Here is a 113454-nt window from a genome sequence, read left to right as displayed (position 1 = left end):
TGCCACGGCGCTGGGCCGCATCGACCATGTTCAGCGCAACCACCATCGGTTTGCCCAGCTCGCGCAGTTCCAGCGCGAAGCGCAGGTGCAGGCGCAGGTTGGTGGCGTCGATCACGCACAGCAGCACGTCCGGTGCAGCCTCGCCCGGGTAGAAGCCCCGGCACAGGTCACGGGTGATCGCCTCGTCCAGGCTGGCCGGGTGCAGGCTGTAGGCACCGGGCAGGTCGAGTACGGCGAACTCGCGGCCGGACGGCGCGCGCAGGCGGCCTTCCTTGCGCTCAACGGTGACGCCGGTGTAGTTGGCAACCTTCTGCCGGCTGCCGGTCAGCTGGTTGAACAGCGCGGTCTTGCCACTGTTGGGGTTACCGACCAGCGCAATGCGCAGGGGCGCGGTAGAAGTTGCAGCGGTCATGCGCGACGCTCCTGGCGGTTGGCGTCGACCACGACGCGCTTGGCTTCACTGATCCGCAGCGCAAACCGGGTGAACCCGACCTGCACCAGCAGCGGCTCGCCACCGACCGGGCCCTTGGCCACCAGGCGCACTTCCTCGCCCTTCACGAAACCCAGCTCGCGCAGGCGACGGGCGATGGCATCGTTGGCATGGAGGTCCTGCACGGACTCGACCACGGCCGAGGCGTGCAGCGGCAGTTCGGACAGCGTCATCTAGCGCATTCTCTGCTGGATGTAAATGGTTCTCGATTCTAACATTCCCGCGTCGCGTCATGGCCCATGACCAATGGCCCGCTATGATCCATACAGGTATGGAGTGACCCTGGAATCCCATGAACGATGCTTTGCAGATCGAGCGCAGCGGCGCCGTCCTCACCCTCTGGCTGAACCGGCCCGAGCTGCACAATGCCTTTGACGCCGGCTTGATAGCGCGGCTGACCGCCGCCCTCGAAGCCGCCGGACGCGACGACGCGGTGCGCGCGGTAGTGGTGGCCGGCCACGGCGCCTCCTTCTCGGCCGGCGCCGACATGCAGTGGATGCGTGGCATGGCCGCCGCCAGCGAGGCCGACAACCGCGAGGACTCGCTGGCCCTGGCGCGGCTGATGCGCACCCTGGACGAGCTGCCCAAGCCGACCCTGGCCCGGGTCCACGGCGCGGCCTTCGGTGGCGGCGTCGGCCTGGTCGCCTGCTGCGACATCGCCATCGCCAGCACCGCGGCCCGCTTCGGCCTGACCGAAAGCCGGCTCGGCCTGCTGCCGGCGGTGATCTCGCCCTACGTGATCGAGGCCATCGGCCCGCGCCAGGCCCGTCGCTGGTTCGCCACCGGCGAGCATTTCGACGCCGAGACTGCGCTGCGCATCGGCCTGGTCCACCAGCTGGTCGAGCCGGAACGCTTGGACGAGGCCGTGCAACGCCAGCTGGCCCTGCTCGACAAGGCCGGCCCGATCGCTTCTTCCAGCGCCAAGCAGCTGGTGCGGCAGGTGCGTGACAGCCATGACCGCGATGCCCTGGATCGCGATAATGCCGCCCTGATCGCGCGCCTGCGGGTGTCCGCCGAGGGCCAGGAAGGCCTGGGCGCCTTCCTCGACAAGCGCGCGCCCCACTGGGTCACGGAAGCCTGAACATGCTCGATCATCTTGGTTTGACCAGCGCCGACCTGGCGCGCAGCAAGACCTTCTTCCTGCAGGCGCTGGCGCCGCTGCAGATCGGCGTGGTGATGGAAGTCACCGCCGAACAGACCGGCGCGCACGACCACATCGGCTTCGGCAGCGAGGGCAAGCCGTTCTTCTGGCTCGGCAATGGCGGCACCGCCAGCCACGGTGTGCACGTGGCCTTCGCCTGCGCCAGCCGCACCCAGGTGGACGCCTTCCATGCCGCTGCCCTCGCCGCCGGCGGTCGCGACAACGGCGCGCCGGGCCTGCGCCCGTGGTACCACCCCGACTACTACGGCGCCTTCGTGCTCGACCCCGACGGCAACAACATCGAGGTGGTCTGCCATCGCCCCGTCAGCGAGGTGGCCGCATGAGCGACTACGTCCGCATCGTCGAAGTCGGCCCGCGTGACGGGCTGCAGAACGAAAAGCAGTCGGTGTCCACCGCGGACAAGATCGAACTGATCAACCGCCTGTCGGCCACCGGCCTGCGCAGCATCGAGGCGACCAGCTTCGTCAGCCCGAAGTGGATCCCGCAGCTGGCCGATGCCGCTGAGGTCTACGCCGGCATCCAGCGCCGGGCCGGCATCCACTACCCGGTGCTGGTACCGAACGAACAGGGCTACGACCGCGCCCGTGCGGTGGGCGTGGAGGAAGTGGCGGTGTTCACCGCAGCATCCGAAGCGTTCAACCGCACCAACACCAATGCCGGCATCGACGAGTCGCTGGCCCGCTTTGAGCCGATCCTGCGCCGCGCCGCCGCCGATGGCGTGCGCGTGCGCGGCTATGTCTCCACCGTGCTCGGCTGCCCCTACCAGGGCGAGGTGCCACTGGCCGACGTGGTGCGGGTGGCGCGTGCCCTGCACCAGATGGGCTGTTACGAAATCTCGCTGGGCGACACCATCGGCGTCGGCACCCCGCGCAAGGCACGGGCGATGCTGCAGGCGGTTGCCGCCGAGATTCCGATGGCCGCACTGGCCGTGCACTTCCACGACACCTATGGCCAGGCCATCGCCAACATCGCCACCTGCCTGGAAGAAGGCGTGCGCGTGGTCGACAGCGCGGTGTCTGGCGCCGGTGGCTGCCCGTATGCCAAGGGCGCCAGCGGCAATGTCGCCAGCGAGGATGTGGTCTACCTGCTGCAGGGCCTGGGCCTGGACAGCGGCGTGGACCTGCCTGCACTGGCCGAGACCGGCCGCTGGCTGGCCAGCCTGCTCGGCCGCGCCACTGCCAGCCGCACCGGCCAGGCACTGGCCGCCGCCGGCTGACCGCCGCACTGCGCCGCCCTGCAGCGGCGGCGCAGTGCACAACAGCGGCGGTCGCGGCTTCCGTTAGAATCGGCGGTTCTCGAACCTGCAGGACCGTGCAATGCAGCTGTCTTCCGTACGTGCCGTGATCACCGGCGGCGTCTCCGGCCTCGGCCTGGCCGTGGCCCAGCACCTCGTCGCCCAGGGCGGCAAGGTGGCCCTGTTCGACCTCAACGACGACAAGGGCGCCTCCGCCGTCGCCGATCTGGGTACCGACAAGGCCCGCTACTTCAACGTCAACGTCAGCGATGAAGCGGCCGTCTCGGCAGCCATCGACCAGGCCCACGATTTCCTCGGCGGCCTGAACGTGGCGATGAACTGCGCCGGCATCCTCGGCGCCGGCCGCGTGCTGGGCAAGGAAGGCCCGATGCCGCTGGCCGGCTTCCAGGGCACGGTGATGGTCAACCTGGTCGGCAGCTTCAACGTTGCAAAGGCCGCGGCCAACCGCATGCAGCACAACGAGGCCGGCATCGACGGCGAGCGCGGCGTGATCATCAACACCGCCAGCATCGCCGCCTATGAAGGCCAGATTGGCCAGGCCGCGTATGCCGCCAGCAAGGGCGGCGTGGTGTCGATGACGCTGCCGATGGCGCGCGAACTGTCGCGCTTCGGCATCCGCGTCAATACGATTGCTCCAGGCGTGTTCTGGACGCCGATGGTCGACGGCATGCCCGAGGCGGTGCAGCAGTCGCTGGCCGCGTCGATCCCGTTCCCGTCGCGCCTGGGCAAGCCGGAAGACTTCGCCAGCCTGGTCGGCTTCATCCTCGGCAACACCTACCTCAATGGCGAGACCATCCGCCTGGACGGCGCTACCCGCCTCGCTCCGAAGTGATTCCCCCCGGGCGCCGGGACGGCGCCCTCCCCCAACGACCTAGATCACCATGAAAGCCAACGACATCAAGAAGGGCAACGTCGTCGAGTACAACAACGGCGTGTACCAGATCCGCGACATCGAGCGCAGCTCGCCGCAGGGTCGCGGCGGCAACGTCCGCTTCCGCTTCATCATGTACAGCGTGCCGGGCGGCAACAAGCTCGACGCCAGCTTCGATGCCGACGACAACCTGGTCGAGGTCGAACTGCTGCGCCGCCAGTCCACCTATTCGTACAAGGACGGCGATGCGTTCGTGTTCCTCGATGACGAGGACTACACCCCGTACACCCTGGACGCGGACGTGATCGGCGACGACGCCGGCTACATCACCGACGGCCTGACCGGCATCTACGTGCAGGTGATCGACGAGCAGCCGGTGGCGATCCAGCTGCCGGCCTCGGTGGTGCTGGAAGTGATTGAAACCCCGCCGGAACTGAAGGGCGGCACCGCCACCAAGCGCCCGAAGCCGGCCAAGCTCAACACCGGCATCGAAATCATGGTGCCGGAGTACATCGTCAACGGCGAGCGCGTGCTGGTGAACACCGCCACCGGCGAATTCGCTGGCCGTGCCGACTAAGCGCCTTGCGCTGATCGGTTGCCTGTCCCTGCTTGCGGCATGTTCGCCGCAGGCAGCGGACAATGCTGCCGACGCCACGCCAGCCGAACCGGCCGTGACCGCCGCACCAGCGGTGGAGGCACCGGCCGCCGTGGAGGCCATCGCCGAAGCGGAGCCCGCTACCGAGCAGCCCTCGGGCGAAGAGGACCTGGACAAGGTACGTGCAGCCGCAGGCTGTCCGGTCCCGGAGGATGTGTATGACGTCGACGACGTGCGCATCTACTGCGCGATGCCGGCCGACGTGCAGGCCTTCCTCGCGCGCGAGAACACCTGCCAGCATTTTGCCGGCGAAGAGCCGTACGACGACGAGCGTCGCCGTGAACTGGAAGAGGCCAGCGCCAAATACTGCGAAGGCCGCGAGAAGAACTTCACCGATCTGGTCGCGCGTCATCGCGGTGACTGCGCTGTCCGCGCAGCGCTGATCGGGATCAACGGCCGCTATGACCTGGACTTCGATCTCGACCTGAAGCCCTGCGGGGGCTGATCGATGCACGCCGGGCATGGCCCGGCGTCACCGATCCGCGGAATCGGGCGTTACTTCGCGCCGAAATTGCCGCAGCCGTGGTACTGGCGGGTGCCGATGGTCAGGTTCACCTTGGCCTCGAACGCCTCACCACTCATGTCGTCCTGGCAGGTGGTGCGCTGGAAGCTGAGCTTGACGTCGGTACCGTCGGACGCCTTGCCACTCCATCCGTCGGCCCCCTCGGCGGGCTTGGCCACATCGAAGCGGCGCTCGCCGTAATCGACTTCCACCTGCAGGCCCGGCGCATCGCCGTCAACGACTGCAAGCCAGCCGGGTTCATTGCCGGTGGCACGGAACGCGGCATTGCCGGCGCTGCCATCGCCTTCGGTGGCTTCGACCGCATGGCACTCGCGATCGGCCTCGCCCTTCAGGCTCAACAGGCCGTCATCGCTGCCCTTGGTCCAGAAGCTGTTGCCCTGGCCATCGCCATACTTCGCGCCCGACGCCGCACGCTCGGAGGTCATGGCGAAGGTACGTTCGCCGATCACTACCGTCGCCGCATCCTCGCCATTGAAGGTCGCGCGCACGTTCAGATCACCACACCGGTACATGGTCTCGCTGCCGGTACCGGCGCCGGTGCTGGCAGCCGGTTCGGGCGCGGCCGGCGGCGCGGCATCAGTGCCGCCCGCAGCGGGTGGCTGTGCCGGCTGGCACGCGGCCAGGACCAACCCGAGGGAGGCTGCCAACAGACTGGGGACTACACGCATGGCTCGACTCCTTGTCGACACTACAGAGATCTTCGACCCTACCACCTGCCGGTGAGCGGGGCCTGAAAGCGGCCTGACCGCACTCACGCGGCCAGCACCGCCATCGACAGCAACTGTGCGCCACTGTCGCCGGAACTGCAGGTCCAGACCCGCAGCAGGCGCAGTTTCAGCTCGCGCTCCTGGCCCTGCCCGCGCACCGACAAGCGCACGTCACTGGACAACAATGCCAGGCGTCCGCACAGCAGCGTTTCCACCGCGTACGATTGCAGGCTGCTCACCCGCAGGTTCCCGGCCAGCCAGTCGCCCAGCCAGGGCAGATCGAGCATGCGCCCGCCCTGCCCATCCATCATGAACAAGGCCGGCGATACCAGCGCGGTCAGCGCATCGTGGTCGTCATCCAGCAATGCCTGCCGCAGGCGCTGTTCCAGCGCTGCCAGCTGCCGCTCATGCAGGTCTTCAACGATGTCCCGTTCCATCCACGGATCCTTCCGGCATCGGCCGGCGCCTGCGCAGGCGTTGCGCGATCCACTGCCGCGCGCCCTGCACTACTACATAGAAGACCGGCACGAAGAACACCGCCAGCACGGTCGCACTGACCATGCCGCCGAACACGCCGGTTCCGATCGCCTGCTGGGTTTCCTTCGATGCGCCCTGCGCCAGCATCAGCGGCACCACGCCCAGCGCGAACGCCAGCGAGGTCATCACGATCGGCCGCAGGCGCAGCCGTGCCGCCTCCAAGGCCGCTTCGACCAGGCCACGGCCCTGCTGCTGCAGCTGGCGTGCGAACTCGACGATGAGGATCGCGTTCTTCGCCGACAGCCCGATCACCGTGATCATGCCGACCTTGAAGAACACGTCGTTGGGCATGCCGCGCAACAACACGGCGGCGACCGCGCCGAGCAGGCCCAGCGGCACCACCAGCATCACCGCCAGCGGAATCGACCAGCTCTCGTACAGCGCCGCCAGCACCAGGAACACCACCAGCATCGACAGCAGCAACAGCCACGGCGCCTGCGCACCGGATTCGTGCTCCTGCAGCGACTGGCTGGTCCATTGCAGGGCGAAGCCAGACGGCAGCTTCTCCGCCAACCGCTCCATCTCCGCCATCGCCTGACCGGTCGAAACACCGGATGCCGGTGCGCCGGACAGGTTCAGCGCCGGGAAACCGAGATAGCGCTGCAGCTGCAGCGGTGCCTCGGTCCAGTGCGGGGTCACCAGCTCGGACAACGCCACCATGCCGCCTTCGCTGTTGCGAACGTACAGCTTCAGCACGTCCTCCAGTTCCATCCGGTGGGGTGCATCGGCCTGCAGGATCACCTGCTGCAACCGGCCCTTGTTGGGGAAATCATTGACGTACTGCGAGCCCATTGCCGCCGACAGCGTGCTGCTGATGTGTTCGAAGCCCACGCCCATCGCCTCGGCCTTGGCCCGGTCGATATCCAGCCGCACGCTGGTGCCGGCCGGCAGGCCATCGGCATGCACCTCGGACAGCAGCGGGCTGCCCTCGGCCAGCTTCAGCAGCTGCTGCAGGGCCGCGCGTAGTTCGGCCTGGCTCTGCCCAGTACGCGCCTGCAGGGCGAGCGAGAACCCGGACGAACGGCCCAGGCTGTCGATCGCCGGCGGCATCACGCTCATCACCTCTCCCTCGGCAATCGTGGCCATCGCCTTCTGCGCGGCCTCCACTTCGCCGGCTGCGGTGGCCCCTGCACGCTCACCCCAGTCCTTGAGCATGGTGTAGGTCAGCGCCGCGCTCGGGCCGGAACCGGAGAAGCTGTAGCCGAGGATCGACTGGTTGGAGCCGATGCCCGGGCGCGAGGCCACGTGCCGTTCGTAGGCCTCGACCACGGCCAGCGTGCGCTCGGCCGTCGCTTCGGCCGGCAGCTGGATCGATGTCATGAAATAGCCCTGGTCTTCTTCCGGCAGGAATGCACCCGGCAACCAGTGCAGGCCCAGCAGCAGCGCCACCACCAGTGCGGCGAACACGCCCATCACCCGCCCACTGCGCTGCAGCACCGAGGCCACGCCACGCTGGTAGCGCCCGGTCATCTTCTCGAAGCCACGATTGAAGGCACCGAACAGCCCGACACGACCATGGTGTCCATGGGTATTCGGGCGCAGCAGGGTCGCGCACAGCGCCGGCGTCAGGCTCAATGCCAGCAGCGCCGAGAACAGGATCGACACCGCCATCGCCACGGTGAACTGGCGGTAGATCGCGCCCACCGAGCCGCTGGCCAGCGCCATCGGAATGAACACGGCGGTCAGCACCAGGGTGATGCCGATCACCGCACCGGTCAGCTCGCGCATCGCCTTGATGGTGGCCTCGCGCGGCGGCAGGCCTTCCTCGGCCATGATCCGTTCCACGCCCTCGACCACCACGATGGCGTCGTCGACGATGATGCCGATCGCCAGCACCATGCCGAACATGGTCAGCACGTTGATCGAGAAGCCCAGTGCCAGCATCACCGCGAAGGTGCCGAGCAGCGCGATCGGTGCGACCAGCGCCGGGATCAGCGTGTAGCGCCAGTTCTGCAGGAACAGGTACATCACCGCGAACACCAGCAGCATGGCCTCCAGCAGCGTCTGCACCACCTTCTGGATCGAGATCTTGACGAACGGTGCGGTGTCGAACGGAATGCTCGACTCCACGCCGCGCGGCAGCAGCGGCGCCAGTTCGGCCATGCGCTCGCGTACCGCCGACGCGGTGCGCACTGCGTTCGCGCCAGGACGCAACTGCACCCCGGCGGCGGTCGCTGGGTGGCCATCCTCACGGGTGCCCCACGCATAGCTCTGCGCGCCCAGTTCGACGCGGGCGACATCGCCCAGCACCACCCGTGAACCGTCTGCCCCGGCGCGCAGCACGATGGCTGCGAACTGCTCCGGCGTGGACAGCTGCCCATCGGCGCTGAGCGGCACGGTGATGCGCTGGCCCGGAACACCCGGCGAATCACCGATGCGTCCCGGCGAGATCTCCAGGTTCTGCTGCTCGATGGCGGTGGCCACATCGCCCATGGTCAGGCCGTAGCCGGTCAACCGGGTCGGGTCCAGCCAAACGCGCATCGCCTGTTCGGCACCGAACAGCTGCACGCGGCCGACGCCATCGATGCGGCGCAGCTCTTCGATGATGTTGCGCGCCATGAAATCGCCCAGCGCGGCCTCGCTGACGCTGGCATCCGGCGAACGCAGGCCGACCAGCATCAGGAAGCCGGAATCGGCGGCCTCCACGAACAGGCCGTTCTGGCGCACGCTGCGCGGCAGGCGCGGCTCGATCGCCTTGATCCGGTTCTGCACGTCCACCTGCGCCAGCTCCGGGTTGGTACCGGGCTTGAAGGTCGCAGTGATCGAGGCTTCGCCGGAGGTGTCCACCGACGATTCGAAGTACAGCAGGTGCTTGACGCTGGACAGCTCGCGCTCGATCAGCCCGACCACCGCATCATTCAGCGTCTGCGGGCTGGCACCCGGGTAGCTGGCATAGATGCTGACACTGGGCGGCGCGACCGCCGGATAGCGCTCCACGGCCAAGCGCGGAATCGCCAGTACGCCGGCCAGGATGATGAAGATCGCCAGCACCCAGGCGAACACCGGGCGATCGATGAAGAAACGTGCCATGTTGGATTTTCCTGGAGGGGCTGGCCCGGGAAAGGCTCAGCCCTTGCTGCCGGCCTGCACCGCGCCGGCGCTGGCGACCGGCACCTGCCAGTCGCGCGCATCGACCACCACGCCTTCCTGCAGGCGTTCCTGGCCCTCGACCACCACCTTTTCGCCCGCCTTCAGACCGGTGCGCACCAGCCACTGGCGATCAACGCTGCCGTCGACCTCCAGCGTGCGGATCACCGCCTTGCCATCGCCACCGATCACCCAGGCATAAGCCTGGCCACCGGCGCTGCGCAGCACGGCCTGCTGCGGCACGGTCAGCGCACTGGCCGGTGCACCCCGCGGCACTTTCGCGCGCACATACATGCCGGGCAGCAGCTGGCGCTGCGGGTTGTCGACCAGGATGCGGAGGATCACATCACCGGTACGCGCATCGACGTTGATGCCGGAGAACAGCATCTGGCCACGCTCGGGCAGCGGCTTGCCGGCGGCACCGATGATCGTCACCGGCAGCTCGCCACCACCGGCAGCACTGCGCTGCAGCGATTCCAGCTGGGCCGCCGGCTGGCGCACATCGACGTAGACCTGGTCGATCTGCTGTACCACCGCCATGGGCTCGGCATCGGCCACGCCGACCAGTGCACCTTCGGTCACCAGCGCCTGGTCGATGCGGCCGGCAATCGGCGCGCTGACCGTGGCATAGCGCAGGTCGAGCTGGCGACGGGCCAGGATCGCGCGCGCTTCATTCACCGCGGCACGGGCCTGTTCGTACTCGGCACTGGCATCGTCGCGATGCTGCTGGCTGACGGCCTGTGCCGCGGCCAGTGCATGCAGGCGCTGCGACTGCACGCGACTGCGGCCCAGGGCGGCCTCACTGCGCTGCAGCGCGGCCAGTGCCGAATCGACATCGGCACGGAAGGCCGCCGGATCGATCTGGAACAGGGCCTGGCCGGCGTCTACTTCCGCGCCCTGGTCAAACAGCCGGCGCTGCACGATGCCACCCACCTGCGCTCGGATCTGCGCGGTGCGCACGGCGGCCACGCGGCCAGGCAGTTCGTCGTCACGCTGCACCACCTGCGGGCCGACGGTAACCACGCTCACGCGGGGTGCGGCTTCGGGCGTGGCTTCGGGGGTGGAGCAGGCCGTCATGGCCAGGGCGAGGGCCGCGATCAACGCGACCGGAGTCCTGAAGGTTCTCATTGCTGTGCACAATGCCGCGCGGGCGGCTGATAGGTTCTGAAGAACCCAGTGTGCGTGGCGATGATGGGGTTTCGATGGAGGAACTGTGGAGATACGATGGAGGCAAGCACCTTAAGGCCCCGCCCCTGCATGCATGCCGCCCCTGCCCTCGCCGCCCTCGTCCTGATCGTCGAGGATGAGGCCGAGATCGCCGACATTCTTACCGCCTATCTGGAACGCGAAGGACTGCGTACGCTGCGCGCCGCCGACGGCCACAGCGCACTGGACCTGCATCGCAGTGCCCGCCCCGACCTGGTCCTGCTCGACGTGCAGCTGCCGCGGCTGGATGGCTGGAGCGTGCTGACCCAGCTGCGCCAGCGCGGCGAGACGCCGGTGATCATGCTGACCGCACTGGACCAGGACCTGGACAAGCTGACCGCACTGCGCATGGGCGCTGATGACTACGTGGTCAAACCATTCAATCCGGCCGAAGTGGCGGCGCGCGTGCGCGCCGTGCTGCGGCGTACGTTGCGCGCCTCGCGCGTGGACGCCCCGACCGCGCTGCGGGCGGGCCCGCTGCTGATCGACTCGGCCACCCACGCCGTACACGTGGAAGGCGAAGGCTACAGCCACGAAGTGCTGCTCACGCTCACCGAGTTCAAGCTGCTGCACTGCATGGCGCTGGCGCCGACCCGCATCTTCAGCCGCAGTGAACTGATGCACGAATGCCTGCCGGAAAGCGAGGCGCTGGAGCGCACGGTCGACAGCCATGTCAGCAAGCTGCGCCGCAAGCTGGATGAAGTGGGCATGGTCAACGTGCCGGCCAGCGTGCGTGGCGTCGGCTACCGGTTGATGGCCGACCGCTGATGGCCCGCCTGCGCCGCTCCGGGCTCAGCCGCCACATCATCGTCTCGATGTCGTTGATGGTGATCGGCGTCATCGTGATGATGATCCTGTCGTCCTGGCTGCTGTATGCGGTGCTGGTCGAATTCTTCCCCGGCACTACCGAGGAACCGGAAAGCTGGCTGCCGACCGGCCCTGAACTGGCATGGATGGTCGGCGTGATCCTGACCGGCCTGGCGCTGGCCATCGCCGCCTCGTTCCGTCTTGCCCATCGCATCCTGTCGCCGTTGAATTCGCTGGTGGACAGCGTGCGCGCGCTCGCGGGCGGCGACCTCGGTGCTCGTGCCAGCGTCGAGGAAAACTCGCCGGGCGAAGTGGCCACCTTGGTCGAGGACTTCAATGCCATGGCGCGGCGGCTGCAGCACGTGGAGAGCGAGCGTGCGATGTGGCATGCAGCCATCGCCCATGAACTGCGGACGCCGGTGACGATCCTGCGCGGCCGCCTGCAGGGCCTGGCCGAGGGCGTCTTCCAGCCGGACGAATCACAGTTCCGCAGCCTGCTCGCCCAGGTCGAGGGCCTGTCAAGACTGATCGAGGATCTGCGCGTGCTGAGCCTGTCCGACAATGCGCGGCTGGACGTGCGCCGCGCACGTACCGACGTGGTGGCCGAAGTGCATTCGGTGATGACCCTGGTCGATCCCCAGTTCCGCGCCGCCGGCTTCGTGCTGGAGCTGGAAACCAGCCGCGAAGAACACAACGCGCACTGCGACCCGACCCGCCTGCGCCAGGCGCTGCTGGCGCTGCTGGAGAACGCGCGCCGCTATGCCAGCCCGGGCAAGGTGCGGATTGCCGTGCATGACACACCGGGCCATGTGCAGGTGGCGATCGAGGACGAGGGCCCGGGCATCGACCCGGCCTTGCACGCCGACATCTTCACCCCGTTCATGCGCGCCGATGGCTCGCGCTCACGCCAGGGCGGCGGCAGCGGGCTGGGCCTGGCGGTGGTCAAGGCCATCGCAGACGCGCACGGCGGCCGCGTCTACTGCTCGCCGGGCAGTGCCGGGGGCAGCCGTTTCGTCATCGAACTGCCGCGCCAGTAGCCGGTGCAGCGGCCTGTTCCCGCAGGCGGGCACCGAGCGCAGCGAGGTTGGCGTCGATCGCATCCATTTCGTTGCGCTGCTTCTCCGGCAGCTGCTGACGCAGCTGTACGCGCAGCGCCTGCCAGGCCGGTACCGCCTGTGCGCTGGCGGTGGCAACCGCTTCGGCCAGCACCGCCTGCTCATCGGCCAGCGGCAACCCGTAGCCGCCGTCCGCCAGCAGCGTACCCGGGCGCAGCCATTGCCCACCCTGCTCCAGCAACTGGCGCAGGCCCCGGGTCTCGGCACTGTCCGGTGCGGCCAGCAGGCGCCGTTTCAGCACATCGCGCGCGCGCAGCTCGGCGCGGCGTTGCGCAGCCTGTTCCAGCAGCAGCAGGCCGGCGCTTGCGCGCAGGTCGCCCTGCAGCAACCACAGCGCACGCTGCTGTGCGGGCAGCTTCAACCAGCCGCGTACGTCGCGTGCGGGCAATGCCAGCTGGGCTGCCGCCACGCCGAACAACTGCTGGTAGTGATCGCGTGCCGAGGCGAAGTAGTAACCCTGCGCCTGTGCTGCATTGCGGTCCGTGAGTACCTGCTCGTCCAGCACATGCAGCTGCGACAGCCGACGCTTCAAACCACGCGGACTCAGCTGGGCCAGCCCGGCCTCCCCCAGCCGCGGCACACCCGCCTGCAGCAGCTTGGCGGTTTCCACCGCGCAGTTGTTGCTGACGAAGTAATAGCGCCCGTCATAGCTCCAGTGCACCTGCGCAGTGCGCTCGAGCAGGCTGGCGATCTCGCCGGGCGACAACTGCAACGGCAGCGACTGCAACCCGCGCAGTTCCACCTTGGTGTACTCATCCACCACCTGCTGCAGCGACAGCACGAACAGTCGCGACGGGTAGCCACCGGTAAGGCCACGCCAGTTGGAAATCTGCACGTCACCAACGAAGGCACGGAACGACAGCACCCGGTGGTACTCCAGGTCCAGTCGACAGTCCGGCCCCGGCGCACGGCCCGGCCGGCAGATCACCAGCCGCAGCATGCTGTGGCCCCAGCGGCTCATCGGCTGCGCGCTGCCTTCGGCAAACAGGTAGTCCACCGCGTAGACGCGTGCCGGGTCGAGTTGCAGCAACGACGCCGCGCCCTCTTCCGATTCAGCCTGCAGCAACGGCAGCGTGGTCGCGCAGTGCGACTGCGGCAGCGATGGCGGGGTTCCGAAATGGGCCTGGTACCACTGCGCCAGTGCCGGGCGCCGGCAGGCAAACTCGCTGTCGAGCACGAAATGCTCGGCGTTCACTGCCAGGTACTCGGCCGGATCTTTCAGTTCATACGCATCGGGACTACGGTCTCGGAAGTCATTGCCGCCACGGCCGAGATGCCAGGGCTTGCGCTGCCATCCGGCCAGATCACGCCAGCGCACACTGCGCGACCAGTTCGCCGCCGTACGGTCGGCAACATGGCTCAGTTCGTGTACCAGCGCGCTGCGGCGTGCGCGGCGCGCACCGGGCACGGCATCATCCAGCAGATCGCGGCGCAACGTGATGCGGCCGGCGAAGGCGCGGCCATGCACCTCGGCGGGAAGGCCATCACTCCAGCGCACCTGCACCTGCGCCGGCAGGGCGCGCAGCAGGCCATCTGGCAACAATGACTGTACGTCGGTCAGGGTCTGCGTCGCCACCTGCTGCTGTGCAGGGCTCAGCCCTGCAGGATCGAGCTGCAGGCGATCGGCTGCGTGCGCGACATGAGCGATCAGCAGTAGAGCCACGCCGTGCGTGGCTGCGTTCCGTGCAGATGTCATGGCGTTGCCGGCCAGCGGCCGGCACTACCCGAAGGCGGGATCAACGCGCCAGCAGCGCGCGGGCCAGTTCCAGGTCGCTCTGCTGCTGTGCGGCAGTGCTCTGCTCACGCAGGTGGACAAGCGCCGCCTGCAGGCGAGCGCCACGGATCTGGCCGTCGCTGGCGACGAACGCAGCGGCATCGTCGCGTGCAGCCATCACCACCTTGTCGTCACCCGAGCTGCTGCCCGAGGAACCGGAGGAAGCACCCGTGGCCGAACCGGCCGACGTGCCGGCGAAGCTGGAAGCGAAGCCGGCCAGCGGCAGGGACAGCAGGGCGAGCAGCAGAAGCGGACGGGTCATCGGTTCGAAGCCGGTTGTTAGGAAGCGTGGAGCGTAACGGGTGCGTGAAGGATTTGCCCGGCTCAAACGTCGAACAGCTTGCCGGGATTCAGCCGCGCTTGGGGATCGAACGCGCGTTTGACCGCCTTCATCAGGGCGATCTCGGCCGGGCCGCGGGTGCTGTCCAGGTAGCCCTTCTTGACCAGGCCGATGCCGTGCTCGGCCGAGATGCTGCCATCGAAGCGGGCCAGCACCTGCGCCAACAGCTTGGTTACGTGCTCGCATTGCGCCACGAAATCAGCGTCGCTGGTGTCGTCCGGCTTGAGCACATTGATGTGCAGATTGCCGTCACCGATGTGGCCGAACCAGACCACGTCGAAATGCGGATAGGCCTGCCCGATCAGCGCCTGGGTCTCGGCCAGGAACGCCGGCATCGACGAGATCCGCACCGAAACATCGTTTTTGTAGGGCTTGTAACGGGCAAGCGACTCAGTGATGCCTTCGCGCAGGCGCCACAGCTGCGCGGCCTGCGCGTCGCTGGCACTGATTACGCCATCGCTGACCCAGCCATTGCCCATGCAGTCCTCGAACGCGGCCATCGCCGCCGCTTCCTGGGCCTCGTCGCCCGCGGCGAACTCGGTGACCACGTAGTACGGATGCACCTCGTCGAACGGTGCCTGCGCGCCATGCGCCAGCACGTGCTCCAGCGCCCGGTCGGTGAAGAATTCGAAGGCCTGCAGCTGCAGGCGCGCGCGGAACGCGGCGAACACCTGCATCAGAACTTCAAAGCTGGGCACGGCCAGCAGCATCACATTGCTGGCCGGCGGCGGATCGGTCAATTTCACCGTGGCTTCGACGATCACGCCCAGCGTGCCTTCCGAGCCGATCAGCAGCTGGCGGAAGTCGTAGCCGCTGGAGTTCTTGATCAGGCCCTTGTTGAGTTCCAGCAACTCGCCGTCAGCGGTGACCACCTTCAGCCCTGCGATCCACTCGCGGGTGTTGCCGTAACGGATCACGCGGATGCCACCGGCATTGGTGGCGATGTTGCCGCCGATCGAGCAGGACCCGCGCGCGGCGAAATCCACCGGGTAGATCAAGCCATGGTCCAGCGCGGCATTGTGCACGGCTTCCAGCGGCATGCCGGCCTGCACCACCAGGGTGCGATCGACCGCGTCGTAGGCCAGCGCCTTGTTCATCCGTTCCAGGCTGAGCACCAGCTCGCCGTTGGCGGCCACCGCGCCACCCGAGAGGCCGGTGCGGCCACCGGACGGCACCACGGCCACGCCCTCGCCTGCGCTCCAGCGCATCACCGCCTGCACTTCCTCGACCGTGGCCGGCAGTGCGATCGCCAGCGGCGCCGGCGTCCAGCGCCGGGTCCAGTCGCGCCCGTAATGCTCCAGGTCGGACGGATCGGTCTTCAGCTTCAGGCCGGGGCAGGCTTGTTGCAGCGAGGCAATGCGGGAATCGGTCATGACGGTCCAGCGCGGTGCGTGAAGAACGGGCAAGCGTGCCAGCGGCACGCGCCAGCGTCCAGCCCCGCAGCCGTGCAGATAGCTACGGATGCAACCAATTGCGCACTGCACCATGGTCGCTGCGATCTGGCATAGTGGTCAGCCCCTGTCCCACTGGCCGTGTCGCCCCATGTCGCCGAAGAAGACCTCGTTCCCGAAGCAGGATATCCGCGTGCTGTTGCTGGAGGGGGTCAGCCAGACCGCCGTGGAGGTATTCAGCGCCGCCGGCTACAGCCAGATCGAAGCGCACACCAAGGCGCTGCCCGAGGACGAACTAAAGGCGCGCATCGCCGAGGCGCACATCGTCGGGATCCGTTCGCGCACCCAGCTCAGCGCCGAAGTGCTGGCCGAGGCCAAGCGCCTGATCGCGGTGGGCTGCTTCTGCATCGGCACCAACCAGGTCGACCTGGACGCGGCCGAGCTGGCCGGCATCCCGGTGTTCAATGCGCCCTATTCGAACACCCGCAGCGTGGCCGAGCTGGTGATTGCCGAGGCCATCATGCTGACCCGTGGCATTCCGCAGAAGAATGCCGAGTGCCATCGCGGCGGCTGGTCCAAGTCGGCCAGCGGCAGCCATGAGGTGCGTGGCAAGACCCTGGGCATCATCGGCTATGGCCACATCGGCACCCAGGTCGGCGTGCTGGCCGAATCGCTGGGCATGCAGGTGATCTTCCACGACGTGGAAACCAAGCTGGCGCTGGGCAATGCGCGTGCTGCGGCCAGCCTGGACGACCTGCTGGCCCGCGCCGACATCGTCACCCTGCACGTGCCGGAGACCCCGTCCACGCAGTGGATGATCGGCAGCACCGAGCTGGCGAAGATGCGCAAGGGCGCGCACCTGATCAACGCCGCGCGCGGCACCGTGGTCGACATCGATGCGCTGGACGCGGCGCTGGCCAGCGGCCACGTTGGCGGCGCCGCGCTGGACGTGTTCCCGGTCGAGCCGAAGGGCAATGGCGATATCTTCGAATCGCCGCTGACCCGCCACGACAATGTGATCCTGACCCCGCACGTGGGCGGCAGCACGCTGGAGGCGCAGGACAACATCGGCGTGGAGGTGGCGGCCAAGCTGGTGCGCTACAGCGACAACGGCAGCACCCTGTCGGCGGTCAACTTCCCGGAAGTGACCCTGCCCGAACACGAAGACAGCCTGCGCCTGCTGCACATCCACCAGAACGTGCCGGGCGTGCTGTCCAAGGTCAACGAGATCTTCTCGCGCCACAACGTCAACATCGACGGCCAGTTCCTGCGCACCGACCCGAAGGTGGGCTACGTGGTGATCGACATCACCGCCAGCGAGGAACAAGCCGCCGCCGTGCGCGACGAGCTGGCCGCGATTCCGGGCACGCTGCGCACGCGCATCCTGTACTGAAAAAAGGGACGGAGGGGATTAAGTCGTTTGCGGCACATGCGGCGTAAACGACTTAATCCCCTCCGTCCCCTTTTTCTTCAGCGCGTCAGCCACCGGCGCGCCATGCGCTGCATGGATTCGTCCGATTCCGGATCGGCGGCGACCTCGGTCACCGGCCGCCAGGCCAGCTCCAGCGATTCCTCGCTGAGCACGAAGGCCTCGCCACCCAGCGCCCGGATCACGAAACGCACGTCGTAGTGCCAGTGCCCCGGCACGTCCTTGCGCTCCGGAATCCAATGCTTGTCCAGATCGAAGATGGCCGGGTCTTCCAACACCAGGCCGCTCAGGCCCGACTCCTCCTCGGCTTCCTTCAGCGCCACCTGGGCCAGGTCGCGGTCGCCGTCGGCGTGGCCGCCCAGCTGCAGCCAGCGCTGCAGCTTGCGGTGATGGGTCAGCAGCAGGCGCTGGCCGTCGGCACTGACCAGCCAGCAGCTGGCGGTGAAGTGGCCGGCCAGCCGTTCGCGCCGGAACGGATCTTCCGGATCGTCCAACAATGTGCCGAATTCGGCAGCCAATGCGTCGTGGGCGGGCTCGCGGCGGGCGTAGTCCCGCAGCAGGCCACGCAGGCGATCGTCAAGCACGGCAAGGGTTTCGGCGGTCTGGCTCATGAATGGGCGGCGTTTGGAAAAATACTGCTCATTATCGCCGTTCATTGTTGCGATTGCGCTTGTGCGTTGGCTTCAGCTTTGGCTAAGGTACAGCGGGCCGTTCGCGCGGCCTTCACCATTCCAGGGTTGCCGGCAACGTATCGGCGGCCCACCCAATCCGATCACTAGGAAGTACTGCATGCTGAAAGCTCTGTTGAGGGTCAAGCCGGTTGAACCGGCCGGGCACGTCGATGCTGGCGAACCCATCGAAGGCAGCCTGGACGGCGAAGCCACGTTGAAACGGACCCTCACGGCTAAACACCTCATCCTGCTTGGCGTGGGTGCGGTGATCGGCGCAGGTATCTTCGTGCTGACCGGCCAGGCTGCGGCCAACCACGCTGGCCCGGCAGTGATGCTGTCGTTCGTCATCGCCGGTTTCGCCTGCGCCCTGGCGGGCCTGTGCTACGCCGAATTCGCGGCGATGATGCCGGTCTCCGGCAGCGCCTACTCCTACTCCTACGCCACCCTCGGCGAGGGCATGGCCTGGTTCATCGGCTGGTGCCTGGTGCTGGAATACCTGTTCGCCTCGGCCTCGGTCGCGGTGGGCTGGTCGGCGTACCTGATCAGCTTCATCACCACCACGCTGCACATGCCGTTCCCGGATGCGCTCAGCGCAGCCCCGATCGCCTGGACCGGCAGCGAGTTCATCGCCTCAGGCAAGCTGTTCAACCTGCCTGCAGTACTGATCGTGGCGGCGGTGTCCGGCCTGCTGTACGTGGGCGTGACCCAATCGGCCTTCGTCAACGCGATCATCGTGGCGATCAAGGTCACCGTCATCTGCCTGTTCATCGGCATCGGCGCGGCCCACATCGACCCGGCCAACTGGCAGCCGTTCATCCCGGAAAACACCGGCGTGGCGGGTGAGTTCGGCTGGAGCGGCGTGTTCCGTGCGGCCACCATCGTGTTCTTCGCCTACATCGGCTTCGATGCGGTCTCCACCGCCGCCGGTGAAACCAAGGACCCGCAGCGCAACATGCCGATCGGCCTGCTCGGCTCGCTGGCGGTGTGCACCATCGTCTACATCATCGTCTGCGCGGTGCTGACCGGCATGATGCCGTACCACCTGCTGGGCACCGACAAGCCGGTGGCCACCGCGCTGGAACCCTACCCGACCCTGTCCTGGCTGAAGACCCTGGTCGAGATCGGCGCCATCGCCGGCCTGTCCTCGGTGGTGCTGGTGATGATGATGGGCCAGACCCGCATCGCCTACACCATCTCCCGCGACGGCCTGCTGCCGAAGTTCTTCGGCAGGGTCCACGCCCGCTTCCGCACCCCGTACGTCGCCACCATCGTGGTCGGCGTGATCGCCGCGGCACTGGCCGGCCTGGTACCGCTGAACGTGCTGGGCGAACTGGTCTCGATGGGCACCCTGCTGGCCTTCGCCACGGTCTGCATCGGCGTGCTGGTGCTGCGCTATACCAAGCCGGAGATCCACCGCCCGTTCCGCGTGCCGGCGGTGTGGATCATCTGCCCGCTCGGCGCAGCCACCTGCCTGTTCCTGTTCTGGCAGGCGTTCGTGGTGCACTGGCACCTGTTCGTTGGCTGGACGCTGCTCGGCCTGCTGATCTACCTGGGCTACGGCATCCGCAACAGCAAGCTGGCCAAGTCGCCCTGATCCGCCTACGGGCCGGCCTCGCGCCGGCCCGTCCGTTTTCCCCGCGCGCCGGTCATGGCGCGCTTCGACAAGACCACCACACATGTTCAAGCAACTGTGGGCCACCAAGCACCCGCATGCCGCCCATGAAGACGCCAACGGCCTGAGCCTGCGCCGCCACCTCGGCCCCTGGGGGCTGACTGCCCTGGGTATCGGCGCGGTGATCGGCGGCGGCATCTTCGTCATCACCGGCCAGGCCGCCGCCAACCACGCCGGCCCGGCCATCATGCTGTCCTTCGTACTGGCCGCCATCTGCTGCGCCTTCTGCGCACTGGCCTACGCGGAATTCGCCTCGATGGTGCCGGTCTCCGGCAGCGCCTACACCTACACCTACGCCACCTTCGGCGAGCTCTCGGCCTGGTTCATCGGCTGGATGCTGGTGCTCGAATACGGCGTCTCCGCCTCGGCGGTCGCGGTCAGCTGGACCGGCTATTTCCTCAGCCTGCTCAGCCAGTTCGACATCCATCTACCGGCGGCGCTGGTCAGTGCCCCACTCGATGCACAGCTGCGCCCCACCGGCGCGATCGCCAACCTGCCGGCCGCCGCGCTGGTACTGCTGCTGACCTGGCTGTGCTACGTCGGCATCAGCAAGTCCTCGGCGATGAACATGGCGATGGTCGTGCTCAAGACCGGCCTGATCGTGCTGGTCATCGTGGTCGGCTGGAAGTACGTGGACACCAGCAACTGGACCCCGTTCATTCCGGCCAACGAAGGCCCCGGCAAGTACGGCATGGAAGGCGTGCTGCGCGGTGCGGCGATGGTGTTCTTCGCCTACATCGGCTTCGAGGCGGTGTCGGTGGCGGCGCAGGAATCGAAGAATCCACAGCGCGACATGCCGTTCGGCATGATGCTGTCGCTGGTGATCTGCACCGTGCTGTACATCGCGATGGCCGCAGTGATGACCGGCCTGGTGCCGTTCCAACTGCTGGGCACCGACGAGCCGGTGGTGACCGCGGTGGCCGCGCATCCGCAGCTGGGCTGGTTGCGCTGGGTGGTCGAGGTCGGCGCACTGGTCGGCCTGTCCTCGGTGGTGCTGGTGATGATCATCGGCCAGCCGCGCATCTTCATGATCATGGGCCGCGACGGCCTGTTGCCGCCGGTGTTCACCAAGATCCACCCGAAGTACCGTACCCCGCACATCAACACGGTGATCACCGGTATCGGCATCGCGCTGCTGGCGGCGCTGTTCCCGCTGGACATCCTCGGCGAGCTGACCTCGATGGGCACGCTGATCGCGTTCGCGGCGGTGTGCGCGGGCGTGCTGATCCTGCGCCGCACCCAGCCGGACCTGCCGCGTCCGTTCCGCATGCCGATGGCGTGGCTGATCTGCAGCCTGGGCGTGCTGAGTTGCCTTGCCCTGCTGTCGGCGATGACGATGCACAACTGGATGCTGATGGGGGTGTGGACGTTCGTCGGCTTCGTGATCTATTTCTGCTACGGCTTCAGGCACAGCCGCCTGCGGGTGAAGTAAAGGGATTGCAGGGCCTGCGGCCCTGCACCCGCCCGGAGCAACGGCAACAGCTGGGCTGAGGGGTTTGGCGGGGAGGCATGGGTTCGCGGGGGACGCCGTGAATCCGTCCATGGAGGCTTAGCCGCGCCATCCATGGCGCGGATACCCCCGCGAACCCATGCCTCCCCGCCCATGACAGTCTCCCGGCGCATCCGGTGGATCCACGCCATGCGTGGATGAATTCGGTCTGGGAAATGAATTCTCTGTAGAGCCGAGCCATGCTCGGCTCCGAGCAAGCGCAGCGCCGCGACCCGCTTCTGCCTTTCCTTCTTCACTCCGTGGCTGACGCGCACGGAACCTGTCCGTGGTCGGGCGGGTGGGTTGTGCAGGGGTGTCCGCGGCATGGATGCCGCGGCCAAGCCCCCAAGGAAGGGTCTACGGCGTCCCCTGCACAGCCCACCCGCCCGGCCAAAGCAAGAAATCCAGCCCGGCGAGACAGCCACGAGGGGCTCAGCCGTTGGCCGAATCCAGTAAAATCGCCGGCATGAACGCCCCCACCTTCCCGTACGACACCGCGCGCCTGAGCGAACTGGCCCAGCTGCTGATCGACAACGTCCGCGAACTGGCCCACGCCGGCTGGACCCCGGCCACCAGCAGCAACTTCTCCCACCGCCTGGACGACCGCCACGCCGCGATCACCGTCTCCGGCAAGGACAAGGGCCGCCTGATCGAGGACGACATCATGGTGGTGGACTTCGACGGCCTGGCCGTCGGCCGCCCGCTGCGCCCGTCCGCCGAAACCCTGCTGCACACCCAGCTGTATCGCCGCTTCCCGGAAATCGGCTGCGTGCTGCACACCCACTCGCCGGTGCAGACCGTCGCCTCGCGCCTGTACGCGCCGCAGGGCCACATCCGCCTGGAAGGCTACGAGCTGCTGAAGGCCTTCGCCGGCAACAGCACCCACGAGATGGCCATCGACGTGCCGGTGTTCGCCAACACCCAGGACATGAACGTGCTTTCGAAGCAGGTCGATGACCTGCTCGACCGTCAGAACCTGTGGGGCTACCTGATCGACGGCCACGGCCTGTATGCCTGGGGCCGCGACATGGCCGAGGCACGCCGCCACCTGGAAGCGTTCGAGTTCCTGTTCCACTGCGAGCTGGAACTGCGCAAGCTGCGCGGCTGAACCCGCACGCAGGTGCAGATGCCGATCCGGAATCTGCACCTCGTGCCCACCCTGCTACCCTGTCTTCCCCCCGAGACGTTCAAGCTGCCGCCATGAGCCGACTGCGCATCTACGACGACACCCGCCCCGAATCGCCGCTTCTGGATACCCAGGACGGCGCGGTCATCGCTGCCGAGCTGCAGAAGATCGGCGTCACCTTCGAGCGCTGGCAGGCCACCGCACCGGTCGCACCGGGCGCCAGCCAGGATGAAGTGTTCGCCGCTTACCGCGCCGACATCGACCGCCTGGTTGCCGAGCGCGGCTTCAAGAGCGTGGACGTGGCCTCGATCGCCCCGGACAACCCGAACCGCGCCGAGCTGCGCAGGAAGTTCCTCGACGAACACTTCCACAAGGAAGACGAGGTGCGCTTCTTCGTGGCAGGCTCCGGCCTGTTCACCCTGCACGTGGGTGACAAGGTCTATGAGATCGAGTGCGTGAAGGACGACCTGATCGCCGTACCCGATGGCACCACCCACTGGTTCGACATGGGCGACGAGCCCAGCTTCGTGGCGATCCGCTTCTTCACCGAGCCGGATGGCTGGGTCGGTCACTTCACCGGCACCGACATCGCGCAGAAGTTCCCCCGTTACGTACCCACCCAGGCGTCCTGATCCATGCAGCCCCGCGTCATCCTGACCGATATCGAAGGCACCACCAGCAGCATCTCGTTCGTCAAGAACGTGCTGTTCCCCTATGCCCGCAAGGCGCTGCCCGCGTTCGTCGCCGAGCACGGCCAGCAGCCGGAAGTCCGCCGCTGGCTGGATGCGGTGGCCACCGAGATCGGCGGCGCCTGCCAGGACAGCCTGGTAGCCGAGACGCTGCAGGGCTGGATCGACCAGGACCGCAAGCACACCGCACTGAAGGCGCTGCAGGGCCTGATCTGGGACGAAGGCTACCGCCGCGGCGACTACACCGCGCACTTCTACCCGGAAGTGGCGCCGGTGCTGAAGGGCTGGCACGCCTCCGGCCTGCCGCTGTACGTGTACTCCTCCGGCTCGGTGCCGGCGCAGAAGCTGTTCTTCGGCTTCAGCGACGCCGGTGACCTCAGCCCGTTGGTGTCGGGCTGGTTCGACACCGAAGTCGGCGGCAAGCGCGAGGCCGACAGCTACCGCCGCATCGTGCAGGCCATTAGCGTGCCGGCCGGCGAGATCCTGTTCCTGTCGGATGTGGTGGAAGAACTGGATGCTGCCCGCGAAGCCGGCCTGCAGACCCGCCTGATTGATCGCCTGGATGACTACCCGCTGCCGCGCACCGGCCAGGCCGCCAACGGCCACGAGCGGGTCGAGAATTTCCAGCAGATCCAGCTGTAAGCAAGAAAAAGGGGACGGAGGGGATTAAGTCGTTTGTGGCACACATGGGCCACAAACGACTTAATCCCCTCCGTCCCCTTTTTTGCTCAACGATCGTTGAGGGTTTTTACCTTCAGCGCTTCGCGCAGCGTCGTCAGATCCACCGGGCCACGCACTGCGATGTCGCGGGTTTCGCCCGGCAGCAGATCCAGCAGGTTGTCTTCCACCTGCACGTCCAATGCACCGAAGTCGATCCACGCCGAACGCATGTAGGCCGCGCTTTCCAATCGCAGACGGTAGTGGTCGCATTCAATGGACAGGCTGGCCTTGAGCTTCTGCCGCGGCAGGATCTGATCCTTGGCCTCAACGAAGCCGACCACCTGGCGGGCACTCACCGCCCCGTTCTGCAGCAGTTCGAACACGGCCACCGTGCGCTTTGGATCGGCACCGGCCAGCAATTCGGCGTCGCGGAAATCACCGATCGAGGTGACACCGGCGGCAGCCAGCGACACCGCTTCCTCGCGGCGGCGAAGCACCTTGCCGTCTACATCCATCACCCGCAACCGCCAACGTGCATCCAACGCGGCGCCATCATTGATCAGGCGCACCCGCGTGCTGCCTTCGTCGCGCAGCGCCGCCACCGCCACCGGCGCGAAGAAACGCCGCGCGGCGAAGTGCAGCGCCTTCCAGCGACCGAAGTAGTCCACGCTGGACCATGAAGCACCTGGCCAGACGTCGTTGAGCTGCCAGTACAGCGAGCCCATCGTGTACGGCCGCGAGGCGCGATGATGCAGCGCCGCCAGTGCGATGCCATCGGCCTGCATCACCTGGCTGAGGTAGACGAAGTCCTCGAAGTCCTTCGGCGTGCCGTAGCCCAGTTCGATGTAGTGCAGCAGGCGGCTGTTGCCCTCGCCGGCCATGAATTTCTGGTGCGCGCGGATCACCGGGCTGTCGATGCGCTGCTCGGCGCGGGTGGCGATCTGGTCCACCGTCGCCACCGACGGCCACGCCTGCAGCCCGTACTCGGACATGAAGCGCGGGGTCTCGCGCAGGTAGGCCTGCACCGGCAACGCCGGATTGCCCCAGACCTGCCAGTAGTGCTTGTCGCCACGCGTTGAATCGTTGGCCTTCTCGTCAAGGTCGTTGCTGGGCGAGCTGGACCAGTACGGCACGCCCAGCCCTTCCTCGCCCACCACCTGGCGCAGGTCGTTGCCGAACAGGTCGACGTAGCCCTGCCAGACCTTCGCCGCAAATGCCGGGTCAGCTGCCTTCAGGTCACGGCCGTGACCCCAGTCCTTCCAGGCGGTTTCCTCCTCGTTGTTGCCACACCACAGCACGATGCTGGGGTGATGGCGCAGCCGGCGCACGTTGTCGCGCGCCTCGGCCACCACGCTGGTACGGAATGCCGGATCGTAGCCCGGCTGCATGCCGCCGCCGAACATGAAATCCTGCCAGACCAGCAGGCCTAGCTCGTCGGCGATGTCGAAGAACGCGTCGTCCTCGTAGTAGCCACCGCCCCAGTTGCGCAGCATGTTCATGTTGGCATCGCGCGCGGCGGTCAGCACCTGGCGCAGGCGTGCGGCATCGACGCGTGCGGGGAAGGCATCGAACGGAATGACGTTGGCGCCCTTGGCAAAGATCTCCACACCATTGATGACGAAGGCGAAGCCCTGCCCTCCCTTGCCGTCTTCCTCGCGGCGCAGTTCGACCGTGCGCAGGCCGATGCGCTGCTCGCGCGCCAGCGTTGCATCGCCGCCACCATCCAGGCCAGCCTTCACGGTATAGCGATCCTGCGCACCATGGCCCACCGGCCACCAGCGCCGCGGCGTGGCCAGCTCAACCGGCAGCTCAACCGTATTCTGGCCCGGCTTCAGCAACACCGTGCGTTGCACCTGGGCCACGTTGCGGCCTTCCGGATCCTGCACATCCACAGTGACCATCGCAGAACCGGCAGTGCTGCCCTGCTCCACCTGCAGCAACACCGCCAGCTTCGCCTGCTCCGCGCTCAATGCATCGGTACGCACGGCAAGATCGGTCAGGCGGTGCGCGTCCCAGGCCTGCAGGTCGACCCCGCGCCAGACCCCGGCGGTGACATAACGCGGGCCCCAGTCCCAGCCGAAGTGGTAGGCCGGCTTGCGCGCGAAGTTGCCGACCATCGCCTCCTTCGGCTCATCGCCATAGGGCGACGGGTAATTGCCAGCGATCTTGTGCGGCATTGCCTGCACGCCCGGCAGCAGCGTGCGGATCGGTGAGCGGAACACGATCTGCAGTTCATTGCCGTTCGCGCGCAGGCGCCCGTCCACACGTGCATGCCACGTGCGGTGCGCGTTGTCCGCGCGCAGCAGCGGCTTGCCGTTGAGGCTGACCTCGGCGAAGGTATCCAGCCCGTCGAAACGCAGCTCGGCATTCGGCTTGGCCAGCGTCGCCGCATCCACGTCAAAGCGGGCGCGGTACTCCCAGGCAGCCAGGCCGATCCATTGCAGCTCGGCCTCGGGTGCACCGACGTACGGATCGCGGATCAGCCCATGCGCCAGCAGGTCGGTGTGCACGCTGCCCGGCATCTTCGCCGCCCGCCATTGCTGCAGGCCCGGGTGGGCTGCACCCTCGGCGTCGCCGGGCAGCATGCGGAATTCCCACTGCGCCTGCAGAGGCGCTGCAGTTGCCGGGAAAGCGGAGGCTGCGACCAGCAGCAGGAGCAGACGGACAACGAGGGAAAGGCGATGCACGTGGCGCTCCTGTTTTTCCGCCGGGCGTGACCCAGCGCTACCGATTTCGGATTGCCAGGCATGGCCTGGCACTACTGCATTCGAACGATCTTCAACGCACGACGTTCAACACTTCGTAGCACGCGCCCATGGTGTGGTAATCCACCTTGCCGGCAGGGCTTTTCTCGTCGCTGTACTTGCGGTTGTCGGCATCGAGGATGCGGAACCATGCACCGTACTGGTGGTCGACGAAATGCTCCCAGGAGTACGCCCAGAAGCGGTCGTACCACTGCCAGTAGCGGTCGTCGCCGGTACGCTTGGCCATCAGTGCGGCGGTCGCCAGCGTTTCGGCCTGCACCCAGAAATACTTGTCGTCGTCGCAGACGAAGCTGTCGCCGCCGATCGGGGCGCCGTCCATACCGGGCTGCCGGCGCGATTCCGGTGCGAAGCCGTAGTACAGGCCACCACGGGTGTCGTCCCAACTGCGTGCGACGGCGACGTCGAACAGATGCTGCGCGGTCGGCACCAGCCAGTCGGCCTGCACGTGGCGATCGAGGATCAGCAGCAGTTTGGCCCACTCGGTCTGATGCCCCGGCTGGAAGCCCCACGGGCGGAACAGGTGCTTGGGATCGTCCAGGTTGTAGTCCCAGTCGATTTCCCAGTTCACATCGTAATGTTCCCAGACCAGGCCACCGGCCTTGGCGGCCTGGCGGCGGGTCATGTTGTCGGCCAGCTGCAGCGCGCGCTCGACATAGCGCTGCTCGCCACTGGCCTCGAACGCGGCCAGCATCGCCTCGCACATGTGCATGTTGGCGTTCTGGCCGCGGTAGCCAGTGAAGCTCCACTGGCCGTCAGCCTCGTCCTTGTACAGGCCATGCTGCGGCTCCCAGAAGCGTGCTTCCAGCAGCTGCCAGGTTTCGTCCATCCAGTCGCGCGCCTGCTCGATGCCCGCCTTCAGCGCGCAACTGTAGGCCAGCAGCACGAAGGCCACGCCGTAGCAGTGGTTCATATCGTCCTCGACCTTGCCGTCGCGCAGGGTCCAGGCATAACCGCCGGTGGCCGGGTTGCGGTGCACCTCGCGCAGATAGCGCACGCCATGCTCGACAGCCTCCCGGTATTCGGCATTGCCGAACTCGCGGTAGGCCATCGCATAGTTGAAGACGAAGCGGGTGCTGCTCACCAGGTGGCGGTGGCTGGCATCGTAGATGCTGCCGTCATCACGGAAGTAGTGGAAGAAACCGCCGTCCGGATCGATGCAGCGCGGGTGGTAGAACGCCATCGTGTCGGCGATATGCGCGCGCAGGAACGCGGGCGAACGGAAATCGGGCGAGGTGCTCATGCGGTAATGTCCTGGGCCTGCAGCAGCTGCTGCACTTCATCGAGCGAGGGCATCGCGGCGAACGCGCCCTTGCGGGTAACAGCCAGCGCACCCACGGCGGCACCGAAGCGCAGCGTGGCGGTGATCGCCTCCGGGTCCTGGCAGAACGCGGCAAAGCCTGCGCCCGCCCCACCACGCTCCAGCAGGCCGACCAGCACGCCACCGACGAAGGCATCGCCGGCGGCCGTGGTATCGACGGTGGCCACGCGGAAGCTGGTGACCGTGCCGTGGTTGTCGCGCGTGTACCAGTGCAGCGTGGCCGCACCATCGGTAACGATGACCCAGCGCGCCTGCGCGGCCAGAAGGCGCTTGAGCACCACTGACTCGCCATCGGCACCCAGCGGTGCCGCCAGGTAATCCAGCTCCTCGCGCGACAGCTTGACCAGGTCGGCGCGCTCCAGCGCCTGCCACAGGCGCGGCGTCGGATCTTCGTTGGCTGGCCACAGAGCCGGGCGCAGGTTGAGGTCCAGGCTGACCACCGCACCGGCGGCACGGGCGCGCTCCATGCCGGCGAAGGTCGCCTCGGCGATGGCCGGCTCGGTCAGGCTGTTGGAACAGACGTGGAAGCACTGCGCGCTGTCGAAGCACGCGGCCTGGAAATCGCTGTCACGGAACAGCAGGTCAGCCGCCGGCGGGCGGTAGAAACTGAAGCTGCGCTCGCCACTGGCATCCAGCGCGACGAAGGCCAGCGCAGTCTTGGCGGCGTCGGTGCGCACGATGTAATCCGTGCCCACGCCGTGCTCGACCAGGCTGTCGGCCAGGAAGTCACCGAACATGTCGCGGCCAAGCATGCCGACGAACTGGGTCTTCGCCCCCAGCCGCGCAGCCGCCACCGCGACGTTGGCCGGCGCACCGCCGGCGTACTGCAGGAACGCGCGCGGGGTATCGGCCGAGGCCGGCGGCTGCGCTAGTAGATCGATCAAAATTTCGCCGAAGCAGACAATGGCACCCATTTCCGACTCAGCCTCCCTGCGTTGCGGAAGCCGGCGGGCGCGAACCCACCAGACCGTAGAAGATGATGTAGACGTAGCAGACCACCGGCAGCACGAAGCTGAGGTGCAGACCGATGCGGTCGGCCAGCATGCCCTGCAGCAGCGGGATGATCGCGCCGCCGACAATGGCCATGATCAACAGGCTGGACGCCTTGTTGGTCAGCGGGCCCAGGCGTTCGATGGCCAGCGAGAAGATGGTCGGGAACATGATGGAATTGAACAGACCGGTCGCCACGATGCCGTACAGCGCGACCTTGCCACCCGACGCCAGCGTGACGCCCAGCAGCACCACATTGGCCACTGCGAATCCGGCCAGCAGGCCGCGCGGCGAGTACTTGGCCAGCAGCCACGCACCTGCAAAGCGACCAACCATGGCGCAGCCCCAGTAGGCCGACACATAGTGCGTGGCCTGCTGTTCAGTCATGCCGCCGATCTCCGGCAGTGCCAGGTAGTTCACCATCAGGCTGCCGATGGACACCTCAGCACCGACGTAGAAGAAAATAGCCAGCACGCCGAAAAGTACGTGCGGATGCTTGAGTGCATCCAGCAGCGTGTGGTGGCCGCTGTCGGCCTGCTCGGTTGTCTCGGTCAGGCTGGGCAGGCGGAACAGGTAGACGAACACTGCCAGCAGCACCAGTGCGATGGCCAGGCCCACGTACGGGCCCTGCACCGACTGCGCTTCGGCGGTACGGTAGGCAATCTGTTCGGCCACGGGCAGCGCGTTGATCTCGTCGCCGCTCTTCACTGCGGTGCTCAGAATCAGGAAACCACCAAACAGCGGCGCCAGCGTGGTACCCAACGAGTTGAGTGCCTGCGCCAGGGTCAGACGGCTCGATGCGGTCTGTTCCGGGCCCAGCAGCGCAACGTAGGGATTGGCTGCCACCTGCAGCACGGTAATGCCGGTAGCAAGTACGAACAGCGAACCAAGGAACGCTTCATAGGTGCGCAATGCGGCCGACGGCCAGAAGCCCAGCGCGCCCACGCCGGCGATCAGCAGGCCGGCGATGATGCCCTTCTTGTAGCCCAGGTGGGCCACCAGCCGACCGGCCGGCACCGACATCAGGAAGTACGCGCCGAAGAAGGTGAACTGCACCAGCATCGCGCGGGTGTAATTCAGTTCGAACACCGCCTTCAGGTGCGGAATCAGCACGTCGTTGAGGCTGGTCAGGAAGCCCCACATGAAGAATATGGTGGTGGCAACCGCCAGAGCAGCACGGACATTCATGACCGGCGCCTGGCTGCTGGAGGTACCCGATGGACGGGGCGTTGCGGAGATCGGCATGCGGTACGCGCCTCGATGCGCGGAAGGTCGTTGTTGCGTGGAAGGGGTGTACGGAGGAATCAGTTCGGTCGTGCGGCACTGCTTTCGCGGATGCGCAGCTGCACCGGCGCAACCGTGCGCCGTGGCGGCGCATCCGGTTCGTCCAGTCGTTGCAGCAGCAGCGCGGCAGCTTGCCGGCCCCGCTCGCGCGGATCGGCAGTGAGCGTGGTCAACGGCGGCACCGCGACCGACGCCTCGGAAATATCATCGAAACCGGTAACGGCAAAGTCACCGCCCGGACGGATGCCACGCGAATTCAAACCCAGCATCAGGCCCAGCGCGACGGTGTCGTTGTAGCAGACCGCTGCACTCGGGCGATGTCCGTCGGCAAACAGCTCATCGGTGCGCGCCGCAGCTTCCAGGCGGTTCGGCGCCGACTCGATCATCCAGCCCGGCGGCAGCGACAGACCGGCCTCGGCCAGCGCCTGCTGGAAACCGGCACGGCGCTGGTGGCACGAGCTCGATGCAGCGTGGCCGCCGAAGAAGGCGATCTGGCGATGGCCGCGTTCGATCAGGTGGCGCGTGGCCAGATAGGCGCCGTGCTGGTTGTCCAGTGTCAGGAAATCCCAGTCGGCCCCGTCCAGCTCGCGGTTGAACAGCAGCACGTTGGCATTGGCACCTAGTGCCTGCCGCAGCAGCGCGGTATCGCTGCCCTCGGCCGGCGACAGGATCAGGCCGGCCGGGGTGTGCTCCATCAGCGTGGACAGCACCGCCTGCTGGCGCTCCGGCGATTCACCGGTACTGCCGAGCAGGGTCACGTAACCGCGTCCACCCAGCGCCTCATCCACACCGGAGGCGAATTCGGCGAAGAAAGGGTTGGACAGATCGTTGATCACCAGCGCGATGCTCGACGAGGTCCGCCGGCGCAGGTTGGCCGCCGCGCGGTTGTAGACATAGCGCTGGCGGCGCAGTTCGGCCTCGACCTTGGCGCGGGTATCGACGTTGACCAGCGGGCTGCCGCGCAGCACCAGCGACACGGTTGCCCGTGACACGCCGATGGCACGCGCGATGTCGGTCACCGTCACCGCCTTGCCGGCGCGCTTGCTGGGACTGCTGCCGTTGTCGTTCATCGTCTTCCCGGACTCCGCTGGAGGCTCAAGCCTAATGGATCAGGGCCCTGTCGTGCCGTGCCGTTCGCTGGGTCACCGCGAACGGCACAGTCCGTCTCAGCGCAGCTGGCTCCCCGGTGCCGCGCACCAGGACACCGGCAGGTCCTTCACCGCCGTGCCCCAGCCCTGCTCCGGCGCCTTCGCATCGAGCGCGAACTGCAGGCGCGGGCCCTGCTGCAGCTGGTTCCAATCCAGCCACACCGGCGCATGCGCCTGGCCATCGACCTTCACACCCTGCACGTACTGCAGGCGGCGGCCATCGGCACCCGGCGCGTCGATGCGCAGGGTGCGGCCATTGCCCATGTCCACTTCCACCTTGCTGAAACGCGGGGTATGCAGCAGGAACTGGCCGCTGCCGGGCACCGCCGGATACACGCCGATGGCACTGAACAGGTACCAGGCCGACATCGTGCCGAGGTCATCATTGCCGGTCACGCCATTCGGGGCATTGGTGAACAACTGCTGCGCGGCACGCACCACGGCGGCGGTCTTCCACGGCTGGCCGATCAGCGTGTACAGCCACGGCGAGTGCAGGTCCGGCTCGTTGTTCGGGTTGTAGCGGAACTGGTTGTAGTAGCTGTACGGCCCGACCACCCACTCCTTGCGGGCTGCATTGAGCGGGTCGGCCTGCAGCGCGTCCATCGCGAAGAACGCATCCAGGCGTCGGCCAGCCTGTTCGCGGCCATCCATCGCGTCGACCAGGCCCGGCACGTCCTGCTGCGCCAGCCACTGGTACTGCCACGCCGTGCCTTCATGGAAACCGTGGTGCGAGCGCGGGCTGTAGTGACCATCGGCCGGCGTGTACCACTGGCCGTCTTCGGTACGCGGGCGCGGGAAACCGGTGAAGCCGGTCTCGGCGTCACGCACCTGCGGGTCCCACACCTTGCGCCAGTTGCGGCCGCGCTCACGCAGCGTCGCCGCGTCCTGCGCATGGCCCAGGCCATCGGCCATCTGCGAAAGCGCGCAGTCGGCCAGCGCATATTCCAAGGTGGCCGAACCGCCGTGGTGCGGATCGACGTCCATGCCCTTGGATGGGAATGCGCGGTCGTAGACCACGTAGCCCTTGTCCAGGTAGGTCGGGTTGCCGGAACGGCCGGCCATGCGCGAGTTCAGCGGAGGAGTACCGAACGCGTTGCGGCGCAGCGCATCCCACGCCTGCGATTCACGGCCCTTGAGCGCACCGAAGCGCCACAGGTCGACCATGAACGGCGTGACTGGATCGCCGGTCATGATGTTGGTCTCGAAGTTGGCATAGCCCCAGCGCGGCAGCCAGCCACCCTGCTCGTCGATCGCCAGCAGGGTACGGCCGATGTCACGCGCCACGTCCGGGCGGGTCAGTGCCAGCCACTGGTTCTGCGCGCGGTAGGTATCCCACAGCGAGAAGTACTCGTAATAGGTCCAGCCATCGGCGCGGTGGATACCATCGTCATAGCCGCGATAACGGCCGTCGGCGTCGTTGCCGGTCATCGGCTGCAGCAGCGCGTGGTAGGCCGCACTGTAGAACACGGTGCGGTCATCGGACGTACCGCCCTGCACACGCACCCGACCCAGCTGCTCGCGCCACGACTGCTGGGACAGCGCACGCATGCGGTCGAAACCGAGCAGCGCCCCACCCTGCATGCCGTCTGCGCGCAGATTGATGCGCGCGCCTTCGGCGTCCACATGCGAGATCGCGCTGACCGCCGTCACCGACTGGCCCTTGGCCAGGTCGAAGCTGAGCCAGGCGCCGTTCGGCTTCTGCTCGCCTTCCATGCTGTGGCGCGCGCCGGGCAGGCCACCGCCCTCACCCCAGGTGCCATGCGCCTTGAACGGGCGGTCGAACTCGATGCGGAACCAGGTGGTGTACTGATGGCCGCCGCAGAAACTCTTGGTGACCAGCTTGCCTTCCACCACGCGGTCGCCGACCACATCGACCACGCTGCCGATCACCGAGTGGCGCTCATTGGCCTGGCCAACATTGACCAGCACGTGGCCGTCGCCACTGCGCTGGCTGAAGGTGTAGCGCTCGGCCGCGGCGCGCGTACGCGCAGTGGTCTCGGCATCGATGCCGCCGTAGCTGGTCAGCCGCACCTTGTAATAGCCCGCCTGGCCGATCTCGCCGTCATGCGTGTACGACGCGGCATAGGCCTTGTGGTCAAACTTCTTCGCGTTGCCGGTATCGAAATCGCCGCCGGGACCGATCGAACCGGTCACCGGCAGCACCGACACCTGCCCGCCCTGCTCCCAGCAACCTGCGCCGGAGATGAAGGAGTGGCCGAAACCGCGGATCTTCTCGTCGTCGTAGCGCCAGCCCGAATAGTGGCTGCCGATCGGGCTGACCTGGATCAGGCCGAACGGTGCCGACGCGCCCGGGAACGTGTTGCCGTCGTCCTTGCTGCCGATGAAGGTGTTGACCTCGCGCTCCAGCGCAGCCGGCGCGGCCTGCAGCAGCACCGGCACTGACGACAGTGCGAGCAGGCAGGCCAGGCGCAGCAGCGGGCGCGAGGACACTGGGACGGCGGGATCGGACGGCACTGGACGCATGTCGGGTTCCTGTAGTCGATGAGGCGGAGGCAGACGGCCGGGGCCGTCCGGCACCGTTCCGCTGAGCCCCGCCATGACTGGCAGAAAGCTCCCCCTGGAATGACGCCCGACCCACCAGACCGTGAATTTAGATCGATTCAAGTAGAGCATGCAGGTTCAGCCGAATGCATTCTGCGGCGCAGCATGAGAGGGGGGGGTTCGGCAGGGCTGCGCCCTGCACTCGCTCCGAGCTGGAGCAACAGCAACAGCAACAGCTGATTTCCTGTGGGGAGGCGGGGTGGGTCCGGTTGCGGGGGCCGCTGCAAGTACGTCCATGTAAGCTCGGTCGCCGCTTGCTCGTGTGCGCAGTCCTGCGCACACGGCAAGACCGGGGTTGGGCGTCCTGCCCAACCCGCCCAAGGCATGCCTCGGGCCCATGCGGCTCACGCCCCCGCAACCGGACCCACCCCGCCTTCGACAGTTTCTCGCGATCTGCAGTAGATCCACGCCATGCGTGGATCAATCTCTGTCGGATAACGAAATCAATCGGGATCAGATCCGTTTTCCAACGGAAAACGGATCTGACCCCATGACCTCGCGTGATTCCAGGACCTATCCAACCGTCACCAGGAAACTGTCGGGGGTGGGGCGATGTGGGCTGGCAGGACCGTTGGCGCCATGGATGGCGCCATCGAGCCCCCATGGACGGGTTTACGGCGTGTCCTGCCAGCCCACACCGCCCCGCCAAACCAGCAGAAACCCAGAGCCGCTTTGGCTTTGGCTTTGGCTTTGGCTGTTGCCGGCCAGCGGCCGGCACTACAGCAGGTGCAGGGCGCAGCCCTGCCGCCCCACCCTCCCCTGCGCACGAAAACGATTTCACTGATTTCAGCAAACCGTCATGCCTTCGCCACGCCAGTACCATATTGCGGAGCAGCATGCGCCCGCGGGCGACCCATGCTAAAAAACGCCCGCCCATCGCTTAGATCGATCCAAGAACGACACTGCGATGGCCGGGAGTTGGGGGAGCAGCAACAGGACGTACCAGGCCACGCGCACGGTGCTACTGCCACTGCATGGCAATAGCGACAATGTCACTTCAAATTAGATCGATTCAAGTTGTCCGAGCCACGTCACCGGATCAATCCAGGAGAGAGGGAGAGATGGGAATGAAGCATTCAACACGTACGCATGGCCAGGACGCACTGGCGCTGGCCATCGCGCTGGCCTTGGCCGCCGCCGTCATTCCGGCTGGCGCCGCCGCGCAGCAGGCCGCTTCCACCGGCTCGCAGGAAGCCACCAACCTGGACAGCGTCCAGGTCACCGGCTACCGCTACGCCATTGAAAAGAGCCTTGAGCAGAAGCGCGACGCCAACGCCGTGGTCGAAGTGATCACCGCCGAAGACGTCGGCAAGTTCCCCGACAAGAACGTGGCCGACGCACTGCAGCGCGTGCCCGGCGTGGTCATCACCCGCAGTGGCGGCGAAGGCAAGAGCGTCAGCGTGCGTGGCCTGGCACCCGACCTGACCCTGACCCAGTTGAACGGCAACTACGTGGCCACGTCGGAAACCAACGACGAAGCCACCCGTTCGTTCAACTACACCCTGTTGCCGTCGAACATGCTGTCCAGCGCCGAGCTGTTCAAGTCGCCGGAAGCACGCATCGATGAAGGCGGAATCGGCGGCACGGTCATCCTGCACACCCGTCGCCCGCTGGACATGGAATCCAACTCGGGCTTCGTCACGCTCGAGGGCACCTCCTCCGATACCCACCACGATATCGACCCGCAGGCCTCGGCCCTGTATTCGTGGCACAGCAAGGACGAGCGTTTCGGCGTGCTGATCGGCGTGACGCAGCAGAAGCGCACCACCCGCACCATGGAAGCCAGCACCGAGGACTACCAGTGGTATGGCGCCGGCAAGGCGCGCGATGCCTATGGCAACGTGCAGGCGCAGGATGGTATCCACTACTGGTGGGGCAAGTCCGGCTTCAACAACCAGACCGGCGGCAACTACAGCGATTTCTTCATGCCGACCTCGGTCAACTTCGCAGTGAAGGAAGAGAAGCGCGAGCGCAAGGGCGGCCAGCTGACCTTCCAGTTCAAGCCGGTCGACAACGTTACGATGACGGCCAACTACTTCCGCTTCGAGCTGCAGGGTGACTACACCCAGAACATGCTGAAGATTCCGGAATGGAGCATGGCCCGCTTCAACGGCGATGGAAACTGGGCCGGCGGCCGCCTGCTCAACGGCCTGGATTTCGATCCCAGCGGCAACACCGTTACCGGCGCCCAGTTCGAAAAGCTGGCTGGAAAGACCTACTACTGCAGCGAAGACCAGGCCAAGGCCGCCGACCTCAAGCCCGGCGGCTGGGGCCCGGACGACTGCACGGTTCCGACGCCGCAGCTGACCGGTGGCTACAGCAAGGAAAAGGCACTCTCGCAGACCGCTGACCTGACCATCGACTGGGACATCAGCCCGCTGTGGAAGGCCTCGTTCACCGGTGGCCGCACCTGGTCCGAAGGTGGTCCGTCGATGAACTTCCGGATGTCGGCCAAGCCGCGCCGCAAGGTCGGCAACGATTACCTGTCGGGCAACCTGTACAGTGCCTGGGACCTGACCGGTACGCCGTCGGCCACCTTCTCGCCCGACCTGCAGCAGCAGCTGATGAACGGCATCGCCGAAGTCGACACCGGCTCGACCGATTCGTCGTGGAAGCGCACCGAGGTCAAGCAGAACTACTTCCAGGCCGACGTCACCAAGCTGTTCGAGTCCGGCTGGCTGGACTCGATCCAGTTCGGCGCCAAGTACCGTGACGGCAAGGTCCATCGCAATACCGGCAACACCTACTGGGTGTGCCCGGGCCGCGACCCGGCCGACTATGACAACAGCCGCTACCAGAGTGGCTGCGATCCGACTGCGGGCGACGCGCAGCCGGGCTTCTTCCTGTCCAATCCGATCAACAACATCGCGGGCGGCTTCAATGCCAACGTGTTCCCGGGCATCAACTACCCGGCCTACATCGATTACCTGAACAAGACCTACGGTGGTTCGCACAACCGTACCGAGGAAGACTTCGTCTACAACGTCAACGAGAAGATCTACTCGGGCTACTTCCAGGCCAACTTCCGCACCGAGCGTCTGCGCGGCAATGTCGGCGTGCGCGTGGTGCGCACCAAGCAGTTCGCGCAGTCCTCCGACTCGATCGAGAAGTTCAACGACTACTTCCTGGACAACGCGTCCGGCGCACCGATGGCGTGCACCGATCCGGCCGCTGCGGCCTACCCGACCTACAGCTGCGAGAGCGGCTTCGTGCGCCTGCCGCACGATCTGGCGCAGAGCAAGACCTACAGCCTGATCGGCGTGGATCGCACCTACACTGACGTACTGCCGAGTTTCAATATCGCCTGGGACATCACCGACACGCTGGTGCTGCGTGGTGCCGCGTCGAAGGTGATCGCCCGCCCCGGCTACACCGACATCGCAGCACCGGGTGCACTGAGCTACTACAGCGAGGAGTACGTCAATGATCGCCGCGTTGCCGGTGGCGCATCGACCGCAGGCTGGGTCGGCCAGGGCAGCAACAAGCAGCTGGAACCGTTCAAGGCCACCCAGTTCGACCTGGGCCTGGAGTGGTACTTCCAGCCGGGCGCGGTCGCCGGCGTAGGCCTGTTCCGCAAGAACGTGGACAACTTCACCCTGCCGGTGGTGCGCGACACGCCGATGGTCATCAACGGTGAAGCGGTGAACGTGCAGCGCTACGAGACCCAGGCCAATGGCCGCGATGGTGTCTCGCAAGGCGTCGAGCTGTATGGCCAGTACACGTTCGATTTCGGCTTCGGCGTGCAGGCCAACTACACCTACAACGACACCAACCTGGCCTCCATTGTTCTGGACGGTCAGGAAATCGGCTCCTCGCCACTGGTCGGCAGCGCCAAGAACCAAGCCAACGTGACGGTGTTCTACGAGAACGAGAAGTTCCTCGCGCGCGCCTCGTTCAACCGTCGCGGCCAGGTGGTGGGTGGGCTCAACAATGGCCTCACCGTCTACACCGAGCCGTATGACCAGCTGGATCTGAACGTGGCCTACAACCTGACCCCGGACTGGACCCTGACCGCCTCGGTGATCAATGCCACCAAGTCCGAGCAGCGCGTGCACCTGGGCAGCGACACCAAGGCACGCCTGATCTCCAATACCTACGCAGGCCGCCAGCTGTACTTCGGCGCTACCTGGAAGTTCTAAGGCAACACCGGGTTGCCCGGGCCTGCCCCGGTGCAACACACGCCCCGCCCTGGCGGGGACGTTCCTCCACGGCAGCCACGCTGGTACAGGTGGCTGCCGTTTTCATTGGTGCTTTGTCTTCGGTTCAGCCCTGCGCTTGACCCTGCCAATGTTGGAAGGTGCACACTGGCGCCACCCCAAGAGCACCGAAGGAGCTACAGATGGAATTCCACGTGGAAGGCATGACCTGCGGCGGCTGCGCACGCAGCGTGACCAAGGCGATCGAGCTGGTCGATCCGCAGGCCAGCGTGCAGGCAGATCCCGCCAGCCGTCGCGTGCAGGTACAGACCTCGGCCAGCGAAGCGCAGATCGTGGCGGCGCTGACCGATGCAGGCTTCCCGCCGCGCACGGCCTGATCCCCTAGCCTGCGCCTGCAACGAAAAACCCGCCCGGTGCAGCTGCACCGGGCGGGTTTTTCATGCATGCAACGCCAGGTCAGTGCTTGTGCGTGCGGCGCCGTACTGCACCGGTCTTCGCGGTCTCCGGCGGTGCCAGGGTCTCTTCGTCCTCGCCCAGCCGCTGCAGGATCGGGCATTCCGGGCGCTCATCGCCCGCACAGCAGCTGATCAACGACTTCAGCGTGTCGGCCATCTGCCGCATGCTTTCGATACGCTGCTCCAGGTCGGCGATGTGCTGTTCGGCAAGTTGCTTGACGTCGGCACTGTGCCGCGAGGTGTCGTTCCACAGGCCGAGCAGATCGGTGATCTCGGCCACCTGGAAGCCAAGATCGCGCGCCCGCCGAATGAAGCGCAGGCGGTGGATGTCCGCCTGCGAGTACGCCCGGTAGCCGGACTCGGTGCGATCGGCCGCGGGAATCAGGCCGATCTGTTCGTAGTAGCGGATCATCTTCGCCGAAACGCTGGACGCCTTGGCGGCTTCACCGATGTTCATGCGGTTCTCCTTCAGTGGCTCGCAGCGGGGGCATCCGCCATCGGCGCCTGGAAGCGGCGCAGGCGCAGCGCGTTGCCCAGCACGAACACGCTGGACAGCGCCATCGCACCGGCGGCGAACACCGGCGACAGCAGCACGCCCCAGACCGGGTACAGCACGCCGCCAGCCACCGGAATCAGCGCGGTGTTGTAGGCAAAGGCCCAGAACAGGTTCTGCCGGATGTTGCCCAGCGTTGCCTTCGACAGCGCGATGGCATTCGGCACGCCCTGCAGGTTGCCCGACATCAGCACCACATCGGCCGACTCCACCGCGATATCGGTGCCGGTCCCGATCGCCAGGCCGACATCGGCCTCGGCCAGCGCCGGCGCATCGTTGATGCCGTCACCAACGAAGGCGACATGGCCGTGCGTGGCCTTCAAGCGACGCACCGCTTCGACCTTGCCTTCCGGCAGCACCTCGGCAACGACTTCATCGATACCCAGCTGGCGTGCGATCGCCTGCGCGGTGCCGGCATTGTCGCCGGTGATCATCGCCACCTTCAGGCCCAGCTGGTGCAGTGCCGCGATCGCGGCCGGCGTGCTCGGCTTGATCGGATCGGATACTGCGATGATCGCTGCCAGGCGTCCATCGATGGCCGCGTACAACGGCGACTTGCCCTGCGCGCCGAGTTCGGCCGCCAGCGCCGCAAATGCAGTGATGTCCACGCCCAGGTCGCGCATGAAGCGATCAGCACCGACCTCCACACGCGCACCCTCCACGCTGGCGCGTACACCCATACCGGTGACCGATTCGAAGTCGACCATGGCCGGCAATGCGAGGCCCTGCTCGGTGGCTGCATCGACAATGGCACGGGCGATCGGATGCTCCGAACGTGACTCCACGGTAGCCACCGCGGCCAGTACCGTGGCGCGATCGAAGCCGTCGGCGATCTCCAGGTCGGTCAGGCGCGGGCGACCTTCGGTCAGCGTGCCGGTCTTGTCCACCGCCACCACCTGCGCGTCCTTCAGCAACTGCAGCGCTTCACCCTTGCGGAACAGCACGCCCATTTCGGCGCCACGGCCGGTACCGACCATGATCGACGTCGGCGTCGCCAGGCCCATCGCGCACGGGCAGGCAATGATCAGCACCGCCACCGCATTGACCAGCGCGAAGCTCAGCGCCGGCGATGGGCCGAAGATCAACCAGACCAGGAACGTGGCCAGTGCGGCCAGCATCACCGCCGGCACGAACCACAGGGTGACCTTGTCGACCACCGCCTGGATCGGCAGCTTCGAGCCCTGTGCCTGTTCGACCATGCGGATGATCTGCGCCAGCATGGTCTGCGCGCCCACCGCCGTGGCACGCACGGTCAATGCACCTTTCTGGTTGACCGTGCCGCCCACCACGCTGCTGCCCGGCTGCTTCTCGACCGGAATCGGTTCGCCGCTGATCATCGACTCGTCGATGTAGCTGCGGCCCTCGATCACCTCGCCATCGACCGGCACGCGCTCGCCCGGGCGCACTTCCACCACATCGCCGCTCAGAACCTCGTTGACCGGGATCTCGATCGTGCGGCCGTCACGGATCACATGCGCGACCTTGGCCTGCAGGTTGACCAGGCGCTTGATCGCCTCCGAGGTACGGCCCTTCGCGCGCGCCTCAAGGAAGCGGCCGAGCAGGATCAGCGCGACGATCACCGCCGCTGCTTCGTAGTAGACGTTCACCGTGCCCGGCGGCAGCAACCGCGGTGCAAAGGTCGCCACCACCGAGTAACCGAACGCTGCGGCGGTACCCACCGCCACCAGCGAGTTCATGTCCGGCGCCAGCCGCAGCAGTGCCGGGAAACCCTTCTGGTAGAAACGGCGGCCGGGAATGGCCAGCACCAGCAGGGTCAGTACGAACTGCAGGTACCAGCTGGTCTGCATGCCGAGGGTGGCCATCACCCATTCGTGCATGCCGGGAATCAGGTGCGAACCCATTTCCAGCACGAACACCGGAAGTGCAAGTGCGGTGGCCACGATCAGGTCGCGTTTCAGTTCGGCGCGCTCGGCATCCTTCTTTTCCGCCGCTTCGTCATCGGACTGAACGCCCGCTTCGATGGCATGGGCGGCATAACCGACCTTGTCGATGGCCGCTATCAGCGCGTCTACGCCCGCAACGCCGCGCACGGTCGCACGCTCCGTGGCCAGGTTGACGCTGGCCTGGCTGACGCCCGGTACCGCCAGCAGCGCGCGCTCGACGCGGCCGACGCAGGAGGCACAGGTCATGCCTTCCACTGCCAGCTCGATGGTGCCGGCCGGCACGTCATAACCCACCCGCTCCACCGCCTGGATCAGCGCGGCGCGATCAACCGGACCGGACGCGCGGATATCCGCACGTTCGGTGGCCAGATTGACCGAAACACTGCCGACGCCCTCGACCTTGGACAGCGCCGCTTCGACACGACCGACGCAGCTGGCGCAGGTCATGCCCTCGATGGGCAGGCTGATGGTGGACGGGCTTGCGGGGACTGCAGTGGCGCGGGGCGTGCTCATGATCGGATTCCCGGGGTTCCTTCTGGATGCGGACAGGCTAAACCTTGCCATCGTGGGAAGGTCAAATCCAGCCACCCCGGGGTTCATGAAGGGATTCATCCACGCATGGCGTGGATCTACCGGGCGGACGGGGGCGCCTTGCGGATCAAGGCCCGACGCCCCCGCTGTCCGCCTCAGAAGGTGAACACGTACTCCAACGCGAACTCGCGGCCAACCGCGCCGAGCAGGCGGGTCGGGGCGAAATCGTAGTCCAGCTTGTACGGGTCCTTGTGGTTCCAGCTGGCCGAGTTGAACGCGTTGTTGACGTAGACGTTGACCTTGGCGTGCTCGGTCACCTGGTAGCCCACGTTGAAGTTCCAGGTGATGAACGGCCCGACCCGCCCGTAGTAGCGCGCCGTCTGCTGGCCGGCGTTGGGATTCGGATTCGGCGAGCCGTCCGGACGCGTCGCCGGCTCCAGGCAGTTGAGCGACGGGCTGTCGCTGGGCACGTAACCATCGGCGAACGGCAGGCAGCCGCCAGGATTGTTCAGGCGATCGGTGCCCCAGTGGTAGCGCACGCCCGGCACCGAACCGATGCGATCGGCATAGACGTTGGCATTCCAATTGCCACGCTGCCAGGCCAGGCTCGCGCGCAGCTTGCTGCGCAGGTCACGGTCACGACGCTCCGGGTTCGGATCGTTGGCGTAACGCTGTTCCTTGGTTGAGATCTGGTTGGTGTAGTTCAGGCCGAGCTGGAAGCTGCCCCACTGCGCGGTTTCCAGGCGATAGCGCGCGGTCAGGTCGATGCCGCGCACTTCGCGGCTGGCCAGGTTGAACGGGCCGCGCTCGATCGATACCAGGCGGCCGTTGCTGTCACGGTTCACGCGGGCCAGGATGCCAGCGCAATACTCGCCACCGGCCGGATTGGCCCACGGCGTACCGTCCATGTTCTTGCCGGTCAGGCAGCCCGCTTCGCTGGCCAGCACCTCGTCGGCGCCAACGTCGACGATCATGTCTTCCAGCTTGATTGCCCAGTAGTCGGCACTGACCGACAGATTGGGCATCACGTCCCAGACGAAACCGACCGTCCACGAATCACCGGTCTCCGAGCGCAGCAGCGGCGTGCCACGCCGGTTCACGTCGAACGTGTACCAGACATCGGTATTGCCCACGCCACAGTTGTTGACCAGGTACGCGCCGCTCTGGATGCAGCGCAGGCGGTCATAGGTCTGCACTTCGGAGCTGCTGGGCTGGCCCAGCAGGTAGTGCATGTCCGGCGCATGGAAGCTGGTGGCATAGGAGCCGCGCACCAGCAGCGACTCCACCGGGCGCCATTCCAGGCCGACATTCCAGGTGGTCTCCTTCTGGCTGCCGATGTCCAGCGCTTCGCCGCTGTTGTCAGCCTTGTAGCTGCCATAGCGGTCATAGCGCGCGGCCGCAGTGGCGGTCACGCTTTCCAGCAGCGGAATCTTGAACTCGACACCGGCCGAATAGCGGGTGCGCTCGCCGCCACCGCGATCGACGTTCTGCAGGTCGAAGTCGATGCCGGCGCGCGGATCCGGACTGAGGTGGTAGCCCTGCTGCGCGACTTCGGCCACCGCCGCGAACGAGATCGGGCCGGCCCAGCCCTGGAACAACTCGCCGGTGATATCCGCCGAAGCCTGATTGACCCATGAGGACGCACGGTTCTTCGCCACGGTGCCCATCTGCCAGTACTGATCCGGCGTCAGCGGGTTCCACCAGCGCGATTCGTTCAACGCATAGATCGCCTCGCCGTCGGCGGTAGTGCCCAGCTTCGGGCCGAGGAAATAGTCGTACGACTTCTGCTTTTCGACCACGTTCTGCCGCTCTTCAACGCGGTAGTAGGAACGCCCCACCGTGGCGCTCCAGTCGAAGCGATCGGCCAGGCGACCACGCAGGCCCGCACTCCAGTCCCAAGACAGTTCGCGGTTGGTGTTACGCAGCGTATCCAGGCCGCCCACCTCGTTCGGGGTGAACTGGCGCACGCCGAGGATCGGGCGGTTGCGGTTGGCATCCCAGTAGTAGCCGTTGTCATCGTCGATCAGCGACACGCCGGGCGGATTGGTGCCCCAGATCGCTTCGGAGCGGTACACCGCCAGGTTGGTCCAGGCCTGCAGGTCATTGCTGAAATCGAAGGTGGCATACAGGTTGCCGGACACGTTCTCGGCACCGCCGGTGAGCAGCCAGTTGGCGTAGTCGGCGCTCATGCCGCACAGGCGGCCGGTGTTGGTGATGATGTTGGCGGCGTAGTTGTAGACCAGGCGATCGGCGGTGTAGTACTCGCCATCGAACTTCTCGCAGGTGCCGGTGGGCGGCGCCAGGCGCTGGCCGGTGGTGGGATCGATCAGCGCCAGGCCGGCGGTGGGACGGAAGCCGACCTTGCGTTGTTCCATGTTCCAGGACGGGTACGGCGCATCGTCGGCATCGTCCATCTGCGGACGGTCACGTCCGAACAGCGGATCGCGCTTGGTGTACTGCAGCGCGTAGGTCACGCTCCAGTTGTCGCCGGTCCTGCCGCCGGCCCAGGACAGATCCCAGGTATCGCGACCGCCTTCGGTGGAGGTGCCGCCGCGCACGCGCACTTCGTCGCCGTCGTAGTTCGTCTTCAGGATGACGTTGACCACGCCGGCGATCGCATCCGAGCCATAGATGGCCGAGGCGCCACCGGTCAGCACTTCGATGCGCTCCACCGCGGCAGCGGGAATGTTGCCGTAGTTGGAGAAGTTGGTTTCGCCGCCGTAGGGCAGCGGGTAGTCCGCTACGCGACGCCCGTTGACCAGCAGCAGCGAACGGTTCGGGCCCATCCCGCGCAGGTTCAGGCCGCTGGCATTGGGCGTGTGCGAACCCCACTGCGAGGCCGCCTCGACGGTACCGGTGGCTTCAGTGAGCGTCTTCAGTGCGTCGTAAACGCTGACGAAGCCTTCCTTCTGGATCTGTGCGGCGGTGATCACGTTGACCGGCGCTGGGCCTTCAACGCTGGCGCGCTTGATGCGCGAACCGGTGACGGTGACCACGTCGAGATCCTTGGTGGACGAACTGGCGGCCTCCTGCGCGCTGGCCGCCAGGGGCAACAGGGCCAGGACCAGGGCCTGGGACAGCAGGTGACGACGCTTGCGGACGATCTGAGCCATGGGTGGTTGCTCTTCGAAAGTGTGGACGCACGGACGGGTGGTGGCGCGGCACTACGGCTGATCCGGGCACCTGGATCGGTTCAAGACCGTCCCGACACCCTCCCCTGTGGATCGATCCAAACTAAAGCACAGCTGAACCACGCCCGGCATGCGGCGACGCAGCAACACCCTGCGGAATACCGCTGACGGCCTTCACCAGCCATGACAATCAAAGAGTTGCGTGATATCGCTGAGAGAACAGCGCACGAAGTGGTGACACGATTGCGACAAACGCGCGCGGAACGGTTTTGTCCGTGGCGGGCCGGCGTACGGGGTCGGATCCCCTCACCGAGGGGCTCTGACCCGACTGCATCCAGATGGGGTCAGAGCCCTTCTGCGAAGGGATCCGACCCGGGGCTTGCGATCAGGCGTCCAGCGCCTGCCGCAGCGCGGCCACGGTCGCGGTGCTGGTCTGGCTCCAGTCCGGGTCCAGCCCTCGCAAAGCCGGGTTCTGGAACTGCATGGCCGAGCGCCGCAGGCCCTTGGCCGAGGCGTGCAGTTCGGTGCAGCCGGTCTGCCTTGCCACGGTAGCGATGTTGCCCGGTGCCAATCCGGCACCAGCCATCACCGTAATGCGGCCTGCTGCCTGGGTAACGAGGCCTGCCAGCACATCGGCACCCGCCTCGGCACTGACCTGACCGCCCGAGGTCAGCACGCGCTGGCAGCCCAGCCCGATCGCCTGCTCCAGCGCGGCGGGCAGATCGCGGGCGGCATCGAAGGCGCGATGGAAGGTCACCTGCAACGGCCCGGCAGCCTGCACCAGCTCGCGGCACAGCGCCACGTCGATCCCGCCCTGTACATCCAGCGCGCCGATCACCACGCCATCGCAGCCCAGTGCGCGGCACTGCGCGATGTCACGCAGCATCAGTTCGGCTTCCAGCCCGTCGTAGTGGAAGTCGCCCGGGCGCGGCCGCACCAGCACGAACAGCGGAATCGACAGGCGTTCGCGGGCAATCGCAATGCTGGCGAACGACGGTGTGGTGCCGCCTTCGGCCAGGTTGTCGAACAGCTCGATGCGGTCGGCACCGCCGGCCTGCGCGGCCAGCGCCGATGCCAGCGAATTGCTGGCGATCTCCAGGGTGAGCCGCGTGCTCACGTCTGGGTGCTCGTGTAGATCGATGGCGAGTCGCGCAGGTCATCCTGGCGCTGCCCATCGCAGACCGCGTAGACAAAGCCGCGATGCAGCGCGTAAGCGCCGACCTCGCCCTGCTTGTTCATGGCCAGGAAGCAGACCTGCAGTGTCTTGCTCGCTTCCGGGCGCTTGCGCACCACGCGGTCGATCGCTTCGCGGCAGGCCTGCGCCGGCGAGCGCCCCTGGCGCATCAGCTCGACCACCAGGAACGAGGCGGCGTTGCGGATCATCTCTTCACCCACGCCCGAAGCGGTGGCCGCGCCCACTTCGTTGTCGACGTACAGGCCGGCACCGATGATCGGACTGTCACCAACGCGACCGTGCAGTTTCCACGCCATGCCGCTGGTGGTGCAGGCACCGGCCAGATGGCCCTTGGCATCCAGTGCCAGCATGCCGATGGTGTCGTGGTTGTCACTGTTGCCGGGAATACCACGGCGCTCGGCATTGATCTGCGGCTGGTACTTCTCGGTCTTCAGCCACTCGCGCCAGGCCGCTTCGGCCTGCGGCGTCAGCAGGTGCTTGCGCTCGAAACCCTGCTGCACCGCGAACTGCTGCGCGCCCTCGCCCACCAGCAGCACGTGCGGGCTGTTCTCCATCACTTTGCGCGCCACCGACACCGGATGCAGGATGTCGACCAGCGCCGCCACCGCACCACAGCGGCCATCGCCGTCCATGATGCTGGCGTCCAGGCTCAGCACGCCGTCGCGATCCGGATTGCCGCAATGGCCGACGGTGGGGTTGCACAACTCGCTCTCGGCCCAGCGTGCGCCAGCTTCGACCGCATCCAGCGCGCTGCCGCCCTGCGCCAGTACCTTCCATGCGGCCTGGTTGGCCGGTACGCCGAAGTCCCAGGTCGAAACCACCCTGGCCCCACCCTGCGTGCGCGCCTGCACGCCCGGCAATGCCGCCATGCCTGCGGCCAGTGCACCGGCCTGCAGGAACTGCCTGCGATCCACCATCGTCCCCTCCCAGTCTGCAATGCATGGCCGGCCCGATGCCGGCCCTGCCGATCAGTCGTGCGTGGGTTGCCGCGCTGCGTGCCAGACCGCTGCACCGAGCACACCCAGCTGGCCGTGCTCCACCCGCCACACCGGTACCTGGCGCAGCACTTCGGTCAGCACACCCTTGTTGAGGAATCGCTCACGGAAGCGGCCATCGGCCAGGAAATCCTGCACATGCGCGGAAATGCCCCCGGCCAGATACACCGAGCGCGCGCCGACGGCGATCGCCGCGTCGCCGGCCAGGCTGCCCAGCCAGGCACAGAACACCTGCAGCGTTTCCACCGCCAGTGCATCCTCGCCGCTACGCGCGGCGCCAATCAGCGCCTCGGTGCTGGTCCACACCGGGGTGACACCGCGCAGTTCGCACAGGCACGGGTACAGGTTCATCAGGCCACTACCGGACAGCACGCGCTCGTTGTCCACGTGCGGCCAGCGCTGCAGCAGCTTGCCCAGCACCTGCAGTTCCAGCGCGTTGCCGGCGCCGAGCGCGGCATGGCCGATCTCGCTGGCCAGCACCGGGCGCTCGCCATCGGCAAAGCGCAGTGCAGCGCCCAGGCCGGTACCCGCGCCCAGCACCAGCGCCGGGAAGGCTTGGGCTGGATCGGCGTCGCCATTCAACGGCACCAGGGTTTCCGGCTGCAGGTACGGGATGGCCAGCGCCACCGCTTCGAAATCATTGATCAGCTGCAGTTCGCGCAGCCCAGACTGTTCGCGCGTGGTCGACAGCGAGACCGTCCACGGCAGGTTGGCATTGATCAGCACATCGCCATCGAGCAGACCGGCGATGGCCACCACTGCGGTCTGCACCGGCTGGCCGAGACCAGCGGTGAAATCGGCCAGGATCGCGGCCAGGCTGGGGTGCTCGGCGCAGGCATAGGTGCGATGGCTGCCCAGCAGCGGCGCCTGGCCGGGTTGGGTCTCAGCCAAGGCCAGACGGGCGAAGGTGCCGCCGACATCGGCGACAACGAGACTGCGCGGAAGACCGCCGCGGGCGGAGTCGGTGGAAACCGGGGACGCTGCTGCGATGGTCACGCTGGCCTGCTTGGATCGATTGAATCGCCCCGATTCTCAGGCATCGGGGCGGCTTTGCCTAGCACGCCGATGGTTCAGGTTGGCCTACATGCCTTCCTGTTCGGCCACCTGCACACCATCCACCAGCACGCGCAGCCGCTGCGGGCGGAAGCCGGCAAACAGCAGCGGCCGGGTGCGCTCGACCAGCACTTCGTGGCCGGCGATGTGACGCAGCCACGACTGTACCAGCGAGAACGAGAAGTGGGTGCCCGGATGCAGCGGGTGCTGCACCCAGACCTTCTCGGTGGCGCTCTGCAGCAGCATCGCGCCGGTGAACCAGTGGCGGCTGAGCGTCACCGGCGTGGTGCCGGCCATGAAGCGGATATCCATGCGGGGTCCTTTCGCGTTGGGCAGCGGCGCCCTGGATCAGGGCTGGGCAGTCTGCAGGCTGTAGCTGGTGGTCGCGGTGAACACTGCACCATCAGGCTGGGTGGAGCGTACCTCGACCTTGTGGCTGCCCACGGCCAGATCGGTCGGCAACGCGCCGCGCCACAGGTGCGGCGATGCAGTGGCCTCCGGCGAGCGGTCGTAGCCGCGCAGGTTGCTGGCCAGATCATCGGCCACGTTCTCCACCATCAGGCGCGGATCGGGCTGGCTGACCTGCTTCATCGGCTGCCACGCGCCGCCATCCACGCGGTACTCGACCACGCTGGCGTCCTCACCCATGTAGACGTTGGCGTAGACACCCCACGCCGGATAGGCCCCCTGGCGCAGTACCTTCGGTGCATGCAGGCCGATCTGCTCGCTGGCCGGCTGGCCAGCCACGCGGTACTGCAGCTTGTAGCTGCCGTTGCCGGCCACATCGAGCAGGGCATAGCCCTTCGGCGTGCCATCGCTCATGGTGCTGTCCGGCACGCCAGCGGCATTCTTCACCCCCGACCAGAACGCACCGCAGTTGGCACCGACGTTGTATTCGTGCAGCGGCTTGTCGCCGTTCCAGCCCTCGGCCTTGCCGTGGTAGACGTGCTGCTGGGTGTGGCTGTGGCCGCTGAGCACCAGCACGTTGCGGAAGTCCTTCAGCAGGTCGAACAGGCGCTGGCGGTCGGCGTGACGGAAGGTCTCGCGCCCCGGCGCCGCGTCGAACAACGGGATGTGCATGCCCAGCACCAGCAGGCGGTCCTTGTGCAGGCCCTTCAGGTAACTGGCAAGGAAGGCGAACTGGTCCTCGCGCAGGCCGCCGATGTACTTCGGCTTGGCCTTGGGGTCGTAGACCACGTCGTCCAGGAACACGAAGCTGGCGCCACCCTCTTCCACCGCGTAGGTGTCCGGGCCGTAGATGTTGCGCCAGCTGTCCAGCGAATGCTCATCGCTGGCCGCATCGAAATCGAGATCATGATTGCCCGGCACATGGAACCACGGCACGCCGAGCGCGGTGGTGACCTTGTTGATCGCCGGGTACAGGGTCAGGTCATCGTTGACGATGTCACCCAGGGTGGTGCCCATGCGCGCCCTGGTCTGGCCAACCAGTGGCGCCACGATCGACTGCTGGTAGTAGCCGATGTCCTTCAGGCTGGCGGTCTGCGAATCGGTGAACACCAGCATCTGGAAGCCGCGCCGACTGTCATGGCGATCCGACTGCAGGGCGAAATCCCAGTTGCGGGTGACGTCGCTGGTCGCGGCGATGCCACCGTACTTCAGTGCGGGCGAGCCATTCGGGCGGTAGTGGCGCCAGAACGACGGCAGGCCGTCGGTCGCCTTCGGGAAAGAATACGCATCAGGCTTGATCACGAACACGGTCTGGCCGTCGCGCACCGGCAGGCTGTAGCTGCCGTCGGCGGCGGTCTTGACGATGGCCTCGCCGTTGGAGACCTGCACCCCGGCCAGGCCCGGATCAGTCGCGCCGCGCCCGGGCCTGCCGTCGCGCTCCAGATAGACCTTGCCGCTGACCACGGTATCCGCGGCCCAGGCCGGCGAAGTCAGCAACAGGCAGCACAGCCAGGTGGCAGGCAGTTTCATGGGCGGTCCGGGAAAGAAAGACCGCCTATTGTAGATTCCGTTGATGACATCGCGCACGCGGTGGCGCATTGCCGGTAGTGCCGGCCGCTGGCCGGCATCCAGCCGATGCCCGACGATCATGAGGTTGCCGGCCAGAGGCCGGCACTACCGTTCCTCAACGATGGCGCTTTTCCAGCACCGCCCGCGCATCATCCAGCGACAACCCGCGCGCGCGCAGCAGCACCAGCAGGTGATACAGCAGGTCCGAGGCCTCGCCCAGCAACGCCTCGTCGTCCTGTGCCACCGCCGCCAGCGCCGTCTCCACGCCCTCCTCGCCCACCTTCTGCGCGATGCGGCGGATGCCGCCCTCGAACAGGCTGGTGGTGTAGCTGCCTGGCGGGCGCTGTACCTCACGCATCGCCACCAGCTGGCCCAGCCCGCCCAGGAAATCCTTCGGTGCCCCGTCGAAACAGCTCTCGGCACCGGAGTGGCAGGTTGGCCCGGCCGGGCGTGCAATCACCAGCAGGGTGTCGGCATCACAGTCGACGCTGATCGACTGCACCACCAGCACGTTGCCGGACTGCTCGCCCTTGGTCCACAACCGCTGCTTGCTGCGGCTGAAGAAGGTCATGTGACCGATGGCCAGCGTGGCCGCCAGCGAATCGGCACTGACATAGCCCAGCATCAGCACCTGCAGGGTGTCGGCATCCTGCACCACCGCCGGCAGCAGGCCGTCGCCCTTGCCCCAGTCCAGCGCCTGCAGCGCATCCAGCGACGGCCTCACTTCAATAGACATCCCGCACCTCGATCTGCTGTCCGCGCAGGTAGCGCTTCAATTCTGGAATGGCGATGGCGCCGCTGTGGAACACACTGGCCGCCAACGCGCCGTCGACATCGGCCTGGTCGAAGGCCTCGGCGAAGTGCTCCATCGCACCGGCACCGCCCGAGGCGATCAGCGGCACCTGGCACAGGGCCCGCGCCTGCTGCAGCTGCACGACATCGTAACCACGGCGCACGCCGTCGCTGTCCATGCAGTTCAGCACGATCTCGCCAGCGCCACGCCGTTGTGCTTCGACAATCCAGTCCAGCGTGCGCAGCGGCACCGCTTGGGTCTTGTCCGGGTCGCCACTGAAACGGCGAACCCGCCACTGGCCATCCGCCTCGCGCACCGAATCGACACCGACCACCACGCACTGCACGCCAAACTCGTCTGCCAGCTCGGTGATCAGCTCCGGGCGACCCAGCGCCGGCGAGTTGATCGACACCTTGTCGGCACCGGCGAACAGCACGCGGCGCGCGGTTTCCACGCTGTCGATGCCACCGGCCACGCAGAACGGAATATCGATCAGGCGTGCGATGCGCTCGATCCAGGCGACGTCCACCGAACGCGCTTCGGGGCTGGCACCGATGTCATAGAACACCAGCTCGTCGGCGCCCTGGTCGCGATAGCGCTGGGCCAGTTCGGCGATGTCGCCCATGTCGACGTGGTCGCGGAAGCGCACGCCCTTGACCACGCGACCATCGCGCACGTCCAGGCACGGAATGATGCGTCGGCTCAACATGCCAGCGCCTCCGCCAGGTCCATGCGCTGCTCCAGCAGCGCCTTGCCGAGGATCGCACCGCCGCAACCTGCGGCACGGGCTTCTGTCACATCGGCCACGTCACGGATACCGCCGGAGGCCTGCACGGTCACGCCCGGCAGCAGCGCCGACAGGTGCTGGTAGAGGCTGATGTTGGGCCCGGCCAGCATGCCGTCGCGGGCGATGTCGGTGCACAACAGGTGGCGCATGCCGGCACGCGCATAACGCTGGGCCAGGTCATCCAGGGTCACGCCGGCGTTCTCGGTCCAGCCGTGCACCGGCAGCTGCCATTGGCCCTGGGCATCCTGGCGGGCATCCAGCGCGATGGTGATGCGCTCGGCACCGAACTCTTCCAGCCACCCGACCACGTCGTCGGGGCGGCGTACTGCCAGCGAACCCACCACCACGCGGCCGGCGCCGGCGTCGAAGATGCGCGCCACGTCGTCGCGGCCGCGCACACCCCCACCGGTCTGTACCTGCAGCGGGGTCTGCGCACGAATGGATGCCAACAGCGGCGCCAGCGTGTAGCCACCTGCGCGTGCAGCATCCAGGTCGACCAGATGCATCCACTGCGCGCCCTGCGCAGCGAAGGCCTGTGCACGCGGCAGCGGATCGTCGCCATACGAGGTTTCCTGTGCGTAGTCACCTTGGCGCAGCCGCACCACGCGGCCATCGCGGATATCCAGCGCGGGGTAGACGATGAAACTCATGCAGCAGTGCCCTCGAGGAAATTGCGCAGCATCAACGAACCGGTATCGCCGGAGCGCTCGGGGTGGAACTGTGCGCCGTAGTAACGCCCCTGCTCCACCACGGCAGTGAACAGGCCACCGTGGTCGCAGGCAGCAACAGTGTGGGTATTGAGTGGCGCGGCATAGCTGTGCACGAAGTAGGCGCTGGCGCGCTCCGGCACGCCTTGCAGCAGCAGCGATTCGCGCAGCGGGAGCAGGCGGTTCCAGCCCATGTGTGGCACGCGGATGCCGCAGGCCGGTACCAGCTTGCGCACCACGCCCGGAATCAATCCCAGTGTCTCGACGCCGGCCTCCTCGGACCGCTCGAACAGCAGCTGCATGCCCAGGCAGATGCCCATCAGCGGCACCTCCAGTCGCTGCAGCGGTTCCACCAGGCCCTGCGCATGCAGGCGCTGCATGCCGGGACCAGCGGCGCCGACGCCGGGCAGGATCACCCGCTGCGCACCGACCAGACCGTCCGCATCGCGCACCAGCCGCACCGTCGCACCCAGGCGCTCCAATGCATAGCGCACCGAGCCCAGGTTGGCACCACCGGCATCAATCAGCGCGACGTCACTCACAACGCCCCCTTGGTACTCGGCAGTGCCGTGCCCTGGCGGGCCAATGCCGGGCGCAGTGCGCGCGCCAGTGCCTTGAAGCAGGCCTCGACCTTGTGGTGGTCGTTGTCGCCGCGAACCTGCAGGTTGAGGTTCAGGCCGCTGGCATCGCACAGCGAACGGAAGAAGTGCGGCACCAGCTCGGTCGGCATATCGCCCACGCGCTCACGCTTGAACTCGCCCTCGAACACGAAATAGGGGCGGCCGCTGAAATCCAGCGCAGCGCTGGCCAGGGTCTCGTCCATCGGCAGGGTGAAGCCGTAGCGGCCGATGCCGCGCTTGTCGCCCAGCGCCTCGCGCAGGGCCTGACCCAGCGCCAGCCCGGTGTCCTCGATGGTGTGGTGCTCGTCGATGTGCAGGTCGCCTTCGGCCTGGATGTCCAGCGCGAACCCGCCGTGCTTGCCGATCTGTTCCAGCATGTGGTCGAAGAACGGCAGTCCGGTGGCGATGCGCGCATCACCGGCACGGTCCAGATCCAGTTCAACACGGATCTTCGTCTCCTTGGTGTTGCGCTGGACCACCGCGGTGCGTGGCGCGTCGGCCAGTGCGTGGGCGATGCCCGGCCAGTCCCACTCGCCACCGAACTGTTCGGTGCGCAGCTGGAAGCCACGGATGTTGAGGTTGTCGGCGAACTGCAGGTCGGTGATGCGGTCACCAACCATGCCCGAACGCGCCCAGTCGATGCTGCGGTCCTGCAGGTAGCCTGTCATCAAGCCGATGCCCGGCTTGCGGGTCGGCGCCTTGTCCTGCGGCCAGCTGCAGTCGATCAGCACGTCACGGAAGGTGATGCCCTGGCTTTCGAAGATCTGCAGCATCAGGTCGTTGGGGCCATCGAAGCTGGCGCGCGGGTAACTGTCGCTGCCGAGGCCATCCTGATTGGTGACGATCACGAACTGGTAGCCGGCATCGCGCAGCTTCAGCAGCGCCGGAATCACCTGCGGCACGAAGCGCAGCTTCTCGTAGGCGTCGATCTGGAAATCGGACGGCTCCTCGATGAGGGTGCCGTCGCGGTCGATGAACAGGATCGGTGTCATGCTGCGGCCCTCCGCGCCGACAGGGCCGCAAGCACGCGGTCATTCTCTTCGGGGCTGCCGATACTGATGCGCAGTGCATCACCCAGCTGCGGCGCGGCGCGCTGGTCGCGCACCACCACACCGGCATCCAGCAAGGTGTCGAACGCTGCCTGCACATCAGCGAAGCGGACCAGCAGGTAGTTGCCGGCCGAGCGGTACACGCGGCGAACGCCAGGCAGGCCCGGCAGCACCGCGAACAGGCGCTCGCGCTCGGCGATGACCGTGGCCACGCGCTCGGCGGTGCGTGCCAGTGCGGCCGGCTGCAGCGCCTGCACGGCCAGCTCGGCGCACGGGGTCGGCACCGGGTACGGCGCCTGGCAGCGCCGCAGTACGGCAATCAGTTCCGGCGCGGCGATCAGGGTGCCGATGCGCGCGGCCGCAAGTGCGTGCGCCTTCGACAACGTGCGCAGCACTGCCAGATTGGCATGCGTGGCCAGCAACGTGGTCGCCGACGGGCGCTGCGCATACTCGACATAGGCCTCGTCCACCACCACCAGCGCCTGCCCACGCAAGGCAACCGCCACGCGCTCGACCTCGTCCAGGGTGATATCGCTGCCGGCCGGGTTTGACGGTGCGCACAGGAACACCAGCGTGGCATTGCGTGCCCTGGCCGTGTCGATCACAGCATCCAGATCGGCACGCAGGCCGTCTTCGGTATCCACCAGGGGCACTTCAATCAGTGCGGCGCCCTGCAGGCGCGCGCAGACCGCGTACATGCCAAACACCGGCGGCGTGACCAGTACGCCATCGCGGCCCGGCACGCACAGGGCACGCACCAGGAGATCAATGGTTTCGTCGCTGCCACGGCCGATCAGCAGCTGCGGCGGCGTCACGCCGTACAGCGCCGCCAGGCCCTCACGCAACGCCAGCGGCTGCGGCTCCGGATAACGCCGGCTGCTGCCCGCGGCGTCGGCCGGATTGGCCCAGGCCGACTCGTTGGCGTTCAACCAGACCTCGCCCTGCACCGCCGCGCTGCGCGCCGAACTGTAGCCGGCGAAGGCCTGCAGATCGGGGCGCACCAGTGCGAGCACCTCATCGATAGCCGCGTTCATGCCGCTGCCTCCATGCGAAGCGCAACCGCACGCTCATGCGCATCCAAGCCTTCGGCGCTGGCGATGATGCGTGCGCAGCCGCCGATTGCCGCCAATCCTGCAGCGCTGGCGCTCTGTACGCTGATCAGGTTCTGGAAGCTGGCAACGCTGACGCCGCTGTAGGCACGTGCGGCACCGGCGGTGGGCAGCACGTGATTGGTGCCGCTGCAGTAGTCGCCCAGCGCTTCGGGGGTGTAATCGCCCAGGAACACCGAGCCGGCGGCCTGCACCTTGTCCAGCCACGCGCGCGGATCGCGCAGGGCCAGGATCAGGTGCTCGGGCGCATAGCGGTTGCTGATCGCGAAGGCCTCGTCCAGCGAATCGACCTGGATCAGCCGCGACGCCGACAACGCCTGTCGCGCGATCTGCTGGCGCGGCAGCAGGGCCACCTGGCGCTCCACCGCTGCCTCGACCGCCGCCAGCATCGCGGGGTCGTCGGTCAGCAGCAGTACCTGCGAATCCGGACCGTGCTCGGCCTGCGACAGCAGGTCGGCGGCAACGAACGCCGGATTGGCGCCGGCATCGGCGATCACCAGTACTTCGGAGGGACCAGCCGGCATATCGATGGCGGCGGCGCCATCCTGTGCGACCTGCTGCTTGGCTTCGGTGACGAAGCTGTTGCCGGGCCCGAATAGCTTGTCGCAGGCCGGAATGCTGGCCGTGCCATAGGCCATCGCGGCGATCGCCTGCGCGCCGCCCAGCTTGAACACGCGCTGCACGCCGGTCAGGCGCGCGGCCACCAGCACTGCCGGATCGGCGCTGCCATCGGCGCGCGGCGGCGTGCACAGCACCACCTGCGGGCAGCCGGCCAACTGCGCCGGAACGCCCAGCATCAACGCGGTGGACGGCAACGGCGCGCTGCCGGCCGGTACGTACAGGCCCACCCGGCCGATCGGGCGCAACATGCGTTCACAGACCACGCCCGGCGCGGTTTCAACTGCATAGCCTTTGCCCATGCCAGCGGCGTGGAAGCGCGCGATGCGTTCGGCGGCTTCGACCATCGCCTGTCGCAGTTCGGCGGGCACGGCGGCTTCGGCAGCGGCGAATTCGGCTTCGGAAACTTCAAACGAGGCCAGCTCGACACGGTCGAAACGTGCAGTAATCGCACGCAATGCGTCGTCGCCCTGCGCGCGCACCTGTGCGATCAGCGCGGCCACGGCATCGCGGGTCTGCTGCGCCACGGTCTGCACCGGGCGGGTCAATGCCGCGCTGCGCGCAGCTTCATCAAGTCGGGACCAGATCAGACGGTTCATGCCAGCGACCGCTCCACGCTCAGTACCATCAGGCCCTGCGCACCGGCGCGCTCGAGTTCCTCCATGCGCTGCCAACTCAACGGACCCGGGCACATGGTCTGCAGGCGCAGCGCGCCGCCATCGGCCGGCAGCCGCACCAGCGGCTCGGCATCGGCCAGCAGCTGTGCCAGCGCATCGACGCGATCCTCGCTGGCACGGAACATCAGCAGCTTGCGGTCCTGGCGCTGCACCACGCCGTCGAGGCGGCGCAGCAGCATCGCACGCAGCGATGCACGCGCATCATCCGGGACACGCACCGCGCCGGCCAGCACTGCCTCGCTGTCGAGCAGATTGTGCACCGGGGTCAGCTGATTCGCGCGCAGGGTGGCGCCGCTGGACACCAGATCGCAGATCAGGTCGGCGGTGCCCAGGCGCGGGGCGATTTCCACCGAACCGGACAGCTCGACCACCTGTGCGTCCACGCCCTGCTCGGCCAGCCACTGCTTGAGGATGGCCGGGTAGCTGGTGGCGATGCGGGTGCCGGCCAGCTGCGCCGGACCCTGCCACTGCCATTCCTCGGGCACCGCCAGCATCAGCCGGCACTGGCCGAAGCCCAGCCCGCGCAGCGCCTGGTAGGCGTCCGGCAGGCCGATCTGACGGCGTGCCGCGGCCTGTTCGTCCAGCTCGTTGCGGCCGACGATGCCGAGGTCGCAGACGCCGTCGGCGATCAGGCCGGGGATGTCGTCGTCGCGCACCAGCAGCAGGTCCACCGGCAGCGATTCGCCGTAGCAGAACAGCTTGTCGCGGCTCTCGCGCCAGCTCAGGCCGCAGGCGCTGAGCAGGTTGCGCGCGGGTTCGGCCAGCCGGCCACTCTTCTGGATGGCGATACGCAACCGGTCTCGTGCCGGCGCTGCCTGGGTTGCACTCATGGGGGAGGTCTCGAAGTTCGGAACGGGGCGCGGATCAGCGCGAAGCAAGGCGGTCGATGGCGGCGGCATAGCCTCGATGGCCATGCTCAAGCGTGCGTGCCACCCGTCCGGTGGTGGTCACGCTGACGCCGGTGCGCTCGTGGATCTCGCGGTACGGCACGCCCTGCTGCAGCAGCGGCACCACTTTCCAGCGGTCGGCCATGGCTTCCAGCTCGGCCGGGGTGCACAGATCACGCAGGAAGGCTTCGACCTGTTCCGGTTCGCGCAGGGCGGCAAAGGCTTGGGCCAGGGCTTCCAGGTCGGCCTTCGGGTCTTTGGCGGCAATCTCGGGGCGGGCTTTCACGGGGTTGTTTCCATGCATCAATGTAATAGCGCGTTAGTACATTAACGCATTCTTGCGCAGTGCGTCAAATCGAGGGTTGAGGGGGCGGCAGGGCTGCTGCCCTGCACCCGCAGAGGCAAGAGCCAGAGCAACAGCAAAAGCCGGTTTCCTGAGCGTTGGCGGGCAGGGTCCGGTGGCAGGGGACGCCGTAAACCCGTCCATGAAGTGACCCCCGGGAGTTGGACACCAGATCCAACCCCGAGGGATACATGAACAAATACGACGCGCGTTTCAAACTGCAGGTCGCCAAAGAGGCCTGCAAGACCTCCACATCGGTCAAAGCCATTGCCCGTCGCCACGGCCTGGAGTTCTCCACGGTCAGGCGCTGGGTGGCGACCTATCGGCTGCATGGTAGGCGGGGATTTCATCGCCAGGCCCGGTCCTATGACCTCCCGTTCAAACTGGCTGTCCTGGAGAAGATGAGCCAGGACGGCTTGTCCGGGCGGGAGGCCACCACCTACTTTCAAATTGGCGATGTCGGCGCGGTGGGGCGATGGCGGCGCCTGTATGCTCAAGGCGGTGCCCAAGCGTTGGCACCCCCTCCGCCGCCGCCCCGAAAGCCGATGAAAAAGACCCGTTCGTCCAAGCCACCTGAGGATATGAGCCGCGATGAGCTGCTCAAGGAAGTCGCCTATCTGCGTGCGGAGACCGACTACCTAAAAAAACTCGATGCCTTGATCCGGGAAGAGCAGGCGGCGCAGGACGCAAAGCGCAAGCCGTCCAAGGATTGAGGCAGGTTCATACGCTGTCGCTTCTGCTCGAAGCAGCTGAGCTGTCACGCAGTACGTTCTATTACCAGAACCATGTCCTGGCCCATCCGGATCAGGATGAGGCAGCCCTGTGCGAGCGCATCCGTGCAATCTACGATCAAAGCCAAGGGCGCTATGGCTATCGCACGGTGACGCTGGAATTAGCCAATCAGGGTCATCGGACCAATCACAAGCGGGTTCAGCGCCTGATGGGGGAGATGGGACTGAAATCGCGGGTGCGTGTGAAGCGCTACCAGGCCTTCAAGGGGGCGGCCAATGTTGTGGTTGGCAATGACCTCAATCGCCAGTTCCATGCCGAGCGGCCCAACCAGAAGTGGGTGACTGACGTGACCGAGTTCAAGGTGCAGGGCATGAAGCTGTACCTGTCGCCGATCATGGACCTCTACAACGGCGAAATCGTGGCTTATCAGATCAAGCGTCGGCCCGTATTTGATCTGGTGGGTCAAATGCTGGAGGAGGCCATCAAGAAGCTTTCCCCGGATGAGCGCCCGATGATCCACTCCGACCAGGGCTGGCAGTACCAGCATGAAAACTACCGGCATATGCTGGAAAAGCACTCGTTGAAGCAAAGCATGTCCCGGCGCGGCAACTGCCTGGACAATGCGGCGATGGAGAGCTTCTTTGGAACGCTGAAGTCGGAGTTCTTCTACCTGAACAGCTTTGACAGCCTCGAGAGTCTGGAGGCTGGGCTGGTGGAATACATCCAGTACTACAACGAAGAGCGCATCAAACTGAAACTGAAAGGTCTGAGCCCGATAAAGTACCGGGAGCAGGCCCAATCGGCCGCCTGACCCCGTCCAAGTCTCGGGGGTCACTTCACCATGGGGGCTTGGTCGCGGCATCCATGCCGCTCACACCCCTGCCACCGGCCCCACCCCGCCTTCGACAGTTTCCCGTGATCTTTCAGAACGGCGTGGGTCGGATCGAAACCGGCTTTTGTAGAGTCGAGCCATGCTCGACTGCTGTTCGCCCTAAAACGCAGAACGCCCACCAAAAGGCGGGCGTTCTGCTTTCAAATCAACAACCTGGCCCGACTCAGGGCAGGCAGCGCACCTCGGCCTGCAGCGCTCCGCGCCGCAGGCATTCGCCGAACAGGCTGCCCTGCCGGCTCGGCAGGGACTGGATGTTCTCCAACGCCCCCGCTCCCGCCCGGCACGTCCGCGAGGCCAGGGCCTGCAGATCGTCCTCCAGCTGTGCGCGGTCGATCGCATGGCAGCGATCAACCGCCAGCCGGTACTGCGCCGGCCCGATCCGCGTGCTGTGCAGCGACGGATCGCTCCGGCAGCCCGCCAGCAGGAGCACGCTCAGCACTCCTGCGGCGGCACGCTTCACACCATCGCCTTGGACTGCTCCAGCTCCACCAGAAGGGTGCTGGCCAGTTCGTCGCGCGACACTTCGAACTGCTGCTCGCGCAGCAGGTCCTTCACCGCAACCACACCGCGCGCCAGTTCATCCTCACCCGCCAGCACCACGAAGCGGATGCCTGCCTTGGCCGCGTACTGGAACTGCTTGCCGATCTTCTTCGGCTCCATCTGCACTTCGGTGTTGATGCCACCGGCACGCAGGCGGCGGGCAATGTCCAGCGACTGCGGCATGCCCTGCTCGTCCATCAGTGCAACCAGCGCCTGTACGCTGCTGGCTTCGATGCCGTCGATCAGGCCGGCCTCACGCAGCTGCCAGAACAGGCGCGACAGGCCGATGGAGATACCGACGCCCGGCAGCTTCGACTTGCTGTAGTGGCTGGCCAGGTCTTCGTAGCGGCCGCCCGAGCAGATCGAGCCGATCTGCGGGTGGTCGGTCAGCGTGGTCTCGTAGACGGTGCCGGTGTAGTAATCCAGACCGCGCGCGATGGAGAAGTTCAGGCAGTACGCGGTTTCCGGCACGCCCAGCGCCTGCACCAGCTGCAGCACTTCGCGCAGTTCGGCGACGCCGGTGCGCAGGATCTCCGAAGAACCGGCGTCGGCTTCCAGCGTCGCCAGCTGCGCCAGCGCATCGGCATGGCCCTGCGAACGCACGGCGACGAACGCCAGAATCTTCTCGACCTGTTCTGCCGGGATGTTGAAGCCCTCGCCCACCAGCGTCTCGCGCACATAATCGGCGCCGCGCTTGTCCAGCTTGTCCACTTCGCGCAGCACCGCCAGCTGGCGCTCGCCTTCGGCCACGCCCAGGCTCTCGAAGAAGCCGCGCATCAGCTTGCGGTTGTTCAGCTGGATACTGAAATCACCGATGCGCAGTTCAGAGAACACCGCATGGATGACCGCCAGCACTTCGGCGTCGTACCGCACGCTCAGGCTGTCCTTGCCGATCACATCGATGTCGCACTGGTAGAACTCGCGGAAACGGCCGCGCTGGGCGCGCTCGCCGCGGTAGACGCGCTGCATCTGGTAACGGCGGAACGGGAAGGTCAGTTCGTGTTCGTGCTCGGCCACGTAGCGCGCCAGCGGCACGGTCAGGTCGAAGCGCAGCGCCATTTCCGGCAGCGAGCGATCGCCCGACTCGGCCGCGTTCGCCAGCGCCCCGGTGGACTGCACGAAGTACACCTGGCGCTCGGTCTCGCCACCGGACTTGGTCAGCAGCACGTCGGACAGCTCGAACACCGGCGTCTCCACCGGCAGGAACCCGAAGCGCTCGTAGTTGCGGCGGATGACGTCCAGCATGCGCTGGAACGCAATCTGCTCGCGCGGCAGCAGTTCAAGGGTGCCGGGCGGGGTACGGGGCTTGATCACGGGCGGAACTCCTGCTGGAACGGGACGTGGGAGGGGGCGACATTCTAGCGCCCCCGCCGCGGGCAGGGTCGAACGGCCGCTTGAAGTATCATAAGGCCCTCCCCGCCCGCGATACGCCCCCCGCAACATGTCACGGCCTTCCGGCGCTCCGCCCGCCACCAACGATCCCGCCTCGCCGTCCTGCACCACGCTGGACTGCCTGCACTGCTCGGTTCGCCACCTTGCGGTGTGCTCGGCGCTGTCGCCCGATGAAGTGCAGGCGCTGGAGCAGGTCACCGTCTCGCAGCAGGTCAGCATGGGCAGCACGCTGGCCCGCACCGGTGAAGAGCGCGACCATGTCTATACATTGACCGGCGGCGCACTGCGCCTGGTGCGCACCCTGGCCGACGGCCGCCGCCAGATCAACGGCTTCGTGCTGCCCGGCGACTACCTGGGCCTGAGTGGCAGCGACCACCATCGCTACGACATCGAGGCCATCGCCGACAGCCGCGTCTGCCGCGTCGCGCTGCCACAGATGAAGGCCCTGCGCAGCCGTTTCCCGCACCTGGAGCGCAAGCTGCTGCAACGTGCCTGCCAGGAGCTGGATGCCGCACAGGATGCCGCGCTGGCACTGGCGCGCCTGCAGCCGGCCGAGAAGCTGGCCGATTTCCTGCTGCGCCTGGCCGCGCGCGAGGCCAAGCTGGGTGGCGACGGCCTGCGCGTATCGCTGCCGATGGGCCGCGGCGATATCGCCGACCATCTGGGCCTGACCATGGAAACGGTCAGCCGTACCTTCACCAAGCTGCGCCAGCAGGGGTTGATCGCCTTGCCCCACCTGAACGTGGTGGAGATCCTCGACGAGGATGGGCTGCGTACGCTGGCCGGTGAAGGGTTGATCTGACCGTATCGCGGTCCGTGGGGTTGCCGGCCAGCGGCCGGCACTACCCGAATGCATTTCCCTGGTAGTGCCGGCGCCTACAACCGCGTCCCTCTCCGATCAGCGCAGCAGTACCTCACGCAACGCCGCGTAATCGGCCGCCAATGGCTCGGCGTGCGCCGGCCGCTGCAGCAACGCATCCAGCGCAGGCGGCACCGCCACCCCTTCGCCGATCAGCGGCTCGACCACGGCCTCGAACTTGGCCGGATGCGCCGTGGCCACCACCGCCCAGTCGCCCTTGGCACCGCGTGCACGCAGGTCCTGCAGCACCTTCACCGCCGTCGCCGTGTGCGGACAGAACAGCTCGCCATTGCTGGCATGCGCCGCCGCAATCGTCGCGCGGATGGTCACGTCATCCACCGCGAACGCACGGAACGCAGCACGCAGTTCCGCGTCGTCGCCGTGGTAGAGCCAGCGCATTCGCTCGAAGTTGCTCGGCGCCCCCACATCCATTGCATTGGCCACCGTCGCCACACTGGCCTGCGGCTGGTAGTCGCCGCCATTGAAGTACACCGGCAGCACGGCATTGGCATTGGTGGCCAGCACGATCTGGCCGATCGGCACACCCAGCGCGCGCGCCAGCACGGCCGCCATCGCATTGCCCAGGTTGCCGGTCGGCACCACCAGATTGAGCCGGCGACGATGCGCCGCGTAGTGGCTCAACGCCGCATGCGCGTAATAGCTTATCTGCGGTAGCAGTCGGCCCAGGCTGATGCTGTTGGCCGAGCTCAACGGCACCTGCGCCTGCAGTTCGCGGTCAGCCAGTGCCTGCTTGACCATCGCCTGGCAATCGTCGAACGCACCCGCCACACGCAGGGCCTGGATGTTGTCGCCGAAACAACCGAGCTGATGCGCCTGGCGCGGAGATACGCGGCCATCCGGATACAGCACCACCACGCGCACGCCGGGCTGGCGATGGAACGCCGCCGCAACGGCGGCACCGGTATCGCCGGACGTGGCCACGACAATGGTCAGGTCACGGTCCTTGCCGGCCTGCAGCCGCGACAGCGTACCGGCCAGGAAGCGCGCGCCGATATCCTTGAACGCCGCCGTTGGCCCGTGGAACAGCTCCAGCACGTGGTCGCCGTCACCGAGCGCACGCAGCGGCACCGGAAAGTCGAACGCCTCACGACAGATCGCCGGAAGCGCAGTCTCGAGTGCATCGCCAGCAAAGAACGGCATCAGCAGATCGGCGGCGGTATCGGCCAGGGTCGCCCCGGCCTGCAGCTCGCGTGGCGCCGGCAGCATCTGCGGAACGTACAGCCCGCCATCGGGCGCCAATCCGGCGGCGATCGCCGCGCTGAGGCCAACGGCCGGAGACTGGCCGCGGGTCGAAACAAATTGCATGGGTTCGGTATCCAGTAAAGGGGTAGGATTCAGCACAAGCGGGCTCCCGGTGCATCCAGCGGTGACACCCAGGCATCGCTGTCAAAACCTGCGGCGGCGAATGCCGCCTGCACCGGTGTGGCGGCGGCACGCGCCTGGTCGGCATCCTCGAACCAGGCGAACACGCTGGGACCGGCACCGGAGATGCCTGCGCCCATTGCATTGGCCGACAGCGCCGCATCACGGGCGGCTTCGAAGCCGGCAATCAATCCGGCCCGTCGCGGTTCGACCAGCACATCGCGCAGGCCCGCGCGTACCAGCGCCGCGTCACTGCGATGGCAGCCACTGAGCACCAGCGCGAGGTTCGCGCTCTGCGCCACGAACTCGCCCAGCGCATAGCTGCCCTGCAGGGCCTGGCGTGCGCGGCGTGTTTCCAGCACCGCATGCGGATGCACCAGCAGGCTGTGCCAGGTAGCCGGCACCGGAATCGGCAGCAGCCGGTCGGCCGTGCACAGCGCAAGACCACCCAGCAGCAGCGGCCCCACGTTGTCACCGTGGCGGCCACCACTGGCCACCGCCTCGCCATCCAGCGCAAACGGATACAACGCCTCGCGCGACAGCGGCACATCCAGCAGCGCGTTGGCGGCGACCAGCGCCGCAACACTCGACGCTGCCGAACCGCCCATGCCGGAACCGAACGGAATGCCCTTGTCGATCTCCACCGCGAAACCGAAGTCCAGGCCCAGCCCTGCGCGCAGCGACATCAACGCTGCACCCGCAGTGTTTCCAGCCGCATCCAGCGGCAACTCAATGGCACTGCCGCGGATCGCCTCGATGCGCACCAGCGGCTCATCGATGCGGCGCACGCTCACGGTATCGCCAATGCCGGCAATGGCATGGCCGAGAATATCGAAGCCCACCGCCACGTTGGCCACCGAGGCAGGCGCGAACGCACGTGCGATCACAGGCGCGCTCCTTCACCGGCCGCGACCCGCAGCAGGTCGGCGAACACACCGGCCGCGGTGACTTCCGGGCCGGCGCCCGGCCCCTGCACCACCAGCGGGTTGTCGCAGTAACGGCGGGTACGGAACTGGACCACGTTGTCGGTCAGCCGCAGGTTGGCGAAGGCATGATCGGCCGGCAGTTCCTGCAGGCCGACCGAGGCGCCGTCGGCACCCAGCCGTGCCACATAGCGCAGCACCGCCCCCCGCGCCCGCGCATCCTGCAGGCGTTGCAGCAGGCTGGCGTCGGACTCGCCCAGCCGCGCCATGAAGTCATCCACGCTGCCCTCGCGCAGCAGCGCCGACACAAGGCTTTCCACTTCAACCTGCTCAAGGCTGAGCGCGTGGCCGGCTTCGCGGGCGAGGATCACCAGCTTGCGCGCCACATCCACACCCGAAAGATCATCGCGCGGGTCCGGCTCGGTGTAGCCCATCGACCGCGCCTGCGCGACCAGCTGCGAGAACGGCTGGCTGCCATCGAAGCGGTTGAACAGCCAGGCCAGCGTGCCGGAGAAGATGCCTTCAATCGCCAGCACCTCGTCACCGGTATCGACCAGATCGCGCAGCGTGGTGATCACCGGCAGGCCCGCGCCGACCGTGGCCTCGTAGCGGAAGCGCGCGCCACTGGCCGCCGCTGCAGCACGGATGCGCTGGTAACGCGGCAGCGGCCCGGCACCGGCCTGTTTGTTGGGGGTGACCACATGGATGCCGGCCGCCAGCCAGCCCTCATAACGCTCGGCCACCTCGGCACTGCCACTGCAGTCGATCACCACCGCATGCGGCAGGTGGGCGGCCAGCAGGTGTTCGGTGAAACGATCCAGATCGCTGGACTCGCCCGCTTCGCGCAAGGCCTCCCGCCAGTCGGCGTGCAGGCCATCCACTTCCAGGCGCATGCGCGAACGCGAGGCCAGCGCGCGCAGGCGCAGATCCACATTGGCCTTGGCCAGCAGCTGCGGGCGTGCGGCAAGCAGCTGGTCCAGCAGTGCGGCACCGACGTTGCCCGGCCCGATCACACCGACCGCAAAGGTCTGCGGCGACAGCCAGAAGCCGGCATGTGCAGCGCGCAAGGCGCGGGTGGCATCGGCACTGTCCACCGCCACCGAAATGTTGCGTTCGGACGAGCCCTGCGCGATCGCCAGGATGTTCACCTGCGCACGGCCCAGCGCCTCGAACAGACGTGCGGCCACACCGGGCTGGCCGGCCATGCCGTCACCGACCGCGGCCAGCACGCTGACGCCTTCGCTGACCTGCACGCGCTGCACCTGGCCCACCGACAGCTCATGCGCGAACGCGTGCAGCAGTGCCTCGCGGCCACGGCCGGCTTCAGCAGCACGCACCACACAGCAGATCGAATGTTCCGACGACCCCTGCGAGATCATCACCACCGACACCTGCGCCTGGCGCAGGGCGGCAAACACGCGCTCTGCCGTACCCGGCACGCCGATCAGACCGGTGCCTTCCAGGTTCAGCAGGGCCAAGCCGGGGCTCAGGGTCAGGCCCTTCACCGGCCCGCGCGGCGAGCGCTCCGCGCTGATGCGCGTCCCCGGATGCGCCGGCTGGAAGGTATTGCGGATGAAGATCGGCAGGCCGAGGCGGATCGCCGGCGACATCGTCTGCGGGTGCACCACCTTGGCGCCGAAATAAGCCAGCTCGCAGGCCTCGTCGTAGCTCAGCGACTCCAGCTGCACCGCCTCGGGCACCAGCCGCGGGTCGGCCGACAGCACGCCGTCGACATCGGTCCAGATGTGCAGTTCATCGGCGTTGAACAGCGCGGCGAAGATCGCGCCGGAATAATCGCTGCCGTTGCGGCCGAGCGTGGTGATGCGGTCATGACGGTCACGGGCGACGAAGCCGGTAGCGACCAGGCGTGGCTGCGGATGCTGCAGGCGCCACTTGGCCAGGCGGTCGGCGCTGGCTTCCCAGTCGACATCCACGCCCAGTTCGCCATGCCCCACCACCAGTACGTCGCACGCATCCAGCACTGCACAGTCTGCGCCCAGCGCCTGCAGGTGCGTGCCGAGCAGCTGCGCGGAAAACACTTCGCCCAGGCCCTGCACGCGGTCGAGTACTTCGCGTGGCAGCTCGCCGATCACCGCCAACGCTGCCAGCACTTCGGCCAGTTGATCGAAGCGGGCGTCGATCCATTCGACGGTCTCGCCCACCTGCTCGCCCAGCAGGGCCACGGCGGCGCCACGATGGCGCGCGCGCAGCGCATGCCAGGCCTCGCGCCAGCCTTCGTCCCCCTTGGCTGCCAGCTGGGCCAGATCGATCAGTGCGTCGGTGACGCCCTTCATCGCCGAGACGACAGTGACCTGCAGCGATTCGGGGCGGGCCAGCAGCAGGCCGGCAACATGGCGGTAGCGTTCGGCATCGGCCACCGAGGTGCCGCCGAACTTGTGCACGACGATGGACGGTGCAGCCAGATCGGCCGGGGCAACGGGATGAGCGGGGGCGTGGGAAGACATGCAGACCTCGGTAGGAGGCCCCGTCGCATGCAGGTGTCGAGTTTCCCCGCCACCTGTATGGTGCGGGGCCGTGGTTTTCGGGAGTTACACGAAGACGACGGGCCGCACCAGGGCAGTGGTGACGGTGGTGGTGGTAATGGTGGTGGTGGCGACCGGCGCAGTCGAACGGCCCGCAGTAGCGGGGGCGATCAGGCTGGCGTGGGCGGCATCAAGAACCATGACGCACAGAAAACACCGTGCGCCGGGCCGCTGTCAAGTGCTGCGGTGCAAAAAGTCGTTGCCGCGATCATCGGCCAACGTGCCGACATTTGGTTGCATCTGAGACAAAGCGGCCATCAGTATGCTTGACGGCCGCATTCAGCCGGCATGTTCGGCGATCGCGCGGGGCGTGCGATGCGCATGCGCGCACAGCATCACGCCGGCCACCAGGAACACGATCGCCAGCGCTTCGAGCAGCGAGGGCCAGCGCTGCTGCCAGGCGAATGCGTAGAGCAACGCGAACAGGGTCTCGAACACGATCATCTGGCCGGTCAGGGTCAGCGGCAGCAGGCGGCTGGCACGGTTCCAGAACGCATTGCCAAGGATCGAGGCGACCACCGCCACACCCGCGCTGATCGCCCAGAAACCACTCCACTGCGCCGCCGTGTGCCCGCCGGTGTGGCCGATGAAGGCCATCGGCACCAGCAGTAGAGCCAGGCCGCCGGTGGTGACACCGGTCAGCAGCGACCAGTCGTGGCTGGACAGATCCGGTCGGCGCGCCAGCCAGCGGCTGTTGCCGATCGAGTACAACGCCCACGAGAACAGCGCGCCGAACGCGCACAGCAGGCCGATCAGGCGCTGCCGCCACGGTGTCGCGAGGTGCTCAGACATCAGTGCTTCCCAGCCAACCAGTGCCACGCCCAGCACGCACAGGCCCAGTGCCGGCAGCAGCTGCTTGAGCGGCACCGCGCCCTGCTCGCGCACACCGACCAGGGTCACCACCACCGGAATCAGGCCGACAATCAAGGACGCCGCCGCACCGCCGGCCCACTGCACCGCCGTCGCCAGCAGCAGGAAGTACACCAGGTTCCCGGCCAGGCTCAGCCACAACAGGCCGATCCACTCGGCGCGGCCCAGCCGTGGTGCCAGCCGCTTCCAGCGCGGCAGCAGCAGGGCTACAGCGATCAGACCGTAGACCAGATAGCGGCCGGCCGACAGTTGCAGGGCATTGAACGACTGCAGCACGGCGGGCGCGAGGAAGACCACGCCCCACAGCGCGCCAGCGGCAACGCCATTGGCGATGCCCAAGGCCATCGGGTTGTTGCGCATTCGGGTTCTTCGGGGGGAGAGAACAGGCCGCGCAGTGTAAGCGCTGGCCGCTGGGCGCTCTTGACCGAGGCTACTGCCCTCCCGCCTTTGTAGCGTCGAGCCATGCTCGACTGCCGTTCGCGAGGTGGTCGGTGCAGAAGCCGTCGAGCATGGCTCGACGCTACAGTCCGGCGTTCCTGCGCCACGCGGCGGGGGTCTGCCCACACTCACGGCGCAGCGCGCGGGTCAGTGCGCTCTGCTCGGAATAGCCTGCGGCCAGCGCGATATCACTGATCGGCGCCGTGCTGGAGCGCAGCTGGTGCTTGGCCCAACGCAACCGGCATGCACTGAGCCATGCCTGGGGGCTGAGCCCGAACTCACGCTGGAACAGCGCGTGCAACCGGCTCTCCCTGACCCCGACAGACGCGGCCATGCGCGCCACCGGCCACGCCTGGCCCGGATCGGCCTGCACTGCCGCACACAGTCCCTGCATGCGCGCGCCACTGCCGGCCGGTGCAAATACCTGCAGCAGCTGCGGCAGCAGGGCCGGCATCGGCTGCCCGTCCTGCACGCCCGCCAGGCGTTGTCGCAGCGCATGCGGCAGGTGCAGCCAGCGCTGCCGGCACAGATGCTCCTGCGTGCCGTCATCAAGCACGCCGGGAGGACAATCGACGATCACGAAACCGTTCGGGCCATCGGCCATCTGGTCATGCGCTTCGCCGGCCGCAACGAAAACCCCCTGCAGCAGGTCCAGGCGGCCACCGCGGCCTTCCATCTCGAAGTGCAGTTCGCCCTGCAGCGGCAGCACCCATTGCGCGTAGTCATGGCGGTCCAGGCCGGTGGCCTGGCCGTAGTGCCGCAGATGGAAGATGGCGCCCATCCGCGCAGTGTGCGCGTGTAGCAACGGCCGTGCAAACCGCTGCTATAGTCGAGCCGTCATCCAACGCAGGGAGTGCAGGACATGACCCATCGGCAGGTGTCACTGATGCTCGCCACCAGCCTCGGCTTGGCGCTCGCAGCTTCGGTCTCCGCACAGGAGCGTACGCCCCCGGCCCCGCACTGCATGGACGCGGTCGGCGTGCAGGAAGTGGAGCAGGCATCACCGCGCTCGATCGCACTGCGCGCCGCCTCCGGACAGGCCTATCGCATCGACTTCAGCGAGGATTGCCCCGGCGTCCGCGGTGCTACCTCGCTGAAGCTGGAAGCACCTGCCGGTTGGGCCTGTGGTCGTCCCAGCGAACGCGTCGTGGTCGACGGCCGCCGCTGCGCCGTCAGTGCGGTCACCCCGCTGCAGGATCGCGACTACGCCAGCGTCGCCCGCGACAGCGACCGCCTGCGCACGGCTACCCTGCCCGCCGTGACCATCCGCGAGCACAGGGAAATCCGCCGCAGCTTCGGCGGCTCACCGTCGTACTGCTTTGCCACCCGCAACGTGCGTGCCTGGTCATCCGACCCGCAGGGCATGCTGGTGGAGACCAATCCGCGCCGCAATGGCGGCCACCGCTACTACCGGGTCGAACTCGGCAGCCACTGCCGCCAGCTCGACCGTGCGCCGCAGCTGAGCTTCCACTCGGGCCTGCAGAACGGCCTGATCTGTGGCAATCCCGGCGATCGGATCATGACTGCCGAGTTCGAGACAGACGATCTGCGCGGTGAAAGCATCGCCCCACTGCCGCAGTACACCCGCGGCAGCTGCACGATCCAGGCGGTCTACCCGGCCTCCAGCCAGGCGTCGAACTAACCGTCGACGCCAAGGAAGGTGAACGGTGCGCTGGGCACGAACTGGCCCAGTGCATCGCCGGCAAAGGTGTTGCGCTGGTCCTTGCCAAGATCGAGCTTGAGCACCTGGCCGCCGAAATCGACCTTGTTCAGATCGACCCAGAAGGTGTTCGGGGTCAACGCCGACTCGAAGAAGTACAGCCGCCGCTTGTGATCGGCCACCGTGCGCCAGCGCGTGGATGAGATGTTCGGCTCACCCGGCGTGGTGATGCCATACGGCACCGACGCATTGCGGATCACGCTGAACACACTGGCCAGCGCCTCCACCGGATCTTCGGCCTTGGGAATGGCGTTGATGTAGAACGAGGCGCGCGCGAAACGATCGGCGGAGCGGTTGGTGCCCGGCAGCATCACCGTGCCACCGATCTGCTGCCAGTAACTGTTGAGGGCCAGCTGCTGCTCGAAGATCGGCGAGTTGGTCATCACCTGATAGCGCCGGTCATGGTGAATCACCTGGCGACCGCCGATGTACTCGACGATGGCGCTGTCGCCGGTGGCATCGGACAGCGACAGGTGCAGCGTCGCCTGGCGGTCTTCGCCCGGCACCTTGTCGGTGACGATCGAGTACGGCTCACGTTTGAGCGCCGCGACCGCCTCGTCCACGGTGGCGAAATTGTCCAGCACATACTGCGCCCACAGCGAGATCGCCAGTCCCGGCTTGTTGCCACGCTGCTGCGGATACTCCGATTCCACCAGCCACAGCAGGTTGGCCACCAGGCCCTTTTCGTTCATGCCATCGGTGGTCGACACGTCGTAGCCGGTGGCCACCACGCTGCCGTAGCGCGCAGTCCAGGCCAGCGATTTCGGACCGGCCAGGCCGGTGCGTGCGATGCCACGCGGCAACACGTAGAGGTTGGTCGCTACATCGACCTTCCAGTCCATCGAGCGCGCAGTGATCACATCGCCGTTGTCGCCCCGATACACCGCACGCGTGCAGGCCAGTGCCGGCGTGATCGCAGATGCCAGCGCCATGGCCAGCATTGCCTTTCCCTTCCACTTCATCCGTGCCATGTCGTTACGCTCCTTTCCCCGTGGTCCGTCGATCTGACCCGATCCATGGTGACACAGGGGTGAAGCCTCAGCGCACGAAGCGATCGTGCAGCCAGAAGCCCACCACCATGGCAGGCACGAACCACAGCGCTTCACGCGATGCGACAGCCAGCCCGGCGATGGCCGGTCCGGGGCAGTAACCAGCCCATCCCCAGCCGATACCGAACAGTGCAGCGCCCAGCAGCAGGCGAGCATCGACATCACGTGAATTGGGTAGCTGGAAGCGCAGCGCGAACCACGGCTGCGCGCGTCGCAGTACCCAGCGCTGCCCGACGGCACTGACCAGCAGTGCCGAGCCCAGCACCCACATCAACGTTGGATCAAAATCACCGGCCACATCGAGGAAGCCGAGTACGCGACGCGCGTCGGTCATCCCCGAAAGCGCCAGTCCCGCGCCGAACAGCGCACCCGCCGTAGCGGCGGCCACGACCGCGCGACTCATGCCAGGCCTCCGCCGTGACGGACCAGGAACGTGGTCAGCATCGCGCAGGCCATGAACACCAGCACTGCCAGCAGCGAGCGCTTCGAGCCGCGGGCCATGCCACAGACGCCATGACCACTGGTACAACCACTGCCCAGGCGCGTGCCGAAGCCCACCAGCAGGCCGGCGCCGATCAACTGCCAGGCGGGCCAGGCATCGCGCAGCAGCACACGTGGCGAGGCCTCGGGCAGCGACTGCCACCACAGCACCAGCCCCGCTGCTGCGAGCAGCCCCAACAGGAATGCCCAGCGCCAGCCACGCTCGCCTTCCGCTGCGCGCAGGCTGCCCGCAGCGATCCCGCTGATACCCGCCACGCGCCCGACAGTGGCGAGCAGCAACACCGCAGCGGCGCCGATCAGCGCTCCGCCCGCCACCGCAGTCCATGGCAGGTTCATGCCCTGCCCTCTTTCACGCCGCTCATGGGATTGCCCTTTGATTTAGATTTATCTAAATTAGACACTTCTAAACAAAAAGGTCAACCATGGCCCGCACCCCGCTCGACAGCGCCGCCATGGCCGAACACGCCGCAGAGGCTGCAACGCTGCTTAAGAGCCTGGCCCATCCTGCGCGGCTGCGCGTACTGTGCCGCCTGGTCGAAGGTGAGGCACCAGTACCGGAACTGCAGGCATTGACCGGCCTCAGCGCATCGGCGCTGTCACAGCATCTGGCGGTGCTGCGCGAACTGGATATCGTCGCGACGCGTCGCGAAGCGCAGGCCATCCACTACCGCGTGATTGAAGGGCCCGCACTGGGCGTGCTGCAGGCGCTGCATGCCGCCTACTGCGGCGGCACTTCGCGTTGACGCTCAGCCGGCGTGCAGGGCGGGCTGCACGACGTTGTCGAGCAGATCCACCGGGGTCGGCGCCGAACGATCACCTTCCAGCGCCCGGCTGAAACCCGACCAGTCGCTGGCCGACAGCTGGCGCAGCAGCGCCGCATCCACCGGCAACGCGCGCATCGACCAGTACGGAAACTGACGCTGGCCCAGGCGGCCGCGCGCCAGCTCGATGATGTCGACATGGCTGCCGGCCTGCAGGATGCGCTCGTACACCGAATCGATACCGTCCGGCGGCCCCTCGATGTACTGCAGGAATCGCCCGCCGTCATGCAGCAGCACACCGGTCACGCCCGCCATCTTGTTGAAGCGGGCGGCATCGTCGACCAGCGCCTGCAACCGTTCAGCGGAAAGATCCGGCAACGCCTGGCTGACGTAGGCGATGGCACGCAGTGGCATGGTGCTTCCTTGACAAGATGTACACCCACGGTAGCAGTTGCGGACGAGTCCGTCTCAGTGCCCGTGGATGTTTCCTGAAGAATTCAGTTTGCCGCTGCAGGCAGCCCCTCTGCGCGTCTCGGCAGCAGGGCTTCGAACACCACCTGCCCGGCCTCGTTGCGCGCTGCGATGCGCCCTCCGTGCGCGCGCACGAACTGATCGACGATGTACAGGCCCAGCCCCAGGCCCTTGCTCTGGTGGAAGCTGGCCTTGAACGGTTCGAACAGCCGCGGCAGCAGCGCGTCGTCGATCCGGCCGGCATTGCTGACCCGCAGCAGCACGCTGCGCGGATCGCGCCCGTCCACCTCCACCCTCGCCTCGCTGCCATGGGTGAGCGCGTTGCCGACCAGATTGGCGGCAACCTGGCCGAGACGGTCCAGATCGCCCTGCAGCCGCGTATCGCCGTGCATGTCCAGATGGATCCGGTCCGCGCCATGCGCGCTGCCCGCTTCGGCCACCACCGCGCGGGTCACGTCGGCCAGATCGCAGGCACTGGCCTGCAGCCGCAGGCCACCGCTGCGGATCCGCGAGAAGTCCAGCAGCTGTTCGACCATGCGTGCCATGCGCAGAGTGCTGGCCTCCAGGTACTGCAGGGTCTGCTGCGCGCCCGCATTGTCCTGCGGGATCTCCATCGCCAGCTTGTCACTGCACAGCAGGATCGCCGACAGCGGCGTGCGCAGGTCGTGGGTCAGCACCGCCGCCATTGTTTCGTTGAGCTTGAGCGCGCGTTCCAGCGCCTCGTTGCGCGCCTTCAGCAGCTGCCGCTGCTGGTACAGCTCAATGAAGACGTTGACCTTGCTCAGGATCACCTGCGGCGCCACCGGCTTGTGCAGGAAATCGACCGCACCGCTCTCGTAGCCCTTGAACACGCGCAGGGGATCATCCGGGGAGGCGGTCAGGAAGATGATCGGCACGTCGCGGCTGCGATACGAACCGCGCATCAGTTCGGCCAGTGTGAAGCCATCGATCTCCGGCATGTGCACGTCCAGCAGGGCCAGTGCCACCTCGTGCTCGAGCAGCAGCTCCAGCGCCTGCGCGCCGGAACCGGCCAGCAGCAGATTCACGCCCTCGCGCTGCAGCAGCGCCTGCATGGCCACCAGGTTCTGCGGCACGTCATCGACGATCAGCAGGTTGACCGGGGACTGCGACTGCGCAGGGTCCGGTGGCAGCAGGTTCATGCAAACAACTCCTTCAGGCGACGACACATCAGTTCAAGGGGCAGCACGGCATCGGCGCCGGCGTACTGCAGGGCGGAGGCCGGCATCATCGACGCTTCGGCTTCCTCGGGACATTGCAGCCAGGCACGGCCACCGGCACGGCGCACGGCGGCAACGCCCTCGCTTCCATCACTGCTGGCACCGGTCAGCAGCAGGGCCAATACCCGCCTGCCGAACACCGCAGCAGCGGAGTCGAACAGCGGATCGATGGCCGGACGGGAGAACAGCACCGGCGCATCCACCGACAACGCCACCGCCCCCTCGTCCTCCACCAGCAGGTGGTAATCCGGCGGCGCGAACGTCACCGTGCCCAGCTGCAACGGCTGCTTGTCTTCGGCTTCGCGCACCGGCAGCGCGCAGTACGGCGCCAGCACCTCGGCGATGCGGCTGGTGCGGTCACGCGGCAGGTGCAGCACGGCCAGTACCGGCACCTGCAGCGTCGCCGGGAGCGCACCGAGTACCGCCTGCAGGGCCGCCACGCCACCGGCAGACGCGCCGATCACCAGCACGGCAGGACGCGCCGGCAGCGCCATCAGGCCACCTTCCGGTACAGGCGTTGCTCGCGCGAACAGACCTCGAAGGCGTCATGGTGGCACCCGAACTGCAGCGATTCCTTGCTGCCAAGACCGAGGAAGCCCCGGTGCACCAGCGCTTCGCGGAACAGACCGACAGCGCGGTCCTGCAGATCGCGGTTGAAATAGATCAGCACGTTGCGGCACGACACCAGGTGTACTTCGGAGAACACGGTATCGGTGGCCAGGCTGTGGTCGGCGAACACCACGTTGCGACGCAACTGGCGGTCGAACACCGCGCCGTCGTAGGCCGTGGCGTAGTAGTCGGACAACGACGCCGTGCCACCGGCCGCCAGATAGTTGCGGCTGAACTGGGCCATCCGGTCGATGCCATAGGCGCCCGCCTCGGCGGTGGCCAACGCGGCCGGATTGATGTCAGTGGCATAGACGATGCTGCGATCAAGCAAACCTTCCTCATGCAGCAGGATCGCCAGCGACCACACTTCCTCACCGGTGCTGCAACCGGCCACCCACAGCTTCACCGAGGGATAGGTGCGCAGTACCGGCACCACCTGCTCGCGCAGTTCACGGAAGTACGCGGGATCACGGAACATCTCCGAGACCTGCACGGTGAAGAACTGCATGGCCTGGGCGAACAGCTCCGGCTCGTGCAGCAGCCGGTACTGCAGGTCGACCAGCCGTTCGCACTCATAGCGCTGCATCGCCTGGCGCATGCGCCGGCGCAGCGACGACACCGCATAGCTGCGGAAATCGTAGTGGTAGCGCTGGTACAGCGCCTCCAGCAGGACCTTCAGCTCCAGGTCGAACAACGCCTGTTCGTTCATTGCCGCGAGCACCAGACCCGGCACAGCGAGACCAGCTTGTCGACGTCGATGGGTTTGGCGATGTAGTCGTTGGCACCGGCCTGCAGGCACCGCTCGCGGTCATCGGGCATGGCCTTGGCAGTCAGCGCGATGATCGGCAGGTCCTGCAGGTGACGCTGCGCGCGGATCTCGCGCATCGCGGCCAGGCCGTCCTTCTCCGGCATCATGATGTCCATCAGCACCAGGTCGACCTCGCGCTCGGCCAGGCGATCCACCGCTTCCTGGCCGTTGCGCGCGATCTCCAGCGTCACGCCCAGCGGCTCAAGCACGCTGGACAGCGCGAAGATGTTGCGCACGTCATCCTCGGCCAGCAAAACAGTACGGCCATCGAGCACGGTGTCGCGACGGCGGGCCTCGCGCAGCAGGCGCTGCTGGTCGGTGGGCAGGCTGGCTTCCACGCTGTGCAGGAACAGGGTGACCTCATCCAGCAGGCGTTCGGGCGAACGCGCGCCCTTGATGATGATGCTCTTCGAATAGCGGCGCAGGCGCTGCTCTTCCTCGCGGCCGAGCGCGCGACCGGTATAGACGATCACCGGCGGGAAGCCGACATCATCATTGCCGGCCATGTGCTCGAGCAGGTCGTAGCCGCTGCCGTCGGGCAGCGACAGGTCCATCACCATGCAGTCGAAGGTAACCGTGCTGAGCTGCTCCAGCGCGCCGGCCAGCGTTCCCACTGCAACGATCTGCAGCTGATCACGGCCCAGCAGCAGTTCCAGGTTGTGGCGCAGCTCGCTGTCGTCCTCGACGATCAGCAGGCGCCGCACGTCGCGCTGGCTGGTCTGTTCCAGCTGTTCGATGGCCGTCACCAGCCGCTCGCGCGTGGTCGGCTTGATCGCGAAACCAATCGCACCCAGCTCGCGCGCCACCTGGCTGCGGTCCATCGCCGAAACCACGTGCACCGGGATATGCCGGGTATCGGGGTTGCGCTTCAGGCGCTCCAGCACGCTCAGGCCGGACACGTCCGGCAGGCCGATATCGAGCAGGATGCCGTTCGGGCGCAGTTCGCTGGCCAGGGTCAGCGCCTCTTCGGCGGTCCCGGCCACCACGCAGTCGAAGTCCAGTTCATGGGCCAGGGCCACAAGCGCTTCGGCGAACGTGGCGTCGTCCTCGACGGCCAGGATCAAGCGGCCGGCGCGTTGGCGACGGCCGCGGTCATCGGCCACGCTGGCGGTGATGGGCGCCACGGATGCAACGGTCGGTGCGACAGGGGTGCGCGCAGCGATCGGCGGCGCAGGTGCTATTGAGGCGGCGGCAGGCACTTCGCCCGGTTCCGAAACCGGCGCGCCCTGCAACGGCAGTTCCAGGATGAAGCAGCTGCCGCGACCCGGTTCACTGTCGACCTGGATGCTGCCACCCATGCGCTCGGCCAGATCGCGCGAGATCGACAGGCCCAGGCCGGTGCCACCGTAGCGGCGGCGGGTGCTGCCATCGGCCTGTCGGAAGGCTTCGAAGATGACCTGCAGCTGCTCGCGGGCAATGCCGATACCGCTGTCGCAGACCTCGAAACGGATGCGTCCTTGACCGCCCGCACGCACGTGCAGGCTGACCTTGCCATGCTCGGTGAACTTCACCGCATTGGCCAGCAGGTTCTTCAGGATCTGCTGCAGGCGCTGGCTGTCGACCACCAGCTGGCTGGGGGCCAGCGCATCGGCCTCGATCTGCAGGGCCAGGCCCTTCTGCCGCGCCATCGGCTCGAAGGTCTCACGCAGGCGCTGCAGTACGCTGCCCGTCACCACCACTTCATCGGCCAGCTCGACGTGGCCGGCCTCGATGCGCGACAAGTCCAGGATGTCATTGATCAGCGCCAGCAGATCGTTGTTGGACGACAGGATCGCGCGCGCATACTTCACCTGTTCTTCGGTGAGCGTGCCGTCCTTGTTGTCGGCCAGCAGCTTGGCCAGGATCAGCGAGCTGTTCAGCGGCGTGCGCAGTTCATGCGACATGTTGGCCAGGAACTCGGACTTGTAGCGCGAAGTGGCGGCCAGTTCGTTGCTGTTGCGCACCAGCTGGCTCTGCGCGACCAGCAGCGCCTGCTTCTGCGCTTCCAGCTCATGGGTGCGCTCCTCCAGCTGGACGTTGCTCTGTTCCAGCTCGGCCTGCTGTTCTTCCAGATGGGTCTGCGAGTGCTGCAGGCTGCGGCTCTGCTCTTCCAGCTCCTCATTGGCCACGCGCAGCTCTTCCTGCTGGGCCTGCAGTTCCTCGCCCTGACGCTGCGATTCCTCCAGCAGCACCACCAACTGTGCGCGCAGCAGCGATGCACGCAGCGCCATGCCGATGGTCTCGCCACAGCGCTCCAGCAGCTCGACATCGAGTCGATCCTGTTCGCCGGCGCGGGTGCGTCCCAGTTCAATGATGCCCACCACCGCGCCATCGCTGCTGATCGGCGCCAGGATGCGCTCGCGCACCGGCAACCGCCCCAGGCTGGTCTGCAGCTCAAGCACCGCATCATCACCCCCATGCAGGTGGCGGATGCGCTCGTCCCGTGCCACCTGCCCGGCCACGCCTTCCTGCAATGCCAGCGACGCCGGCATACCGGACGGCAACGCCAGGCCGCCGGTCAGCTGCAGTCGCCCGCCTTCCAGGCGGTAGACGGCGGCGACGTCGGCCTGCAGCTGGGCCCCCAGGCTGGTTGCCGCCGCCTCGGCGATCTGCTCCGGCCCCAGATCACCGCGCAGGCTCATCGCCACCGCGTTCTCGGCCTCCTGCAGCCACAGCGCGCGCATCGCGTCGCGCCGCGCCTGGATGGCGCGGGAGACGATCAGCGCGATCATCAGGAACGCACACCCGCCAATGCTGCGGTTGACGAACGAGAACGCCGAGTTGGAGCTGGCCGGGGCAACGTTGTAGCCGATGATCAACAGGATGCAGGCGACGACGGCCACGATGAACGGCGCGCGTGCACTGCGCTGGAACAGCGTGACGCCAACAGCGAGGAAGTACGCCAGCCAGACGGCGTAGCCCAGCGGAACCACCAGTTCCAACGCAATGGTCGCTGCCAGCAGTACGGCGGAGGTCATCCAGATCCAGCGGTCACGCGTAGTCGCACCAGGACGCATGCAGGTCGGTTCCAGAGCACAAAGGGTGGGTGATGGTACTCCGTGTCGTATTCAGCCGCACAGGACCATTGGCACGTGCCGCGCCTGCACGCACTCTTCACACTGCACTGCCTAGCTTCACGTCCCTTCCAGGGGTAATGCTCATTTCCACGTGGACGCAGCTGCTTCTACGACTTCCGTGCTGACGGACCCTTCCCGCCAACTGCGACTGCTGATCGACAGCGTGCGCGACCATGCGCTGTACCTGCTTGATCCTGATGGCATCGTCTGCAGCTGGAACCCGGGCGCGGAGCGCATCAAGGGCTATTCAGCCGGTGAAGTGGTCGGCACGCACTTTGGCCGTTTCTATCTGGCTGCCGATCGCGAAGCCGGGGAACCGCAGCGCCTGCTCCGCCTCGCAGCGCAGCAGGGCCACGTTGCCAGTGAAGGCTGGCGGGTGCGCCGCGATGGCTCGTCTTTCCGTGCCAGCGTGGTCATCGAGCCGGTCGTCGAAGCAGGCGAGCTGCTCGGCTTCGTCAAAATCACCCGCGACATCACCGAGCAGTGGCAGGCACAGCGGCTGCTGCGTGATGCCCAGCGTGCGCTGCGCAATACCCAACAGTTCGAGACCGTCGGCCGCCTCAGCCGCGGGCTGTCGCACGAGTTCAACAATCTGTTGACCACCATCGGCAACGCCCTGGACCTGCTGTCCCTGCGCGTGAACGGTGACGATGCACGCGCCGCCGAGCTGCTTGATGCGGCGCAGACCGCGACCGATCGTGGTGCGCTGCTGACCCGCCAGCTGCTGGCCTTCAGCACCGGCCAGACCCTGATCCGCGAACCACTGGATATCAATGCGCTGATACGGCAGTGGCTGCCGGACCTGCAACGCGCCTGCCCGCCCACGGTGGTGCTGGATGCCCAGCTGGCGCCCGGCCTGCCTGCGATCAACACCGATGCGCTGCAGCTGCAGACAGCGCTGGCCAATCTGGTCGCCAATGCCGCGGATGCTACCCTTGAAGGCGGCCGCATCCTGATCGGCACCGCGCTGGAGCATCGCCTCGACCCGGATGCGGACTCCACGCTGCAACGTGGCTATGTCACCCTCAGCGTCTGCGATGAGGGCCACGGGATGGCGGCCGACATCGCCGAACGGGCGACCGAGCCGTTCTTCACCACCAAGGACATCGGCAAAGGCAGCGGCCTGGGCCTGAGCCAGGTGTTCGGATTCACTACCCAGAGCGGCGGCTTCGTCGACGTGTCCACCACTCCCGGTGTCGGCACCACGGTCAGCCTGCTGCTCCCCGCAATGGAGGACCCTGCCGATGACCGATGACCCGATCCGCGTATTGATGGTGGAAGACCAGACCGATCTGCGTGAAATGATCGGCCTGGCCCTGCGCGACCTCGGCATCGACGTGGCCACGACCGCCGATGCGCACGAGGCCGCCGCCCTGCTGAAGGGCGAAGCGCGTTTCGACGTGGTGTTCAGCGACGTCAGCATGCCCAACGGCATGTCCGGCATCGAGCTGAGCGAGCACGTGGCACGCGAGCAGCCGCAGGCACGGATGATCCTGTCGTCCGGTTATGCGCGCTCGCAACTGCCGCCCCTGCCGGAACAGGTGGAATTCCTGCCCAAGCCGTATCGGCTGCGCCAGTTGGTGCAGTTGTTGAAGCAGGCGTAATCCACGTTGCCCCGGCAGCAGGGCGCTGCGGTCAACCCTTCATCGCTCCCCGCTGGAACGAAGCCAGCAGCGTAGAGGCTGCCGCTGCCGGCGCCAGCCGACCGCGCGCCAGTGACCAGGTGATGCCGTAGAAGCAGGTCCAGTAGAAGTCCGCGAGCCACACTGCGGTGAAACCGACGTTGAACTCTCCGGCCGCCTGACCTCGCAGGAAAAAGGCCTCGAAGCGCTCGCCGATCGGCGCCCAGCGCTCCGGCAGCAGATGCAGGTCACCCTGGCGCTGCTGCTCTTCCATCATCCGCGCGAACAGCAGCGTCACCAGCTCCCAGTCCGCCAGCAGCGTGGCGGTGACCTGCTCCAGCACGTGGCGCGCATCACCGCCCTCATCGAACCAGACCGCCGCCGCTTCCACGCGCTCGAAGCCGGCCGCGAACAGTGCCTCGTCGATCGCCTCCCGGGTGGGCGCAAACCGGTACAGGGTCGCGCGGCTGATACCGGCCCCGCGCGCGAGTTCGCTGAGGGTGCAGCGTGGATGGCTGACCAGGGTGGCCGCCAGCGCATGGGGCAGGTCGCGGCGGGTGCGTGCTGCGGCAGGTCGCATGAAAGCGCTGAGGTATGGGTTCGCCCTCACGCTAGCATGAATAACCAATTAATAAACTGAATCAAAGATGATTCATTCGGATCACCGATGCGCTAAAACAGGGATGCGTCCGGTGCACCCGGGTCGGTGCACGGCAGGGAACGCGTCACAGGCATCGAAGGAGACAACGCCATGCTGCATCCACTACGCGATATCGCTGTGTTGTTCGACGCCAGCGACACCGGGGACCGCGTTCTCAACATCGCCGCCCATCTGGCGCAGGCACAGCAGGCCCATCTGGTCGCGGTCTCCACCGCCCAGCATCCCACCGACATCGCCAACGGTTTCGCACGCGGTGCCGGCATTGCCGCCGCACTCGACCACGAGGCGCGCGCGGATGCCGCCTGCACCGCGCAGCTGATGCAGAACCTGCGTGCCGTGTCCGAGCCACTGCAGATCAGCAACGAACTGCGCATCGTCTCGGACTATCTGGGCGGCGCCGACCTGGCCCTGCAGTCGCTGTACTGCGACCTGATCATCGCCGGCTATCCGCGTACTCCCGGCGCCCCTTCTGGCTGGCACCCGCTGGGAACGCTGCGCCAGACCGGCGTGCCGATGCTGCTGGTACCACCACATTGGCAAGGCGACCAGGTCGGCCATCGCATCGTGGTGGCGTGGAATGCCAGCAAGCAGGCACGCCGTGCGGTAGCCGATGCGTTGCCGCTGCTCGCACGTGCGAAAGCGGTGCACCTGCTGATGGTCGACACGCCCAAGGCCGAGGCCACACCTGGCGCCGAGATGGCCCAGCACCTGGCGCGGCACGGCGTCGAAGTAGAGATCCAGGCGATCAGTTCAAGCCAGGGCGGCGTTGCCGCGACCATCCGCCAGCACGTGCTCGATGCCGACGCCGACCTGCTGGTGCTGGGCCCCTACAGCCGCAGCCGGGTGGTCGAGCGTGTGCTCGGCGGGGTCACCGAGGATCTGCTGGCCGAAGTACCGGCGCCCTTGTTCGTTTCGCACTAGTACCGCCCTGCCCTGCCCGGCGATAGCCGGTCAGCGACTGCCCGGTGTGCCGCCGGAAGTAGCGGCACAGGTAGGATGCATCCTCGAAGCACAGGCGCTCGGCGATGCGACCGATCGGCAATTCGCTGTAGGTCAGCAGCGCTTTGATTTCCAGCACCACCTGGCGATCAATCAACGCCTTTGGCGTTTCGTCGAAGCACTCGCGGGTCAGCTGCGAAAGATAGAACGGGGTGATGCACAGCGCGTCGGCATAGGACTGCACGTCGCGCTGGCGCGTGCTGCGCTCACCGACCAGTTCCCAGAAATTCCAGGCCAAGCGCTCGCGTCGGCTGACCTGCGCCACGGCCACACTGCGCGCCGGCAACAGCGTTGCGAATTTGAGGAAGAACGTCTGCAGCAGGTTGCGCAGCATCACGTGACGATAGCGGCCGCCATTGTGCTGCGCATCCATCAACTGCTGCAGCCAGCCCTGCAGCAGCGGCACGTCCAGCGGCGACGGCACGCAGTGGGGCTGATCGTGCAGGAACTTGAACAGTGCATTGGGAAGCACATAGGCCACCTCCGATGCCAGCGCCTTGGGCATCAGGCAGACCACCGCCAGAAAGCCGCGTGAGCGCTGCCGCAGCAGCGCCAGCGTGTCCTCTGCCAGCACCAGCACATCGTGCCGCTGCACCGCTACCTCGCGGAAGTTCAGTGCAAAGCGTGCGCGCCCCGATACGCATACCAGCACCGCCAGATAAGCGTGGCCGAACGACAGCGGGACGCCCTGCCCTTCGGCCAACGTACTGACCTCCAGGCGCATGGATTCGTCCTGGTCCAGGAGCTGGGGTACGCGATCCATCGGCCGATCCGGCTGTATTCCGGGCCCCAGCATACCCGGGCTCGGCCACCCGTTGTGAAAAGTACCGAAACCATCAAGGTCCCGCCCTGGGCCGATCGCGCCTGGCGACCTAGCCTGTGCACTCTCTTTGTTCCCGTGGAATTGACATGCAGCTGCACACCGAACGCTTGATCCTTCGCCCCTGGCGCGACACCGACGCTGCCGATCTGTACGAGTACGCCCGCGACCCGCGCGTGGGCCCCATCGCCGGCTGGCCGGTGCACACCAGCGTTGAGGAAAGTACCGAAATCATCCGCACCGTCTTCAACCGGCCAGAGGTCTACGCGCTGCAGAGCCGCGAGGACGGCCACGCGATCGGCTGTGTCGGCATCCTGATCGGCACCGACAGCAACTTCGAGATCAGCGATCGAGAGGGTGAGATCGCCTACTGGATCGGCGTTCCGTACTGGGGCCGCGGACTGGTGCCCGAAGCGGTGCGCGAAGTGATGCGGCACGCCTTCATGCAGCTGGAACTGGACGCACTGTGGTGCGGCTACTTCGCTGACAACCTGCAATCGCTCAGCGCACAGAGCAAATGCGGTTTCCAGCATCACCATACCGAAGTGAACAAGTTCAACAGCTTCCTCGGCGACTACCGCACCGAGCACATCAGCCGCATCACCCGCGAGCAATGGTTTGCCCTGCAGGCCACCTTGCCAGCATGAGCGAAGTTCAGGCCGACGTGCGCTGCATGAACAGAAGTTCCGGCGTCGAGGACGCATCAACCTGCTGGAAGCCGAGGTCGCGATACAGGGCCACGGCAGCGGTGTTGTCACGATAGACGCGCAACGTGAGGCGCTGCACACCGGCTTCGCGCATGGCCTGTGCACTCAAGGCCTGCATGAGCAGCCGGCCAAGGCCGCGCCCGCGTGCCAGCGGGGAAACAATGATGCGGCCCAGGTGCGCGGTGCCGGCGTCGGTCGTCCAGTACTGGCCAAAGCCCAGGCACTGGCCCTGCTCGTCCAGCAGCGCCCAGCCAGGCCTCGGCCCGAGTTCGAGCACCTGCGCGAACCGTTCCGGCGGCAAGGGGAACGGCACGCCGGGGCCCGCCCAGCGCTGGGTGACCTCGGCGGAATCAAGCCAATCGGCAATGGTGGCGTAGTGCGAAGGCTGGACGGCGCAAAGGTTTGGTTTCATGACCCGCATGGTGCGTCATTCGTGGCGATTAGACACGCTGCGTGTCGACACTTGAGTTTTGTCATAGGACAATAAACAATTCCAGGCGTCCAGCCCATTCCCCCTTCGGGAGATCCCATGTTCAAAGGCCTCAGCGCGTTTCCACTGACCCCGCTCTCTGAAGCCGGCATCGACTTTCGTGCGTTTGCCGGACTGATCGAGCGCCTGGCCGATTCCGGTGTTGATTCGATGGGCGTGCTTGGCTCCACTGGCAGCTACGCCTATCTGGAGAAGCACGAGCGCAAGCGCGTGCTGCGCGAAGCGCTCGCGCACGCCGGGGGTGTTCCGGTAATCGCCGGCATCGGTGCATTGCGTACCCGCGATGTGCTGGAACTGGCCCTGGACGCCGAGGATGCAGGTGCTGCAGGCCTGCTGCTCGCCCCCGTGTCCTACCAGCCCCTGAAGGATCACGAGGTGCAAGCGCTGTTCGAAACAGTATGCGCAGCGGTGCGCACGCCGATCTGCGTCTACGACAATCCGGGCACCACGCATTTCCGCTTTACCGATGCACTGCATGGCCGGATCGCCGCGCTGCCCAACATCGCTTCGATCAAGATTCCGCGCCTTGCTGATGATCCGGCCGATGCGGCCGCGCGTGTTACGGCATTCCGTGCGTGCGTTCCCGCACATGTGACGCTGGGCGTCAGTGGTGACGCATCTGCGGTGCGTGGACTGCTGGCGGGGTGCGATGCCTGGTATTCGGTAACCGCCGGGCTGTTCCCCGAGGTAGCGCTGCAGATCGTGCGGGCCGTGGGTAGTGGCGATGAAGAGGGTGCTATTGCCCTGTCTGCGCGGCTGGCGCCGCTGTGGTCCCTGTATGACCGGTTCGGCGGGATTCGCGTCATGGCCTGCGCGGCGGCACTGCTGGGACTGTGCGGCGAGAACTGCCTGCCGTTGCCGTTGCAGGGGCTGCGGGACGGTGAGCGCGAGGAGGTGGAGGCGGTGCTGGGTGGGCTGGGGTTGTTGTAGAAGCCCGGAGTGCGGCTGCCAGGCGCCTGCGGAAGATGGTGACCCCGGCCCGATTCGAACGGGCGACCTTCCCCTTAGGAGGGGGACGCTCTATCCAGCTGAGCTACGGGGCCATTAGCAGCGGGAAAGGATACCTCGTCTGGCTGAATGGACCAAGCGCGGGGCGTTCTGCAGGGCCCTCGGAGTAGATATGCTGGCCCGCCGCGACCCGTTGTGAACTGGATGTCCGACGTCTGGCGAACCCTCTCCGCCCTCGGCGACAGCCGCTGGCTGCTGCCGATGGCCCTGGTGCTACTGATCACCCTGCCCCGTGCAGACGCACGCCTGAAATGGCGATGGCTGCTGGCCATCGCCGTCACCGCCGGCGTCACGCTTGCCTCAAAGCTGGCCTTCATGGGCTGGGGGATTGGCATCAAGAGCGTGCACTTCACCGGTTTCTCCGGGCACGCCGCGATGTCCAGTGTCGTCTATCCGGTCGTTGGTGTACTGCTTGCCGGCCCCGGCAAGCGCGCACGGGCGATCGGCCTGGTAATCGGCGCGCTGTTGGCCACCGCCATTGCCTGGTCACGAATCCCGCTGCATGCCCATAGCCTTTCGGAAGTCATTGCCGGGCTGATGCTTGGGCTGGGCAGCGGCGCATGGGCGCTTTCCACCACAACTCCGTGCAACCGCCCCAGCGGGCGGATCGTGGCCTCTGCCGTGCTCATCGGCCTCATCCTTCCACTCTGCCTTCCAGATCTACGCACACATCAGCTGGTCACAGCGCTTGCCGAGGCCTTGGAGGGCTGCCTCGAGACCAACGACTGAAGTTGAAGACCGTCGATTTGCTTGCACAAGCCCTTCACCTTCCTTGACAGGGCAGATGACTATTCGCCACCATACGCGTGGAAAAATTTACCTCACGGAGTAGGAGACCCCGTAGATGAAGAAGATGATTGCCGCCCTGGCCCTGCTGGGTCTGTCCTCCCCGGTGTTCGCTCAGGAGGTTCCGGCAACGGAAGCCGCCGCAGAAGGCACCACCGCCGCTGTAGCGGGCACCGAGGCCGCAGGCCTGTCGACCGCCGCCATTGTCGGCACCAGCGTCATCGCCGTTGCTGCTGGCGCCGTGCTGTACAGCGTCGCCGGTGACAGCACCAGTGGCCCAAGCGATCCGGGCAGTGACCCGGGTAATCCGGAAGAGCCGGGCACCGGTGGCACCGGCGGCACGGGTGGTACTGGCGGCACTGGCGGCACTGGCCGCTGATCCAACCGTTTCCGGTTTCAAGCCCTCGCCGGGCAACTGCTTGGCGAGGGTTTTTTATGCCTGTCGAATTTTCTTACTCCCATGACCAAGAAGTTGACCTGTCTCGCGGCTGCTCTACTGGCAACCGCCACCCTGTCCGGCTGCCTGCTGGCCCCCGGCCAGCACCTGCGCCAAAGCGATGTCTCGCGCGGCCGCCAGAGCGACGACCGCCAGCTTGAGCTGATCACCATCACGCCCAAGCTCATCGCCATGGATCGAGCAACGCAGAGTGAACAGGTCCTTCCCTCGGAACTGTTTGACTACCAGCCACCGGAATACACGGTTGGTATTGGCGACATTCTGTATATCACCGTCTGGGATCATCCGGAACTGACTGTTCCCGCCGGCTCGCAGCAGCAGGGCAATCTTGCCGGACGACTGGTGCAGAGCGACGGCTCACTGTTCTACCCCTACATCGGTAAGGTTCAGGCCAAGGGCAAGACTCCGGTTGCCCTGCGCGAGGAAATCAGCCGACGACTGGCGCAGTACATCGAATCGCCCCAAGTCGACGTTTCCATCCTTACCTACGGTAGCCAGCGCGTATGGGTCACGGGCGCTGCCGAGCGCTCAGCCCCGATTGCACTTGGTACCTCGCCGCTGACTTTGGCTGACGCCATCAGTCAGGGTGGCTTGAACGTCAATCAAGCTGACCTGTCCGGCGTCCGCCTCAGCCGCGCCGGTGCCACCTATACGATCAATCTGGAAACACTGGCCACCCAGCATGGCGGCCGCCAGCTGTTCCTGAAGGACGGGGATTCAATCTTCATCCCCTACTTGGATCGAAAGGAAATTTTCGTAGTCGGTGAAGTCAATCTTCCTGGCGCCTACAGCTTCCGCACCGGCGACGTGTCACTGAACCAGGCACTCGGCCGCGCCCGCGGACTGACCCAGGAGACCTCAGCCGGTAATGCAGTCTATGTGATCCGTGGCAGCAGGGATCTGGAGTCAGTGCCTTCCACTGTCTATCAGCTCGAAGCTCGTTCACCGGCTGCCTTTGCGATTGGCAGCCAGTTCATGCTGCAGCCCGGCGACGTGGTTTTTGTTGGCGCGGCCGGCGTCACGCGCTGGAACCGCTTCGTGAACCAGCTGTTGCCATTCACGAACATCCTGTACACCGCCGCCCGCACGGAGAACGAAGTCGGGAACAAGTGACATGATGCGCATGGATGTGCTCTTGGCGCGCCGCAGATTGCGGCGCGCCCTCCATTGGATGATGACCCTCTCCACGCTGGCTCTGCTGGCAGGCTGCACAACGGCCAGCCGTGCGACCAGCGATTCCTTTCGCCTGCTGCTGAAGCGACAGGTGACAGCTACTCCTGAACAGGTCGCCGCGAACCGCTTCCCACAGGCGCAGTTGAAAGCCCCCGACCTGACTGCCGTGATGGTGTTGGGTTACGTCGACGGGGGGCGCCAGAGCTGGTACGCCGGAAGCAACGCGGTATTCCAACTCGACGACACAGGCCTGGTAACGGGCGTTTCGAGCTCAGACCGGCAGATTCAGGCGCGCATCGCAGGAGCCTCGCCTTTTACCAGATTGCATGCGCTCAACAGCACCACCACTGTACAGCGCGAGTACGACTGGATTCCTGGCTACCGTATGGGGGTCAGGGCCACCGGCACCCTCACGCGTGGCGGTATCGAGTCGGTGAGCATCCTCGGCAAGGAACGGTCGTTGATTCGCTTTGATGAGCGCATCGAAGGCGGCTTCCATGCGCACAACATCTACTGGGCGGATCCCAGCACAGGCTTTATCTGGAAGAGCCGGCAGCAGCTGGGACCCTCCTACACAGTGGAGCTGGTGCAGCTCAAACCTTACCGCGCCGCAAAGGACTGACCATGGGATTTCGATTCTTGCCGCTGCTGGCAGCGTTGCTGGCTGCTGGTCCTGCCCTGGCCAACAAATCGCCGGCGCCCGGCAATCTTGAGGTCGTCGCTGATGGAGCACTGTCTGCACCGGGAAGCTACACGGTGGCTGTCGGCACCCGGCTTTCCCGGCTTCTCGCAACCACGCAACCCACTGCAGACGCCTATCTGCCCGCATTGGCGCTGTATCGGCCGCATGCACGCCTGCAGCAGGTTCGACTGCGTGCGGGTCTGCAACACGACCTCGACTTACTTGAGGAGCATCAGGATCCGCAGATCGCAGACGCAGCAACCGGGCTTTCTCGTTGGCTGCAGGACCATCCGGCATCGGGTCGCATACGACTGCCCGTCAACGACATGCGACTGATGCAGGTTCAGGCGGGCAGCGACCCGGTGCTGGAACAGGAAGATGTACTGATCGCTCCTCGCCGACCTGCCACGATCACCGTAGTGGGTGCGGTGGAATCAACCTGTGAGCTGACTCATCAGCCGCTGCGTGATGCGCATGAATACCTGCGCGAATGTGCTGTCACACCTGCGGCAGACCGTGATGAACTCTATGTGGTACAGCCAGACATGACTGTCCAGAAGATTGGCATCGCGCTATGGAACCGCTCCGATCCGCAGCCAGTCGCCCCTGGCGGCGTCATCTTCGTGCCACTGCGCCAGCACGCCGTCGCTGCAGTCGACAGCACCTTCAATGCCGAGTTCGCGGCGTTCATCGCTACCCAGGCCCTGCAACCGTGATTCGCTCCACCCTCTCTTCCGCCGGCGCTACGCGCCCTACCGCCTTCGCCCTGTCGCTGCTCGCCCTGTCGCTGGCAGCCGAACTGCATGCACAACAGGCTCCGCCCCCGACTGCCAGCGAATGGGGTGGCATCGGCTTGCTGCAGACACCGACAGCACGCATGGCCGAGGATGGGGATATCGCGTTCACTGCATCACACAATTCTCCGTACAGTCGATACAACCTGACGCTGCAGCCATTCTCTTGGCTGGAAGGCTCGTTCCGATACATCAACGTCTCCAACCTGCGATACGGGGAAACCAGCCTCAGCGGTGACCAGAACTACAAGGACAAGTCGATCGATTTCAAGGTGCGATTCTGGCGCGAAACGCGCTGGACGCCAGATCTTGCCTTCGGCGTGCGTGATCTGGGCGGCACGGGCTTCTTCTCCAGCGAGTACTTGGTCGCGAGCAAGAATTTCGGCCCTATTGATGCATCCGTTGGCCTGGCAACCGGCTACATTGGCAATCGCGGCGACTTTTCGAACCCTCTAGGAGCAATCGATGATCGCTTCAAGGAGCGCCGGCCTATCGCCGGAAGCAATATCAATGACGCCGGCAAGTTCGGGGTGAGCAACATGTTCAAAGGCCCAGTAGGCATCTTTGGCGGCATCACCTACCAAACACCGTGGGATCCCCTGCTAGTCAAGGTCGAGTATGACGGCAATGATTACAGGCGCGAACCGCGACGCAACAACCTCAAGCAAAGTACGCCGGTGAACATCGGATTGGTCTACGCGCCAAATCGAAATGTGGAACTCACAGCGGCTTGGGAGCGTGGTGAGGCGGCCATGTTTTCATTGACCCTGCGCGGGAATCCCGGTCATGCCCCCTCTGCACCTAAGCCCTTCGATCCACCTCCCACAAGGATTGACCGGAGCGCGCTAGCGAACCAAGGAGCATCAAGTGCGACGCAACCGGATTGGAAGTCCGTCGCTGGCGACATTGACGAGAACGCTGGATTCCGCGTAGACAGCATTTCCCGCCGCGGCAGCGAGCTGGTGATCGATGGCTATCAGAATCGCTACGCCAGCGCAGCCAAGGGCATGGGCCGCGCTGCGCGCATTCTTGGCAATACGCTTGACGACAGCTACGACTGGTACACATTCCGGACGACACGTCTGGGCATGCCAACCGTAGACATGTCGATCAAGCGAGAGACCATCGAGGCGTATCTGCAAGGGGCTGCAAGCGAAGATGACCTTCGACGCAGTACCGAGATCAGCGCGCCCACCGCCATCCGGACCGATACCCTCTATCAGGCAGGAAGCCGCCCCTGGGGAGGCGGCTTCAGCTTTGGGTATCGACAGAATCTCGGCGGCCCGGATGGGTTCATCCTGTATCAGGTTTCTGCCAATGCAAGCGGGAGCATATTCTTCCGTCCAAACGTATGGCTGACAGGTTCGCTGAGCGCGAACGTCATCAACAATTACGACAAATTCCGCTACGATGCCCCGAGCAATGTCCCGCGAGTACGAACTGATATCCGCAGGTACTTGAATACATCCGACCTAACAATGCCCAACCTGCAGTTCAACATTGCAGGCCGACTTGGCAAAGACCTCTACGGCATTGCGTACGCCGGCTATCTTGAGTGGATGTATGCCGGTGTGGGCGGCGAGCTTCTCTATCGACCGATGGGTGAATCATGGGCAGTTGGCGCCAATTTGAACCACCTGCGCCAGCGTGATTTCAATCAGCATTTTGGTTTGCGTGATTACCGAATTACCACGGGCCACGCCACACTTTACTACTCGTTTGACGCACAGGAACGAGTCGTTGGCTCTCTCTCGGCAGGACGGTATCTGGCCGGCGACTACGGCGCCACGATCAATGTCGCGCGGATTTTCGACAATGGCATGAGCATGGGGGCCTATGTTACGAAAACCGACATGTCTGCAAGGGACTTCGGGGAGGGCAGCTTCGACAAGGGAATCTACTTCAGCATACCGTTTGACAGCATTCTTCCTCGCTCCACCCGCGGCAGCGCAACCATCAACTGGGCCCCCCTTATCAGGGATGGCGGCGCAATGATGAGACGGAAGTACTCGCTCTATAGCATTACCGGCGAGCGTGAAGATCGACTTTTCTACGACAACATCCGGTCGATTGCGGATTGAGCGAAGCAGCGAATAGCGAAAAAGTGGCGCTCGCTTTACCAGTTCGCAGGAGCCGCTGACCCAGCAACCAACGCGCGCCACAATCGAACGCCCGCGCCAAGCTCAGTCCTGCAATCCCCCCCCAACTTCACCCACAGTTCGGTGGCCTATCGCTGATGTGACGCCAAGGCCCCCAACAGCCTTACGTCACCCAGCCAAGAATGCGATAGCCAGACGAGGGCTCGACCTCAATCAAATTCTAGTCGGCGAAGCCACCCTAGGTGGGACTGCATGTGCAAGCTCTCAGACTTAGCGCGCCAATGTAATGACCCACCGGTTTCTGCTCAGGTCATGCGGTCAATGTAGCCGCAAAGGCCGCATCCAGGGTCATCATCTTCAGTGCCTGATGTGGGCGCTGCTGGCCGTAAAAGGCGATCCAGTCAGCGATCACCTGCAGCGCATGGGCAAAGTGATGCCTGCGCACGCATTGCTCTTTCAGTGTCCTGATCAAACGTTCCACCATTCCGTACTGCTGTGGGCACTGCGGGGTGATGAACTCCAGCTTCAGGCCGTAGCTGCGCACCAGCCGGGTGTAATCGCGACTGGTGAACACTAGGCCGTTGTCTGAGCGGATTAGGAACGACTCTCAACGGAGCACTAGATCAGCCTAGTTCCAGCCGGTCTGGCAACCGACAGGCTAGCCCTGAATGATATCCAGGACCAGAGTCGGCTTGCCTCGGGCGGCGCATCGCTCAACCTGTACGTCTTTCACTTTACTCGTCGCGGCCTTCTTCACGGAAAGCAAAACCTCAGCCGAAAGGCCTCATTCCACCACGGATACTGTCCATCAAACTCATTTAGCCTGGAACCGCATAACGGCTAGAACTCAAAACTGGCGCCTTGCGAAGGCCCAGCGCCAATGCGAGAGCGAGAGCCACAAACACACTATTCATTGCCGAAACCGAAAGTGCAGAACTGCAAACTATCCCACTAAACACTGCAACATCATTCTTTGAATACCCACTATTCCTCAGCGCGCGCCACATAAACCACAAAAGGAAAGCGAGACCAATGATTCCATGATCAAAAACAACTCGAAGGAAATAGGAGTGCAAAATTACGGAATAACAGCGCCCATCACCCGCGAAACTAAATAAATCATCATAGAAGGCCAGCCTCCCGCAAGCCGCACTAGATAGCGGCGTCAGCGGCATGCTTCCAACTAGAAACTTCCAAGATGGCCAACTCGAAACCTCATTCACGAACACCATCATAAAGTTATATCTATCAATCGACTCAACCCCCCCTCCCTCAGACCGAAGGAAAAAGATAGCCGCCGCGACCGCCCCAAGAGCCAACATGCCTGCGAAGTAAAAAAAGGTTTTGAGACTTAGCCTATTTAGGTACAGCCCATAGAAAAGTACAAGCAGTGCGAGAACCGAACTTCGTGAACCAGACAGAGCAACGATAGCCAATAGAACCAAAAACCAATAGGTCATTCTCCGACCCAGATCACCCCTAACCACAAAGAAATAAAGAATAATAAATATCAACTCAAAATTATTTTCCACATATATTCCCGGCCTCGACCCCATTCTAGGAGTAAAGTTCATAACTATTGAGTATGAATACTTAATCAAAAATGCCACAAGAAGAAATTTAAGAACACGTACCGCAACCTTCCTAGAAAATACATCTGACTTATAGAAAAGGCACAAAGGAATCACGTAGAAGAAGGCCTTGTAAGCCTGCGCAAAATCGAGAGGGTGCGCAGGTTTATACAGACCCATCACCACGAACGAACCAAAAACATAGGCGACTGACGCAATGAAGAAAGCAACAACCGAGCGTTTCGGCAATCGAAAAACGATTAATGCAGCAAGGACAAGCACGACCTCAAAAATTGGTCCTGCGGGCAAATAGTTGTACGAGAACGGGCTAAAAAGCCCTACCACCCCCAAGGCAATAAGAGAATAGAAGCACAACTTCTCCGCAAAACCAACGCGCGCATTAATCATTGCGAGTTCCCAAGCATTAGCACCACTACCCCCCCCCGAAGCCCACAACAAAAACTCCAAGCGAATCGAAGGCGAGAAAATTCTATCGAAAATAAACCCTATCCAAAATGAACGCAACCAATCCAACCGGATAGTCAATAGCGTATCTAGGAATAAGCCTCCTGGGCTCCTTCCATATTCTATATAACCAACGAAGATTCAATTTGTCCATCAGGAGCGGGTAGTAGCTAACCCCTTCACTCCCAACTAGTTGATCAAGGTATCCGCCGCAAGTGTATCCAGTGCCCTTCCAAGCGTACGCCCTAAGCTTAAGCAAAAGGTCCTCTTGGTGCGGAGTCCCCATACTGCAGATAACAACATCGCATTGAGCAGCTCGGGCCAGAACCTCCGATAACATCTCTTCTGGAAAGTAGCCATCAGAGACGAACTTGACATTCAACGCTGGATAACGCCTCATTAAATGATCAGCAGCCGATGCAGCGACGCCTGGCAACGATCCGATCAGCGCCACACTCAGGCCATGCGAGACACACTCGGAAAAGACAACCGGAGCCAGCGACGTGTCGTCGAAACTCTCCCGTTGAACTGTTCGCCCTCCGCAAACCCGTGCAAGTAGGGCTAGAGAAATACCATCAAAATGAACTAAGAAGGCTTCCCCTCGAAGAACATCAGGCCGCAGTTTCCGCAAAACGCGGTAGGAATATGGATTGACGAAGGTGTGAAGCCTTCCGTCAAGCCCCTTTCCTGCCCGAAGGGAACGAGCTCCCTCTACTTCCACAACTTCTTCTCCACCTTCTTAATTACTCGACTGAAAATGTTCTGCCGCCAGGACTTACCCCAGTGATGAATAGCAAAAGTGTCTGGAGTAATGTCTTGGAACATCAGTTCCTTGGTAGCAGACCCCCTATCATACGGATTGTATGGATAGAAGTAGTTTGGCGGAAGGACACGCACTCCATCCTTCGAAATCGTCCGCAGCGCCTCCATGGCCACCTCCGGAGCAATCATGTATGGCCGTTTTGCCTCATGCCGCTCATCGATAAAGTCCATGCATGCACGCATAAAAGCGTGCCCCTTAACGGCACCAAACACCCCTGTGGTTGCCCTACCTCGGGACTCTTCACCTATGAACATCTCACAGTCCAGGAGAGGCTCCATGTTCTTGATGACTTCGACATCAGCATCAAGATATACCCCTCCCTGACTGTGTACGACACGCAATCGCACGTAATCCGAGAGAAATGCCCACTCTTTTCGCGCGTAGCATGACTTCAAAAATGGCGTGTCAATCACCGTATTGGATTCGTCCCACCGCACGATTTCAAAGTCCGGAAGCCACGCATTCCAGCTATCGACACAGCGCTCATACATTGCAGGCAGCGGTTTCCCGCCAAACCAGCAGTAGTGAATCTTCTTGTCAATCACGATGTCACTTCCTTGATAATGTCGGTCACCGTCTTCGCGTGCACTCGCTCGCTGAATCTGTCCAACCCTAGGGCCGACCGCCCCCAGGCATCGCGACACTGCTCCGGATCGCCGCTGATCTTTTTCAGCGCAGCTCCCCACGACTCAACACTATCGTCGAGCACCACAAAGTAGGGATCAACGGTTTCCGGCAGTCCCCCTCGATTGCTTACAAGCACTGGACGACCGTGCGACAAGGCCTCTATCGCGGCTCGACCAAGCGGTTCATGCCACCGGGACGGCACAAGCAGAACATCGATCGAGGAAAAAATATCCTCAACATGGGATTTCCAGCCGCCATAAATAAGATTGGGCAGCCGAAAGTTCTTCTCTGCTGCGGAAAAATAGAAGAACTTAATTTTCGGCAGCGATGCCGCCAGCCCAGTCAGAACATCCTCACCTTTATGCGCTGAGGGGTTGATCATGCCTACATGCAGCTCGGCACGGGGCTGAATGTAGCTATGGCACTTACCAGAGAGTGGCGGATAGAGTACAGATATGCGATCACGAGGAATTCCGAAGTAATTACCAACCAGCCTCTGCATAAAGCGGCTGTTGGTTATCACCCTATCGGCTGATCGATACGCCCGTCGCACCCGACCCATTCCTGCGACGTCGAAAGCGAGCGCTTTGAGTCGTGCAATCGCTCCACCGTGATGCTGGCTGTAATAGAGATCTTCGAATGCTCGAGTAATGATCACATGCGCAGCGCCAACACTCCTCTTCATCAGCAAGGAGTAGACGATATCCGAAACGCCATTTGTGGAAAGTACGACACGCACCCCGCTACTACTCAGCACATCGTCAAGCTGCGCCTTGATCCATGTGCGCTTTCGAACCCGGGAAGAAAATCCCTTCTCCGGGAAAAGCGCCGTCAGATACCTGATGCCATGCCCCTCAAGCAATGTGATGACATTTTTTGAGAGATTTGGCGCAATGACCATACACTGACCCGCGCGGGAGGCATCGACTATCAGCTGCATGTTCGAAACATGGCCGCCACTGGCCCCAGCATCACCACGTGCTTTCAGGGCATAGAGAGCAAAAACTATCATTGCGAACCCCAACCAGGACGCAAAGTCCGCGCCAACCACAGATAGAATGCGACCAACGTAGCCTCACCTGCGACAGTAGAAAGTACTGCGCCCCATAATCCGAGAACTGGAATGCAAATGAGATTAAGGCCGACGCAAATTGCGGCTACGGCAAACATAGCGGCAACCTTTGGTCGCACAAAGCAGTCAAGCGAAAGCGACGCCCCAACTGAAATGGAGACAAATCGCAAAGGGATTGCGACAGACAACCCTGAAAGCAAAATACCCGCCTGCCCATACTGATCGCCGAAAATCAGCGGAATGACAAAGGGCGAAGTCACCGCACAACCCAACCCGGCTAGGCTCCCCAGCCCCGCCATCAACTTGACTCCACGCGCGTGAGCCTGAAGATAGCGCTCTTGAGAGTGCGCTGCCCACCGATGCAACCTCGGCAACATCATTTTCTGGTAGACGACATTCGGCACCATGTAAACAGCCATGAGTATCGATGCGGCCGCGCCGTAAGTGCCAGCGGCTGCTGATCCAAGGAGATAGGTGAGGGAGACGATACTGGCCTGGAAGTAGAACTGATAGAAGATCCCTCCCAACCCGTAGGGAAGAGCTCCCTTGCCCGCCTCGATCATTCTCGGGACTTCTGACTGGGCGATGGAGCCCGATAGCAGTCCAGCTGGACCATGACCAACCAGCTTGATTTCGCCTCGTGCAAGACTATTCAGATGGCGCCAACCGGCGACAAGCGTGATCACGGCAACCAAAGCAAATGCCCAGCTCATTGCCTGGGCATCCAGTCCTTCGACCTTGCACAAGAGTAGCGAAACCAACCCCAGTCGAGCGAACTGGGGGGCCGTCTGCCAGAGCATCAATGCAAGGGGGCGCTCTTCCAGCAAAAAGCGGGTTCCGATGATCTCCAGAAAAGCCATCGACAACAGATGGAACTGGAGAATCAGTAGACTCGCACCGGCATGACTTGAAGCACCGGCCAACAGCCCAACCACGCTGACAAGACAGAGCGCGGAGAAAGTAGACCAAATTCCAAATCGCAGTGAAGCGGGCATCCAGCGCCGCGCCCCCCAACCTTCTTCGCCAAAGACGCGGAGCCAGAAGGACTGCACGCCAAATCCGGCCAGCGGTGCGGCCGCGGTGACCGTAGCCAGCGCCGACGCAAAGATGCCAAATTCACTAGGCCCTAATGCTCGAGCGATAAGAATCTGAGTAGTAAACGCGGCACCCGATCCCAGTAGAGTAAAAATCGAGAGCACCGCTACGCTCGCGCGATCGGAAGACGGCACTGGTCAGTCCGCCCCGAACAAATCGCGAGAGTACGTTCGGGTCGAAACGTCGTAGAGCTCATCATTTACGCGATTTGCAACAATCACGTCAGAAAGCACCTTAAACACATCAAGATCTCGCACCACTTTCGAGCCGAAGAACACATCCTCTCGTAGCAACGGCTCAAATACGATGACCTCGACGCCTTTCGCCTTCAGCCGTTTCATGACGCCCTGAATACTCGATGCACGAAAATTGTCGGACCCGGACTTCATCGCGAGGCGGTAGATGCCGACAACCTTCGGGCTGCGAGCAAGAATCTCATCCGCAATGAAGTCCTTTCGTGTACTGTTGGAATCGACGATTGCCCGAATCAGGTTCTGGGGAACATCCTGATAATTCGCAAGCAGTTGCTTTGTATCTTTGGGGAGGCAGTAGCCTCCGTAACCAAATGATGGATTGTTGTAGTGCCCACCTATGCGCGGGTCCATGCAGACACCCTCGATCACCTGACGGGAGCTCAGACCATGGGTAGCGGCATACGTATCAAGCTCGTTGAAATAGGCGACGCGCATTGCCAAATATGTATTGGCAAATAGCTTGATTGCCTCTGCCTCAGTTGAATCGCAGAAGAGGGTGGGAATGTCCGTTGCTTCCGCCCCGCCTTGCAAAAGCCCTGCAAAAGCCCTCGCCCTGTCGCTATCCTCGCCCATTACAATACGACTAGGATGGAGATTGTCGAACAACGCCTTGCCTTCGCGCAGAAATTCGGGCGAAAAAATGATGTTCTCCGTACAAAAACGCTTCCTTGCCGATACAGTGAAGCCGACAGGTACCGTTGACTTGAGAATCATGATCGCTGAGGGGTTGACCTCCAACACGGCGGCGATGACCGACTCGACCGAAGCTGTATTGAAGCGATTGGTCGCAACGTCGTAGTCGGTAGGTGTCGCAATCACCACATAATCGGCATTCCCATAGGCAGACCGCGCATCCAGGGTTGCATGAAGATCGAGCTCTCGTGTTGCCAGATATCGCTCAATATCGCGATCCTCGATCGGCGATATCCGGGCATTGATCTGCGCCACCTTGGCTGCATTAATATCAACCGCCATGACAGAATTATGCTGGGCAAGCAGGATGGCATTTGCCAATCCGACATAACCAGTGCCCGCAATCGCGATCTTCATGGTTTAAATTCGATTCTAGAAAGATGGCTGCACACACAACCGAGCTTCTGGATAACCAATCCCACTTGAAACTCAGTGATTGCTCGACTTGTACTCGTAGTACCCGTAGCTGTAATAGCCCGTAGCGCGACGCTGTACCGCGTTGAAGATCGCACCCTTGATGCGCACGTTGTTCTGTTCAAAGCGGCGCTTGGCGAGCGCCAGCTCCTTCGCCTGGTTGAGGCCAAAGCGCGCCACCATCAGGCAGGTACCGGCGTGATGGGCAATGATCGCAGCATCGGTAACGGCCAGGATCGGCGGCGTATCCACAATGACCAGGTCGTACTGCGGTGCCAGCTCTTCCAGCAACGCGGTGAAGTTGGCGTGCATCAGCAGTTCCGACGGATTCGGCGGAACGTCGCCACGCGCGATGAAGCTCAGATTGTCCAAGCCCGGAAGGCTTCGCACCACCTGAGAACGATCAACCTTGCCCACCAGAAGGTCAGACAGGCCCGGGGTCTGCGCTGCACCCAACGCCTTGTGCAGGGTTCCCTTGCGCATGTCGGCGTCGATGATCAGCACGCGCTGCCCGGCCTGCGCGATCACCGCCGCGAGGTTGGAGGACACGAATGTCTTGCCGGCGTTGGGGCTCGCGCCAGAGATCAGCACGATGTTGTTCTTGGCCTCCAGACGCGCGAAGTGCAGGCTCGTGCGCAGGCTGCGCACCGCTTCGATGGCCAGGTCGGCCGGGTCTTTCACCGCCAGCAGATGCAACTTGCCGTCGGCGCGGAACTTGCCGCGGACCGAATCGGTCTGCTGCTGCGTACTCACCGGAATCGAGGCATATACCGGGAGACCCAGCTCTTCGATCTGCGCGGGGTCTTCCACGCCGCGATTGAGCAACTGCTTCAGCAGTACCAGCGCCACCGACAGGAACGCGCCCAGGACGGTACCGATCAGCACCACCACCGCCTTGCGCGGCTTGACCGGCGTAGTGGCATCGACTTCGGCAGCATCGACGATGCGCACATTGCCGACGGTGCCCGCACGGGCCACGTCCAGCTGCTGCGCCTGATTCAGCATGCCGGTATACATCTCATTGCTGACCTGGAGGTCGCGGGTCAGGCGCAGCAACTCCTGCTGCGCTTCCGGAAGCTGCTTGACCTGCCCCTGGAAGTTGCTCTTGCGCCCCTCAAGCTCGCCGATCTGGCGCATCAGCGCCTGGTAGGCCGGGTGGTCGCGGGTGAACTTGCGGTCCATCTCCGCCTGCTGCAGGCGAAGTTGCTGGATGCTGGTTTCCACGGCCACTTCCTGATCCAGCAGGCCCTTGGTCTGCAGGGTCAGATCCACGGAGTTGGCACGTGTCTGGTAGGCACTCAGCGCCTTCTGCGCCGCATCCACCTGGTTGCGGACATTGGGCAGCTGCTCCTTGACGAAGGTCAGCTGCGCAGAGGCCTCGGCCGAATTGCGCTCGACGTTCTGGCGGACGTAAGCCTGTGCCACCTGCTGCAGGAAGTTCTGCGCCAGGACCGGGTCGGCACTCTCATAGGCCAGGGTGAGGATGCCAGAGTCCTTGCCGGACTCGCTCACGGCAATGTCCTTCTGCAGGTCGTTGATGACCGTCAGATGGCGCTGGCGCGACACTTCGAAGCGCATGCCCGGATGCGCCCGCATCTCGGCAACCTGCGCGGTCACCCCCTTTCCGCTGGCGACCTTGCCGACCTGTCCCTTCAACAGAAGATTGTCGTCTTCGTCGAACAGTTCATAGCTGCTGTTCTCGCCGACCACCAGAGTCATCGGTCGTGCCAGCAGCGCGCGCGGCACGTCCAGCTGGAAGATCTCCAGCCTCTCGCCGCCCCAGCCGAAACGGCTCATGCCAAAGCGAACATCAGCCAGAGCGTCCGGATCGGCACGCTCCGCCTTGCGCGCGACATAGCCGCCCAGCAGCGGGAAGCGATTGGGCTCGATGGTGATATCCAGCTTCAACGCATCGACTGCGCTGCCGACCACCGCACGTGAAGTAATCAGTGCGATCTCGGTGGTTGCCTCTGCAGATCCAGTGCCCATGCCCAGCGACTGGCTGATATCCGACAGGCCTGGCAACGAAGGCACCTTCGATTCAACCTGGACGATTGCATCCGCGCGATAGATCGGCGTGGCCAGCAACGCATAGGCCACCGCAACCACGAAGAAGAGCCCGGTAATGCCGACGATCCACCACTTGTAGTCGATCAAGGTTCCAAGCAGCTGGCGCAGATCGATCTCGTCGCTGTCTTCCGGTGCGGAGGTACGGGCTTCAGTGGTCATGGATTGGGAATCTTCAATGCGGGAAAAGAGTTGCAGGACAGGAGTTCGCAGCGGACTTCAGAGGTGCCGCGCCCAGCTCTCCACACCCTCGGCCATCAACTTGTAGACATGCTCGAACGCCGGGCGCTGCTGGCGGTACGGATCGGGAATCTCCCGATCCTGCTGCCATTTGCCCAGCAGGAAGGTCTTTCCGGACGCCTGCGGCGCGATCTCGGCGATGCGGCGCACGTGCTTGCGCTCCATGGTCAGCACCAGGTCAGCGGCTCCCAGGATGGCGTCATCGATCTGGCGCGCGCGATGGGCCAGGCCATCCATGCCCTGCTCGACCAGCAGCTCCTGCGCCGTGGCATCAATGCCGTGCCCAACCAGCGCACCGAGACCCGCGGAGGACACCTGGATGCCCCTACCCTCGACCGCCTGCCGCAGCATCACTTCTGCGGACGGACTGCGGCAGATGTTGCCGACACATACAAAAAGAACGTTCTTGAACACTGACCTGGATCCTGTGGCATTCCTTGCGGCGCACGCGACCAGAACACCCAAGGCCGGCGGCAGCCGCACAGCATACCTTACAAGCGCACTACAGGCGATGAAATCGCCAACAGATTCATGGGATTACGTCTCAGTTCCAGAAATCGGCCACCTCAGTACGCCGATTTCTGCCCCAGCACCTTCAGTGCCGTCAGCACGATGATCCGCACATCCAGCGTCGGGCTCCAGCGCCGGATGTAATCGATGTCGTACTGCACGCGCTTCTTCATCGAGCGCAGCTCCGGCGTCTCGCCACGCAGGCCGTGCACCTGCGCCCAGCCGGTGATCCCGGGCTTGACGTAGTGACGATGCATGTAGCGCTCGATCACGCGCTCGTAGTGGTTGTTGTGCTGGATCGCGTGTGGGCGCGGCCCGACCACCGACATGTTCCCGCCCAGCACATTGAAGAACTGCGGCAGTTCATCCAGGCTGCTGCGACGCAGGAAGGCGCCAAACCGGGTGACGCGCGGGTCACCACGCGTTGCCTGGGTGATCTGCCCCTCCCCCTCCGCGTGCACGCGCATGGAGCGGAACTTGAGCATCCAGAACTCCTTGCCGCCCAGCCCATGGCGCTTCTGGCGGAACAACACCGGCCCCGGCGAGCTCAGCTTCACGCCAATGGCGAGCACGGCGAACAACGGCGCCAGCAGGACCACCGCTGTGCCGGCAACGATGATGTCCTCGACCCGCTTGAACAGCCGGAAACGATGATCCGCCAGGCCTTGGCGGACGCCGATCATCGGCACATCCCCCACCTGGTGCACGCCGGGATTGAGCGCACCCAGGCCCGTGGTATCGGGAATCAGGCGTACAGGCACCGGAAAACGCTCGATCTGCTTGAGCATGTCCTTGATGGCGCCAGCATGCCCCATTGGCAGCGACACCCACACCTGATCGAATTCGCCGCGGTGCTGATCCATGTACTGCGGGACATCTTCCAGCCCCCCCAGCCGGCACGGGGCGTCCCCACCACGGCGGGTCGCGATATCGCCCGCGCTGGCAAAGTAGCCGATGACGTCCTTGCCGAGTTCCGGCTTCCCGCGCAGCAGGCGATGCAGCCGCAATGCCGGGGCCCGCAGCCCCACCAGCAGGATCCTCTCATGATCCATGCCGCGCGAACGCAGCCGGTGCAGCTGCACCCTCAGGAGCACACGCAGCGCCGCCATCGACCCCAGGCCAAAGGCATACCAGCCAATCAGCCAGGTCGACGGCACCGCATCGGCAAGCCCGACCACGACGGCGTAGAGCGAGAACAACGCGAAGGTGGCGGACCAGGCCAGCAGCAGCAACCAGAGGTCGGCCAGCAACCCGCGCATCCGCCAGTTCCGATACAGGGGCGCAACGGAGAAGCACACGATGGCGCTGAGAATCACCGCGCCAAAGACGATTCGCTGGGAAGAGTCCGGCGCAGCTGCACCGTACAACAGGGTATGGGAAAGCACTGCCATGCCCGGCAGCAGCAACAGATCGCCCAGCCGCAAGCCCAACTCGAGGGCAGCCCGCGCTTCTACGCGGCGTCGGCCCGCCCGGGCCCGCGCTGCGGGGAGGTCTTCTACTGATCCATGTAGCAAAGCACTTCTCCATTCACGACTCGACCGAACGCTGAATTGTTCGTCTTCACGTGCATGGACTCCCCAGCCAGCACGCGATTGTCAGAGGTTTGTCAATCAGGCGTGACTGAATTGTGAATGATGTCTGCAGCAAAAGATAGGAACCTCAAGTCGGGAGAACCCCCACCCATCCACACAATTAAACGCAAACCATTGAAAATATTACGAATTTTAAATATGTCCAATTGTGTCCAATTACGTCATTTTGCGTCAGAAGCAGCATCCGTCCGCCGCTAGGACCCGCCCCGGATTCATCACCACTGATAGACTCGCGACCAGTTCTGCAACAAGGAAGATGCGTGTCGGATATCCTCATCTGCGGCGGCGCCGGCTACATCGGCAGCCACATGGCCCAGTACCTGGCCGAGGCCGGCCACTCCGTAGCCGTGCTCGACAACCTGTCCACCGGCCATCGCGACGCGGTCCGCTGGGGCGAACTGCTGGAAGCTGACCTGCTGGACCCCGAGGCGCTCGAGCGCGCCCTCCAGGGCCGCCATTTCGACGCCGTCATGCACTTCGCCGCACGTTCGCTGGTGGGCGAATCGGTTTCCGCTCCTTATACCTACTACGCGAACAACGTCACTGGCACACTGAACCTGCTGGCCGCCATGCGGCGCCACGACATCGATCGCATCGTGTTCTCCTCCACCGCTGCGGTATTCGGCAATCCACTGTCGGACGTGATCGATGAGGACCACCCCAAGGCGCCCATCAACCCTTACGGCGCCAGCAAGCTGATGGCAGAGCGGATTCTCGCTGACGCAGCCACAGCCTACGGCCTGCGTTCAACCTGCCTGCGCTACTTCAATGCCGCAGGCGCCCTGCCCGACCAGGGCATTGGCGAGGCCCATGCCTGCGAAACCCACCTGATTCCCAATGTCCTGCGTGCCGCATTGGGCATCGGCAACGCCATGAAAGTGTTCGGCAATGACTACGCAACACCCGATGGCACCTGTGTGCGCGACTATGTACACGTGCAGGATCTGGCCCAAGCCCACGCGCTGGCACTTGAGTACATGGAGCACACGCCCGGTGCGCACGCCTTCAATCTGGGCAATGGGCAGGGTTTCTCCGTCCATGAGGTGATTGCAGCCGCGGCAGCGGTCAGCGGACGCGAAATTCCGTTTGAGATGGCGGAACGCCGCCCGGGCGATCCGGCCAGCCTGGTGGCGTCCTCTGCCCGGGCTCGCGAGATCCTGGGTTGGCAGCCGCGCTGGACCGAGCTGGCACCGATCATCGCCAGTGCCTGGCAGTGGCATCGCAATCCTCCCACTTGGTCGCCACAACCGTCCATCCCGGCATCCGCGCGCGCGATGGACGAAGCCCTGCCTGCCTGAACAGGCACCCCACACAGGGATGGCCTATCGGTGCGGTTTCACCCCGCACCGCACCAATGCCCAGCAACCTCCCTCTGCTACCATCGGCGGTTCTGTTCATCGCGTCCCCCACCTGCCCGCGATGGCGCCAAACAACGTAACGAAACACAGGAGTCTGCATGTCTTCCGAGCTGCTCAAGTCCCTTGGCCTGGACGCGATCAACGCTGGCACGTACCTGGGCAACGGGGAGTGGTCGAGCGCGACCAGCGGTGAGCTGATCACCCCGGTCAACCCGACCACCGGCGAGCCGATCGCGCAGGTCCGCGCGACCACCGAGGCCGAGTACGAGACCGTCGTCGCCCGCGCCCAGGAAGCTTTCAAGGTCTGGCGCACCACGCCGGCTCCGCGCCGCGGTGAAGCCGTGCGCCTGTGCGGTGAAGCGCTGCGCAAGCACAAGGACGCCCTGGGCTCGCTGGTTGCGCTGGAAATGGGCAAGAGCAAGCCCGAAGGCGACGGCGAAGTGCAGGAGATGATCGACATCGCCGATTTCGCCGTGGGCCAGAGCCGCATGCTGTACGGCTACACCATGCACTCCGAGCGCCCTGGACACCGTATGTACGAGCAGTACCACCCGCTGGGCCTGGTCGGCATCATCTCGGCCTTCAATTTCCCGGTCGCGGTGTGGAGCTGGAATTCGTTCCTGGCCGCCATCTGTGGCGACGTGTGCATCTGGAAGCCGTCCAACAAGACGCCGCTGACCGCCATCGCCTCGCTGAAGATCTGCAACGACGCCCTGCGTGAAGCCGGCTTCCCGGACATCTTCTTCCTGATCAACGATGCCGGCACCGCGCTGTCGGAGAAGATGGTCGATGACCGTCGCGTGCCACTGATCAGCTTCACCGGCTCGACCCAAGTTGGCCGCACCGTCAACGAAAAGGTTGCGCGCCGCCTCGGCCGCTGCCTGCTGGAGCTGGGTGGCAACAACGCCATCATCCTGGACGAAACCGCCGACCTGAAGCTGGCCGTGCCGGGCATCGTGTTCGGCGCCGTCGGTACCGCCGGCCAGCGCTGCACCACCACCCGCCGCCTGATCGTGCACCGCTCAATCTATGCCGACGTGCTGGCCACGCTGGTCAAGGCCTACAAGCAGGTCGAAGGCAAGATCGGCGACCCGACCGACGCCGCCAACCTGATGGGCCCGCTGAACAGCGATGGCGCCGTGCAGCAGTTCCTCGATGCCATCGCCCAGGCCAAGGCGGCCGGCGGCACCATCGAAACCGGCGGCACCCGCATCGACCGCGCAGGCAACTTCGTGCTGCCGGCGATCGTCTCGGGCCTGAAGAACAGCGACGCCGTGGTCCAGCACGAAACCTTCGCGCCGATCCTGTACGTGATGCCGTACGACAGCATCGACGAAGCCATCGACATGCAGAACGGCGTGCCGCAGGGCCTGTCGTCCTCGATCTTCACCCAGAACCTGAAGACCGCCGAGAAGTTCCTGTCGGCGGCCGGCAGCGACTGCGGCATCGCCAACATCAACATCGGCACGTCCGGTGCGGAGATCGGCGGCGCCTTCGGTGGCGAGAAGGACACCGGCGGTGGTCGCGAGTCCGGCTCGGATGCATGGAAGGTCTACATGCGCCGCCAGACCAACACCATCAACTACTCGGATTCGCTGCCGCTGGCCCAGGGCATCAAGTTCGACCTGTAACGCTTTCTGTAGTGCCGGGCCATGTTCGGCAGGATGCGCCATGAACACCGCAGGAAATGCAGCCGAGCATGGCTCGGCTCTTCAGGCTGGCAAGCCGGTGATTGATTTCACCGGCCGCTGCGTGCTGATCGCCGGCGGCAGCAAGGGCATTGGCCGCGAAATGGCGCTGGCGTTTGCCGGCGCCGGTGCGCAGGTCTCGGTCTGCGCTCGCGGCCAGGCCGGTCTGGATGCACTGCGCGCCGAAGCACAGGCACAGGGTTTCGAACTGCACACGTTTTCCACCGATCTGGCCGATCCAAGCCAGATCCAGGCCTGGCTGCAGGCCGCCGCCGATGCGCTCGGCGGCATCGATGTGCTGGTCAACAACGCCACCGGCTACGGCATGGCCGACGACGAGGACGGCTGGGCCGCCAGCCTGCAGATCGACCTGATGGCGGCCGTGCGTGCATCGCGCCTGGCCCTGCCTTGGCTGCGCGCGTCCAGTGACGCCTGCATTCTCAATCTCTCTTCGATCGCCGCGCAGCAGCCGCGCCCCGGTGGTGCGCCCTACGCCGCCGCCAAGGCCGCGCTGTCGCACTACACCACCTCGCAGGCCCTCGCGCTGGCCAAGGACCGGATCCGCGTCAACGCGATCGCACCGGGCTCGATCGAGTTCGATGACGGCCTCTGGGACCGCCGCCGCACCGAAGATCCCGCCCTGTACCACGGTACGCTGGCGAAGATTCCGTTCGGTCGCTTCGGCCACCCGCGTGAGATCGCCGATGCCGCCCTGTTCCTGTGCTCGCCGCTGGCGCGCTGGATCACCGGCCATGTGCTCAACGTGGATGGTGGCCAGGTGTTGATGGGCTGACACCGGCACTCCGGTAGTTGCCAACCTTGGTTGGCATGCCTTTCGTCGACCAAGGTCGACGCCTACCACGGCTGGAATGCGGTTCGTCGACCAAGGTCGAGGCCTACCATCCCATCCGCCGGGCATGGGATTGCCCGGGCAGAGGCACTATCATGTGCACACTGCCAAGGAGGACCCCGATGAGCGTGGCACCCCGACAGACAAGCGCCCTGGCCGTGGTCAGCCTGGTCATGGGCATCGCCAGCTGGACCGTCCTGCCCTTCGTGGCCAGCATCGTGGCCATCATCACCGGCCACATGGCCCGCGCCGAGATCCGCCGCCGCCCGCATGAACTGGAAGGCGATGGCCTGGCCGTCACCGGTCTGGTACTGGGCTGGGTGATGGTCGGCGCGGTGATCGCCGCCATCCTGGTCTTCATCCTGTTCTTCGGCGGCCTGGCCTGGCTCGCTGCGATGTCGAACTGACTGCCATGACCGCCTCCGACAGCACTGAACGCTTCAGCAGCCGCGTCGCCGATTACGTCCGCTACCGGCCCGATTACCCACCCGCGCTGCTGGAATGGCTGCACGGCCCGATGGGCGTCAGCCGCGAGGCGCTGGTCGCCGACATCGGCGCCGGTACCGGTATTTCCAGCCGCCAGTTCCTGGCCAGCGGCCATCCGCTGGTGGCGGTTGAGCCCAATGCCGCCATGCGGGGCGCGGCCGAGCAATGGCTGGCACCGCAGTACCCGCAGTTCCGCGCGGTCGACGGCCGCGCCGAGGCCACCACACTGGACGACGCCAGCATCGATCTGGTCAGTGTCGCGCAGGCCTTCCACTGGTTCGACACCGTGGCGGTGCGCGCCGAGTGGCAGCGCATCCTGCGCCCGGGTGGCCTGGCACTGATCTACTGGAATTCGCGCCTGCTCGATGCCAGTCCGTTCCTGGTCGGCTACGAACAGTTGCTGCTGGATTACGGCACCGACTACTCCGCCGTGGCCGAGCGCTACCAGGACGATGCCACCATGCAGGCCTGGTTCGGCCCCGGCCTGCGCGGCATGGTCGAGCTGCCGAACGTGCAGCACCTGGACTTCGACGCCCTGCGCGGGCGCCTGCTGTCCTCCTCCTATGCCCCGCAAGCCGGTCATCCGCGTCACGCGCCGATGATCGACGCTCTGCAGCACCTGTTCGCCGCCCACGCGGTCGACGGCCAGGTCGCTTTTGAATATCGAACCCGAGCCTTCCTCGGCACGCTGGACTGAACCGACGCATGTATTCGCTTGCCCGCCCCTTCCTGTTCTCGCTCGACGCCGAGCGCGCCCACGGCCTTGGCCTGTCCGCACTGGACCTGGCCTACCGCACCGGCACCACGCCGCTGCTGGCCGCACGCATCGCGCCGATGCCCAGCACGGTGTTCGGGTTGACCTTCCCCAATCCGGTCGGCCTGGCCGCCGGCCTGGACAAGAATGGCGAGCACATCGATGCGCTGTTCGCGCTGGGTTTCGGCTTCGTCGAAATCGGTACCATCACCCCGCGCCCGCAGGCGGGCAATCCGCAGCCGCGCCTGTTCCGCCTGCCGGAACACACCGCGATCATCAATCGCATGGGCTTCAACAATGCGGGCGTGGACGCGCTGGTGCGCAACGTCGAGCGCGCGCGCAACCGCCGCGGCCTGCTCGGCATCAACATCGGCAAGAACAAGGACACTCCGAACGAACAGGCCGTGGACGATTACATCGCCTGCCTGGACAAGGTGTACCCGCTGGCCGACTACATCACCGTCAACATCTCCTCGCCCAACACCGCCGGCCTGCGTGAACTGCAGGAAGAAACCGCGCTGCGCCAGCTGGTCAGCCAGTTGCGCGACCGCCAGGAAGATCTCGCGGCCCGCCACGGTCGCCGCGTGCCGATGCTGGTCAAGGTGGCGCCCGACCTGAGCGAGCGCGACATCGATGCCGCTGCCCGCGTGCTGGGCGAACTGCAGGTGGACGGCGTGATCGCCACCAACACCACCATCGACCACAGCAAGGTGGCCGGCGACCCGCTGGCCAACGAGGCCGGCGGCCTGTCCGGCGCGCCGGTGCTGGAGCAGTCCACCCTGGTACTGCGCCGCCTGCGTTCGCGCCTGCCCGAGTCGGTGCCGTTGATCGGTGTTGGCGGCATCCTGTCCGGTGCCGACGCCGTGGCCAAGATGGCTGCTGGTGCGGCACTGGTGCAGTGCTACAGCGGCCTGATCTTCCGTGGCCCGGCCCTCGTCTCCGAATGCGTGGAGGCGATCCGTCGCCGCCGCGAAGCGCCGAGCCGCGGCGCGGTGGCACCGCTGTGAGCGCGCCCATGGATACCGTCGACGGCAATGCCCCGCTGCGCTGGACGCTCACCCGCAATGCGCCGCTGCAGGCCCTGAACACCTTCCATGTGCAGGCCAGCGCCGCTCAGCTGCTGGAACTGCACGATCCCACGCTGCTGCCAGAAGTGCTGGCATTGCCCGAAGTGGCCAGCGGCCCGCTGCTGGTGCTGGGTGCCGGCAGCAACGTGCTGATCGCCGAGGACCTGCCGGGCACCGTGCTGGTGTTCGGCAACCGTGACATCAGCTTCCTCGAGCATCGCGCCGACCATGCCGTGATCCGCGCCGGTGCCGGTGTGCCGTGGCACGGCCTGGTGATGTGGTCGCTGCAGGAAGGCCTGTCCGGCCTGGAGAACCTGGCCCTGATTCCCGGCACCGCCGGTGCCGCGCCGATCCAGAACATCGGCGCCTACGGCGCGCAGGTCGGCGAGTTCATCCAGGCCGTCGAAGCCTGGGACTGCCAGGAACAGGCCTGGGTGCGGCTGGACAACGAACAGTGTGGCTTCGCCTACCGCGACAGCGTGTTCAAGCAGCAGATGGACCGTTACCTGATCACCGCCATCGAGCTGAAGCTGCCACTGCTGCATGACCTGCGCATGGACTACGCCGGCATCCGCGAGGAACTGCAGGCGCAGGGTGTGGAATTGCCCAGCGCGGTGGACGTGGCCAATGCGGTGATCGCGATCCGCCGCCGCAAGCTGCCCGACCCGGATGTACTGGGCAACGCCGGCAGCTTCTTCAAGAACCCGGTGCTGCCGCTGGAACAGGTCGACGTACTGCTGCAGCACTTCCCCGAGCTGCCGGTGTTCCCGTCCGACCAGGACGGCAAGCGCAAGGTCTCGGCGGCATGGATGATCGAGTCCTGCGGCTGGAAGGGCTTCCGCGAAGGCGATGCTGGCGTGGCGCCGAGCCACGCACTGGTGCTGGTCAACCACGGCAACGCCACCGGCGCTGAACTGCTGGCGCTGGCGCGACGCATCTCTGCTTCCGTGCTGGAGAAGTTCGGCGTGCCAATCGAACCGGAGCCCCGCCTGCTCGGCGCGCAGTGGTGAACACCCCCGCCCTCTCCCCCAGCGCCACCCCGATGCGGGCGGCGCTGCTGATGCTCGGCAGCACGATGGCATTCGGCCTGATGGCCGTGGCGATCCGCTACGCCACGCGCTACGTGCCCACCCAGGAAGTGGCGTTCTTCCGCAATGCCTTCGGCCTGCTGGCGCTGTTGCCGATGCTGCTGCGGCCAGGCCACGCGCCGCTGAAAACCCAGCAGCTGCCGCGCTACTTCGTGCGCAGTGCGATCGGCCTGGGTTCGATGCTGTGCGCCTTCTGGGCATTGGGCCATCTGCCGTTGGCGCAGGCGGTCTCGCTTTCGTACTCCACCCCTCTGTTCGTCACCATTGCCGCCGTGCTGTGGCTGGGTGAAACCGTGCGCGTGCGTCGCTGGGCGGCGGTGGTGGTCGGTTTCATCGGCGTGTTGGTGATCGTCCGCCCCGGTACCGCGGGCTTCACTGCGGGCAGCCTGGTGGCGGTGGGTGCGGCCGTGCTCAGTTCGCTGGTGGCGATCCAGATCAAGCAGCTGACCCGCATCGACAGCGCCGACACCGTGGTGCTCTATACCTACGTGTTCTGGGTGCCGCTGTCGCTGATCCCGGCAGTGTTCGTCTGGGTCTGGCCGACCGGCTTGGCGTGGCTGTGGCTGCTGGCCACCGGCGTGCTCGGCACCATCGGCCAGCTGCTGTGGACACGTGCGCTGCGCCTGGGCGAAGTCTCGGCACTGACCCCGATCAGTTTCCTGCAGCTGCCGCTGGTCACGTTGTGCGGCTGGCTGCTGTTCAACGAAACGGTGGACCGCTGGACGATCATCGGTGCCGGCATCATCCTCGCCGCCAACGCCTACATCGCCCATCGCGAGGCCGTGCTGTCGCGCCGCGCCGCAAGCGCAGCGGCCTCGGCGGCAGCCAAGCCCGCCGAGTAGATCCGCGCCATGCGCGGATGATTCCTGTCCGCCCGATCAACGATGGCGGCACAAAGAGCTGCCGAGCGTAACTGTAGAGTCGAGCCATGCTCGACTCATCGCGCGAAGCGCGACGGTTCACCCATGGCAGGTGACGTGCATTTACAACGCGCGATACACCCGCTCCGCCGCATCGAACACATTGCCCGGTGCGAACTGCTCGCCCAGGTAATGTAGCGACTGTCGGCGCAGTTGCGGCGAGCGCTCCTCGCCATCGCTGCCCAGCAGCACCTGCTGGAACTCGATCAGGTCCTGCAGGATGCGCCAATGCCGGTACCAGGCGATCCAGCGCGGATCCCCCAGGTCGCTGCCATAGCCTGCTGCGAAATCGAGCGGATTCTCGCGCCCCCAGCGTCCGCCCACGGCACCACCGATGAACATCAGATCGCGCTCGCGCGGTGCCAGCGACAGGCCATCCCAATCGATCAGGTGCAGCCCACCGTCATTGCCCATCAGCAGGTTGCCGGCATGCAGATCGGTGTGGCACAGGTGCAGATCTACCGGCACGTCCTGCAAGGCCGCGAGCAGTTCCCGTGCCTGTGCATGCAGCGCTGTGATGCGCGCGTGCTGCTGGTCCCATACCGAAACGAATGCGCGGCCCAGCCCGTCCTTCGCGGCCGCCAGGCCCTCGCCGGCCAGCCATTGCCCAACGGTCTCCAGCGCCGCCGTTTCAAGCCGCACGATCGGCAACGCCTGCTGCAGTTCCGGTGGCAGCTGCGCGCCGTGCAGGCGCCGCAGCACCTGACCCAGCCGTTTCCACTGCGTGCGGCTCAACGCTGCCTCGAACCCGGACTGGCCTTCCACATAAGGGAACAGGGTGAACTGCAATCCCCAACGTTGCACCGACGCACCACCGGTCAGTGCCGGCCACGGCGCGACGATCTCATCGATACCCAACGTGCCGCGCATCCAGTGCAGGCTGTCCCACACCGATGGGTCGACCTGGTAGGTGCGGCATTTCAACCACCACTGCCCGTGCCGCGCATCGACGCGATACACGCTGGCATTGGCGTCGGCGCCCACCGGGCGTGGCACCACGGCGGTCGGGGTGATGCCATAGGATTGTTGCAGGACTTCGCCGAGATGCTGCGCCGAAGCGAATGACATGGATGCAAGCGGAAAGTGTTACCTGCCGCCACTATCGCAGATGCGCTCGCCACGACACAGACATGTCCGTCACAACATCACCTCGGCACGACCAAAGAACTAGCCTGCAATACGGCGCATCACCGCCTCCAGTGGACCGCGCGCGAACTGCCATGACCACAGCCACGCCGCAGCGGTCGCCAGCATCAGGAACAGCAGCGCCCACAACAGCACCGACGCGAGCGAGGCACTGCCATCAAGCAGGCCCAGGCTTTCCAGCGTGCCCATGCCCAGCAGGATGTGACCCACATACAGGGTCAGGGTCATGCGCCCGGCCGCGGTGAACGGCTCCAGCCAGTTGCCCGGTCGCACGCGCGTCAGCCACAGGCAGGCGGCGATGACACTGCAGGCCGCGCCCGCACCGGTAAGCACGTAGGCGGGTCCTGGCGGCATCGGCTGCGTACCCAGCCACGCCTGCCACGGCGTTCCCTGCGCAATATGCTGCACGCCTTGGCCGGCGCCGATCAGCAGCAGCCCCAGCACCAGCAATGCATGCTGCACCCGCTGCTGCGACAACGGAAGGCGCGCCAGCAGCATGCCCAGCAGGAAGAAGCACAGCCACGGCATCAACGGGTGGAAGCCATTGAACAGCAGGTTGCGGGCCGCGCCCGGCCATTGCCACAGACCGGCGTATTCCAGCGTCTGCCAGTTCCATCCCTGGCTGTAATCCCAATGCAGCAACGCCCAGAACGAACAGGCCGCCAGGCCCACGATGCTGGCCAGCAACACCCGCGGCGAGGCACGCAGCCACACCACGGCCAACGCGAAATACACCGCGTAGTAGCGCAGGATATCGGCCGGGAACAGGGGCAGGTTGAGCAGGCCCAGCACCATCAGGAACAGCGCGCGCCTCCAGGTCTGCACGCTGGCCGGCCACCACCCTTGCCGCTGCGTGGCCAACACCAGGCCCAAGCCAGCCAGCGTAACGAACGTCGCCGAAGCCTTGCCTTCCAGCAGATGGAAGAACCCTGCCAGCCAACCCTCAGCCTCTGCCGGCACGGCCATCGCCAGACGGAAATTCACCAGCACCATGCCGGCCAGTGCCAGGTAACGCGCCAGGTCCAGCCCGTGCAACCGCCGGTCAGCAGCATTCATGCGCGTGCGCCCAGCAGCAGCGCGAGCAGGCCAAGATCCAGCGATGCTTCATCGGTGCCATCGGCTTCGCCCAGCCCCCGACGCAGTGCGTCGCTTTCGATGGCATCCAGCAGGACCTGCGCCTGCAGTGCCGGCGCCAGTACGGGACGCCGACGTTCGCGCTGTGCCATCTGCTGCAGGGCTTCGGCCAGCGTCGCCTGCAATTGCCTGCGATTGGCCGCGAAGGCCTCGGCCACGGCCGGATTGCGTGCGCTCTCGGCCAGCACCTCCACCGCAAGTGTTGCCCATTCCGGCTGCCGGCACAGCGCATGGAAGTCCTGCAGGAAGGCCATCACCTGTGTGCGTTCGCCATCGGACGCGGCCAGTCGCTGCAGCAACGGTGCCAGTTCTTCGCTCTCGGCCACCGCCACCGCAAGGATGATCGCCTCCTTGCCCGGGAAGTGGTTGTAGAGATTGCCCAGGCTGACGCCGGCCGCCTGCGCGATGTCACGCATGCTGGTCTGGTGGAATCCCTTCACGAGGAAGCACTGCAGGGCGGCCTGCAGGATCTGTGCGATGCGTTGCTCGTTGCGGTCGGCTCGGTTCATGGCGCAAATAGTGAACGAACGTTCGTCCAATTAGAAGCTGACGATCCGGCCGACGTCGGGCTCCGTTCAGCCAGCCTTGACCTCAACTGCGGTTGAGGCCCGATGCTGCGTGGCCTGTCCCACGCTCAACCCGGAGTTCCTGCATGCCACGGATGATCACCACCCTGCTCGACAGCCGCGTGCTGTGGTTCCTCGCGCGGCTGTTGCTGGCCGTGGTGTTCCTGTCCTCGGGCCTGGCCAAGCTGCTGGCGTGGGACAACAGCGTGGCCGAAATGCAGGCCGCCGGATTGCAACCGCCTGTGCTGTTCAACATCGCCAGCGCCGTGGTGCTGCTGGGCGGCGCAGTGTGCCTGCTGCTTGATCGCCTGCTCTGGCTGGGCAGCGGCGCGCTGGCGGTGTTCATGCTGCTGACCATCGTCATCGTGCATACCTTCTGGAACAAGCACGGCGCCGAACAGCAGCTGGCCCTGTTCTTCGCGCTGGAACACCTGAGCGTGGTCGGTGGCCTGATCTGCGCGGCCATCGCCAGCCATGCGCGGGCTCAGAAAAATTCGTCGAGCAACCGGTAGAACGCCAGCCGGCGCTCGTCGGCCACCGCACCGTAGCGTTGGAACAACGGCGCGACCCAACGCGTGTCGCCGAAGTTGTGGACCAGGCTGCGCGCGGCCAGCGCCAGGTCCTGGT

Annotated in this window: 106 protein-coding genes and 1 tRNA gene (2 of these 107 cut by a window edge); 41 read left to right on the top strand and 66 right to left on the bottom strand. The window is 65.5% G+C overall.

All coding sequences use genetic code 11. From position 1 onward, the window contains the following. Together feoB and ACZK45_RS09700 are read right to left on the bottom strand one after the other, a co-directional pair. On the bottom strand, positions 1-412 hold the 5' end (the start) of the coding sequence (gene feoB / locus ACZK45_RS09705; RefSeq protein ID WP_180837624.1) for a ferrous iron transporter B. 1454 nt of this gene lie to the left of the window's left edge; only the first 412 of its 1866 coding nucleotides appear in the window; the start codon lies at positions 410-412; its stop codon lies off the left edge, out of view. Further along, complete coding sequence (locus ACZK45_RS09700) at positions 409-663, bottom strand: FeoA family protein (RefSeq protein ID WP_032128790.1); 255 nt, start codon at positions 661-663, stop codon at positions 409-411. Before ACZK45_RS09700 ends, feoB begins: the two co-directional genes overlap by 4 nt. A gap of 119 nt (positions 664-782) precedes the next feature. On the opposite strand from ACZK45_RS09700, the gene ACZK45_RS09695 reads away from it, so the two are divergent. The 6 genes from ACZK45_RS09695 (at position 783) to ACZK45_RS09670 (ending at position 4878) form a co-directional block, all read left to right on the top strand. Beyond that, positions 783-1571, top strand: coding sequence for an enoyl-CoA hydratase-related protein (locus ACZK45_RS09695; protein ID WP_107432688.1), 789 nt, complete (start codon positions 783-785; stop codon positions 1569-1571). Positions 1572-1573: 2 nt separating this feature from the next. After that, positions 1574-1975 (top strand): VOC family protein, encoded by a 402-nt coding sequence (locus ACZK45_RS09690; RefSeq protein ID WP_180837625.1) that lies wholly within the window; start codon positions 1574-1576, stop codon positions 1973-1975. Then, the gene (locus ACZK45_RS09685) at positions 1972-2868 is read left to right on the top strand and encodes a hydroxymethylglutaryl-CoA lyase (protein ID WP_125895386.1); all 897 of its coding nucleotides are present in this window, start codon (positions 1972-1974) and stop codon (positions 2866-2868) included. Before ACZK45_RS09690 ends, ACZK45_RS09685 begins: the two co-directional genes overlap by 4 nt. 100 nt (positions 2869-2968) lie before the next feature. Continuing rightward, on the top strand, positions 2969-3739 hold the full coding sequence (locus tag ACZK45_RS09680) for an SDR family oxidoreductase (RefSeq protein ID WP_478445773.1): 771 nt from the start codon (positions 2969-2971) through the stop codon (positions 3737-3739). Positions 3740-3788: 49 nt separating this feature from the next. After that, complete coding sequence (yeiP, locus tag ACZK45_RS09675; RefSeq protein WP_005409468.1) at positions 3789-4355, top strand: elongation factor P-like protein YeiP; 567 nt, start codon at positions 3789-3791, stop codon at positions 4353-4355. After that, on the top strand, positions 4345-4878 hold the full coding sequence (locus ACZK45_RS09670) for a hypothetical protein (protein WP_049400134.1): 534 nt from the start codon (positions 4345-4347) through the stop codon (positions 4876-4878). Before yeiP ends, ACZK45_RS09670 begins: the two co-directional genes overlap by 11 nt. A gap of 50 nt (positions 4879-4928) precedes the next feature. On the opposite strand, the gene ACZK45_RS09665 is transcribed toward ACZK45_RS09670, so the two are convergent. The 4 genes from ACZK45_RS09665 to ACZK45_RS09650 form a co-directional block, all read right to left on the bottom strand. Next, positions 4929-5624 (bottom strand): COG3650 family protein, encoded by a 696-nt coding sequence (locus ACZK45_RS09665; RefSeq protein WP_253144500.1) that lies wholly within the window; start codon positions 5622-5624, stop codon positions 4929-4931. Positions 5625-5707: 83 nt separating this feature from the next. After that, complete coding sequence (locus ACZK45_RS09660) at positions 5708-6100, bottom strand: nuclear transport factor 2 family protein (RefSeq protein WP_032128783.1); 393 nt, start codon at positions 6098-6100, stop codon at positions 5708-5710. After that, positions 6081-9230, bottom strand: a complete 3150-nt coding sequence (locus ACZK45_RS09655) for a multidrug efflux RND transporter permease subunit (protein ID WP_478445772.1) — start codon at positions 9228-9230, stop codon at positions 6081-6083. The genes ACZK45_RS09660 and ACZK45_RS09655 overlap by 20 nt, the downstream gene beginning before the upstream one ends. A gap of 36 nt (positions 9231-9266) precedes the next feature. Further along, positions 9267-10415 carry an efflux RND transporter periplasmic adaptor subunit gene (locus ACZK45_RS09650; protein ID WP_125895391.1) on the bottom strand — a complete coding sequence of 383 codons (1149 nt, stop codon included), beginning with the start codon at positions 10413-10415 and terminating at the stop codon, positions 9267-9269. Positions 10416-10544: 129 nt separating this feature from the next. Between ACZK45_RS09650 and ACZK45_RS09645 the strand changes: the two genes are divergently transcribed. Together ACZK45_RS09645 and ACZK45_RS09640 are read left to right on the top strand one after the other, a co-directional pair. Continuing rightward, positions 10545-11261 carry a response regulator gene (locus ACZK45_RS09645; RefSeq protein ID WP_020424480.1) on the top strand — a complete coding sequence of 239 codons (717 nt, stop codon included), beginning with the start codon at positions 10545-10547 and terminating at the stop codon, positions 11259-11261. Next, complete coding sequence (locus tag ACZK45_RS09640; protein WP_125895392.1) at positions 11261-12337, top strand: ATP-binding protein; 1077 nt, start codon at positions 11261-11263, stop codon at positions 12335-12337. The genes ACZK45_RS09645 and ACZK45_RS09640 overlap by 1 nt, the downstream gene beginning before the upstream one ends. On the opposite strand, the gene ACZK45_RS09635 is transcribed toward ACZK45_RS09640, so the two are convergent. The 3 genes from ACZK45_RS09635 to ACZK45_RS09625 form a co-directional block, all read right to left on the bottom strand. Next, complete coding sequence (locus ACZK45_RS09635; RefSeq protein WP_478445771.1) at positions 12315-14111, bottom strand: DUF7844 domain-containing protein; 1797 nt, start codon at positions 14109-14111, stop codon at positions 12315-12317. The two genes, ACZK45_RS09640 and ACZK45_RS09635, sit on opposite strands and share 23 nt — an antisense overlap. 40 nt (positions 14112-14151) lie before the next feature. Further along, on the bottom strand, positions 14152-14451 hold the full coding sequence (locus tag ACZK45_RS09630; protein ID WP_125895394.1) for a DUF2388 domain-containing protein: 300 nt from the start codon (positions 14449-14451) through the stop codon (positions 14152-14154). Between the two features lie 62 nt (positions 14452-14513). After that, on the bottom strand, positions 14514-15902 hold the full coding sequence (locus tag ACZK45_RS09625; RefSeq protein ID WP_049400143.1) for an FAD-binding oxidoreductase: 1389 nt from the start codon (positions 15900-15902) through the stop codon (positions 14514-14516). Positions 15903-16071: 169 nt separating this feature from the next. Here ACZK45_RS09625 and serA point away from each other — a divergent pair, with 169 nt between their 5' ends. Then, positions 16072-17313: a phosphoglycerate dehydrogenase gene (gene serA, locus ACZK45_RS09620; RefSeq protein WP_125895396.1), complete on the top strand. Its 1242-nt coding sequence runs from the start codon at positions 16072-16074 to the stop codon at positions 17311-17313. Between the two features lie 77 nt (positions 17314-17390). Here the strand turns inward: serA and ACZK45_RS09615 are convergent, their stop codons facing one another. Further along, positions 17391-18005: an NUDIX hydrolase gene (locus tag ACZK45_RS09615; RefSeq protein ID WP_125895397.1), complete on the bottom strand. Its 615-nt coding sequence runs from the start codon at positions 18003-18005 to the stop codon at positions 17391-17393. 133 nt (positions 18006-18138) lie between these two features. On the opposite strand from ACZK45_RS09615, the gene ACZK45_RS09610 reads away from it, so the two are divergent. The 5 genes from ACZK45_RS09610 (at position 18139) to mtnC (ending at position 23638) form a co-directional block, all read left to right on the top strand. Next, entirely contained in the window at positions 18139-19614 is a 1476-nt protein-coding gene (locus ACZK45_RS09610; RefSeq protein ID WP_121503164.1) for an amino acid permease, read from the top strand. 82 nt (positions 19615-19696) lie between these two features. After that, complete coding sequence (locus ACZK45_RS09605; RefSeq protein WP_049424691.1) at positions 19697-21124, top strand: amino acid permease; 1428 nt, start codon at positions 19697-19699, stop codon at positions 21122-21124. A 523-nt stretch (positions 21125-21647) separates the two neighbouring features. Then, complete coding sequence (locus ACZK45_RS09600; protein WP_032130340.1) at positions 21648-22289, top strand: methylthioribulose 1-phosphate dehydratase; 642 nt, start codon at positions 21648-21650, stop codon at positions 22287-22289. Positions 22290-22381: 92 nt separating this feature from the next. Further along, entirely contained in the window at positions 22382-22939 is a 558-nt protein-coding gene (locus ACZK45_RS09595; protein WP_014037028.1) for a 1,2-dihydroxy-3-keto-5-methylthiopentene dioxygenase, read from the top strand. Positions 22940-22942: 3 nt separating this feature from the next. Beyond that, entirely contained in the window at positions 22943-23638 is a 696-nt protein-coding gene (gene mtnC, locus ACZK45_RS09590; RefSeq protein WP_478445770.1) for an acireductone synthase, read from the top strand. An 86-nt stretch (positions 23639-23724) separates the two neighbouring features. On the opposite strand, the gene ACZK45_RS09585 is transcribed toward mtnC, so the two are convergent. From ACZK45_RS09585 to ACZK45_RS09560, 6 genes are all read right to left on the bottom strand, one after another. After that, the gene (locus ACZK45_RS09585) at positions 23725-26343 is read right to left on the bottom strand and encodes a beta-mannosidase (RefSeq protein WP_253146057.1); all 2619 of its coding nucleotides are present in this window, start codon (positions 26341-26343) and stop codon (positions 23725-23727) included. A gap of 91 nt (positions 26344-26434) precedes the next feature. Continuing rightward, complete coding sequence (locus ACZK45_RS09580; protein ID WP_253146056.1) at positions 26435-27661, bottom strand: AGE family epimerase/isomerase; 1227 nt, start codon at positions 27659-27661, stop codon at positions 26435-26437. Beyond that, positions 27658-28653, bottom strand: a complete 996-nt coding sequence (locus tag ACZK45_RS09575) for a carbohydrate kinase family protein (protein ID WP_100468324.1) — start codon at positions 28651-28653, stop codon at positions 27658-27660. Before ACZK45_RS09575 ends, ACZK45_RS09580 begins: the two co-directional genes overlap by 4 nt. Positions 28654-28660: 7 nt before the next feature. Beyond that, on the bottom strand, positions 28661-29917 hold the full coding sequence (gene fucP, locus ACZK45_RS09570; RefSeq protein WP_373695424.1) for an L-fucose:H+ symporter permease: 1257 nt from the start codon (positions 29915-29917) through the stop codon (positions 28661-28663). Positions 29918-30033: 116 nt separating this feature from the next. Further along, a complete protein-coding gene (locus ACZK45_RS09565) occupies positions 30034-31083 on the bottom strand; it encodes a LacI family DNA-binding transcriptional regulator (RefSeq protein WP_049424705.1) in 1050 nt (349 codons plus the stop codon). 96 nt (positions 31084-31179) lie between these two features. Beyond that, a complete protein-coding gene (locus ACZK45_RS09560; RefSeq protein ID WP_478445769.1) occupies positions 31180-33645 on the bottom strand; it encodes a GH92 family glycosyl hydrolase in 2466 nt (821 codons plus the stop codon). A 1139-nt stretch (positions 33646-34784) separates the two neighbouring features. On the opposite strand from ACZK45_RS09560, the gene ACZK45_RS09555 reads away from it, so the two are divergent. Then, positions 34785-37862, top strand: coding sequence for a TonB-dependent receptor (locus ACZK45_RS09555; RefSeq protein ID WP_478445768.1), 3078 nt, complete (start codon positions 34785-34787; stop codon positions 37860-37862). 200 nt (positions 37863-38062) lie between these two features. Further along, complete coding sequence (locus ACZK45_RS09550) at positions 38063-38257, top strand: heavy-metal-associated domain-containing protein (RefSeq protein WP_021204511.1); 195 nt, start codon at positions 38063-38065, stop codon at positions 38255-38257. A 79-nt stretch (positions 38258-38336) separates the two neighbouring features. Here ACZK45_RS09550 and cueR read toward each other — a convergent pair whose 3' ends face one another. From cueR to ACZK45_RS09465, 17 genes are all read right to left on the bottom strand, one after another. Then, a complete protein-coding gene (cueR, locus tag ACZK45_RS09545; RefSeq protein ID WP_125892811.1) occupies positions 38337-38792 on the bottom strand; it encodes a Cu(I)-responsive transcriptional regulator in 456 nt (151 codons plus the stop codon). A gap of 11 nt (positions 38793-38803) precedes the next feature. Continuing rightward, the gene (locus ACZK45_RS09540) at positions 38804-41305 is read right to left on the bottom strand and encodes a heavy metal translocating P-type ATPase (RefSeq protein ID WP_478445767.1); all 2502 of its coding nucleotides are present in this window, start codon (positions 41303-41305) and stop codon (positions 38804-38806) included. A gap of 173 nt (positions 41306-41478) precedes the next feature. Then, positions 41479-44436 (bottom strand): TonB-dependent receptor plug domain-containing protein, encoded by a 2958-nt coding sequence (locus tag ACZK45_RS09535; RefSeq protein WP_478445766.1) that lies wholly within the window; start codon positions 44434-44436, stop codon positions 41479-41481. Positions 44437-44839: 403 nt separating this feature from the next. Continuing rightward, entirely contained in the window at positions 44840-45571 is a 732-nt protein-coding gene (locus tag ACZK45_RS09530; protein ID WP_478445765.1) for a copper homeostasis protein CutC, read from the bottom strand. Continuing rightward, complete coding sequence (locus ACZK45_RS09525; RefSeq protein WP_478445764.1) at positions 45568-46566, bottom strand: glycosylasparaginase; 999 nt, start codon at positions 46564-46566, stop codon at positions 45568-45570. The genes ACZK45_RS09530 and ACZK45_RS09525 overlap by 4 nt, the downstream gene beginning before the upstream one ends. A 51-nt stretch (positions 46567-46617) precedes the next feature. Next, a complete protein-coding gene (locus tag ACZK45_RS09520; protein ID WP_478445763.1) occupies positions 46618-47640 on the bottom strand; it encodes a glucokinase in 1023 nt (340 codons plus the stop codon). A gap of 84 nt (positions 47641-47724) precedes the next feature. Continuing rightward, on the bottom strand, positions 47725-48009 hold the full coding sequence (locus ACZK45_RS09515; RefSeq protein WP_005409434.1) for a hypothetical protein: 285 nt from the start codon (positions 48007-48009) through the stop codon (positions 47725-47727). 36 nt (positions 48010-48045) lie between these two features. After that, complete coding sequence (locus tag ACZK45_RS09510; protein ID WP_478445762.1) at positions 48046-49635, bottom strand: calcineurin-like phosphoesterase C-terminal domain-containing protein; 1590 nt, start codon at positions 49633-49635, stop codon at positions 48046-48048. 154 nt (positions 49636-49789) lie between these two features. Beyond that, positions 49790-50410 carry a bifunctional phosphoribosyl-AMP cyclohydrolase/phosphoribosyl-ATP diphosphatase HisIE gene (hisIE, locus tag ACZK45_RS09505; RefSeq protein WP_125892824.1) on the bottom strand — a complete coding sequence of 207 codons (621 nt, stop codon included), beginning with the start codon at positions 50408-50410 and terminating at the stop codon, positions 49790-49792. Next, positions 50400-51176: an imidazole glycerol phosphate synthase subunit HisF gene (gene hisF, locus ACZK45_RS09500; RefSeq protein WP_005409431.1), complete on the bottom strand. Its 777-nt coding sequence runs from the start codon at positions 51174-51176 to the stop codon at positions 50400-50402. The genes hisIE and hisF overlap by 11 nt, the downstream gene beginning before the upstream one ends. Continuing rightward, on the bottom strand, positions 51170-51904 hold the full coding sequence (gene hisA / locus ACZK45_RS09495; RefSeq protein ID WP_478445761.1) for a 1-(5-phosphoribosyl)-5-[(5-phosphoribosylamino)methylideneamino]imidazole-4-carboxamide isomerase: 735 nt from the start codon (positions 51902-51904) through the stop codon (positions 51170-51172). Before hisA ends, hisF begins: the two co-directional genes overlap by 7 nt. Beyond that, complete coding sequence (gene hisH / locus ACZK45_RS09490; protein WP_478445760.1) at positions 51901-52503, bottom strand: imidazole glycerol phosphate synthase subunit HisH; 603 nt, start codon at positions 52501-52503, stop codon at positions 51901-51903. Before hisH ends, hisA begins: the two co-directional genes overlap by 4 nt. After that, the gene (gene hisB, locus ACZK45_RS09485) at positions 52500-53573 is read right to left on the bottom strand and encodes a bifunctional histidinol-phosphatase/imidazoleglycerol-phosphate dehydratase HisB (protein WP_180847202.1); all 1074 of its coding nucleotides are present in this window, start codon (positions 53571-53573) and stop codon (positions 52500-52502) included. The genes hisH and hisB overlap by 4 nt, the downstream gene beginning before the upstream one ends. Further along, positions 53570-54664, bottom strand: coding sequence for a histidinol-phosphate transaminase (gene hisC, locus ACZK45_RS09480; RefSeq protein WP_478445759.1), 1095 nt, complete (start codon positions 54662-54664; stop codon positions 53570-53572). The genes hisB and hisC overlap by 4 nt, the downstream gene beginning before the upstream one ends. Further along, the gene (gene hisD, locus ACZK45_RS09475; protein ID WP_293798043.1) at positions 54661-55956 is read right to left on the bottom strand and encodes a histidinol dehydrogenase; all 1296 of its coding nucleotides are present in this window, start codon (positions 55954-55956) and stop codon (positions 54661-54663) included. The genes hisC and hisD overlap by 4 nt, the downstream gene beginning before the upstream one ends. Continuing rightward, entirely contained in the window at positions 55953-56864 is a 912-nt protein-coding gene (hisG, locus tag ACZK45_RS09470) for an ATP phosphoribosyltransferase (protein ID WP_010482592.1), read from the bottom strand. Before hisG ends, hisD begins: the two co-directional genes overlap by 4 nt. Before the next feature lie 34 nt (positions 56865-56898). After that, complete coding sequence (locus ACZK45_RS09465; protein ID WP_088025802.1) at positions 56899-57207, bottom strand: YerC/YecD family TrpR-related protein; 309 nt, start codon at positions 57205-57207, stop codon at positions 56899-56901. A 248-nt stretch (positions 57208-57455) separates the two neighbouring features. Here ACZK45_RS09465 and ACZK45_RS09460 point away from each other — a divergent pair. After that, positions 57456-58807, top strand: a protein-coding gene (locus ACZK45_RS09460; RefSeq protein ID WP_478445758.1) for an IS3-like element ISStma2 family transposase whose coding sequence is annotated in 2 segments (ribosomal slippage) — positions 57456-57903 and positions 57903-58807 — 1353 coding nt in all. Because the reading frame shifts where the segments join, the coding sequence is not laid out codon by codon here. A 244-nt stretch (positions 58808-59051) separates the two neighbouring features. Here ACZK45_RS09460 and ACZK45_RS09455 read toward each other — a convergent pair. After that, positions 59052-59318, bottom strand: coding sequence for a hypothetical protein (locus ACZK45_RS09455; protein ID WP_293798049.1), 267 nt, complete (start codon positions 59316-59318; stop codon positions 59052-59054). Between the two features lie 26 nt (positions 59319-59344). After that, entirely contained in the window at positions 59345-60742 is a 1398-nt protein-coding gene (hisS, locus tag ACZK45_RS09450) for a histidine--tRNA ligase (RefSeq protein ID WP_014037003.1), read from the bottom strand. 127 nt (positions 60743-60869) lie between these two features. On the opposite strand from hisS, the gene ACZK45_RS09445 reads away from it, so the two are divergent. Further along, positions 60870-61622 carry a Crp/Fnr family transcriptional regulator gene (locus ACZK45_RS09445; RefSeq protein ID WP_032127414.1) on the top strand — a complete coding sequence of 251 codons (753 nt, stop codon included), beginning with the start codon at positions 60870-60872 and terminating at the stop codon, positions 61620-61622. Between the two features lie 96 nt (positions 61623-61718). On the opposite strand, the gene thrC is transcribed toward ACZK45_RS09445, so the two are convergent. Genes thrC through thrA form a run of 3 tightly spaced genes read right to left on the bottom strand, consistent with a single transcriptional unit; the run spans position 61719 to position 66450 of the window. Next, complete coding sequence (gene thrC / locus ACZK45_RS09440; RefSeq protein ID WP_253143648.1) at positions 61719-63005, bottom strand: threonine synthase; 1287 nt, start codon at positions 63003-63005, stop codon at positions 61719-61721. Positions 63006-63034: 29 nt separating this feature from the next. Then, entirely contained in the window at positions 63035-63949 is a 915-nt protein-coding gene (locus ACZK45_RS09435; RefSeq protein ID WP_049462022.1) for a homoserine kinase, read from the bottom strand. Then, entirely contained in the window at positions 63946-66450 is a 2505-nt protein-coding gene (thrA, locus tag ACZK45_RS09430) for a bifunctional aspartate kinase/homoserine dehydrogenase I (protein ID WP_478445757.1), read from the bottom strand. The genes ACZK45_RS09435 and thrA overlap by 4 nt, the downstream gene beginning before the upstream one ends. A gap of 27 nt (positions 66451-66477) precedes the next feature. Between thrA and ACZK45_RS09425 the strand changes: the two genes are divergently transcribed. Next, on the top strand, positions 66478-66798 hold the full coding sequence (locus tag ACZK45_RS09425) for a hypothetical protein (RefSeq protein ID WP_162292257.1): 321 nt from the start codon (positions 66478-66480) through the stop codon (positions 66796-66798). Positions 66799-66807: 9 nt separating this feature from the next. Here ACZK45_RS09425 and ACZK45_RS09420 read toward each other — a convergent pair whose 3' ends face one another. Continuing rightward, positions 66808-67758 carry a DMT family transporter gene (locus ACZK45_RS09420; protein ID WP_049462024.1) on the bottom strand — a complete coding sequence of 317 codons (951 nt, stop codon included), beginning with the start codon at positions 67756-67758 and terminating at the stop codon, positions 66808-66810. Between the two features lie 160 nt (positions 67759-67918). Further along, on the bottom strand, positions 67919-68617 hold the full coding sequence (locus tag ACZK45_RS09415) for a helix-turn-helix domain-containing protein (protein ID WP_478445756.1): 699 nt from the start codon (positions 68615-68617) through the stop codon (positions 67919-67921). Positions 68618-68698: 81 nt separating this feature from the next. Here ACZK45_RS09415 and ACZK45_RS09410 point away from each other — a divergent pair, with 81 nt between their 5' ends. After that, on the top strand, positions 68699-69478 hold the full coding sequence (locus ACZK45_RS09410) for a DUF6491 family protein (protein ID WP_478445755.1): 780 nt from the start codon (positions 68699-68701) through the stop codon (positions 69476-69478). Here ACZK45_RS09410 and ACZK45_RS09405 read toward each other — a convergent pair. The 3 genes from ACZK45_RS09405 to ACZK45_RS09395 form a co-directional block, all read right to left on the bottom strand. After that, positions 69475-70527: a linear amide C-N hydrolase gene (locus tag ACZK45_RS09405; protein ID WP_032127421.1), complete on the bottom strand. Its 1053-nt coding sequence runs from the start codon at positions 70525-70527 to the stop codon at positions 69475-69477. The two genes, ACZK45_RS09410 and ACZK45_RS09405, sit on opposite strands and share 4 nt — an antisense overlap. 67 nt (positions 70528-70594) lie before the next feature. Further along, the gene (locus tag ACZK45_RS09400; RefSeq protein ID WP_478445754.1) at positions 70595-71008 is read right to left on the bottom strand and encodes a DUF6691 family protein; all 414 of its coding nucleotides are present in this window, start codon (positions 71006-71008) and stop codon (positions 70595-70597) included. Further along, positions 71005-71442 (bottom strand): YeeE/YedE family protein, encoded by a 438-nt coding sequence (locus tag ACZK45_RS09395; RefSeq protein ID WP_253143644.1) that lies wholly within the window; start codon positions 71440-71442, stop codon positions 71005-71007. Before ACZK45_RS09395 ends, ACZK45_RS09400 begins: the two co-directional genes overlap by 4 nt. A gap of 86 nt (positions 71443-71528) precedes the next feature. Here ACZK45_RS09395 and ACZK45_RS09390 point away from each other — a divergent pair, with 86 nt between their 5' ends. Next, positions 71529-71849 carry an ArsR/SmtB family transcription factor gene (locus ACZK45_RS09390; protein ID WP_071228893.1) on the top strand — a complete coding sequence of 107 codons (321 nt, stop codon included), beginning with the start codon at positions 71529-71531 and terminating at the stop codon, positions 71847-71849. Positions 71850-71852: 3 nt separating this feature from the next. Here the strand turns inward: ACZK45_RS09390 and ACZK45_RS09385 are convergent, their stop codons facing one another. From ACZK45_RS09385 to ACZK45_RS09365, 5 genes are all read right to left on the bottom strand, one after another. Then, positions 71853-72281, bottom strand: a complete 429-nt coding sequence (locus ACZK45_RS09385; protein ID WP_032127425.1) for a BLUF domain-containing protein — start codon at positions 72279-72281, stop codon at positions 71853-71855. A gap of 83 nt (positions 72282-72364) precedes the next feature. Beyond that, the gene (locus ACZK45_RS09380; RefSeq protein ID WP_253143643.1) at positions 72365-73498 is read right to left on the bottom strand and encodes a hybrid sensor histidine kinase/response regulator; all 1134 of its coding nucleotides are present in this window, start codon (positions 73496-73498) and stop codon (positions 72365-72367) included. Further along, complete coding sequence (locus ACZK45_RS09375) at positions 73495-74070, bottom strand: chemotaxis protein CheB (protein ID WP_032127501.1); 576 nt, start codon at positions 74068-74070, stop codon at positions 73495-73497. The genes ACZK45_RS09380 and ACZK45_RS09375 overlap by 4 nt, the downstream gene beginning before the upstream one ends. Further along, positions 74070-74894, bottom strand: coding sequence for a CheR family methyltransferase (locus ACZK45_RS09370; protein ID WP_253143642.1), 825 nt, complete (start codon positions 74892-74894; stop codon positions 74070-74072). Before ACZK45_RS09370 ends, ACZK45_RS09375 begins: the two co-directional genes overlap by 1 nt. Then, a complete protein-coding gene (locus ACZK45_RS09365) occupies positions 74891-77989 on the bottom strand; it encodes a response regulator (RefSeq protein ID WP_125892854.1) in 3099 nt (1032 codons plus the stop codon). The genes ACZK45_RS09370 and ACZK45_RS09365 overlap by 4 nt, the downstream gene beginning before the upstream one ends. 151 nt (positions 77990-78140) lie before the next feature. Here ACZK45_RS09365 and ACZK45_RS09360 point away from each other — a divergent pair, with 151 nt between their 5' ends. Both ACZK45_RS09360 and ACZK45_RS09355 read left to right on the top strand, forming a co-directional pair. Next, the gene (locus tag ACZK45_RS09360) at positions 78141-79304 is read left to right on the top strand and encodes a two-component system sensor histidine kinase NtrB (RefSeq protein WP_430541940.1); all 1164 of its coding nucleotides are present in this window, start codon (positions 78141-78143) and stop codon (positions 79302-79304) included. Beyond that, the gene (locus ACZK45_RS09355; protein ID WP_010482617.1) at positions 79294-79653 is read left to right on the top strand and encodes a response regulator; all 360 of its coding nucleotides are present in this window, start codon (positions 79294-79296) and stop codon (positions 79651-79653) included. Before ACZK45_RS09360 ends, ACZK45_RS09355 begins: the two co-directional genes overlap by 11 nt. A gap of 31 nt (positions 79654-79684) precedes the next feature. Here the strand turns inward: ACZK45_RS09355 and ACZK45_RS09350 are convergent, their stop codons facing one another. After that, positions 79685-80251 (bottom strand): TetR/AcrR family transcriptional regulator, encoded by a 567-nt coding sequence (locus tag ACZK45_RS09350; protein WP_107431768.1) that lies wholly within the window; start codon positions 80249-80251, stop codon positions 79685-79687. Positions 80252-80422: 171 nt separating this feature from the next. Between ACZK45_RS09350 and ACZK45_RS09345 the strand changes: the two genes are divergently transcribed. Beyond that, complete coding sequence (locus ACZK45_RS09345) at positions 80423-81253, top strand: universal stress protein (protein ID WP_478445753.1); 831 nt, start codon at positions 80423-80425, stop codon at positions 81251-81253. Here the strand turns inward: ACZK45_RS09345 and ACZK45_RS09340 are convergent. Continuing rightward, positions 81201-82094: a helix-turn-helix domain-containing protein gene (locus tag ACZK45_RS09340; RefSeq protein ID WP_478445752.1), complete on the bottom strand. Its 894-nt coding sequence runs from the start codon at positions 82092-82094 to the stop codon at positions 81201-81203. The genes ACZK45_RS09345 and ACZK45_RS09340 overlap by 53 nt on opposite strands. A gap of 146 nt (positions 82095-82240) precedes the next feature. Here ACZK45_RS09340 and ACZK45_RS09335 point away from each other — a divergent pair, with 146 nt between their 5' ends. Next, positions 82241-82798 carry a GNAT family N-acetyltransferase gene (locus ACZK45_RS09335; protein ID WP_132809997.1) on the top strand — a complete coding sequence of 186 codons (558 nt, stop codon included), beginning with the start codon at positions 82241-82243 and terminating at the stop codon, positions 82796-82798. Positions 82799-82805: 7 nt separating this feature from the next. On the opposite strand, the gene ACZK45_RS09330 is transcribed toward ACZK45_RS09335, so the two are convergent. Continuing rightward, a complete protein-coding gene (locus ACZK45_RS09330) occupies positions 82806-83270 on the bottom strand; it encodes a GNAT family N-acetyltransferase (protein WP_478445878.1) in 465 nt (154 codons plus the stop codon). Between the two features lie 117 nt (positions 83271-83387). On the opposite strand from ACZK45_RS09330, the gene ACZK45_RS09325 reads away from it, so the two are divergent. Continuing rightward, positions 83388-84278, top strand: coding sequence for a dihydrodipicolinate synthase family protein (locus tag ACZK45_RS09325; RefSeq protein ID WP_478445751.1), 891 nt, complete (start codon positions 83388-83390; stop codon positions 84276-84278). Positions 84279-84314: 36 nt separating this feature from the next. On the opposite strand, the gene ACZK45_RS09320 is transcribed toward ACZK45_RS09325, so the two are convergent. Continuing rightward, positions 84315-84391: transfer RNA gene (locus tag ACZK45_RS09320), tRNA-Arg, on the bottom strand. A gap of 109 nt (positions 84392-84500) precedes the next feature. On the opposite strand from ACZK45_RS09320, the gene ACZK45_RS09315 reads away from it, so the two are divergent. From ACZK45_RS09315 to ACZK45_RS09290, 6 genes are all read left to right on the top strand, one after another. Beyond that, a complete protein-coding gene (locus ACZK45_RS09315) occupies positions 84501-85085 on the top strand; it encodes a phosphatase PAP2 family protein (RefSeq protein WP_478445750.1) in 585 nt (194 codons plus the stop codon). 115 nt (positions 85086-85200) lie between these two features. Continuing rightward, positions 85201-85521 carry a hypothetical protein gene (locus ACZK45_RS09310; RefSeq protein ID WP_478445749.1) on the top strand — a complete coding sequence of 107 codons (321 nt, stop codon included), beginning with the start codon at positions 85201-85203 and terminating at the stop codon, positions 85519-85521. An 81-nt stretch (positions 85522-85602) separates the two neighbouring features. Further along, a complete protein-coding gene (locus ACZK45_RS09305) occupies positions 85603-86712 on the top strand; it encodes a polysaccharide biosynthesis/export family protein (protein WP_154352456.1) in 1110 nt (369 codons plus the stop codon). Position 86713: 1 nt separating this feature from the next. Beyond that, entirely contained in the window at positions 86714-87394 is a 681-nt protein-coding gene (locus ACZK45_RS09300; protein ID WP_154352455.1) for a YjbF family lipoprotein, read from the top strand. A 2-nt stretch (positions 87395-87396) separates the two neighbouring features. After that, complete coding sequence (locus tag ACZK45_RS09295; protein WP_478445748.1) at positions 87397-88170, top strand: capsule biosynthesis GfcC family protein; 774 nt, start codon at positions 87397-87399, stop codon at positions 88168-88170. Beyond that, positions 88167-90329: a YjbH domain-containing protein gene (locus tag ACZK45_RS09290; protein WP_478445747.1), complete on the top strand. Its 2163-nt coding sequence runs from the start codon at positions 88167-88169 to the stop codon at positions 90327-90329. The genes ACZK45_RS09295 and ACZK45_RS09290 overlap by 4 nt, the downstream gene beginning before the upstream one ends. A gap of 328 nt (positions 90330-90657) precedes the next feature. Here the strand turns inward: ACZK45_RS09290 and ACZK45_RS09285 are convergent, their stop codons facing one another. The 10 genes from ACZK45_RS09285 to ACZK45_RS09240 form a co-directional block, all read right to left on the bottom strand. Continuing rightward, a complete protein-coding gene (locus tag ACZK45_RS09285) occupies positions 90658-90921 on the bottom strand; it encodes an integrase core domain-containing protein (RefSeq protein WP_229301217.1) in 264 nt (87 codons plus the stop codon). Positions 90922-91165: 244 nt separating this feature from the next. After that, positions 91166-92326 carry a hypothetical protein gene (locus ACZK45_RS09280; protein ID WP_478445746.1) on the bottom strand — a complete coding sequence of 387 codons (1161 nt, stop codon included), beginning with the start codon at positions 92324-92326 and terminating at the stop codon, positions 91166-91168. 82 nt (positions 92327-92408) lie between these two features. Continuing rightward, positions 92409-93104 carry a WecB/TagA/CpsF family glycosyltransferase gene (locus ACZK45_RS09275; RefSeq protein ID WP_478445745.1) on the bottom strand — a complete coding sequence of 232 codons (696 nt, stop codon included), beginning with the start codon at positions 93102-93104 and terminating at the stop codon, positions 92409-92411. After that, the gene (locus ACZK45_RS09270; protein ID WP_154352451.1) at positions 93095-93751 is read right to left on the bottom strand and encodes a glycosyltransferase family 32 protein; all 657 of its coding nucleotides are present in this window, start codon (positions 93749-93751) and stop codon (positions 93095-93097) included. Before ACZK45_RS09270 ends, ACZK45_RS09275 begins: the two co-directional genes overlap by 10 nt. Then, positions 93748-94773: a glycosyltransferase gene (locus ACZK45_RS09265; RefSeq protein WP_478445744.1), complete on the bottom strand. Its 1026-nt coding sequence runs from the start codon at positions 94771-94773 to the stop codon at positions 93748-93750. Before ACZK45_RS09265 ends, ACZK45_RS09270 begins: the two co-directional genes overlap by 4 nt. 68 nt (positions 94774-94841) lie before the next feature. After that, positions 94842-96104 carry an oligosaccharide flippase family protein gene (locus ACZK45_RS09260; protein WP_478445743.1) on the bottom strand — a complete coding sequence of 421 codons (1263 nt, stop codon included), beginning with the start codon at positions 96102-96104 and terminating at the stop codon, positions 94842-94844. Between the two features lie 33 nt (positions 96105-96137). Then, positions 96138-97304 carry a nucleotide sugar dehydrogenase gene (locus tag ACZK45_RS09255; protein WP_478445742.1) on the bottom strand — a complete coding sequence of 389 codons (1167 nt, stop codon included), beginning with the start codon at positions 97302-97304 and terminating at the stop codon, positions 96138-96140. A 72-nt stretch (positions 97305-97376) separates the two neighbouring features. Further along, positions 97377-99590 carry a polysaccharide biosynthesis tyrosine autokinase gene (locus ACZK45_RS09250; protein WP_478445741.1) on the bottom strand — a complete coding sequence of 738 codons (2214 nt, stop codon included), beginning with the start codon at positions 99588-99590 and terminating at the stop codon, positions 97377-97379. A 57-nt stretch (positions 99591-99647) separates the two neighbouring features. After that, complete coding sequence (locus ACZK45_RS09245; protein ID WP_019661368.1) at positions 99648-100019, bottom strand: arsenate reductase/protein-tyrosine-phosphatase family protein; 372 nt, start codon at positions 100017-100019, stop codon at positions 99648-99650. 215 nt (positions 100020-100234) lie between these two features. Continuing rightward, on the bottom strand, positions 100235-101569 hold the full coding sequence (locus ACZK45_RS09240; RefSeq protein WP_478445740.1) for an undecaprenyl-phosphate glucose phosphotransferase: 1335 nt from the start codon (positions 101567-101569) through the stop codon (positions 100235-100237). Between the two features lie 461 nt (positions 101570-102030). On the opposite strand from ACZK45_RS09240, the gene galE reads away from it, so the two are divergent. The 8 genes from galE (at position 102031) to ACZK45_RS09200 (ending at position 109903) form a co-directional block, all read left to right on the top strand. Continuing rightward, positions 102031-103068, top strand: a complete 1038-nt coding sequence (galE, locus tag ACZK45_RS09235) for a UDP-glucose 4-epimerase GalE (RefSeq protein WP_478445739.1) — start codon at positions 102031-102033, stop codon at positions 103066-103068. A 158-nt stretch (positions 103069-103226) separates the two neighbouring features. Next, complete coding sequence (gene amaB, locus ACZK45_RS09230) at positions 103227-104759, top strand: L-piperidine-6-carboxylate dehydrogenase (protein WP_049398541.1); 1533 nt, start codon at positions 103227-103229, stop codon at positions 104757-104759. Between the two features lie 40 nt (positions 104760-104799). Beyond that, entirely contained in the window at positions 104800-105609 is an 810-nt protein-coding gene (locus tag ACZK45_RS09225; protein ID WP_478445738.1) for an SDR family NAD(P)-dependent oxidoreductase, read from the top strand. Positions 105610-105788: 179 nt separating this feature from the next. Next, entirely contained in the window at positions 105789-106073 is a 285-nt protein-coding gene (locus tag ACZK45_RS09220; RefSeq protein ID WP_010484694.1) for a DUF4190 domain-containing protein, read from the top strand. 5 nt (positions 106074-106078) lie between these two features. Then, positions 106079-106849, top strand: coding sequence for a class I SAM-dependent methyltransferase (locus tag ACZK45_RS09215; protein ID WP_478445737.1), 771 nt, complete (start codon positions 106079-106081; stop codon positions 106847-106849). Positions 106850-106857: 8 nt separating this feature from the next. Next, positions 106858-107913 carry a quinone-dependent dihydroorotate dehydrogenase gene (locus ACZK45_RS09210; RefSeq protein ID WP_478445736.1) on the top strand — a complete coding sequence of 352 codons (1056 nt, stop codon included), beginning with the start codon at positions 106858-106860 and terminating at the stop codon, positions 107911-107913. A gap of 8 nt (positions 107914-107921) precedes the next feature. Continuing rightward, positions 107922-108983 (top strand): UDP-N-acetylmuramate dehydrogenase, encoded by a 1062-nt coding sequence (gene murB, locus ACZK45_RS09205; protein WP_107431775.1) that lies wholly within the window; start codon positions 107922-107924, stop codon positions 108981-108983. A 32-nt stretch (positions 108984-109015) separates the two neighbouring features. Then, positions 109016-109903: a DMT family transporter gene (locus ACZK45_RS09200; RefSeq protein ID WP_478445877.1), complete on the top strand. Its 888-nt coding sequence runs from the start codon at positions 109016-109018 to the stop codon at positions 109901-109903. Positions 109904-110044: 141 nt separating this feature from the next. Here the strand turns inward: ACZK45_RS09200 and ACZK45_RS09195 are convergent, their stop codons facing one another. The 3 genes from ACZK45_RS09195 to ACZK45_RS09185 form a co-directional block, all read right to left on the bottom strand. Then, complete coding sequence (locus ACZK45_RS09195; protein WP_478445735.1) at positions 110045-111049, bottom strand: phosphotransferase; 1005 nt, start codon at positions 111047-111049, stop codon at positions 110045-110047. Positions 111050-111148: 99 nt separating this feature from the next. After that, complete coding sequence (locus tag ACZK45_RS09190) at positions 111149-112183, bottom strand: DUF418 domain-containing protein (RefSeq protein WP_478445734.1); 1035 nt, start codon at positions 112181-112183, stop codon at positions 111149-111151. Beyond that, on the bottom strand, positions 112180-112770 hold the full coding sequence (locus ACZK45_RS09185) for a TetR/AcrR family transcriptional regulator (RefSeq protein ID WP_478445733.1): 591 nt from the start codon (positions 112768-112770) through the stop codon (positions 112180-112182). Before ACZK45_RS09185 ends, ACZK45_RS09190 begins: the two co-directional genes overlap by 4 nt. Before the next feature lie 143 nt (positions 112771-112913). Here ACZK45_RS09185 and ACZK45_RS09180 point away from each other — a divergent pair, with 143 nt between their 5' ends. Continuing rightward, positions 112914-113339, top strand: a complete 426-nt coding sequence (locus ACZK45_RS09180) for a DoxX family protein (protein ID WP_253146031.1) — start codon at positions 112914-112916, stop codon at positions 113337-113339. Here ACZK45_RS09180 and ACZK45_RS09175 read toward each other — a convergent pair. Further along, positions 113312-113454 carry the 3' portion of an APH(3')-II family aminoglycoside O-phosphotransferase gene (locus ACZK45_RS09175; RefSeq protein ID WP_430542002.1) on the bottom strand. 631 nt of this gene lie beyond the right edge of the window, so only the last 143 of its 774 coding nucleotides appear in the window; the start codon falls outside the window, past its right edge; its stop codon occupies positions 113312-113314. The two genes, ACZK45_RS09180 and ACZK45_RS09175, sit on opposite strands and share 28 nt — an antisense overlap.

The sequence above is a fragment of the Stenotrophomonas sp. 63632_Sma genome (assembly GCF_056482875.1).
The sequence above is the reverse complement of the archived record's forward strand: the minus strand, read 5'-3'. Positions and strand labels throughout refer to the sequence as shown.

Coding starts and splice junctions, on each gene's coding strand:
- ACZK45_RS09535 (WP_478445766.1), bottom strand. CDS start 44,436: ATGGCTCAGATCGTCCGCAAGCGTCGTCACCTGCTGTCCCAGGCCCTG.
- ACZK45_RS09335 (WP_132809997.1), top strand. CDS start 82,241: ATGCAGCTGCACACCGAACGCTTGATCCTTCGCCCCTGGCGCGACACC.
- ACZK45_RS09630 (WP_125895394.1), bottom strand. CDS start 14,451: ATGACCCGTCCGCTTCTGCTGCTCGCCCTGCTGTCCCTGCCGCTGGCC.
- ACZK45_RS09575 (WP_100468324.1), bottom strand. CDS start 28,653: ATGGGTGCCATTGTCTGCTTCGGCGAAATTTTGATCGATCTACTAGCG.
- ACZK45_RS09655 (WP_478445772.1), bottom strand. CDS start 9,230: ATGGCACGTTTCTTCATCGATCGCCCGGTGTTCGCCTGGGTGCTGGCG.
- ACZK45_RS09265 (WP_478445744.1), bottom strand. CDS start 94,773: ATGCAGCTGATAGTCGATGCCTCCCGCGCGGGTCAGTGTATGGTCATT.
- ACZK45_RS09550 (WP_021204511.1), top strand. CDS start 38,063: ATGGAATTCCACGTGGAAGGCATGACCTGCGGCGGCTGCGCACGCAGC.
- ACZK45_RS09400 (WP_478445754.1), bottom strand. CDS start 71,008: ATGAGTCGCGCGGTCGTGGCCGCCGCTACGGCGGGTGCGCTGTTCGGC.
- ACZK45_RS09340 (WP_478445752.1), bottom strand. CDS start 82,094: ATGGATCGCGTACCCCAGCTCCTGGACCAGGACGAATCCATGCGCCTG.
- ACZK45_RS09635 (WP_478445771.1), bottom strand. CDS start 14,111: ATGACATCTGCACGGAACGCAGCCACGCACGGCGTGGCTCTACTGCTG.
- ACZK45_RS09220 (WP_010484694.1), top strand. CDS start 105,789: ATGAGCGTGGCACCCCGACAGACAAGCGCCCTGGCCGTGGTCAGCCTG.
- ACZK45_RS09680 (WP_478445773.1), top strand. CDS start 2,969: ATGCAGCTGTCTTCCGTACGTGCCGTGATCACCGGCGGCGTCTCCGGC.
- fucP (WP_373695424.1), bottom strand. CDS start 29,917: ATGAATGTCCGTGCTGCTCTGGCGGTTGCCACCACCATATTCTTCATG.
- yeiP (WP_005409468.1), top strand. CDS start 3,789: ATGAAAGCCAACGACATCAAGAAGGGCAACGTCGTCGAGTACAACAAC.
- ACZK45_RS09345 (WP_478445753.1), top strand. CDS start 80,423: ATGCTGCATCCACTACGCGATATCGCTGTGTTGTTCGACGCCAGCGAC.
- ACZK45_RS09185 (WP_478445733.1), bottom strand. CDS start 112,770: ATGAACCGAGCCGACCGCAACGAGCAACGCATCGCACAGATCCTGCAG.
- thrA (WP_478445757.1), bottom strand. CDS start 66,450: ATGTCTTCCCACGCCCCCGCTCATCCCGTTGCCCCGGCCGATCTGGCT.
- ACZK45_RS09240 (WP_478445740.1), bottom strand. CDS start 101,569: ATGGCAGTGCTTTCCCATACCCTGTTGTACGGTGCAGCTGCGCCGGAC.
- thrC (WP_253143648.1), bottom strand. CDS start 63,005: ATGCAATTTGTTTCGACCCGCGGCCAGTCTCCGGCCGTTGGCCTCAGC.
- ACZK45_RS09415 (WP_478445756.1), bottom strand. CDS start 68,617: ATGGGCGCCATCTTCCATCTGCGGCACTACGGCCAGGCCACCGGCCTG.
- ACZK45_RS09645 (WP_020424480.1), top strand. CDS start 10,545: ATGCATGCCGCCCCTGCCCTCGCCGCCCTCGTCCTGATCGTCGAGGAT.
- ACZK45_RS09580 (WP_253146056.1), bottom strand. CDS start 27,661: ATGAGCACCTCGCCCGATTTCCGTTCGCCCGCGTTCCTGCGCGCGCAT.
- ACZK45_RS09255 (WP_478445742.1), bottom strand. CDS start 97,304: ATGAAGATCGCGATTGCGGGCACTGGTTATGTCGGATTGGCAAATGCC.
- ACZK45_RS09390 (WP_071228893.1), top strand. CDS start 71,529: ATGGCCCGCACCCCGCTCGACAGCGCCGCCATGGCCGAACACGCCGCA.
- ACZK45_RS09305 (WP_154352456.1), top strand. CDS start 85,603: ATGACCAAGAAGTTGACCTGTCTCGCGGCTGCTCTACTGGCAACCGCC.
- ACZK45_RS09190 (WP_478445734.1), bottom strand. CDS start 112,183: ATGAATGCTGCTGACCGGCGGTTGCACGGGCTGGACCTGGCGCGTTAC.
- ACZK45_RS09355 (WP_010482617.1), top strand. CDS start 79,294: ATGACCGATGACCCGATCCGCGTATTGATGGTGGAAGACCAGACCGAT.
- cueR (WP_125892811.1), bottom strand. CDS start 38,792: ATGAACATCGGTGAAGCCGCCAAGGCGTCCAGCGTTTCGGCGAAGATG.
- ACZK45_RS09525 (WP_478445764.1), bottom strand. CDS start 46,566: ATGGTGGATCGCAGGCAGTTCCTGCAGGCCGGTGCACTGGCCGCAGGC.
- ACZK45_RS09640 (WP_125895392.1), top strand. CDS start 11,261: ATGGCCCGCCTGCGCCGCTCCGGGCTCAGCCGCCACATCATCGTCTCG.
- ACZK45_RS09210 (WP_478445736.1), top strand. CDS start 106,858: ATGTATTCGCTTGCCCGCCCCTTCCTGTTCTCGCTCGACGCCGAGCGC.
- hisF (WP_005409431.1), bottom strand. CDS start 51,176: ATGTTGAGCCGACGCATCATTCCGTGCCTGGACGTGCGCGATGGTCGC.
- serA (WP_125895396.1), top strand. CDS start 16,072: ATGTCGCCGAAGAAGACCTCGTTCCCGAAGCAGGATATCCGCGTGCTG.
- ACZK45_RS09685 (WP_125895386.1), top strand. CDS start 1,972: ATGAGCGACTACGTCCGCATCGTCGAAGTCGGCCCGCGTGACGGGCTG.
- ACZK45_RS09195 (WP_478445735.1), bottom strand. CDS start 111,049: ATGTCATTCGCTTCGGCGCAGCATCTCGGCGAAGTCCTGCAACAATCC.
- ACZK45_RS09540 (WP_478445767.1), bottom strand. CDS start 41,305: ATGAGCACGCCCCGCGCCACTGCAGTCCCCGCAAGCCCGTCCACCATC.
- ACZK45_RS09370 (WP_253143642.1), bottom strand. CDS start 74,894: ATGAACGAACAGGCGTTGTTCGACCTGGAGCTGAAGGTCCTGCTGGAG.
- ACZK45_RS09385 (WP_032127425.1), bottom strand. CDS start 72,281: ATGCCACTGCGTGCCATCGCCTACGTCAGCCAGGCGTTGCCGGATCTT.
- ACZK45_RS09425 (WP_162292257.1), top strand. CDS start 66,478: ATGCAGGTGTCGAGTTTCCCCGCCACCTGTATGGTGCGGGGCCGTGGT.
- ACZK45_RS09380 (WP_253143643.1), bottom strand. CDS start 73,498: ATGAACCTGCTGCCACCGGACCCTGCGCAGTCGCAGTCCCCGGTCAAC.
- ACZK45_RS09215 (WP_478445737.1), top strand. CDS start 106,079: ATGACCGCCTCCGACAGCACTGAACGCTTCAGCAGCCGCGTCGCCGAT.
- hisD (WP_293798043.1), bottom strand. CDS start 55,956: ATGAACCGTCTGATCTGGTCCCGACTTGATGAAGCTGCGCGCAGCGCG.
- ACZK45_RS09280 (WP_478445746.1), bottom strand. CDS start 92,326: ATGATTAATGCGCGCGTTGGTTTTGCGGAGAAGTTGTGCTTCTATTCT.
- ACZK45_RS09365 (WP_125892854.1), bottom strand. CDS start 77,989: ATGCGTCCTGGTGCGACTACGCGTGACCGCTGGATCTGGATGACCTCC.
- ACZK45_RS09395 (WP_253143644.1), bottom strand. CDS start 71,442: ATGAACCTGCCATGGACTGCGGTGGCGGGCGGAGCGCTGATCGGCGCC.
- ACZK45_RS09375 (WP_032127501.1), bottom strand. CDS start 74,070: ATGGCGCTGCCGGCGCGTCCTGCCGTGCTGGTGATCGGCGCGTCTGCC.
- ACZK45_RS09600 (WP_032130340.1), top strand. CDS start 21,648: ATGAACGCCCCCACCTTCCCGTACGACACCGCGCGCCTGAGCGAACTG.
- ACZK45_RS09695 (WP_107432688.1), top strand. CDS start 783: ATGAACGATGCTTTGCAGATCGAGCGCAGCGGCGCCGTCCTCACCCTC.
- ACZK45_RS09445 (WP_032127414.1), top strand. CDS start 60,870: ATGTCACGGCCTTCCGGCGCTCCGCCCGCCACCAACGATCCCGCCTCG.
- ACZK45_RS09510 (WP_478445762.1), bottom strand. CDS start 49,635: ATGAAACTGCCTGCCACCTGGCTGTGCTGCCTGTTGCTGACTTCGCCG.
- ACZK45_RS09610 (WP_121503164.1), top strand. CDS start 18,139: ATGCTGAAAGCTCTGTTGAGGGTCAAGCCGGTTGAACCGGCCGGGCAC.
- hisA (WP_478445761.1), bottom strand. CDS start 51,904: ATGAGTTTCATCGTCTACCCCGCGCTGGATATCCGCGATGGCCGCGTG.
- ACZK45_RS09310 (WP_478445749.1), top strand. CDS start 85,201: ATGAAGAAGATGATTGCCGCCCTGGCCCTGCTGGGTCTGTCCTCCCCG.
- ACZK45_RS09665 (WP_253144500.1), bottom strand. CDS start 5,624: ATGCGTGTAGTCCCCAGTCTGTTGGCAGCCTCCCTCGGGTTGGTCCTG.
- ACZK45_RS09410 (WP_478445755.1), top strand. CDS start 68,699: ATGACCCATCGGCAGGTGTCACTGATGCTCGCCACCAGCCTCGGCTTG.
- ACZK45_RS09625 (WP_049400143.1), bottom strand. CDS start 15,902: ATGACCGATTCCCGCATTGCCTCGCTGCAACAAGCCTGCCCCGGCCTG.
- ACZK45_RS09615 (WP_125895397.1), bottom strand. CDS start 18,005: ATGAACGGCGATAATGAGCAGTATTTTTCCAAACGCCGCCCATTCATG.
- amaB (WP_049398541.1), top strand. CDS start 103,227: ATGTCTTCCGAGCTGCTCAAGTCCCTTGGCCTGGACGCGATCAACGCT.
- ACZK45_RS09200 (WP_478445877.1), top strand. CDS start 109,016: ATGCGGGCGGCGCTGCTGATGCTCGGCAGCACGATGGCATTCGGCCTG.
- mtnC (WP_478445770.1), top strand. CDS start 22,943: ATGCAGCCCCGCGTCATCCTGACCGATATCGAAGGCACCACCAGCAGC.
- ACZK45_RS09650 (WP_125895391.1), bottom strand. CDS start 10,415: ATGAGAACCTTCAGGACTCCGGTCGCGTTGATCGCGGCCCTCGCCCTG.
- ACZK45_RS09560 (WP_478445769.1), bottom strand. CDS start 33,645: ATGCGTCCAGTGCCGTCCGATCCCGCCGTCCCAGTGTCCTCGCGCCCG.
- ACZK45_RS09700 (WP_032128790.1), bottom strand. CDS start 663: ATGACGCTGTCCGAACTGCCGCTGCACGCCTCGGCCGTGGTCGAGTCC.
- ACZK45_RS09245 (WP_019661368.1), bottom strand. CDS start 100,019: ATGCTGCGGCAGGCGGTCGAGGGTAGGGGCATCCAGGTGTCCTCCGCG.
- ACZK45_RS09325 (WP_478445751.1), top strand. CDS start 83,388: ATGTTCAAAGGCCTCAGCGCGTTTCCACTGACCCCGCTCTCTGAAGCC.
- ACZK45_RS09605 (WP_049424691.1), top strand. CDS start 19,697: ATGTTCAAGCAACTGTGGGCCACCAAGCACCCGCATGCCGCCCATGAA.
- ACZK45_RS09315 (WP_478445750.1), top strand. CDS start 84,501: ATGTCCGACGTCTGGCGAACCCTCTCCGCCCTCGGCGACAGCCGCTGG.
- ACZK45_RS09660 (WP_032128783.1), bottom strand. CDS start 6,100: ATGGAACGGGACATCGTTGAAGACCTGCATGAGCGGCAGCTGGCAGCG.
- ACZK45_RS09225 (WP_478445738.1), top strand. CDS start 104,800: ATGAACACCGCAGGAAATGCAGCCGAGCATGGCTCGGCTCTTCAGGCT.
- ACZK45_RS09595 (WP_014037028.1), top strand. CDS start 22,382: ATGAGCCGACTGCGCATCTACGACGACACCCGCCCCGAATCGCCGCTT.
- hisIE (WP_125892824.1), bottom strand. CDS start 50,410: ATGTCTATTGAAGTGAGGCCGTCGCTGGATGCGCTGCAGGCGCTGGAC.
- ACZK45_RS09405 (WP_032127421.1), bottom strand. CDS start 70,527: ATGGCACGGATGAAGTGGAAGGGAAAGGCAATGCTGGCCATGGCGCTG.
- ACZK45_RS09515 (WP_005409434.1), bottom strand. CDS start 48,009: ATGGATATCCGCTTCATGGCCGGCACCACGCCGGTGACGCTCAGCCGC.
- ACZK45_RS09420 (WP_049462024.1), bottom strand. CDS start 67,758: ATGCGCAACAACCCGATGGCCTTGGGCATCGCCAATGGCGTTGCCGCT.
- hisC (WP_478445759.1), bottom strand. CDS start 54,664: ATGAACGCGGCTATCGATGAGGTGCTCGCACTGGTGCGCCCCGATCTG.
- ACZK45_RS09180 (WP_253146031.1), top strand. CDS start 112,914: ATGCCACGGATGATCACCACCCTGCTCGACAGCCGCGTGCTGTGGTTC.
- ACZK45_RS09250 (WP_478445741.1), bottom strand. CDS start 99,590: ATGACCACTGAAGCCCGTACCTCCGCACCGGAAGACAGCGACGAGATC.
- ACZK45_RS09690 (WP_180837625.1), top strand. CDS start 1,574: ATGCTCGATCATCTTGGTTTGACCAGCGCCGACCTGGCGCGCAGCAAG.
- ACZK45_RS09350 (WP_107431768.1), bottom strand. CDS start 80,251: ATGCGACCTGCCGCAGCACGCACCCGCCGCGACCTGCCCCATGCGCTG.
- ACZK45_RS09300 (WP_154352455.1), top strand. CDS start 86,714: ATGATGCGCATGGATGTGCTCTTGGCGCGCCGCAGATTGCGGCGCGCC.
- ACZK45_RS09555 (WP_478445768.1), top strand. CDS start 34,785: ATGGGAATGAAGCATTCAACACGTACGCATGGCCAGGACGCACTGGCG.
- hisG (WP_010482592.1), bottom strand. CDS start 56,864: ATGAGTGCAACCCAGGCAGCGCCGGCACGAGACCGGTTGCGTATCGCC.
- murB (WP_107431775.1), top strand. CDS start 107,922: ATGGATACCGTCGACGGCAATGCCCCGCTGCGCTGGACGCTCACCCGC.
- hisB (WP_180847202.1), bottom strand. CDS start 53,573: ATGACACCGATCCTGTTCATCGACCGCGACGGCACCCTCATCGAGGAG.
- ACZK45_RS09565 (WP_049424705.1), bottom strand. CDS start 31,083: ATGAACGACAACGGCAGCAGTCCCAGCAAGCGCGCCGGCAAGGCGGTG.
- ACZK45_RS09295 (WP_478445748.1), top strand. CDS start 87,397: ATGGGATTTCGATTCTTGCCGCTGCTGGCAGCGTTGCTGGCTGCTGGT.
- ACZK45_RS09330 (WP_478445878.1), bottom strand. CDS start 83,270: ATGAAACCAAACCTTTGCGCCGTCCAGCCTTCGCACTACGCCACCATT.